90 protein-coding genes, 1 tRNA gene and 17 pseudogenes (2 of these 108 cut by a window edge) are annotated in these 115,343 nt (G+C 36.7%); 35 read left to right on the forward strand and 73 right to left on the reverse strand.

From position 1 onward, the window contains the following. Nucleotides 1–1,204, reverse strand: the beginning of a protein-coding gene (locus H3Z85_21835; protein QPQ51810.1) for a SusC/RagA family TonB-linked outer membrane protein. It extends 1,637 nt beyond the left edge of the window; 1,204 of the gene's 2,841 nt are visible here — the first part of the coding sequence; the start codon lies at nt 1,202–1,204; its stop codon lies off the left edge, out of view. A 359-nt stretch (nt 1,205–1,563) separates the two neighbouring features. On the opposite strand from H3Z85_21835, the gene H3Z85_21840 reads away from it, so the two are divergent. Continuing rightward, nucleotides 1,564–2,223 (forward strand): DUF4197 family protein, encoded by a 660-nt coding sequence (locus tag H3Z85_21840; protein QPQ53979.1) that lies wholly within the window; start codon nt 1,564–1,566, stop codon nt 2,221–2,223. A gap of 40 nt (nt 2,224–2,263) precedes the next feature. Continuing rightward, nucleotides 2,264–2,569 (forward strand): DUF493 domain-containing protein, encoded by a 306-nt coding sequence (locus tag H3Z85_21845; GenBank protein ID QPQ51811.1) that lies wholly within the window; start codon nt 2,264–2,266, stop codon nt 2,567–2,569. 152 nt (nt 2,570–2,721) lie between these two features. Here H3Z85_21845 and H3Z85_21850 read toward each other — a convergent pair whose 3' ends face one another. The 19 genes and pseudogenes from H3Z85_21850 to H3Z85_21940 form a co-directional block, all read right to left on the reverse strand. Then, nucleotides 2,722–3,072 (reverse strand): arsenate reductase (glutaredoxin), encoded by a 351-nt coding sequence (locus tag H3Z85_21850; GenBank protein QPQ51812.1) that lies wholly within the window; start codon nt 3,070–3,072, stop codon nt 2,722–2,724. 85 nt (nt 3,073–3,157) lie between these two features. Then, the gene (locus tag H3Z85_21855; protein ID QPQ51813.1) at nt 3,158–3,772 is read right to left on the reverse strand and encodes a deoxynucleoside kinase; all 615 of its coding nucleotides are present in this window, start codon (nt 3,770–3,772) and stop codon (nt 3,158–3,160) included. A gap of 23 nt (nt 3,773–3,795) precedes the next feature. After that, the gene (locus H3Z85_21860; GenBank protein ID QPQ51814.1) at nt 3,796–4,761 is read right to left on the reverse strand and encodes a hypothetical protein; all 966 of its coding nucleotides are present in this window, start codon (nt 4,759–4,761) and stop codon (nt 3,796–3,798) included. Nucleotides 4,762–4,876: 115 nt separating this feature from the next. Then, nucleotides 4,877–5,899, reverse strand: coding sequence for a glutaminyl-peptide cyclotransferase (locus H3Z85_21865; GenBank protein QPQ51815.1), 1,023 nt, complete (start codon nt 5,897–5,899; stop codon nt 4,877–4,879). Nucleotides 5,900–5,934: 35 nt separating this feature from the next. Next, nucleotides 5,935–6,315, reverse strand: a complete 381-nt coding sequence (locus H3Z85_21870) for a VOC family protein (GenBank protein ID QPQ51816.1) — start codon at nt 6,313–6,315, stop codon at nt 5,935–5,937. After that, nucleotides 6,312–6,821, reverse strand: coding sequence for a GNAT family N-acetyltransferase (locus H3Z85_21875; GenBank protein ID QPQ51817.1), 510 nt, complete (start codon nt 6,819–6,821; stop codon nt 6,312–6,314). Before H3Z85_21875 ends, H3Z85_21870 begins: the two co-directional genes overlap by 4 nt. Nucleotides 6,822–6,824: 3 nt before the next feature. Beyond that, nucleotides 6,825–7,250, reverse strand: coding sequence for an SRPBCC domain-containing protein (locus H3Z85_21880; GenBank protein ID QPQ51818.1), 426 nt, complete (start codon nt 7,248–7,250; stop codon nt 6,825–6,827). A gap of 216 nt (nt 7,251–7,466) precedes the next feature. Next, nucleotides 7,467–9,079, reverse strand: a pseudogene (locus tag H3Z85_21885) (Na+/H+ antiporter). 83 nt (nt 9,080–9,162) lie between these two features. Continuing rightward, entirely contained in the window at nt 9,163–10,131 is a 969-nt protein-coding gene (locus H3Z85_21890; GenBank protein ID QPQ51819.1) for a multidrug transporter, read from the reverse strand. Between the two features lie 131 nt (nt 10,132–10,262). Next, complete coding sequence (locus tag H3Z85_21895) at nt 10,263–10,940, reverse strand: DUF2490 domain-containing protein (protein ID QPQ51820.1); 678 nt, start codon at nt 10,938–10,940, stop codon at nt 10,263–10,265. A gap of 358 nt (nt 10,941–11,298) precedes the next feature. Further along, nucleotides 11,299–11,748 (reverse strand): VOC family protein, encoded by a 450-nt coding sequence (locus tag H3Z85_21900; protein QPQ51821.1) that lies wholly within the window; start codon nt 11,746–11,748, stop codon nt 11,299–11,301. 47 nt (nt 11,749–11,795) lie between these two features. Next, on the reverse strand, nt 11,796–12,167 hold the full coding sequence (locus H3Z85_21905) for a VOC family protein (GenBank protein QPQ51822.1): 372 nt from the start codon (nt 12,165–12,167) through the stop codon (nt 11,796–11,798). Nucleotides 12,168–12,190: 23 nt separating this feature from the next. Then, on the reverse strand, nt 12,191–12,667 hold the full coding sequence (locus H3Z85_21910; protein QPQ51823.1) for a hypothetical protein: 477 nt from the start codon (nt 12,665–12,667) through the stop codon (nt 12,191–12,193). An 11-nt stretch (nt 12,668–12,678) separates the two neighbouring features. Beyond that, the gene (locus H3Z85_21915) at nt 12,679–13,134 is read right to left on the reverse strand and encodes a DUF1569 domain-containing protein (protein QPQ51824.1); all 456 of its coding nucleotides are present in this window, start codon (nt 13,132–13,134) and stop codon (nt 12,679–12,681) included. A 185-nt stretch (nt 13,135–13,319) separates the two neighbouring features. Continuing rightward, a complete protein-coding gene (locus H3Z85_21920; protein ID QPQ51825.1) occupies nt 13,320–14,525 on the reverse strand; it encodes an ABC transporter permease in 1,206 nt (401 codons plus the stop codon). Nucleotides 14,526–14,534: 9 nt separating this feature from the next. Then, entirely contained in the window at nt 14,535–15,491 is a 957-nt protein-coding gene (locus H3Z85_21925; protein ID QPQ53980.1) for a biotin/lipoyl-binding protein, read from the reverse strand. A gap of 11 nt (nt 15,492–15,502) precedes the next feature. Further along, nucleotides 15,503–16,920: pseudogene (locus H3Z85_21930) on the reverse strand (TolC family protein). Between the two features lie 336 nt (nt 16,921–17,256). Further along, the gene (locus H3Z85_21935) at nt 17,257–17,745 is read right to left on the reverse strand and encodes an ecotin (GenBank protein QPQ51826.1); all 489 of its coding nucleotides are present in this window, start codon (nt 17,743–17,745) and stop codon (nt 17,257–17,259) included. 43 nt (nt 17,746–17,788) lie between these two features. Further along, nucleotides 17,789–23,667, reverse strand: a pseudogene (locus tag H3Z85_21940) (hypothetical protein). A gap of 18 nt (nt 23,668–23,685) precedes the next feature. Here H3Z85_21940 and H3Z85_21945 point away from each other — a divergent pair. From H3Z85_21945 to H3Z85_21955, 3 genes and pseudogenes are all read left to right on the forward strand, one after another. Beyond that, nucleotides 23,686–24,440, forward strand: a pseudogene (locus tag H3Z85_21945) (hypothetical protein). 3 nt (nt 24,441–24,443) lie between these two features. Beyond that, on the forward strand, nt 24,444–25,523 hold the full coding sequence (locus H3Z85_21950; GenBank protein QPQ51827.1) for a DNA replication/repair protein RecF: 1,080 nt from the start codon (nt 24,444–24,446) through the stop codon (nt 25,521–25,523). A gap of 16 nt (nt 25,524–25,539) precedes the next feature. Then, entirely contained in the window at nt 25,540–25,833 is a 294-nt protein-coding gene (locus tag H3Z85_21955; protein QPQ51828.1) for a hypothetical protein, read from the forward strand. A 62-nt stretch (nt 25,834–25,895) separates the two neighbouring features. Here the strand turns inward: H3Z85_21955 and H3Z85_21960 are convergent, their stop codons facing one another. From H3Z85_21960 to H3Z85_21970, 3 genes are read right to left on the reverse strand one after another with little or no spacing between them, the layout of a single operon-like run. Further along, a complete protein-coding gene (locus H3Z85_21960) occupies nt 25,896–27,926 on the reverse strand; it encodes a recombinase (protein QPQ51829.1) in 2,031 nt (676 codons plus the stop codon). 13 nt (nt 27,927–27,939) lie between these two features. Next, entirely contained in the window at nt 27,940–28,584 is a 645-nt protein-coding gene (gene mtgA, locus H3Z85_21965) for a monofunctional biosynthetic peptidoglycan transglycosylase (protein QPQ51830.1), read from the reverse strand. Nucleotides 28,585–28,627: 43 nt separating this feature from the next. Beyond that, entirely contained in the window at nt 28,628–29,545 is a 918-nt protein-coding gene (locus tag H3Z85_21970; GenBank protein ID QPQ53981.1) for an ABC transporter substrate-binding protein, read from the reverse strand. Between the two features lie 189 nt (nt 29,546–29,734). On the opposite strand from H3Z85_21970, the gene H3Z85_21975 reads away from it, so the two are divergent. Then, nucleotides 29,735–29,808 (forward strand) — tRNA-Arg (locus H3Z85_21975). Between the two features lie 54 nt (nt 29,809–29,862). Here H3Z85_21975 and H3Z85_21980 read toward each other — a convergent pair. From H3Z85_21980 to H3Z85_22015, 8 genes and pseudogenes are all read right to left on the reverse strand, one after another. Continuing rightward, nucleotides 29,863–30,270 carry a hypothetical protein gene (locus H3Z85_21980; GenBank protein QPQ51831.1) on the reverse strand — a complete coding sequence of 136 codons (408 nt, stop codon included), beginning with the start codon at nt 30,268–30,270 and terminating at the stop codon, nt 29,863–29,865. Between the two features lie 219 nt (nt 30,271–30,489). Continuing rightward, nucleotides 30,490–30,891 (reverse strand): cupin domain-containing protein, encoded by a 402-nt coding sequence (locus H3Z85_21985; protein ID QPQ51832.1) that lies wholly within the window; start codon nt 30,889–30,891, stop codon nt 30,490–30,492. A gap of 76 nt (nt 30,892–30,967) precedes the next feature. Further along, nucleotides 30,968–31,897 (reverse strand): alpha/beta hydrolase, encoded by a 930-nt coding sequence (locus H3Z85_21990; GenBank protein QPQ51833.1) that lies wholly within the window; start codon nt 31,895–31,897, stop codon nt 30,968–30,970. 749 nt (nt 31,898–32,646) lie between these two features. After that, a complete protein-coding gene (locus tag H3Z85_21995) occupies nt 32,647–33,567 on the reverse strand; it encodes an alpha/beta hydrolase (protein ID QPQ51834.1) in 921 nt (306 codons plus the stop codon). 160 nt (nt 33,568–33,727) lie between these two features. Then, entirely contained in the window at nt 33,728–34,195 is a 468-nt protein-coding gene (locus H3Z85_22000) for a hypothetical protein (GenBank protein QPQ51835.1), read from the reverse strand. Next, entirely contained in the window at nt 34,182–35,066 is an 885-nt protein-coding gene (locus tag H3Z85_22005) for an AraC family transcriptional regulator (GenBank protein QPQ51836.1), read from the reverse strand. Before H3Z85_22005 ends, H3Z85_22000 begins: the two co-directional genes overlap by 14 nt. A 286-nt stretch (nt 35,067–35,352) precedes the next feature. Then, a pseudogene (locus tag H3Z85_22010) lies at nt 35,353–35,784 on the reverse strand (epimerase). 378 nt (nt 35,785–36,162) lie between these two features. After that, complete coding sequence (locus H3Z85_22015) at nt 36,163–37,269, reverse strand: hypothetical protein (GenBank protein QPQ51837.1); 1,107 nt, start codon at nt 37,267–37,269, stop codon at nt 36,163–36,165. Nucleotides 37,270–37,632: 363 nt separating this feature from the next. On the opposite strand from H3Z85_22015, the gene H3Z85_22020 reads away from it, so the two are divergent. Further along, nucleotides 37,633–38,526, forward strand: coding sequence for a cation transporter (locus H3Z85_22020; protein QPQ51838.1), 894 nt, complete (start codon nt 37,633–37,635; stop codon nt 38,524–38,526). Nucleotides 38,527–38,947: 421 nt separating this feature from the next. Next, complete coding sequence (locus tag H3Z85_22025; GenBank protein QPQ51839.1) at nt 38,948–39,541, forward strand: Crp/Fnr family transcriptional regulator; 594 nt, start codon at nt 38,948–38,950, stop codon at nt 39,539–39,541. Between the two features lie 225 nt (nt 39,542–39,766). Here H3Z85_22025 and H3Z85_22030 read toward each other — a convergent pair whose 3' ends face one another. After that, nucleotides 39,767–40,378: a hypothetical protein gene (locus H3Z85_22030; protein QPQ51840.1), complete on the reverse strand. Its 612-nt coding sequence runs from the start codon at nt 40,376–40,378 to the stop codon at nt 39,767–39,769. 214 nt (nt 40,379–40,592) lie between these two features. Beyond that, nucleotides 40,593–41,204: a hypothetical protein gene (locus H3Z85_22035; protein ID QPQ51841.1), complete on the reverse strand. Its 612-nt coding sequence runs from the start codon at nt 41,202–41,204 to the stop codon at nt 40,593–40,595. A 230-nt stretch (nt 41,205–41,434) separates the two neighbouring features. Between H3Z85_22035 and H3Z85_22040 the strand changes: the two are divergent. The 10 genes and pseudogenes from H3Z85_22040 (at nt 41,435) to H3Z85_22085 (ending at nt 54,801) form a co-directional block, all read left to right on the forward strand. Continuing rightward, nucleotides 41,435–42,021: pseudogene (locus H3Z85_22040) on the forward strand (TetR/AcrR family transcriptional regulator). Between the two features lie 64 nt (nt 42,022–42,085). After that, complete coding sequence (locus H3Z85_22045) at nt 42,086–42,901, forward strand: SDR family NAD(P)-dependent oxidoreductase (protein QPQ51842.1); 816 nt, start codon at nt 42,086–42,088, stop codon at nt 42,899–42,901. Nucleotides 42,902–43,573: 672 nt separating this feature from the next. Beyond that, complete coding sequence (locus H3Z85_22050; protein QPQ51843.1) at nt 43,574–43,816, forward strand: hypothetical protein; 243 nt, start codon at nt 43,574–43,576, stop codon at nt 43,814–43,816. A gap of 486 nt (nt 43,817–44,302) precedes the next feature. After that, nucleotides 44,303–44,730, forward strand: a pseudogene (locus H3Z85_22055) (transposase). 5 nt (nt 44,731–44,735) lie between these two features. Next, nucleotides 44,736–45,068, forward strand: a complete 333-nt coding sequence (locus tag H3Z85_22060) for a helix-turn-helix domain-containing protein (GenBank protein QPQ51844.1) — start codon at nt 44,736–44,738, stop codon at nt 45,066–45,068. A gap of 474 nt (nt 45,069–45,542) precedes the next feature. Continuing rightward, complete coding sequence (locus tag H3Z85_22065; protein ID QPQ51845.1) at nt 45,543–46,433, forward strand: hypothetical protein; 891 nt, start codon at nt 45,543–45,545, stop codon at nt 46,431–46,433. A 388-nt stretch (nt 46,434–46,821) separates the two neighbouring features. Further along, nucleotides 46,822–48,321: a hypothetical protein gene (locus H3Z85_22070; protein QPQ51846.1), complete on the forward strand. Its 1,500-nt coding sequence runs from the start codon at nt 46,822–46,824 to the stop codon at nt 48,319–48,321. 342 nt (nt 48,322–48,663) lie between these two features. Beyond that, the gene (locus tag H3Z85_22075) at nt 48,664–52,695 is read left to right on the forward strand and encodes a non-ribosomal peptide synthetase (GenBank protein ID QPQ51847.1); all 4,032 of its coding nucleotides are present in this window, start codon (nt 48,664–48,666) and stop codon (nt 52,693–52,695) included. A 356-nt stretch (nt 52,696–53,051) separates the two neighbouring features. Beyond that, nucleotides 53,052–53,945: a DMT family transporter gene (locus H3Z85_22080; GenBank protein QPQ51848.1), complete on the forward strand. Its 894-nt coding sequence runs from the start codon at nt 53,052–53,054 to the stop codon at nt 53,943–53,945. 267 nt (nt 53,946–54,212) lie between these two features. Continuing rightward, nucleotides 54,213–54,801, forward strand: a pseudogene (locus H3Z85_22085) (ferritin-like domain-containing protein). A gap of 85 nt (nt 54,802–54,886) precedes the next feature. On the opposite strand, the gene H3Z85_22090 reads toward H3Z85_22085, so the two are convergent. Continuing rightward, nucleotides 54,887–55,483 carry a Crp/Fnr family transcriptional regulator gene (locus H3Z85_22090; protein ID QPQ51849.1) on the reverse strand — a complete coding sequence of 199 codons (597 nt, stop codon included), beginning with the start codon at nt 55,481–55,483 and terminating at the stop codon, nt 54,887–54,889. Between the two features lie 204 nt (nt 55,484–55,687). Here H3Z85_22090 and H3Z85_22095 point away from each other — a divergent pair, with 204 nt between their 5' ends. Both H3Z85_22095 and H3Z85_22100 read left to right on the forward strand, forming a co-directional pair. Then, nucleotides 55,688–56,002 (forward strand): hypothetical protein, encoded by a 315-nt coding sequence (locus H3Z85_22095; protein QPQ51850.1) that lies wholly within the window; start codon nt 55,688–55,690, stop codon nt 56,000–56,002. 44 nt (nt 56,003–56,046) lie between these two features. Then, nucleotides 56,047–56,217: a lmo0937 family membrane protein gene (locus H3Z85_22100; GenBank protein ID QPQ51851.1), complete on the forward strand. Its 171-nt coding sequence runs from the start codon at nt 56,047–56,049 to the stop codon at nt 56,215–56,217. Between the two features lie 149 nt (nt 56,218–56,366). On the opposite strand, the gene H3Z85_22105 is transcribed toward H3Z85_22100, so the two are convergent. The 11 genes and pseudogenes from H3Z85_22105 to H3Z85_22155 form a co-directional block, all read right to left on the reverse strand. Beyond that, a complete protein-coding gene (locus tag H3Z85_22105) occupies nt 56,367–56,924 on the reverse strand; it encodes a nicotinamide-nucleotide amidohydrolase family protein (protein QPQ51852.1) in 558 nt (185 codons plus the stop codon). Between the two features lie 10 nt (nt 56,925–56,934). After that, on the reverse strand, nt 56,935–57,354 hold the full coding sequence (locus H3Z85_22110; GenBank protein ID QPQ51853.1) for a low affinity iron permease family protein: 420 nt from the start codon (nt 57,352–57,354) through the stop codon (nt 56,935–56,937). Nucleotides 57,355–57,771: 417 nt separating this feature from the next. Next, nucleotides 57,772–58,071 (reverse strand): hypothetical protein, encoded by a 300-nt coding sequence (locus H3Z85_22115; protein QPQ51854.1) that lies wholly within the window; start codon nt 58,069–58,071, stop codon nt 57,772–57,774. A 218-nt stretch (nt 58,072–58,289) separates the two neighbouring features. Further along, on the reverse strand, nt 58,290–58,880 hold the full coding sequence (ribA, locus tag H3Z85_22120; GenBank protein ID QPQ51855.1) for a GTP cyclohydrolase II: 591 nt from the start codon (nt 58,878–58,880) through the stop codon (nt 58,290–58,292). Between the two features lie 19 nt (nt 58,881–58,899). Beyond that, complete coding sequence (locus tag H3Z85_22125) at nt 58,900–59,451, reverse strand: lipocalin family protein (GenBank protein ID QPQ51856.1); 552 nt, start codon at nt 59,449–59,451, stop codon at nt 58,900–58,902. Further along, nucleotides 59,441–60,130 carry a lycopene cyclase domain-containing protein gene (locus H3Z85_22130; GenBank protein ID QPQ51857.1) on the reverse strand — a complete coding sequence of 230 codons (690 nt, stop codon included), beginning with the start codon at nt 60,128–60,130 and terminating at the stop codon, nt 59,441–59,443. Before H3Z85_22130 ends, H3Z85_22125 begins: the two co-directional genes overlap by 11 nt. After that, nucleotides 60,127–60,576, reverse strand: coding sequence for a sterol desaturase family protein (locus H3Z85_22135; protein QPQ51858.1), 450 nt, complete (start codon nt 60,574–60,576; stop codon nt 60,127–60,129). The genes H3Z85_22130 and H3Z85_22135 overlap by 4 nt, the downstream gene beginning before the upstream one ends. Before the next feature lie 5 nt (nt 60,577–60,581). Continuing rightward, a pseudogene (locus H3Z85_22140) lies at nt 60,582–61,053 on the reverse strand (SRPBCC family protein). Nucleotides 61,054–61,111: 58 nt separating this feature from the next. Continuing rightward, nucleotides 61,112–61,949 (reverse strand): annotated as a pseudogene (locus tag H3Z85_22145) (phytoene/squalene synthase family protein). Beyond that, nucleotides 61,933–63,441 (reverse strand): phytoene desaturase, encoded by a 1,509-nt coding sequence (gene crtI, locus H3Z85_22150; GenBank protein ID QPQ51859.1) that lies wholly within the window; start codon nt 63,439–63,441, stop codon nt 61,933–61,935. The pseudogene H3Z85_22145 and the gene crtI overlap by 17 nt, the downstream one beginning before the upstream one ends. Nucleotides 63,442–63,482: 41 nt before the next feature. Then, nucleotides 63,483–64,134, reverse strand: a pseudogene (locus H3Z85_22155) (winged helix-turn-helix transcriptional regulator). 435 nt (nt 64,135–64,569) lie between these two features. Between H3Z85_22155 and H3Z85_22160 the strand changes: the two are divergent. After that, on the forward strand, nt 64,570–64,791 hold the full coding sequence (locus H3Z85_22160; GenBank protein ID QPQ51860.1) for a hypothetical protein: 222 nt from the start codon (nt 64,570–64,572) through the stop codon (nt 64,789–64,791). 236 nt (nt 64,792–65,027) lie between these two features. Here H3Z85_22160 and H3Z85_22165 read toward each other — a convergent pair whose 3' ends face one another. From H3Z85_22165 to H3Z85_22180, 4 genes are all read right to left on the reverse strand, one after another. Continuing rightward, nucleotides 65,028–65,546, reverse strand: a complete 519-nt coding sequence (locus tag H3Z85_22165; protein QPQ51861.1) for a DUF2911 domain-containing protein — start codon at nt 65,544–65,546, stop codon at nt 65,028–65,030. Between the two features lie 37 nt (nt 65,547–65,583). After that, the gene (locus tag H3Z85_22170) at nt 65,584–67,275 is read right to left on the reverse strand and encodes a sodium:solute symporter (GenBank protein QPQ51862.1); all 1,692 of its coding nucleotides are present in this window, start codon (nt 67,273–67,275) and stop codon (nt 65,584–65,586) included. A gap of 100 nt (nt 67,276–67,375) precedes the next feature. Beyond that, nucleotides 67,376–69,880 carry a PIG-L family deacetylase gene (locus tag H3Z85_22175; protein ID QPQ51863.1) on the reverse strand — a complete coding sequence of 835 codons (2,505 nt, stop codon included), beginning with the start codon at nt 69,878–69,880 and terminating at the stop codon, nt 67,376–67,378. A 322-nt stretch (nt 69,881–70,202) separates the two neighbouring features. Beyond that, a complete protein-coding gene (locus H3Z85_22180; GenBank protein ID QPQ51864.1) occupies nt 70,203–70,877 on the reverse strand; it encodes a hypothetical protein in 675 nt (224 codons plus the stop codon). A 485-nt stretch (nt 70,878–71,362) separates the two neighbouring features. Here H3Z85_22180 and H3Z85_22185 point away from each other — a divergent pair, with 485 nt between their 5' ends. Next, nucleotides 71,363–72,580 carry a hypothetical protein gene (locus H3Z85_22185; GenBank protein QPQ51865.1) on the forward strand — a complete coding sequence of 406 codons (1,218 nt, stop codon included), beginning with the start codon at nt 71,363–71,365 and terminating at the stop codon, nt 72,578–72,580. A 118-nt stretch (nt 72,581–72,698) separates the two neighbouring features. On the opposite strand, the gene H3Z85_22190 is transcribed toward H3Z85_22185, so the two are convergent. Further along, nucleotides 72,699–73,490: a helix-turn-helix transcriptional regulator gene (locus H3Z85_22190; GenBank protein QPQ51866.1), complete on the reverse strand. Its 792-nt coding sequence runs from the start codon at nt 73,488–73,490 to the stop codon at nt 72,699–72,701. 263 nt (nt 73,491–73,753) lie between these two features. Between H3Z85_22190 and dapB the strand changes: the two genes are divergently transcribed. Beyond that, nucleotides 73,754–74,557: a 4-hydroxy-tetrahydrodipicolinate reductase gene (gene dapB / locus H3Z85_22195; protein QPQ51867.1), complete on the forward strand. Its 804-nt coding sequence runs from the start codon at nt 73,754–73,756 to the stop codon at nt 74,555–74,557. Nucleotides 74,558–75,093: 536 nt separating this feature from the next. On the opposite strand, the gene H3Z85_22200 is transcribed toward dapB, so the two are convergent. Continuing rightward, on the reverse strand, nt 75,094–75,633 hold the full coding sequence (locus H3Z85_22200; GenBank protein QPQ51868.1) for a hypothetical protein: 540 nt from the start codon (nt 75,631–75,633) through the stop codon (nt 75,094–75,096). Between the two features lie 90 nt (nt 75,634–75,723). Between H3Z85_22200 and H3Z85_22205 the strand changes: the two genes are divergently transcribed. The 3 genes from H3Z85_22205 to H3Z85_22215 all read left to right on the forward strand — a co-directional run bounded on the left by H3Z85_22205 (nt 75,724) and on the right by H3Z85_22215 (nt 78,391). Further along, nucleotides 75,724–76,032 (forward strand): helix-turn-helix transcriptional regulator, encoded by a 309-nt coding sequence (locus tag H3Z85_22205; protein QPQ51869.1) that lies wholly within the window; start codon nt 75,724–75,726, stop codon nt 76,030–76,032. Nucleotides 76,033–76,314: 282 nt separating this feature from the next. Then, a complete protein-coding gene (locus H3Z85_22210; GenBank protein ID QPQ51870.1) occupies nt 76,315–77,415 on the forward strand; it encodes an AAA family ATPase in 1,101 nt (366 codons plus the stop codon). A 109-nt stretch (nt 77,416–77,524) separates the two neighbouring features. Further along, the gene (locus H3Z85_22215) at nt 77,525–78,391 is read left to right on the forward strand and encodes a hypothetical protein (GenBank protein ID QPQ51871.1); all 867 of its coding nucleotides are present in this window, start codon (nt 77,525–77,527) and stop codon (nt 78,389–78,391) included. 186 nt (nt 78,392–78,577) lie between these two features. Here H3Z85_22215 and H3Z85_22220 read toward each other — a convergent pair whose 3' ends face one another. The 9 genes and pseudogenes from H3Z85_22220 to H3Z85_22260 form a co-directional block, all read right to left on the reverse strand. Beyond that, nucleotides 78,578–79,282: a peptidase M17 gene (locus H3Z85_22220; GenBank protein QPQ53982.1), complete on the reverse strand. Its 705-nt coding sequence runs from the start codon at nt 79,280–79,282 to the stop codon at nt 78,578–78,580. A gap of 134 nt (nt 79,283–79,416) precedes the next feature. Further along, nucleotides 79,417–80,787, reverse strand: coding sequence for an alginate export family protein (locus H3Z85_22225; GenBank protein QPQ51872.1), 1,371 nt, complete (start codon nt 80,785–80,787; stop codon nt 79,417–79,419). Beyond that, entirely contained in the window at nt 80,784–81,215 is a 432-nt protein-coding gene (locus H3Z85_22230; GenBank protein ID QPQ51873.1) for a DoxX family protein, read from the reverse strand. The genes H3Z85_22225 and H3Z85_22230 overlap by 4 nt, the downstream gene beginning before the upstream one ends. A gap of 121 nt (nt 81,216–81,336) precedes the next feature. Beyond that, complete coding sequence (locus tag H3Z85_22235) at nt 81,337–83,109, reverse strand: amidohydrolase (GenBank protein QPQ51874.1); 1,773 nt, start codon at nt 83,107–83,109, stop codon at nt 81,337–81,339. Between the two features lie 67 nt (nt 83,110–83,176). Then, on the reverse strand, nt 83,177–83,866 hold the full coding sequence (locus H3Z85_22240; GenBank protein ID QPQ51875.1) for a hydrolase: 690 nt from the start codon (nt 83,864–83,866) through the stop codon (nt 83,177–83,179). Between the two features lie 544 nt (nt 83,867–84,410). Continuing rightward, nucleotides 84,411–84,803, reverse strand: a complete 393-nt coding sequence (locus H3Z85_22245) for a RidA family protein (protein ID QPQ51876.1) — start codon at nt 84,801–84,803, stop codon at nt 84,411–84,413. Between the two features lie 181 nt (nt 84,804–84,984). Further along, nucleotides 84,985–85,575 (reverse strand): Crp/Fnr family transcriptional regulator, encoded by a 591-nt coding sequence (locus tag H3Z85_22250; GenBank protein QPQ51877.1) that lies wholly within the window; start codon nt 85,573–85,575, stop codon nt 84,985–84,987. A gap of 350 nt (nt 85,576–85,925) precedes the next feature. After that, entirely contained in the window at nt 85,926–86,843 is a 918-nt protein-coding gene (locus H3Z85_22255; GenBank protein ID QPQ51878.1) for a hypothetical protein, read from the reverse strand. Between the two features lie 25 nt (nt 86,844–86,868). Beyond that, nucleotides 86,869–87,873: pseudogene (locus H3Z85_22260) on the reverse strand (OmpA family protein). Nucleotides 87,874–88,180: 307 nt separating this feature from the next. Here H3Z85_22260 and H3Z85_22265 point away from each other — a divergent pair. Then, nucleotides 88,181–88,969, forward strand: a complete 789-nt coding sequence (locus H3Z85_22265) for a PhzF family phenazine biosynthesis protein (GenBank protein QPQ51879.1) — start codon at nt 88,181–88,183, stop codon at nt 88,967–88,969. A 180-nt stretch (nt 88,970–89,149) separates the two neighbouring features. Here H3Z85_22265 and H3Z85_22270 read toward each other — a convergent pair whose 3' ends face one another. The 6 genes from H3Z85_22270 to egtD are packed head-to-tail and all read right to left on the reverse strand — an operon-like array spanning nt 89,150 to nt 94,993. Next, nucleotides 89,150–90,307 (reverse strand): pyridoxal phosphate-dependent aminotransferase, encoded by a 1,158-nt coding sequence (locus H3Z85_22270; GenBank protein QPQ51880.1) that lies wholly within the window; start codon nt 90,305–90,307, stop codon nt 89,150–89,152. Between the two features lie 8 nt (nt 90,308–90,315). After that, a complete protein-coding gene (locus H3Z85_22275; protein QPQ51881.1) occupies nt 90,316–91,230 on the reverse strand; it encodes a hypothetical protein in 915 nt (304 codons plus the stop codon). Continuing rightward, nucleotides 91,212–91,880 (reverse strand): ABC transporter permease, encoded by a 669-nt coding sequence (locus tag H3Z85_22280; protein ID QPQ51882.1) that lies wholly within the window; start codon nt 91,878–91,880, stop codon nt 91,212–91,214. Before H3Z85_22280 ends, H3Z85_22275 begins: the two co-directional genes overlap by 19 nt. Then, a complete protein-coding gene (locus H3Z85_22285) occupies nt 91,877–92,797 on the reverse strand; it encodes an ABC transporter ATP-binding protein (GenBank protein QPQ51883.1) in 921 nt (306 codons plus the stop codon). The genes H3Z85_22280 and H3Z85_22285 overlap by 4 nt, the downstream gene beginning before the upstream one ends. Nucleotides 92,798–92,805: 8 nt before the next feature. Further along, nucleotides 92,806–93,966 (reverse strand): ergothioneine biosynthesis protein EgtB, encoded by a 1,161-nt coding sequence (locus H3Z85_22290; GenBank protein QPQ53983.1) that lies wholly within the window; start codon nt 93,964–93,966, stop codon nt 92,806–92,808. 46 nt (nt 93,967–94,012) lie between these two features. Continuing rightward, the gene (egtD, locus tag H3Z85_22295) at nt 94,013–94,993 is read right to left on the reverse strand and encodes an L-histidine N(alpha)-methyltransferase (GenBank protein QPQ51884.1); all 981 of its coding nucleotides are present in this window, start codon (nt 94,991–94,993) and stop codon (nt 94,013–94,015) included. A 353-nt stretch (nt 94,994–95,346) separates the two neighbouring features. On the opposite strand from egtD, the gene H3Z85_22300 reads away from it, so the two are divergent. From H3Z85_22300 to H3Z85_22310, 3 genes are all read left to right on the forward strand, one after another. Beyond that, nucleotides 95,347–97,218: a hypothetical protein gene (locus tag H3Z85_22300; protein ID QPQ51885.1), complete on the forward strand. Its 1,872-nt coding sequence runs from the start codon at nt 95,347–95,349 to the stop codon at nt 97,216–97,218. Then, complete coding sequence (locus H3Z85_22305; protein ID QPQ51886.1) at nt 97,125–97,736, forward strand: TonB-dependent receptor plug domain-containing protein; 612 nt, start codon at nt 97,125–97,127, stop codon at nt 97,734–97,736. Before H3Z85_22300 ends, H3Z85_22305 begins: the two co-directional genes overlap by 94 nt. 205 nt (nt 97,737–97,941) lie before the next feature. Then, nucleotides 97,942–98,415, forward strand: a complete 474-nt coding sequence (locus tag H3Z85_22310) for a hypothetical protein (GenBank protein QPQ51887.1) — start codon at nt 97,942–97,944, stop codon at nt 98,413–98,415. 307 nt (nt 98,416–98,722) lie between these two features. On the opposite strand, the gene H3Z85_22315 is transcribed toward H3Z85_22310, so the two are convergent. After that, nucleotides 98,723–99,970 (reverse strand): hypothetical protein, encoded by a 1,248-nt coding sequence (locus tag H3Z85_22315; protein ID QPQ51888.1) that lies wholly within the window; start codon nt 99,968–99,970, stop codon nt 98,723–98,725. A gap of 217 nt (nt 99,971–100,187) precedes the next feature. On the opposite strand from H3Z85_22315, the gene H3Z85_22320 reads away from it, so the two are divergent. After that, nucleotides 100,188–100,676 (forward strand): GNAT family N-acetyltransferase, encoded by a 489-nt coding sequence (locus H3Z85_22320; protein ID QPQ51889.1) that lies wholly within the window; start codon nt 100,188–100,190, stop codon nt 100,674–100,676. 42 nt (nt 100,677–100,718) lie between these two features. Here H3Z85_22320 and H3Z85_22325 read toward each other — a convergent pair. The 5 genes and pseudogenes from H3Z85_22325 to H3Z85_22345 all read right to left on the reverse strand — a co-directional run bounded on the left by H3Z85_22325 (nt 100,719) and on the right by H3Z85_22345 (nt 106,177). Continuing rightward, nucleotides 100,719–101,075, reverse strand: a pseudogene (locus H3Z85_22325) (hypothetical protein). Between the two features lie 150 nt (nt 101,076–101,225). After that, nucleotides 101,226–101,921 (reverse strand): type 1 glutamine amidotransferase domain-containing protein, encoded by a 696-nt coding sequence (locus H3Z85_22330; GenBank protein ID QPQ51890.1) that lies wholly within the window; start codon nt 101,919–101,921, stop codon nt 101,226–101,228. Between the two features lie 124 nt (nt 101,922–102,045). Continuing rightward, nucleotides 102,046–102,957, reverse strand: a complete 912-nt coding sequence (locus H3Z85_22335; GenBank protein ID QPQ53984.1) for a helix-turn-helix transcriptional regulator — start codon at nt 102,955–102,957, stop codon at nt 102,046–102,048. 215 nt (nt 102,958–103,172) lie between these two features. After that, nucleotides 103,173–104,109: pseudogene (locus H3Z85_22340) on the reverse strand (NAD-dependent epimerase/dehydratase family protein). 559 nt (nt 104,110–104,668) lie between these two features. Then, complete coding sequence (locus tag H3Z85_22345) at nt 104,669–106,177, reverse strand: adenosine kinase (protein QPQ51891.1); 1,509 nt, start codon at nt 106,175–106,177, stop codon at nt 104,669–104,671. A gap of 602 nt (nt 106,178–106,779) precedes the next feature. On the opposite strand from H3Z85_22345, the gene H3Z85_22350 reads away from it, so the two are divergent. From H3Z85_22350 to H3Z85_22360, 3 genes and pseudogenes are all read left to right on the forward strand, one after another. Then, nucleotides 106,780–106,941, forward strand: a complete 162-nt coding sequence (locus H3Z85_22350; GenBank protein ID QPQ51892.1) for a hypothetical protein — start codon at nt 106,780–106,782, stop codon at nt 106,939–106,941. 200 nt (nt 106,942–107,141) lie between these two features. Further along, nucleotides 107,142–110,093: pseudogene (locus tag H3Z85_22355) on the forward strand (SusC/RagA family TonB-linked outer membrane protein). Between the two features lie 8 nt (nt 110,094–110,101). After that, nucleotides 110,102–111,561: pseudogene (locus tag H3Z85_22360) on the forward strand (RagB/SusD family nutrient uptake outer membrane protein). Between the two features lie 239 nt (nt 111,562–111,800). Here the strand turns inward: H3Z85_22360 and H3Z85_22365 are convergent. Next, nucleotides 111,801–112,748, reverse strand: a complete 948-nt coding sequence (locus tag H3Z85_22365; GenBank protein ID QPQ51893.1) for a retropepsin-like domain-containing protein — start codon at nt 112,746–112,748, stop codon at nt 111,801–111,803. 1,348 nt (nt 112,749–114,096) lie between these two features. Here H3Z85_22365 and H3Z85_22370 point away from each other — a divergent pair. Then, a pseudogene (locus tag H3Z85_22370) lies at nt 114,097–115,343 on the forward strand (type I polyketide synthase) (it continues 5,789 nt past the right edge of the window).

Genomic DNA, 115,343 nt, shown 5'->3' on the forward strand with positions numbered 1-115,343 from the left:
TTCTCATCGGATCACTATCCAGCCAGAATCTTCTTGAATCGACAAAATTATATGATTTATAATTACCATATTCTCCACTAAACTGGGAGGTAAATTTTAAATCTCTAAAAATATCAATATCTAATTTTAAACCTCCTTGTAATAAGAAATTTTTTGCTCTCTGATTGTCATGAGCAAGTTTCATTACAGGATTTCCCACATCATTAAACCTTCCTCCCACATAACCGATATCTCCGGTAGATTTATCAAAAATTGGCTGACCATATTTTCCATTAGGATAATAAACAGGAACTAATGAAGATTGTTTATAAGCACTTGTAAATGCTCCGAATGATTTAGGAGTTTCATTTGTAAATGTGGCACTTAAAGTTTGTGCTAATCTTATTCCCTTGGTAATTCTGAACTCGTTATTGGTTCTTATCGTAGTTCTGTTATAGTTTGTTCCTTTGAGGATCGACTGCTCATCATAATTTCCTAAACTTAAAAAGTATTTTGCTGATTCTGAAGAACCGGAAATGGATAGATTATGTTGGTTATAAATACCTGTTCTGGTAATTTCTTTAAACCAGTCGGTATTGTATGGCTGATCCGGGTTCAGGTAGTCACTTTTAGCCCCTGCATTATTATAATTGGCAAACTCAGAACCACTGGCCATTTTTATCGTTTTCAGAGGATTTCTTATTCCAACCAGACCATCATAGGAAACGCTTAATTTTCCTCTTCCTGATTTAGTCGTAATGATGATTACCCCATTGGCAGCTCTGTTACCATAGATCGCCAATGCTGCAGCATCTTTCAGTACATCATAGGTCAGGATATCATTTGAGTTAATATTGTTTATGTTATCCGTAAACATTCCGTCAACAACATATAATGGAGTTCTTCCTCCCAATACCGTACCCAGACCTCTGATCATTACTGTAGGGGTAGAACCTGGCGCATCCGATGCAATTACCTGCACCCCTGCCGCTTTCCCTTGAATAGCTTGTGAAGCATTTAATACTTTTGTTTTCGTTACTTCTTCTGCGCTGATAGAGCTGATAGAAGTGGTATTATCTACTTTCTTGCGACTCCCGTATCCGATCATGACCACTTCGTCAATTTTCTGAACTTTAGCTGAGTCTGACGTAACCTGCGCATCCACGTTCATCCCGAAGTACAATACGGCGATGAGACAAGAATACTTTAAATTACTTTGTTTCATATAGTTTCAATTTTATTCGTACAATCAAATTCGGTCAATGCCCTGTTTAAGACAAAATCAATTTCTCAAAAAAAGACATTAGCCAAAAATATAAAAAATATTGAACCATGTTAAAACATCATAAAAATTTAAAAAAATTCACATTTAAACATACAAAACATGAAAACAAACTAAATTTTATGATTTTATATTAAAAATTATCATCAATTTACCATCATATCAGTAACGTTAAAATAGCGTTTTATTAAAAAAAAATCACCAAATACAGCCTTGAATTAATATTTTGTTAAATAAAGAATAGTATTTACCTTTGGTGCAGTTTTTGAAAAAAGCAATTAAAAGATCAATGAAAAAAATATATCGTTGCAGCCGCTCTTATTATCGGAACCGGTGCATTAATCACCACCACCGTACAGTCATGTACTACTATTGCCACTTCGGACATGGGGCTATCTATCATCAAGAGAATGCTGCTCAACGGTATTGATAAAGGCGTAGGCGTCTACACCAATAAAGAGGCTTTTCTTCAAAATAATATGGTAGACAGGGCACTTCCTAAGCAATTGAGAGAAATCAATTCTATGCTGGAAAAGGTCGCACCATCGATTGTTGCCAAAGAAAGAGATTATATTGCTCAGGCAGCAGCGTATACTGTCAATACGTCAAAACCAATCCTGCAGGGCGCTGTGAACAGTTTAAATGCACAGGATGTTACAAGGATCATCCAGGGAACCACTGCCACACAGATTTTAAAAGAAAAAACATCCGGGCAACTGATCGCAGCTATTGCGCCAAAGGTAGATGAGAAACTGAATGAATTTGGAATCGTCAAGACGATCAATACGGCTTTATCCGGAAGTAATTTTCTGGGGAATCTTCTGGGTGGGAATACCAACACGGTCAACGCAGGCGGACTGAGCCAATTGGCTTCTGAACAGCTTGTTGCCGGCCTTTTCAATATTATCGAAGATTATGAACAGCAGAACTCCAAAGCACTGCTTGGCCCATTTGGAAAATAGGAAAATTTTCGTTATATTTATATTATATTAATAATTGCAGATGGATATATTACAAGGAAATCAACACGCAAATCCAGAAGATTTTTATAAGTCTTTGAGCGAGAAACTGGAAGATCATCATGATTTTCCTGAGGATTATTTATTCAAGTTTATCATTCCTACCGACGAGACAAAACTTACTGAAATTTACAAAGTTTTTGATGGTGTCAAATTTACATTAGGAAACCGCGAAAGCAAAAATGGAAAATACACAGCCTGCAATATCAGTGCATTCGTTTTAGATGCCAATCAGGTGGTGAATATTTATAAAGAAGTAGCAAAAATAGAAGGCGTTATTCTATTGTAAAAAACTAAAGGCTGTCAGCAATGGCAGTCTTTTATTTTGCGCTGTACTTGTTGAAACTGACAGACTAAAATTCATACCTTTTGTCATCGAACAAGTTTCAGATAAAATCAATCGACCGGTTCAGTTCCTGAACCGGTCGATTGATTTGTATATTATTTTTCAATAAAGAACTTTACATTTTCAATGGGTCTTCCCAGCATGGCTACTGAACCTTTTACAATAATCGGCCTCTGTATCAGCGAAGGGTTTTCAGATAAAATTTTTATCCATTCTTCCTCGGAATAATTTTTATCCGCATAATTTTCCAGGTACAGTTTATCGGTCTTCCGGATGATATGAAAAACGCTTTGATTGAGCTTTTTCAGAACTGTTTTAATTTCGAGTATACTAAGCGGATCTTCAATAATATTGATGATTTCAAAAGTCACCCCGTTCTCATCCAGATACTCCAACACGGCATTTGATTTCGAACAGTTTCCGTTATGTAAAACCTTAACTACCATTTTTATTATTTAAAAATTAAACTTGTATAAGACAAATGTACCAAGAAATTGACTGATCTTGTCTTAATCTTCTGATAAATCTTTGTTAAAACAAACCATGCAATTCTGCTTCAATCTTCTCCAGGATAAGACCGAAATCTTCGGGTTTTTCAACAAAGTCAAGATCGTCAACTTCGATAACAAGAAGTTTTCCTTCTGTATAATTTGAGATCCATTTCTCGTATTTCTGGTTCAGCTTTGAAAGGTACTCAATACTGATAGACGCTTCGTATTCACGACCTCTTTTATAGATTTTCTTTACAAGATTCGGAACGTCTGATTTCAGGTAAATCAATAAATCCGGTGCTGAAACAAAAGACTTCATCAAATCAAAAACCGATGAATAATTATTGAAATCTCTGTCAGAAAGGAGATTCATATCATTTAAGTTTTCTGCAAAAATATGGGCATCTTCATAAATAGTACGATCCTGAATAATATTTTTACCGCTTTCTCTGATCTCCTTCACCTGACGGAATCTGCTTCCCAGGAAATATACCTGCAGGGCAAAACTCCACTTGCTCATATCTGAATAAAAGTCTTCCAGATAAGGGTTATGATCTACGTCCTCAAATTGTGCATCCCATCCGTAATGCTTGGAAAGCATCGTCGTTAAAGTTGTTTTTCCCGCCCCGATGTTTCCTGTAACCGCAATGTGCATATTCTTTTCCTTGTATTTACTGATTATTTGATCAATTTTTTTACAGCTTCAGTCTGAACTTCAGAAACATCTTCTATCAATTTTCCTAAGGTATTTTCTGAAGATGTCCCTTTCATCTCTGTCTCAACGGTTTTTTCTTCTGCTTTATCCAAAGGTTTTTCTGTAGATTGCTGCGGAGTTTCCGGTTGAGGTGCCGGTTCATTTGACTGTTTGTGTTTCTTTACTTTTTCAAGGCTGTAAAGATAGAGTTTGTTACCCTTGATTTCAAAATAAGAAAGGATGTTTTTATCCACAATTTGCGCATCCTCATCTTCAAAAAGACTTGTCATTCCTTTTTCAGGAATATATTGCAAAATCGAATTTCCGGTGATCACAAGAATGGTATCATTTTCTCTCCGGAAACGTTTCCCATTGCTAACCGGGGTTTCAAAGAGCTTTTCGAATTTAAGATTATAGATTCTGATATGGTTTCTGGTGAGAATGTAGACTTTATTTTCATACACGAGAAGATCCGTCAAATCTTCAAAACTGATATCAAAAGGATACGAGTTGATCGTGGTATCATTTCTGAAATTATATTGTATGAGTCTCTTTGTACTGTCGTCCAGCAGCCATAACTGCTGTAAATCTTCCACATAGGCCATTCTTATAAATCCAAATTTCTGTTTAAAATCGATTCTCTGGATTTCATTCATATTCTGATCTACAAATTTCATTTCCTGGGCATTTTCAGAAAACAAAGGAACGTTCAACGGATTTTGTACTGTCTGAACTTTATAAGGGACGGTAAGCATCATTTTCCCGATCTGTTTGCCTAGAGAATCATATTTGGTAAAACTGAAATCTTTATTCTTATAGATGTACAGGCTTCCATAGTCGTCGGCTAGCATATCTTTGGCTTCCTTTAATTTAAGGGTATCCAAAGGGAGTACTTTCTGCGCTGAAAACGGGCAGAAAATAAAAAAACATAGTAAATATAATAATCTCAAATTGTCTGTTGTTAGATAAAAATATTCTGTGAGAACTCTCAGCAATTTACATACTTTTATTTGAAAAATAGCGCTCCCATGGAACGCTATTTTTATCTGTAAATTATGATGATCATTATTTTATCTGAACTTCATAGATCTTTGGCCAGTTCTTCCCTGTTACCAGCATATTTTCACCTTTAAAAGCAATTCCGTTCAGGACATCATCGCTTCCTTTGGTATTTTGTTTTGCTATTTCTGTAAAATCAAAAGTTCCTACCACTTCCCCGTTTTCCGGATTGATCTTCAGGATGATCGGTTTTTGCCATACATTGGCATAGATGAATCCGTTGTGATATTCCAGTTCGTTCAGCTGATCGTAGGCCTGTGAGCTTCCTGCAACGGCTATATATTTGATCAGTTTTGAAGGGTTATTTACATCCAGGAAATATAATAACTTACTTCCGTCGGAGGCAATCAGGTTTTTCCCATCATAAGTCAAGCCCCAGCCTTCACCCAGCACATTTGGATATGCAAATTCTGAAAGCAGTTTTAGGGAGCTTTTATCATAAATATATCCTTTTTTACTTTGCCATGTCAGCTGATATACTTTATCACCAACGATGGTACTTCCCTCGGAAAAATCTTCCGGTGCCTGCTTGGTGGAAGCTAACGGAGTTGTAGTACCCAATGTGTATTTTAGGACCTGGGAAGATCCGTTCTGGCCATCACTTTCATAAATAGTATTTCCTTCTATCTGAAAACCCTGTACGAAATTTTTAGGGTCATGCGGATATTCAGCTACAATCTGGTAAGCCAGATTTTTTTCAGGATTTTTTGCAAATACATTGATGGTAGCATCCTGATTAAGCACTTCACCTCCCTTCGTCTTGATATTGAATGTTACTGCGTTATCTCCCAATGTAAAGAATTTGGGATCAATCGTTAAATCCGTTGTTTCTTTATCTCCAAAGCTAATGGTTACGCTTTCTGCATTTTCCGTTACCTCTTTTGGAAGCTGTAGTTTATCTCCAAAATGATATCCTTTTGCTTCCATTGAATTATTATAAGTATTCAATGTATTAAGAATTTCTTTATCCTTATTACAAGATGCCAGTAATAAAATCGCTGCGAAACCTGCTATTATACTTTTTTTCATTGACTTTCTAAATATTTCCCCAAAAATAGCAAATTTTATTCCGTATTGCCAACATTATCCACAGGTTGGCCAAATTGCAGGATATATCCGTTGTTATCATAGATGGCAAATTCTCTCATTTTCCATTCAAAAGTTTCAATTTCGTAGCAGATTCTAGCTTTTGTTTTAAGGTCTTCCCACAAATCATCTACCCGGTCTACATTAAAATAAAACGAGCCTGTAAACCCACTCTCCCGGAAATCTTCTTCTTTATCAGGTTGTGATACCATAATATACACGTCATCTTTACGAAGTGAAGCCCATTGCCACTCATCATTTCTGGCTAACAACTCAAAGCCGAGAACAAGCATGTAAAAACTTATGGTTTCATCAAGATTTTTTGTCCAAAGTAATGGACGAAGTCCTGTAAATTTCATGATTGCTGCAATTCAAAAGTTTTCCGCCGGATTTTCATATTCAATGAAACCCATGTTTCCTGGCCAATCTTCGCTTCACTCTTAACGTTGGGATCGAAAGTGAAACCTACCTTTTTATAGCATTCAATAGCACCGGTATTCCAGTCGTATACGTTAAGCTCTGCTGTCTCTTTATCAAAATGAAAGAAGCCATAGTTCAGAAGTTCCTGCATTATTTTCTTTCCATACCCTTTTCCTCTGTTGTTTTCATCCCAGATCAGAATTCTTCCCAGCAGGAATGTTTCTTCTTTTAAAAACATCTGGGCATGACCAATGGTATTACCGTTTGTTTTATCGATGATTTTAAACAATCTTCTCTTTTCATTCAGTAAATCAGCTTCCAATTGATGATCAGTTAGAGGAAAATGGTATGCCGGCCCTGCAAACTGAAGCAGCATCCTTTCATCTTTGATCTTTGAAATCAATGTCTGAGCATCTTCTATCCTAAAAGGTTGTAGCTCTATCATATTTTATTTTTCTAAATATCCTTTTAAATTTTTCCCCAAAATGGTGTTCCACCCTTCAGTAAAGCTTTCTCTTGAAAAATTATCTCCCAATCCTTTAAAATTTTCAATTCCTTCATGAGTCAGCCTGACTAAAGTTTCATCCTTTTCAGGAATAAGCTCCCAGGTCACTGTCGTTTTCACGCTTGAATAATCCGGATAAGACCAGGTATGTTTTAATTTTTGGTTGGGAAGTATGTCCAGAATTTCACCCTGGTGATGGTATTTATTTTCTCCTCCGGGTTCAAAAAAATTAAATATTTGTCCAGCTTCAGCTACAAAATCCGGAATATCAAAATACCAGAATTTCATCTCATTTTTATCGGTAAGAGCTTTCCAGACCTTGTCAACGGGAGCCTCTATTTCATATTGTACGATGATCGGTGTATTCATACTTTAAAGTTTTTAACAGAACGTAGGATTATTTAAATACAAAAATCACAAAAGAAGCTGCTAACAAAGTATTTACCATTAACATTCTTACTGTTTAAAGAACACTTACGTTTGAAAATATTCAATTCTTACTTTGTGATCTTATGCAAGTTAACCTTAATTTCAGACTTAGCCTACATCCTTTTGTGACTTTTATGTTGTATAACGTTTCAGCTATTATCCGTGAGAGAATCCGGTAATCTTCGCTTCGTCAAAATCCAGCTGCATCTCGATAGCCCTCATCACATGATCATCAAATATTTTCTCCCTTTTCATTCTATGCAGCTCGTTTCTCTGAGCCTGGATAATCTGTCTTTGAACATCCTTGTTCTCATTGATAGCAGTTACATAATCTCCGGTGGATGCCATACACTGGGCCTTATCTGCCATCAGCATCATTTCGTTTTCCAGCTTATGTTTTTGATGACGTACCAGACTGTTTCTTTCAGTGAGTTCAGAAAAATCATGATCAAGTTTATGTAAGGCCGTTTCTTTCAGTTTACGCATCAGGATCACTTCCTGTTTTTCTTCCGGCAGCTCACTTCCTGCGTCTTTTATTTTTAACAATTTGAGGATCGGACTTAATAATAATCCCTGACCGACCAGTGTAATCAATATGATAACAAAAGTTACGAATAAAATAATATTTCGGTGCGGAAAAGCCTCCCCATTAGGCAAAAATGCGGGAATTGACAATGCTGCGGCCAAAGAGACCACCCCCGCATTGCAGCAAAACTAATGACAAAAGGCTCGCGCCAATCGGGCTTAGGAACTTTTAACCTCAGTTCTTTTGAACAAATTCTCGGAAAGTACATCAATGCATAGCTGTATAGTATCCTGGTTCCGATAATAGCTCCTCCAATGACAACACTATAAAAAATACCTTCTGAAATGGTATAATCTTTCATCGCTTCAACGACCACCGGAAGTTCAAGACCGATCAGGATAAAAATGATCGTGTTCATGAGGAAAATCAATACACTCCATACATTTCCGGACTGAATTCTTGAAGTATGGCTCAGATAACAATGTGAGTTGTAAGACATCAGCAATCCGCCTGCTACGACCGCCAATACTCCTGAAAAGTGAAAATGCTCCGCTCCCACATACATAATGTAGGGAACGATCAGGGTAATCACCGTATCTATATTTGAATTGGAAGGTATGATTTTTAATAATGCACCAAAAAGGAAGCCTACAGCAGCGCCCACAGCGACTCCTCCCACAGCCATCATAAAGAAATCCTGTATAGCATCTCTCCAGATAAACTGCCCTGAAATCACTGCTGCCAAAGCAAACTTAAATACAATTAAACTGGAAGCATCATTAATAAGACTTTCTCCTTCTAAAATGCTGGTAATCTTTTTGGGAATTTTCATATGCTTCAATACGGAGGTCGCAGCTACGGCATCGGGAGGAGAATTCACTCCACCTAAAAGAAATCCCATGGCTACGGTAAGCCCCGGAATAATGGAAGATGAAAGGTAGGCAACGACTATTGAAGTGAGAAATACTAACCCAAAGGCCATAGAAAAAATCTGTTTTCGCCATTTATGAAAGTCCTGCCAGGAAGTAAACCAGGCGGCTTCAAATAAAATAGGAGGTAAAAAAATAAGAAAAACAAGGTCCGGTTCTATTTCTATAGTAGGTATTCCCGGAACAAAGCTTATCAAAAGGCCTGCAATCACAAGAAAAATCGGGTAAGCAACCCGTAATTTCTGTCCGATCATCACTAATATCATCACAGACAGAAGTACTGCAATGGATATTATAACATAGCTGTGAATCATTTTTTATTAATTTTTTTAAGTAATATTTTTAAATACAATTCCCGCAGATGACCGGCATCAAATTTGAATCTACGGGACTGGGGTTAAAGAACGATATTATTCTTAGGTGCAATAGCCGGTGGAAGATCTGATTCATCCAGCATATCCCGCATATCAATTTCGATGGTACGACTAATCTGTGTGATGGGAACATCATTGGGACTTCCTTCAAAAGGGTTTACAGAAGCCTCTCCTACACTGTCTAACGTATGAAAACACCAGGTTACCAATAAAGAAAACGGAATATTAAACCACACCGTCCAGCCTTCAAGGGCCGTTCCGTCGCCTAGTTTATCGAGCTCTTTTATTAATCCGAACGGTACGAAAAGAATAAACAGCAACAAAAGATATGTCGTAATTGAAGAAAAGTTCCTTGGATAAGGAAAATTTTTGATTCTTTCGGCTTTTCCCTGATCATCCGTGAATTTTACCAGTTGCTGGTTAATTTGTGTCCACTGAAAGTCGTTGATTTCCCCCTTTTTATAAGCTTCAGACAATTCTTTGCTTTGGCATGCCATAAGCTGTGTTGCCCTGTTTTTTTTGCTTATAATATATTGAAGCTCATCTTCCGGCAGATATTTTTTCAATTCGTCTTCTAGCTTGGTAAGCCTTTCCGGAATCTCGTACTTTTTTGAATATTCGTCGAATTGTGCCGTTCCCATATTTTCCCAGGCTCTCGGTTCTCTGAGCTGAAAGCGAAGTGCGGTAAGCCATGCGTAGTGACGCAGAAACATCTCTTTTACTTTCACCGGATTGGTACCCACCAAGGCATCCCTGAGAATATATCCAAAGCTGCGGCTGTCATTGATAATAGAACCGTAAATCTGCCTTGCTTCCCAAAGCCTGCTGTAACTGGCATTATTCTTAAATCCGACAATGAAAGCCACAGCTGTCCCCAGAATAGCAATCGGCTGCCAGGGGATAGATAAAAATTTCCATCCTAGGCAGTACAATATCGTAGGAATTGCCGAAAATACTGTTAAAACGTAAATACTTCGCCTGGTCCATTTCATGAACTCACGCGCCCCAAATCTTTTCCTGAATGCATATGTGTCTGTTTTTTATTTTTTTGTTATGATTAGTCTCTCATGATACAAAATAACGGTTTTCAATCTCATCAGGGCATTCAGCAGAAACGGTCATTTTAGTTTTTGGTAAATGGGATATTGTTATAGAAGCCAATCTGAATCTGTCCCCTGTTTTTATTTTCCTGTAGTTGATTCATATATCCGGCTTCAATCCTCATATTTTTATTGATAACATAGCCTAAAGCTCCGTAGACCCTGTTTCTGTCGAAAACCGGGCTGTTGAAATGCAGAAAAATCTCATTATATACTGAAGCATACAGGGTTTTAGGCAGCATTTCTTTTTGGGTAATAGGAATAGTCAGTCCCAACATATAACGGAATCTCATTCTAAAATCGTCTTCGAGAAAACGTTCTTCCAACCGGTAGCGATGCTGAAGATTAAAACGTCCGAATTTCTGTTTGGTAATAAACTGCTGGAAAATCCTGTGCTCAACATTTTCTTTTTTCTCCCCGTTCACATAAGGCTGACTCAATATAAAACCATATCCCAATAAAACATTGTTATTATTTTCTGTCAGGTCATATCCTATCCCGGTACGAATTAACAGCTGCTCCAGATCTCCGACTGCATCAAAATTCCTGTACTGGATTTCGTTATGCCAGTTGAGCTTTTTACTGATCTTATTATTTCCAAAATACATATACCAGGCACCCAGATCACTCTTTTGTGCCCAAGCGGATATTGATCCTAAGCTTACGAGTGTAAAAGCCAACTTCGTGAAAATCTTTCTCATGTTCATTTATTACTATTATCTATCGTTTTAAACAAAATTAATATTTTAAATCAATAATAACAAACAATATTTTGTCATGCAACTATCGTAAACGGGAAATTAACTTGTTTCAAATCTGATACTTTTATAAAATCCAGAGAAATATCTTAGATTTCTAAATTCCTTTATGTTTTGGTAAACTGCTTTTTCGTTTTTTTTAAACGCTGTTATTTCTAGGATAAATTTTATCTTTTATTTCTTTATAAATAATTGCTTAAGGCATGTATTTTAAAGTCTGAATTGTCCAAATCAATTAACAAAAAAAACCAACAGGATAACTGCGGGTTTTTATATCAATTTTATTTCAGATAGAACACGATTAGGGATGTTGTTGCATTTTCGCAGGATCATCATAATTTATCATCCAGTTGATCCCGAATTTATCAGAAAACATTCCGAAATAGGCACCCCAGAAAGTATCTGCCATTGGCATGGTAACCTGTCCTCCTTCAGAAAGGCCACGGAACAGTTTATCTGCTTCTTCTTTTGAATCTGCATTCACGGAGATCGAAAAGTTATTTCCGGCTTTAAACTGAGAGGCCCATTCTCCTCCGGTATCGCTTCCCATCAATATAGTTTCTTTGGAAATCGGAAGGGCCACATGCATGATTTTATCTTTATCTTCTTCAGGTGTTTCTTTACCTTCTGCGGGAGGCATTTCTCCAAAAGTTCCGATATAAGGGTACTCGCCACCGAAAACTGATTTATAGAAGTCGAACGCTTCCCTGTAGTTTCCGTTAAATATTAAATAAACGTTTACTGATGCCATGATTGTTTTTATTTAGTTAAAGTTTTAATAAGCTCTTCAGTTCTTTACTATCGATGTTGATCAATTAAGATCATATTACCATCAGGATCCTTCAGATAGATATGTTCAGGACCTGAAGTTGTTTCATCAGCTTCTTTTTCAATCTCAACACCCCCATCTTTTAAGCGCTTCTGAATCTCACGTACATCTTCAAACGATTCAAGGTTCTGGGCATTTTCGTCCCATCCGGGATTAAAGGTCAGCATATTACCATCAAACATAGCCTGGAACAGACCTATCACGGTACTGCCATTTTTCATGATCAGATAATTGTGTTCCATATTTCCTCCCATGGCTGAAAAACCAAGTTTTTCATAGAAATCTTTAGATTTTTGAAGGTCTTTCACACTTAAGCTTAATGAGAATACTCCTAGTTTCATATATTGATGTTAAGGTTAAGGTTTTATTGGTTTTTCAGATTTGTTTTAAAATCCATAGTGCCATCATAACTTTTCCAGTCTCCTGTAAATTCGATGTACTGGCCTTCTATTTTTTCGGTTTTCCTGTTCCATTTGAAATTATAGACGAATTTCCCTTTAAAAAGTCCGGAGTGCTTGCCTTTATTTTCCTCTGCCAGCTCATATTCCCCGAATATTGTCCCCTGTCTTTTGGAATCTTTATATTTTGAAATGGTCAGTTTTCCTTCAAATTTTGCATAATTGGTATCCACAAGAGAATATCCTGAAACAAAATACTCCTGATCGTTCTTTTTGTTCTGTTCTGAAGTATTGATTTTAAGTTTCAGTTCCTGTTCGTTTTTTCCGATAGTTCCTGTATAAGGTTTACTGCCGTTAAGCCAGACACTTGAGATATCCGGCATTTGGTTTTGTCCAAAAACAAAATTAGCCGCAAAGAGGAATAGTAATAAAAGTTTTTTCATAGGTGTTGTTTTTAAACGCCAAATTGTGACAAATGGTGGTTCAGGTGTTTTGCGAACATATTATTCCATTCCTGAGCATTTAATTTTCCAAAAGAAAACGATTCTTTCCCATCAAAAGCTTCTGCTCCCAACTGCTGAGTTTTTTGGATAAAACCAATAAGCCTGGTTTTTTCTTCATGAAAATTTTTTCTACCGGTTATCAAAAACTGCGGAGCGGTAGGGGAATCTCTGGGATAAGCCTTCTCACCCACTACTTTAGGTTTTACAAAAGTTTTCAGAATAAATTTAGCAATCGCGCCCGGTTTCTTGTGCTTTTCCGGCTCATACACCATCTCATAAGTTATGCTGCAATGCGCCAGCATCTGATCAACGGTCATTTTCCCCCACAATCCGTGAGTATCTTCCACTAATTTATTGATTCTATCGATGTAATTCTGAGCATCTTTTGCGTCAAATACATTTTCCATATTATTTCTATTTTACCAGAAACAAATATATCAGTTTTTTCTTTTGATTTGATCAATGATTGAATATTTCGTTGCAAGCCGATGCGATAACTTACCGTTACGAATTGTAATCGGGACGGGAGGATTTTGTTGTGGTATTCGGGATGCCAGATCCGGATTCTATTGTTTAAAACTATCGAATATGATTATTCAAGCTCTTTAGGGGAACTCTGCTCTGCAATCTCCCGGGGAACAGCTTTTTTAAAGATGAACCACAGTTTGATCTTTAAGGCGATCCATCCTAAAACAGCATAGATGATCAATAGAATACTTAAATGTTTCAGGTAAGGAAAAGTAAGTTCTACAGAACCTTTTTGAATTAATAAAATTTTAAAGGCCTGCAAGAAGGGAGTCAAAGGAATAATATTAGCAATAAACTGTACAAATGCAGGCATTGCACTTAAAGGCCATGTAAAACCACTGATGATAAAGGCCGGCGAAGCAATCACCATCAGGATCTGCGTCGCCTTTAAGGCATCCGGGATCAGTATACTGATGAATACTCCGAGGAATGAAACAGAGCCTACAAAAACGGCGGTCAGCAATATGAAATTGAGTATTCCTTCCGGCATCGGAACCCTGAAAATCATATGCATAAAGTAGTAAATACTTACAATCAAAATCGAGAATACCCAGATAGGAATGACTTTAATCAACATGGTCGGGAAAGCCCACCTCTTCATTTTAAGGTATTCTTTCACAAATGATCCTCTTTCAAATTCTGCAGCAAAACTCACGGCCATAGCCAGTAAGATTACCTGTTGCAGAACGACTGCCAGCATGGCCGGCCACATAAAGATCAGATAGTTTCCGGTAGTATTAAATAGGGTTATATAATTAGCCTTGAAAGGTTCGTATTGTGTTGCCGCTTTTACTGCCGGCATTCCAGCCTTTTGTAAAGCCTTGATGGAAGCTCCGGCGGAAAAAGTTCCGATGGTAAGCTGAAGGGCTTTCGAAGCAAAATTAGCCGTCAAGACATTTCCTGTATTGATGTAGACATTCAGTTCAGGATATTTTTTCTGAAGCATATCTCCTTCGAAACGGGAAGGAATAATAACAACAGCAGCAGCTTCATGCCTGATCACCTCATCTTTAATACTCAAAGGCTCCTGCAGGTATTTAATAATTTTAATGCTTTTATTATCATCCAGCATTTCTGTCAATTGATTGGACAAGGGCGTATTATCCCGATCCACAACCAGTACAGGTGTATTTTCAACTTTTCCGCTTTTGTAAACGAACCCAAGCAAGGTTGCATAGAAAATAGGGGCCACAAAGAACACAGTCCTTAGGGTAGAATTGCCGATAAAAAGCTTGAATTCGCGGGCCAGAAGGCGGAAAAATTCTTTCATCTGTTTGTTTTATTTCAGGATAACATTAGCATTGACTAAAATACTTTTAGCCTTATTCATATCTTTAGGTTTCACTTTGATCTCGTAGATCGCGTCCTGCAGCTGGTAGTCTGGATATGCAGTGGTAATATCAGCATATTTTGTCAGCTGCTTGATGTAGACAATATTTCCTGTCAGTTCTTCTTTATTGTAAACAATCTGCATGCTGACTTCCTGTCCTTTTTTATATTTTGAAATTGCACTTTCAGGAATGGTAAATCTGAAGTAGGTACTTTCAGGGATATATCCGTTGAATAACGCAAAACCTGCTGTTGCGAGTTCTCCTGTATTTAGACTGATGGTTTCAATTTCCATGTCATTGGTAGCAATGATATATCTTTCAGAATAGGCTACATTAGCTTCCTGTAAGGCCCCTTTAGCCTGTGAAGCCTGCCCTGCTGCCATTTCCACTTTTTCGAAACGGGTTCCTCTTTTTACATCATCCAATTCTGCTACTACGGCATCATACTGCGCTTTTGCCCCCTGAAGTTTTGCGTATACCTCATCATGTGCCTGTGGAGACATCAGACTGTCGCGAAACATATTGTTGGCTCTGCGATAAGATTTCTGGGCAAATTCATACTGCTCTTTCAATCCTTTATATTTGGCATTAAGTTGTCTCAACTGATCTGCCGTGGCTCCGTTTTTAGCCATTTGCTCCTGCGCAGTCGCCGCATTTACAGCTCCCTGAGCCTGTGCTATTTTTGCAGAAACTTCCGGAACGTCGAGCTGTGCAAGAGTATCTCCTTTTTTTACGGTCTGCCCTTCCGAGACATATATTTTCAGAATTCTCCCGGTCACTTTCGGAGCAAAAGAGATCACGTCTTTTTTGGTTTTTCCTTCAGTCTCCCTGAGTTTTTCATTTTTCTGACCGCAGCTTCCCAGCATAAAGAGAGCGGCAAAGATTAAAGATATATTTTTATGCATCATTTCAATTTTTAAGGGATTAAATAAAATTTGGTGATATCCAGCTCCTGGGTAGATCTCATCAGTTCTATTCCCGCTCTTCTCTGGTTAAAAATCGCATTCTGGTATTCGAGTTCAGCTGCTTCCAGATCATTTTCTGCGTCGATCAACTGTGAAGATTTGCTCATTCCGTATCTGAATTCCTTTTCAGCTTGTACGAGCGCATTTTTTGCCAGTTCTTTTTCTTTAGCTTTCAAGGTAATCTGGGCAGTTGCGATATCATAATTCGTCTGATTGTTGGCAAGATTCAGCGTTAATTTTTTCAAAGCATCCTCCTTCTGATTCAACAGGACTTCTTTTCCCACTTTAGCTGTTTCCTCTGCATGTTTTCCTTCTTTTCCGTCAAAAATCTCCCATTTAAAACCAACACCAGCGGTAATCAGGGGTAATATATTGACATTATTAGGACTCCAGTCCAGTTTTCTTCCTTCATATCCAAGAAGTGGTACGGCCGGGATGATGTTTTCAGAGCTTTTGATTCTGTTTCCGTACAGTCCGATATAATAGGCAGATGCCATGAGCTGCACTTTGGGAATCATCCATGTTTTTTCTGCTTTTATTTTGTAATCGGCGGCACTGATCCCGTGTTCGAGTGCTCTGATCTCAGCTCTCTGGTCGATTCCTTTTTCTGCTGCCAATAATTCCACAGGTGATAAGACAGGATCTATCATTCTGAGACGTTCCCTGTTGATTCCGGTTAAAATATAAAGCTGGGTAAGAAGAAGTTCTTTTTTCCCTTCATATTCTACAACTTTTGCGTTCAAAGTAGCCTGAGCCAATTCAATTTTTTTGTGATCATAAGGAGTGATCAAGCCGTATCCCAAGGCTTTGTCGGCTGTCTTCTTGTTGATATCAAGTCTTTTTTGCTTTCATCAAGCACTTTTTTAGACTGATGAATGAGTGCGAGTTGATCATAGGCTTTAGAAATACTGGCGACTACTTCATCCCTGGTTTTTTCCAACATGATATCTTCGGATTTTTTCTTTTCTTCCACTGCTTTTTTCAGGTATTTAACTTTCCCTCCGGAATACAGGAGCATTTTGGCATCTGCCTTGGCAACACCGGAAAATCCTGATACATTGAAGTTATTATTAAAAGCGCCTTCAGGGATGTTGATAAAGGGAGCGAGGTTAATTTCAGAGGAAGTCAATCTTGCAGTTCCGTTCATGTAGCCTACTTTACCGCTTAATTCCAGGGTAGGAAGGAAAAGATCTTTCAGCTTATGTTCGTCAAGATCAGTAAGTTTATTCTGGGTAATCTGCATTTTGAGATTAGAATCTCTAACCATTGCACTATCAAGCAGTTCTTTAAAATCCGGCGCAGACTGAGCCCAGCCCAACACAGGAAAAGCAAAAAAACTAAACGTAAAAATCAATAAATTGTTTTTCATGGTTTATGTTTATAACAAATATAATGCAAAAATGTTTACATTTTCACAGATCAGCAATTGAATTGAATGAATTTAAAATTGGTTTAAAATAAGTTTAACCATAATCCATTATTTATCATTACCGTAGCAAAACTGTTTAGTTTTAATTTAAGGAATGTTTTAAATTAAAAAATTTCAGATTTTGTTTTGATTTATAGCTTCTACCGGCAGCAATTTCTTTTACTTTATCAGAATTTAAAACGAAAAGAACTCCGAGGTATTGTCGGAGTTCTTTATTATTGATATGAAGTATGCTTCTTGTATACTTCTTCATTTAATGGCTACATGCAGGTGATTTTACTTCTGAACGGCTTTTTTCATGGCATTGTCCGGACGTAAAATTCTGTAACGAACTTCAACATCTTTAGGAACGTAAAATACAAGTGGTAATTTGCTATTGTATCCTACGACTTCCGGTTTCAGTGTTACAAACTTCTTTGTTGGTTTCTGTCCCGGGCATCCCATTAAGGTTCCCGCCGTCTCACCGTTAGATTCCACTTCGTAATAGTTGTATCCCCATCCCTGAAGATCCTGGCTTTTCATGATTCCCATTAAGAAATAGTTGTTACAATCTACCGTTTTTTCAATTCCGGCAAAAACCTCGACTTTTAAATCTCTTTCGTTTTTTTCTATCGGAAGCTGAATATATACCTGTTTAAATCCTTCTTTAGCTTTGGGGAACATTTCAATCTGCAGTTTTTCAAACTTTTCAGCTTTCTTTTGAGCGAAAGCATTTACCCCTGCCATTAATATCAATCCTGTAATTAAAGTTTTTGAAAATTTCATTTTATTTGGTTTACAATTTTAATTACTTCCCTATAGCCAAAAATCATTCCAAAATCTGAACACCGCTTCCTTTTGTGTGAGCATTCATCTGTGGTGCGTAGTAATTCTGCATAGTGGTAATTACATTAGAGAATTTCCCTGAGGCATTCGCTACGACATCATACTCAAATACATATTTCCCTTTCGGCATATACTGAATATAGAAATTGGTAGAAGCGTCTTTTGCCGACTGATAATAGCCCAGGTTATTTTTCCATTGATATCCGGATAACGCATCAAGAGGTTCAAATCCTGCCGCACGCATATCTTTAATATGAATAAACTCCATAGGTCTGTCGGTATTCAAAATCATTCTTACCGTTACTTTATCCCCTACTTTCAGTGGTGTTTCCGGTGAAATTTTCTGCAGTTCTTCTCCGTTTACTGTTTTTATTTTTTTGTAAAGCTCTTTGGTTACAGCAATATAATTTTCAGAAGATTTGATTTTATCCAGATCTTCATAATACTGCCAGAACAATCCTCCCTGAACAATACCAGGGCCTGGTTTGGTAACCGTAACAGTTCCCAGGTTCTTGTCTATCACATCAGTTTTCAGAGTAGATTTTACATACCCTGAAGCCTGGGTTTGAGGGGTCAGTTCTTTTCCTCCCCAAACGATAGTTGCTTTATCACTTTCTGCGCCCGTCCATGATTTTCCGGAATTCAGGATCGTAAAGATTACTTCTGAAGTTCCTCTTGAGCTTCCCCATGAATTCACTTCTTTCTGAGTCACCAGCCAGATTTTCATATCTTCTATAAAGTTCTGGTCGTTTGGTTTAAGCTTATTAAATGCTTCCAAAGCTCCTGCATGATTCACTACTTTTGAGCTGAACCATCCCCAGTCATTCAGATTCTGTTTCCAGTATACTCCTTGTGTTTTGGTATCGGTAGAAGTTTCTTTCAGGTAGGTCATCAGTTTATCTGAAACATCTTTTATTCCATAATCGTTCATCAGCAATGCTGCACGATGCAATCCGAAGAATGTGAAATCCGTTATTTTAGCTGTTTTGGCTTTTTGTTTTACCAACGTTTTCAATGTAGCTCCTTTACCTTTCAAAGGGTATTGTTTTTCCCAATAATTACGGGTATCAAGGAAATCAAGCACCCAATTGTTCCAGATATTTTTATCTTTCACCTCCCAGTATTTGTCAATTTCGTTATCAACATACTGAATAAGTCTGGTTACTAATTCTTTCTGATCTGAACTTTGATAATCTTTCACGTTATCTTTTAACCAGGTGTTTATTTTACCGAGATTCTTAAGGATATATAATGAAGTTCCGTAAGAACTCGGGTATCCGGCATACCATGAGAAACCACCGTCCGGATTCTGCAATTTTTTAAAGTCATCCCAGTCCTGATTGATTGAATTTTTCATCGTATTGGCATCAAACAATAATGCCAGTTTTTGCATCTGCTCATCCTCGTTCTTACTTTGCAGTACCCAAGGAGTTTCTTCCAGCAATACCTGTTTCAGTTCCTGATTTTTCTCTAGATTTGAATTCAGCAGTCCTTTATTCTGATATTCTTCAAAAATGGTTTTCATTTTTGGATTGGCTTTAAATACTTCCGAAGCGAGTACATCAGCAAACCATTTATTAAAAATGACATCTGCTGAATTGTTCTGGTCATTTTTAAGGCTTGGAAGGGCAAACATGATCTCCCATATCGGATTGGTAGTCAGTTCCAGCGTATTGGAAACATTGGAGGCTGTAGTGGATGTATTATTTGTAAGGTTATCCAGTACAAATGTTTTGGTTTCTCCTTCTTTTACAAAAACAGGCACCGCATCGGTCACCAGCATTCTGTTGGGCAGTATAGCCACCGCCTGTTGTTCTCCGTCAGAAAACGCTCCTGCTTTCGCCACAACTTTCAGAATAACAGATGATACGTTATTCGGAACTTTTAATTTCCAGGTTAAAGCTCCGTTACCGTTTTCATTTACATTGAAATTTTGTGTAGCAGAAGTTAATCCGAATTTTGAGGAAATATCCTCATTAGTGAACGCATCCAGGATTCTAAGTTCTGCAGAACCATTCATTTTTTTATCGGTAAGGTTTGATAGTTTTGACTGTAAATTCAGTTCATCACCTTCTCTTAAAAATCTTGGATAATTTGGTGTTACCGAGAATTCTTTCTGAGTTACAACCTGCTTTTCCAGGGTTGTAGCTCTGGCATCTTTAGTATGCGCGAGGAACATCAGTTTCCATTTTGTCAATGCTTCCGGAGAAGTAAATTCGAAGTTCACATTTCCTTCGGCATCTGTTTTCAGGTCCGGATAGAAGAATGCTGTTTCGTTAAGATTCTGACGTACGGGAACTTTTTCAAGATCCTCTTTTTGTTCTGCCTGATCGGCTACAGCATCAGCCTGCTCTGCCACAACTTCTGATGCTACTTTTGAAACAGCTTTTTTACTTCTGGCGTAGCCTGTCATTACCACTTCCTCAACTCTGCTTTCTCTTGCGATCGCAGACGGAGCCGGCAAGGCTGTATTATAAACAGATACTCCTCTGACACTACCGGCAAGGTTTGAATATATATCACCGTCAAACCAGTTAAAGTTCGGTACATCTACATAATTTCCATTGAAATACTGTAGTCTTTTCTGATAACTTCTTTGGGTCAGGAAGCTTCTCAGAACATAAGAACTCACGATGTTAAAAGGCACATAAAGTCTGTTCCAGCTATACGTATTTACGGCAAACTGATCCAGAGACATATCATACATATTGGCAAGCACTTCTGCGTTGATCTTTTCTTTTTCATTACCCGTTACTTTTACCGTCCACTTTTCCTTTGAATTCGGCTCAAGCTTATCCCTGAAAGTTACCGTTTCAATTTTTAAAGGCTGTTCTGTATCTTTTATTTTTAAGGTGACAGATTCAGTACTGATATCATTAAAAGCCACCACCTGGAACTGAATGTTCAATTGGGATACACTTTTATCTTTAGGAATATCAGCCGTATACTCCAGAATACCTTTTTTCAACTGATAGGTTTCTGTAAGCGTTTTTCCTGAACCATCCTGAACAAAAACATTCACCAAAGCATCCGGAATAGCAGAATACACATACATTTTCACTTTCTCTCCTCTTGATACTTCCTCTTTTGGTGCAATAACCGTCAGGAATGGTTTTTGGGTCGGTTTCAAGGAGTTTTTATCCCAGACACTGAAATACTGAGCCGATTTGATGGTGTCTTTTCCTTCGATATTGAAAAGCTCCAGCTGATAGTCTCCGGCTTCCAACTTTCCAAGTTCCAGAGCAGGAGAAGGTTGTTGCTGTCTTTCCACAACAACTTTTTCTGTTTTCCAGTTTTTGATTTCATCATTTTTATCAAACAGATCATGCGGAAACTTAGTGATGAATTCTTCTTTTGAATACTTTGGCAGATTCTGAACATCCATTTTAAAGTTGCTTCTGAAGACCCTATCAGGAGCGCTCAGTTTTGAAAGTTTAACCTGATAAGGTTTTTTCAGATCCTGCTCGTTGTAATTCTTGGTTTCAACCTTTAGTTTTACATTTTGATCACTGAAGGTATTGTTGATATCGTCAGCTTTAATATAGTGAGAGACCGAAGCTACTTTCAGTTGCGTATTTCCGGATTGGGTTTCTCCGTTGATGTCTGTAACAGAGGCATTGATCTCATAATTATCAATCTGAATTCCTTCAAGTTTTTCATCTTTCTTAAGATCTAAACGGATGACAAACTCTCCTTTTTCGTTGGTTTTAACTTCTCCCAGAATTGAATTCTCATTATCATCACCCTGTGGGTACCACCAGAAATAACGCCATCTGATATTATGTTTTTTAATTTCATAATTTACGGAGGTATTGCTAAGGGCTACGCCTGAAAACATCATGGCTTTCGCCTTCAGCTCTATGGTCTGTCCATATTTATATTCATCTTTTACAGGATCAAAGGTAACTTCGAATTTAGGTCGTTTGTATTCTTCTACCCTGATATCTTTGTATCCGCTGTTGCTATCTGTTTGAAGGTAAAAAGTACCATTCAGTTTACCTTTGGGAAGGATAAAGCTTCCGTGATAAGAACCGAATTCATTGGTGGTAAAGTTTTGAGAAGAAACTTCCTGATTATTGGCATCTATCAACGTTATTTTTTGTTTTAATCCTGAAAGTACAGATTCTACTTCTTTATTGATTGTGGTATTGACTACCTTAAAGTAGACTGTTTGCCCAGGACGATAAATGGCTCTGTCTGTAAAGATCTGAGAGGTTGAGCGGGCTTCTTTATTAGAATTATAATCTTCTGCATATCCTGACGTTCCGTATACCTGCATGATTTGAAAATCATTGCTTTTAGGCTGCTGAATAAGGAAGGTTCTGTAATACTCGTTGCTCTTACCTGAAGGAAATTTAAACACTCCTTTTTCATTGGTTTTTCCATCAAGTTTAGTTAATGTTTTGTTGCTTACAAACTCATAGAATACTAGATTCTCATTGGTTACCGGCTTTCCGTTTTCGCTATTGACTAATTTGAGTTCGTTTAAAAGGGGATTTCTGTCAGCTTTAGATTGATACACAATTTTATTTCCGGAAACCAGCATATGGAAATTCTGTCGGGAATCATTGTCTTTCGGATCTGATCCTGCTACAGAATATTCTACAACATAAATTCCTGCCGGAAGGGGTTTAATTTCCAGTGAAGTTTTATGAGTCTGATAGTCTTTCGGATCTGTAAGCTGGTAGGATTCTTTTCTGACCAGGTTTTTTTTACCTTTCCGTAGGTATTGCTGTATGAATTCTGAACATACTGCATGAATGACAGATAATCCTCTTTTACTTCATAAATATTCAAAGAAAAGTCACTGACATTTTTGTATTCTGCAACTAAATGGATAGGCAGATTACTCTGAGTCTGCTGTTCATATTTAAGATTCAGCAAAGGATTGGTAATCAAATCTTCTTTGTACTTTATATTTTCTACAAAAGGAGATTTCGGATATTGAGTTTTTGCCTGGGCAGCAATAGCAATCGCTTCTTTTTCTTTCTTTTTGGCAATAAGCTCATTCATGATATCTTCCATGATAAGCACTTTATAATCTCCTTCAACATTGGTTTTCAAAAGATCCTGAAGTTGCTCAAGCTTATCTTTACACTGGCTGAAATTGCAATTATCAACCAATTTATCTTTCATAAAATACAACTTTGAATTTCCGGTATTCTGCGCAATCAGTTCATCATAAATGCCATTGATTACCTTTCGGTTTTCTGTCAGTTCATTTTTTGTAAATAAATTATTTTCTGAAAAGAAACTTATCTTTTTGATCCCGTACCAATCAAATAAAGACGGGAAATACGCAATGTCTTTGGCATCGGAAAACGCATCTTTATATTTGGCTAAAGAGACTTTTTTCATCTCCGACTTCTGCTGATCGAGTTCCTGGTAATTTTTAATCAGGTAGTTTTTAAAATCAAGCTTACTCCATGTTTCTATCTGGGCAACGTCCTGAGAGTTCACATTGGTTCTTCCATTGATTTTCCATGAATTCTGATTATAATAATCCATGAAGAAGCCATTCAACAGGACATCATACACCAGTTTTTCTTCGCCTTTAAGTTTTGCCTTTGCGGTCTGAAGCTTGGTGAAGAATTTTGAAGCTGCATCATTCTGATCATCATCTACTGTTTGGTTTACAATACTGAATTCCGCCTTTAAGGTGCGGATCAGCTGAAGGGTGTTGTTTTCTTTCATTGCTTGGTTTTGTATATCTAAAATTATAGGAAGATTAGATTTATAGGCACCTTTTTTACTGTTTTCAGCAATTTTTTTCCATTGGTCGTCGTAATATTTTTGCGCGAAAACCGTTGAAAAGCTCAGCAATAAAAGCAAAAGCATAAAAATCTTGGAAAATCTTTTCATATATATTAATTTTGATAAATGAACATTTTAAAAATACTGAAAAAATCCGTTATAGACAGTCAACTTTATGTATCCTTAACGGGAACTCTTTTTGCAGTATTTTTTATGAAGGAGCAAAACACATTCCGTTTCCCTACCATACTCCTTATTTTCATTACTTATTTCAGTGGGTATCTATATACCAAATATCAATACACAAAACATTTTTTTAAAATCCTGGTTTTAAACGCAGTGGCCGGAATTGTTTGTGCCTTTCTCATCATTCATAACCATAATGAAGTGAGGCTTCTGAAATGGTTTATTATTGTAGTGCTGGGACTGCTTTACAACAGTTTTTTTCTGGATGTCTATATCCGGAAGATCCCTCTTCTTAAAGTCTTTTATGTAGGATTGGTATGGGCTCTGGTCAATTGCTGGCTCACCCTTCCGGAATTCAGCCTTCCTATTTTTCTGATCAGTTTTTTCTTCATCACCGCACTGGTTCTTCCTTTTGACATCCGTGATATGAACGATGATACGGTAAAGACTTTTCCTATGCTGATCGGGGTTCAGAATACCAAATACATTGCTTATGCCTTAGTTTTTATCAGCAGTATAACCGGAATATTTTACCTCAAAACGTTCTATGCAATTTCTTTTTTCTTTCCAGTATTATCACCTATATTTTAATTTATTTCGCTGATAATAAAAGAGATGATGCATATTTTTCATTCGGAGTGGAAACTTGTTCTGCACTTCCTTTTTTATTTTTACTAATAATGGAGTATTTTTGACGAATGATTATCAAGAAGCTTTCTCTTTACAATTTCAAAAATCACTCAGAAAAAAAGTTTGAATTCTCTCCACAGATCAACTGTTTTGTAGGCAATAACGGAGTAGGAAAAACCAATATTCTGGATGCCCTTCATTATTTGTCTGTAGGAAAAAGCTTTTTGGGAAATACAGATATCAATAATATCAAAAAGGAAGAAGATTTTTTCATGATTGATTCTGAAATTCAGAATGAAGACAGTGAGGATATCATCAGAATCACCCAACCTAAAGAAGCCAAAAAAGTCATTAAAAAAAATGATAAAAGCTATGACCGGCTGGCAGACCACATCGGCTATCTGCCGAGTGTGATGATTTCACCGTATGATTCCAATTTAATTTCAGATTCCGGAGAAAGCAGAAGGAAGTTTCTGGATGCGATGATTTCCCAGACCGATTCTGAATATCTTTTTGATCTGATACAGTATCAGAAAACGGTACAGCAGAGAAATGCCTTATTAAAATATTTCGCTAAAAACAGAACCTGGGATAAAGATTCTTTAGAGATCTATGATGAGCCGATCACCAGATCCGGAACAAAAATCTTTAATAAAAGAAAAGAATTTGTAAAGCAACTGAATCCTATTGTTCAGAATTTCTATCAAATTATTTCAGGGGGCAAAGAAACGGTATCGGTTATCTATGAATCTCATTTACTGGAAAACTCTTTTGAGGAACTTTTAAAAGAAAGCCTTGAAAGAGACCGCATGCTGACCTATACATCTAAAGGAATTCATAAAGATGATCTTCTTTTCGAGATGGACCAGGTTCTTATCAAAAAAATAGGTTCACAGGGGCAACAAAAGTCTTTCCTTATTTCATTAAAACTCGCTCAGATGAGCCTTGTTAAAGAACTTACCAATAAGACCCCTATCCTGTTGTTAGACGATATTTTTGATAAGCTGGACGACACCAGAGTTTCACAGCTTATCGAACTGGTGAATAAAGAAAGTTTCGGGCAGATTTTCATTACCGACACGCACAGAGAACGCACAGAAAGTGTAGTGAAGAAAATTAATGAGGAAAGTTTCATTTTTGATGTATAAATTTCACAACACGACTATGAAAAAGAAAAAACGCGAATATCAATCCTCCGAACTGGTAAAATCTTTTGCCAGGATTTATGGATTTGAAGATAAACTGGTGGCATTCGACATCAAAGATTTTCTTGAAGATTATCTTGACGAAAGTCTTTTTAAAGAGATCAGAAGTGTCAATATAGACAACGGATGTATTATGATCAGAATAGATTCCCCTTTGCTGAAACATGATTTTAATATGCGCAAAAGCTTTTATCTGAAAAAGTTTCAGGATAAGTTTGGGGCAGACAAATTCCACGATCTGCAAATCCTATAGTTTTAAAAATAATAAATGCTCCTTACGTGGAGCATTTTTAATTATATATTCTAAGAAAATTTTTAATGTTCTTCGGATTTATTAGAGATTGTACTGCTCATTAAATCATCTGCCTGTTTGTCTAAGCCTGATCGTAGAGGCAGGAAAAACTTCAATGGATGTTTTGTAAAATATCGGAAAATTTCTTTATAAATCTCACTCACTTGTCCAAAGTTCATTTTCCTTGATCTGAAAGCGAGGAACATGGATAAACTGAAACTTACGAGGAAGTTAAAGAACCCTATTAAAAACACCGTAAAGAAAGATATCCAGAATGTATAGGAATCTACAGAAAAGTCTTTCCCATATAATCCTAGCGCAAAGTTTCCGGCTGCGAAGGTGATGTGCCTGATGTCCAGATCCAGTCCGAAAAACATCCCTACAGGAGCCGTTGCTCCCAAGAAAACACCAAACCAGAAGTTGGAAACGATTCCCGGCCAGTTTTTAGCATAATATTTTGAAAGTCCCTTGGCAAATTTCTTTCCAAAGAAGCTTCTGATTGACAGGTTTTTTGCAATCCTTTCCGGAATCTGATAAAACACGGAATTGTTCCCGATATTTCCCGATATAATCCCGGAAATGAACAGGTAAAAACCAGCAATACTGGCATGAAGAATAGCTTTAGATTTGAAAGGATCAAGATCTTTCAATAATTTATCTGAGCGCTCAACCGCCAGATTCTGTGAGAAAAATACATCTAACCCGTAAATAATAGCCAACGCTATCGGGAAAGCCAGCAATACATTCCCTACAAAGGCAATAAACTGACTTCTGAACAGCTTTGATACTAAATGGGCAAACTCTGTATTATTTCTTTTGTTGTTTCCTTCTTCAGACAATACTTTGGTCATTGTTGCAGCAGTCATTGCCGGCTGTTTTGTGGCCAATGTAAATCCCATCAGGTAAATCATCACGAATCCCATCGCATAGTTCATGGAATATAAAAATGCATGGGAAAAATCACTTCCCGGAATATATCCGTACAGCATTTTCAGGACACAGAGAGCGCCTACAATAATCCCACCACCGCTCGCTTTGTAGAACATTGTCATATATTCTTTACGGGTAGAAGTGATATAATGGGCCCCTGCTTCTGCAGTGTGGTTCGTAATAAGATGCGAAATCAGTCTTGTACTGTCATTGATGAGATCTGCAATATTATTCTTATGAGATTTATAACTCAAAATATTAAAAACCAACTGCTTGGATCTAATCAAAATATCTTCATCACTGTCTATCACCAGCAGTTGCACAATCTCGTAAATTCTTTCAGTCTGTTGGCGAATTTTCAGCAATGATTGGTTGATCTTGCCTGAGATACCGTATTTAGCTGAATTTTTGAAGGCGATATTTACAAATTCAAGACATTGCTCGGTATAGATTTTTATTTGCTTGTACCTGCTGTCCTTAGAATGCAACTGTAATTCCGGATCTTTTACAAGATCTTCTGCCAGGGTTTCCAGCTCGTTCTGAAGGGCTAAAAACGGGTTATCCAGGTTTCGGTATTGCGGAGCCATTCTCACGACTTCCACTTCCATCGCCATTCCCGTTACCCTCCATGAGAGGATGTTCATCGAGAAGATAAGTTCTTTTTTAACATTGGGTCTGATGATAAAATCAGAAGCACCGATAAGTGTTAAAAACTCATCAATCTCGTTTTCGGGAAGATTATGCAAATATCTCAGATCTTTCTTCGGCCGTAAGCTCACGTTGTCGATCATAAACCATACGGTCTTTTCGTTTTCAACGGGAGGTAAAACCTTGTTCAGGATCCTTTTTTTAAGTTCCGGGAAGAAAGCATTTTCAGAAAGAATATTCGCTTCCGTCAGGGAAAGGTTGAAAGGTCTTCCTCTAAAAATATTATGAATATAGTGCTTAAAGTTTTCTGCAAAATTCGGATTGCTTCTGAGAAAATTGAGCACATCTGTAAAATCTGCTGTTTTTACAGACTCCAAAAACTCTGCAAATGGCTCCAAAGAAAGAGTTTCGTTCTTAAAAGAAAAGTATTTTTTAAGAACTGACTCAAAATTTGTGCTGGAATTAAAGAATTTCATTAGTACAAAGATACTATTTCAAACTCACATTCCTCATCTGTCTGATGATCCAATTGTGTTTCTTTCTCAAATAAGGGGATGGGTTTTTCGGATCGTACTTCTTTGGATTGGGCAATACGGCTGCAATCCAGGCTGCATCTGAAGCACTTAGGTCTTTGGATGATTTTCCAAAATAATATTGAGCTGCAGCTTCTACCCCAAATACTCCCTGCCCCATTTCAATGGAATTCAGGTATCTTTCAAGGATAATATCTTTGCTCCATACTTTTTCAATGATAAAAGTATAGACGGCTTCCAGACCTTTTCTTAGCCAGCTTCTTCCCTGCCAAAGGAAAACATTTTTTGCCGTCTGCTGAGAAATGGTGCTTCCCCCTCTTATCTTTTTTCCCTGTTCATTATGCTTCATTGCCTTTTCAATCGCCGTATAATCAAATCCGTCATGGTCGAAAAATTTCTGGTCTTCTGAGGCTATCACTGCCTTTTTCACATTATTTCCCATTTCATCATAAGAAATATAATCTCTATGAAGTTTTCCATATTCAAAAAGACCGCCTATCTGCGTGATGGTAATCGGAGGATTAAAAAAACGTCCCCAGATAATGAATACCACATTCAGCACTAGAATAATGAAAATAAGCTGTTTAATTTTTTTCCACATAATTTTTATAAAAAGGAAAGGCAAAAATAAGCAATAGTCCGAGTTACTGCAACTCTTTCATGTAAGTCAGCTGATAATTCGGCAAAAGCTCAGGGTGAAAGATTTTGATGTAATCTTTAAGGATGAGGTCTGCCCTTACGGCACCACTTTCAAAGAAATCATTAGCCTTTTGTCTCTCCTTCCCTCCCATTGTGTAAATTTTCCCTTTATTGAAGACTTCAAGTTTTCCGTAAAAACCGTTCATTTTCAGCATTTCACTTTTAGAGGTATGATTTCCTGCGTTCACCCAATACTGAACACCTCCCGTTTTTGCATATACTTCCTCAAAGGTCATGGTCAAAGCTTTTTCATCTTTATTATCTTTCAGGATATAAGAGGCATTGGCATCTGCTATATAATGAGCTACCGAAGTATTTCCTCCGGGGAGATACCAGATATCTCCATACATTTCATTGGCTAGAACCACTGGCTTTTCTTTTGCACTTAAAGCCAGTTTTTTAAGCTCGGTATAATTTTTCTCAATTTCCCGATAGCTGCCGGCTGCTTCTTTCTCTTTTCCTAAAAGCTGTCCGAAAAGTTTTATATACGCTGTTTTTTCCAATGGCTGCTGTTCCATATACTCATCCAGAAATACTACATGGATTCCATTATTCTTCAATAATTCGTAGGTATTGTCAAAACTGGCAATATGGTTGGTAAAAACAGCATCCGGTTTCAGAGAGATAATCTTCTCTACATCATATTTCTGATCACTTCCCACATTCTGGATTTTCCCTTCTTTTAAAAGATTCTGAATTTTTTCAGAGTAAATATATTCAGGACTTGACACTCCCACAATCAGGTTTTCTGCTCCCAGCTCTGAAATATACCCTGCCATACTCGCGTTTAAAAGAATAATTTTCTTAAATGGGATCTGGTTTTGCTTAAAACTATAGGTGAAATTTCCCGATTTAAGGTCCATCGCGCCATCATGTTCTTTAAACTGAGTACGGGATGAGATATTTGTCCAGTCAGTGGACGAAATTTTTGATTCTCTTTTACAGGCAATTAGAGAAAATACCGTAAATAAAAGTAAAATTTTCTGTTTCATCTTTCAAAGAACGGAAAAAAGTGCTATATTTGCAAACCTTTAAACAACAAGGTAACACAAGGCCTCGTGGCGCAACTGAATAGCGCATCTGATTACGGCTCAGAAGGTTACAGGTTTGAATCCTGTCGAGGTCACACACAACAGAAATCGCTACTTTTTAAGTAGCGATTTTTTTATTATTAACCTTCTTATTCTGAATGGGTATCAGCCATATTCTTTTCTCTCCTTCTTTGAAGTATAAGATGTGCGGCATCCAGCATTTTTATCGTATGAATGTAGGGCATCACGATATTCCTTTCCGGGAGATTTTCATAGACGCCCATTGAGAAATAGACAATTCCGGACATAAAATAATCAAATTCTTTGAGGGTGTATTCTCTGAATGCTTTTTTGAAAACCAGCAGCGGATTCCGGTATTCCTTCTCCGAAAGCAGGCCAAGAACCCAAGGAGAAATCTTTTCAGTCTTGGTATAGACTGCCTGCTCTCCGAAGTCTCCCGACCCTGCTCTCCGAAGTCTCCCGACTTCGGATTGAAATAATAATGTTGCTGCTCTTCCTAGGCCGGTTGATGCGCCTGTAATTAATATTGTTTTCATTATTTTTTACTCTTTTTATATGAATCAAATTTAGATACAAACCTTACAAGCATTAGAAAACAGATTACGTTTAAAAGGATACTTTTTACGGTTTCTTCAGGCGTATCTTTTGGTATATAAAAAAGACCATCTCAAAATATGAGAATGGTCTTTTTTCTAACCTGTTTAACAATTTATACCTGAATCAGGTACCTTGTTTTTCACTACATAACAGGATTTTTATTTCCCGTTATAATCTTCATCTGAAACCGGTTCCATCCAGTTCACCAGTCCTTTTTCGGCATTGATTCCAATCGCTGTATGGATCATTACGCTATCAGGAGAAGCTCCGTGCCAATGCTTAATTCCAGGCAGAATGTTTACAAAGCCTCCTGCTTCTATTTGTTGTACGGGACCATCTTCTTCCTGATAATAACAAATCCCTTCCCGAATCAAAAGAATCTGATTACTTCCATGGGTGTGCCAATTATTACGAGTACCCGGTGCAAACATCACTTCTCCTACGTAAGCATCTGTTTGAGCATCCGGAAACACATAATTTTTCAGCCATGCTTTTCCTGTAAAATATTCTTCAGGTGCGGGTAAAAATCCCATGATTTCAATTTCTTGGTCTGAATACATGATTCTATTTTTTACTTTAACAAAACTGTTCTTGTACAAAATATACAAGAACAATGATTAAAACTTTATTTTATTTTTATGCCAGATTTTCTTTAAAGAAAGGGATTGCTTTTTCCAAAGCTTGTCTTACGGGTTCCGGCTGATCGTATAAATCATAATGGGAATATCCTTTTACCACAACCAGTTCTTTCTTTTCAGAGGCTGCACGGCGAACAATTTCATACCCGTCTCTGAATGCTCCGAAACCTCCAGGCTTATCTCCGATCACCACTAAAATAGGTTGTGTTAACAGAGTTTCAGCAAGGTAGAAAGCATCCCAACCCATTCCAACACCCATACGGGAATATACTGCACTGGTGGCTCCGCCTACGGTTTGACCTCTTGATGTTTTGTAATAATCTGTTGCTTCCAACACATCAATATCTTCAATGCCTGCTGATTTACCTGCTTCAACAGATTCAGGAAGCATATTGATGGTTAGCATATCTCCACCTTTTGCTTCAGCGCTTCTCTGTGCTGCCACCTGATTCAATACTTCCATAGGGCTTCCGCCGGCAAATCCGTCTCTTAATAATCGTCCAAAGTTTACTCCGGTAATAGAAACGACTGCTTTGATACGTCGCTCCGTCATCGCGATATTCAATGAATAGGCACCACCACCGCAAACGCCAAGGATTCCGATTTTATCAGCGTCTACATAAGGAAGGGTTTCAAGATAATCGATTGCATAACGTACATCATCGGTACGCTGGTAAGGGTTTTCAATATATCTTGGTGTACCACCACTTTCTCCCTGGAAAGAGGCATCAAATGAAAGTACAACAAAACCTGCTTCTGCCAATGCTTTACCATAAACATTTCCCGCAGTTTGTTCTTTACAGCTCCCAATGGGATGCATGGTTACAACGGTCGGATATTTTTTATTTTCATCAAAATCATTTGGAAATTGCAGAATACCGGCATTATCCCATGCTACGTTTTTGAATGTTATTTTTTGTGTGTTCATTTTGTTCTTTTTAAATTTTATTTTGTGAATTGTTGCTATCGTATTGATGAATTTTGCCAAGTCTGTTTAGAATTGCGTTTTGATTTTCAGATCATATTAAAGCTTTGTAAAAATGATGTGTTAATCGATATAATTATCAGGCCGCTCCTACGGAGCTCACCGTGGATCATGGATTAAATTCTATGAACAGAGCGCTCCTATGGAGCTTTTTGAAAAAAGATCAAATATCCTAAATCGGGTTAAGGGAAATAAATTTTATTTTGTGAATTGTTGCTGTTGTATTGATGAATTTTGCAGAGTCTGTTTAGAATTGAGTTTTGATTTTCAGATCATATTAAAGCTTTGTAAAAATGATATGTTAATCGAAATAATTATCAGGTCGCTCCTACGGAGCTCACCGTGGATCATGGATTAAATTCTATGAACAGAGCGCTCCTATGGAGCTTTTTGAAAAAAGATCAAATATCCTAAATCGGGTTAAGGGAAATAAAATTAAAAGCTGAAAGATGGAAGAAAGAGACTGGAAGTTGATTTCAGTGATCATTACTGACCATCAACGGTAAAATTAATTGTACTTTAAAAGAGTATTAAACAGAAGAGCGTTATTCTTTATAGCCTTCATCACTTCCAGCTACCAGCTTCAAATCTGATGAAATCAGAAATCCTTATTCTAAACTGATGTTAAATAGATTAAAAACAAGCTCTTACAATAGCTTCTATATCAATTATAATGATTAGAACGTTATTTTTTAGACTAATTTTTCTTTAAAGAAAGGAACTAACTGTGAAACAGCTTCGTTAACATAGTTTTCTCGGTCATATAAAGACATGTGGTTGGCTCCTTCTACGATGTATTTCTTTTTATCCGTAGTGGCTGCAATATTCAACAGGTCATCACTCATCCATGCGCTTCCTGCTACGCTTCCTACAATGGCAAGAAGTGGTTGAGTAAAGAATGCTTCCGCTTTGTTATAGGCATCATAAGAGATGATTTGAGTTAAGCTTCTTGCTGTAGCAAACCCTGGAGCTGTAGGATACTGGCAGCGATCAGTGTGGTAGTATTCCCATGCTTCTCTTAGTTCTTCGTTAGGAGCATCTTCTTCTTTCATTGGTGCTAAAGGAAGTGTCTGGGTTCCTTCTTTTGCATCGGCTGTTCTTGCGTTTGATCCAGCGATTAAATAAGGAAGTGCATCTGCATCTTTTACATTATTCTCCCACCCGTTACGGAACATTGAACCGATATTGACAGCACTCACCATTCCCACAGCTTTGATTCTATGGTCGTTGATTGCTGCATTGGCAGTATAACCAGCTCCTGCACAGATCCCCATTGCACCGATATTTTCTGTATCTATATAAGGAAGTGTTGTTAAATAATCGATTACTGCACTTACATCTTCTGTTCTTATATAAGGGTTTTCCAACTGACGTGGTTCTCCCGTACTTTCTCCCTGATACGAAGCATCATATGCAATCGTAATCAATCCGTTTTCAGATAGCTTTTTTGCATATAACCCTGCAGTTTGTTCTTTTACTCCTCCACCCGGGTGAGATACTACTACTGATGGGTACTTTTTGTTCTGGTCAAATCCTTCAGGAAAATATATTACTGCTGATAGGGTAATTCCTTGACCATTTCCGTTTTTAATACTGATTTTTTCTTGTGACATGATTTTAAATTTAAATTTGTTAATTATTATTTTTCCTTTTTGATAGATCAAAGTTACGAACATGTATTGTTCTGGAACGGAGACATTTTACTCAATAAAAGATACATTTTACTGATTGAAGATTTTTAGTACTTATATTATCTTTAAATGAATTTGATTCTTAAAGCCATACTTTAATCTTAGGTAATGCTGATACTATTTCACCTTCGCTTATGGATAATACTTTTAAGACTTTAGCTCCATCAGCAAACTCTCTGATCTCATTTACACTTTTCCCGGTACCATACCCTTTGTGTGTATTGAAGGGAGCTATTGTAATCCCACGAAAGTCTTTTTCTCTGAGAAAGGATCTGACTACCGGAGGAAGACGACTATCCCAAACCGGGTAACCCAAAAATACCGTATCATAACTTTGCATATCTATGTTAATCTTTTTGAAATCAGGAAGTATCTTTCCTTTATTCTGCCTTGACATTTCTTCTATAGCTGCCTGAAATCCTTTTGGATAAGGCACAACGGTTTCTATATTCACAACCTCAGCAGCTATATATTCATTCACCAGCTCTGCAATCTTTCTGGTATTTCCTGAGTGTGAAAAAAGAATGATTAAGTTTTTATCTGTTTTCATTGATATCGGATTGGTTTCTGAATGTTTTAGGTGACAAACCTGTTTTCTTACGGAAAAAACGGGCAAAATAGTTAGGATAATCGAACCCTAAACTATAGGATATTTCACTTATAGATAGGTCTGTGTTTTTTAACCTGTCCTTTGCCTGTACCACAACATAATCGTGAATATGATCAATGGGAGCTTTTCCCGTAAAGTGCTTAATCAGGTCTCCAAAGTAATTGGGAGAAAGAAAGCTTTTCTGAGCAAAAAAGGCTACAGAAGGTAATCCTTTGAGACTTTCGTTCTCAACGAAATACTCCGTCAAATTTTTATGGAACTCGTCGATTACTTTGTGATAAATATCTTTTCTGGTGTCAAACTGTCGATCATAAAAATGTCTTACATAGGTCATGATCAGGCTTACATAGGAAATAATGATGTTTTTCGAGTAATATTTCTTCTGAAATTCGACATCAGCTTTTTTAAACAGATCCCATAAGATGGCAACCTCGTCTTCTGTAAGGAATAAGGCTTCGTGGTTGTTGTAATGTACAAAATTATAATCCTTTGAAAATTTTTCCAGATAGCCGGCACTTATCATGATGGCATATCCACCCATCGGAGATTTTATATCCCATTCCAACGAATTCTGTGGACAGTCTACGTACATATAAGCAGAGTCTGACATATCCTCCAAATGCGGATTGTTTGCTCTTACCGCATCACTTAAATGAGGTTTAATAGACAGCAGGTAGAAATCAATCGCTACTGTTTCAGATTTCAGTCTTATATTTTCTTTACCTTCAAAATTGACAATATGGAGATCGTCACTTTTCAGATCCCCGACATTGAGGTATTCATTAAATTCTTTGATCCCAAATATTTTCATTGCTTCTTTGTATTTCTTTTTCTAAAACAAAAGTATAAATAAAGTGTTTCACAGACCGGATACAAAATACTTTAATACGGATACATTTTACTGATGTAAAAAAGATGATGAATTTTGTATCCAAATTGGATGAATTACGATTCATTATTTGGTCTTTTTCTTCGGCTGGCAATCAGATTTCGTCCTTGGATAACTCTCAGATACCTTTTGTAAGAGATGAATTTTTCCTTTCCGAAACCATGTTTCAGCAAAAGTACCTATATACTTTTATTATTATCAGTAGATGTTATAAGTATTGTTTGTGTGAAAGTTGAGATATGTCTTTTACCTCCAGAATACGTTTTGAAAAGCCTCCGAGTGATGCATCAATCATCGCTTTTCCTACTTCTTCCAACGTCAGGAAGTAAGTTGTACTGAAAAGTCTTAAAAAGGGATAAATAGCATTAATGAATGTATAGAAACCTTTTACATTCTTTGCTCCGGCTGTTGGCTTCATAAAAGCAGGCCAAAAGTTGTATACGTCTAGTGATAGCTTCATCAAGTCATTTTCTGTCTTTCCTTTTACCCTTACCCACATTTGCTTTCCTTTTTCGCTGTTATCCGTTCCGTCTCCTGAAACATAACAGAAAGTCATCCCCGGATTAACCGTTGCAAGTGTTTTAGCAAATCCCAGGGTGAGATCATAAGTCACTTTTTTATAGTCTTCTTCTTTCATTACCAAAACCTACGAAAAATATACTCAACAGGATCCAAACCATATCAAAAACAACACAAAACACTAACCATCAACAAATTACACTAAAAGAGTTTCTATATCAGTAAAAAAGAGTTTGAAAAACATCCTGCCCAGTTAACAAGACCGACATTTGAAGATTTCACTCTTCGCTGTCGGTTTTTTTTATTTCCTAATCCGTTGTTATACTGGCAAATACAAAATGCACTTTTGCCATGTTGCACAATCTTCGTTTATTGGAAGAATTGAGTAGCATTTTGAAATGAAGATATAATGAAGAAAACTGCAAAAATAGATCTTGCAGTTTTTAATTTTATGTTTTTAGAATCGATATTTGATATTACTATTTATTACACAGCAAAATCAATTTTGGAATTTAACAAAATCAAGATAAAAACTTGGGTTTCCCTGATTGAACATTGCAGGAACAATACCATTTGTCTTGCCAGCTAAAACAGTATACGTTCCTGGTGCCGCAAAATATAAAACACGGTTCTGATCTCTCGGAAACATGAATGCAGCAGTATTTGATCCACAGTAGCTTCTCCAAACATCACCAATACCATTAATATAGAAAAAGTAATCATTACAGTCCGAATTAATTGCGACTCCACAACGAAAAAAATACCAGCCTTTCGCAGGAATAGTCACTTGTATGCCTGTTGATAAACCTGACCCTCCTGTACTTCCTGTATACGGATTAATCAGAACACCACTATAAGGAGTCCAGTTATTTGCAAATGCTGTAGTAACAGTGGAAGACCAAGTTGCTAAGCCATTCGAATCACTTGTTAACACATATCCTAACTGCTGTGTTCCATCCTTAATTTGCAGTGCCCCATTCGTACTTCCATTATCGATTACGAATTTTGCCGGTGCACCTCCAGCGGGAGCTGTTGTCGTACCTACCAGAACTTTCCCCGTTCCTGTAATACTTAAATTGTTTCCAGCCGTAATGATATCAGTAGGCTGCGTGAGAGCTCCGCCTATTTTCAGATCTGTACCCGATAATGTAATGCCGTTACTCGCTGTCACTTTTGAAAGTATTTCCCATGTCGAAGCAGAACCTGTGAGCCCGGTACTAATAAGTTCTATACTTTGGTTTGCGGAAACAATAACGTTGGGATTTCCATTAATGGTCTCCGGAGACGTGGAATTTACTGTAATGCTGAAGTTTGTATTATTTTTAATTCTGTAAATACGTCCTTTATAATTTCCAATTCCACTTATAGCAGATGGAAGAGTAAAAACAGCATCGGAACTTCCATTATAAGAAACATGGAAGTCTGATGAGGTTAAATTATAAGAGTTTGTATTGATCATGTTATAATTTGCTGCTAACGATCCGGAGATATCCATGGTGGAACCGGGGTTTGCAGTATTAATACCAACATTGCCTGCCTGAGAAAAGACAATAGCAGGGCTTAAAGCTAACATTGCGAAAAATAATTTTGTATACATTTTACCCATTCATTATTGTTTTATATATCTTAATTGATATGGTTATTACAGGAGTAAAGATATCTGAAGATTGATACAGAAATTTTATCAATGTTGTGGAAATACATTGATAAGCTTGTGGAAAAACATCCACAAATACAAATTCGAAGTATGTAATTACTCTTGTGATATATGTTGACCCATAGAAAATAATGGAAGAGATAAAATTGTTTTAATTCCGAAATTTATCTTCAAGTATCTTTTCATATATTTTTTATTTTGAAACAAAAGCCATATTTTTATTAATGATGTAAATACATCGGTACATATAGGAGTTTATCTGTTTTAATGTATTGAAGTAATTTTATTGTTCTCTTATTAATATGATCATTAATGGCCAATAATCGCAAATCAATTTACAGCGCACTTGCCGCTAATCTATTGATCGCTCTCACCAAGTTTATTGCAGGAGCATTTACCAATAGTTCTTCCATGATATCTGAGGGAATCCATTCAACAGTAGATACCGCAAATCAGCTGCTTCTTTTGTACGGAATCAAAAGAAGCAGGAAACCTGCAGATGAGTACCATCCATTTGGATACGGCAAGGAGCTCTATTTCTGGTCTTTCGTGGTTTCAATTCTTATATTTGGTCTAGGTGGCACTTTATCCATCTATCAGGGGATTTTACACATCATGGAACCCGAGGTAATGAAAGATCCATTCTGGAATTATATTGTATTGATACTTTCCCTTATTTTCGAGGGTACTTCTTTGTATATCGCTGTAAAAGAATTTAACAAGACCCGAAACGGGTTGAGATGGTGGGATGCGATCATCAAAAGCAAAGATCCGGGAAGCTTTCTTGTGGTTTTTGAAGATGGTGCCGCAGTGGCCGGGCTGCTTGTTGTCATGGTATTAATGGGGATCAGCCATTCGTTCCAAATTCCGGAATTGGATGGGCTGGCATCGGTAATTGTAGGATTAATACTTGTTTTTGTATCGCTTATTTTGGCCAGGGAAAGCAGGAGCCTTCTGATGGGCGAAGGAATAGCACCTGAAACAAGAGAAAAAATTGCTAAACTGGCTGAAAAAGATACTGCTGTAGTCAGAACAAAAAGTATACTCTCTACGTACCAGTCACCTGAAGAAGTGGTACTCATGTTGATCATCGATTTCCAAGATCATCTTGATACAGAAGAGATCACTGAAGCCATACATCGTATTCGTAACCATATTAAACATGAATTTCCATTGGTCAGGTTCGTAATGATTCAACCGGAATAATTTAAAATAGTGTGGGATCGTTAGAATTTTCTATCCAAAATTGATCTATTTGTAACGATTTTGTTTTTGATGCTTTTTATAGCCGTTTGAAATAGGACTTTTCCCAACGAAGAAAACATCGTATATATCTCCAGAGCAATTCCTCCAAAATAATATGTGTCTTTCTTGAAAAATTAATATATCCAACCTTTTCCATTATAGGATCCAAAAGTGAAATCAATAAAAACTTTCTAAGATCTGATATTCAATAGAGATTAAGTATCTGGTTAATTCCGGCAAACTGAACATTTAATAGAAGTAATCAAAAATGTGGTATATGTAGTATTCATAGGGGTTTTCAAATAACATTGGCTCACTTTTTGATGTCATTTTCAACAATTTTTTACTAAGAAATTTAATTGTTTAACCAAAATTTCGCAATATGTTAATTAGTGAAGAAATGCTGCTTGCTTATGGTGCAACTTACGAAAATTACAATCCACAGGATATGATTTTCACAGAGGGTTCGATACCGAGATTCTATTTTCAGATTGTAACAGGAACTGTTGAATTAAACAATTATCGTGAAGACGGTAAAGAATTTATTCAGAATATTTTGAGTGACGGCCAGAGTGTCGGCGAGTCCATTCTTTTTGTAAAACAGCCCTATCCTATGAATGCTCAGGCCATATCTCCGTGTACTGTATTAAGGCTTCCAGAAACTGATTTTTTATCACTGTTAGAGAATAATACAGAAGTAGTACGTCAAATATTTGAATTGCTTTCGGAAAGACTTTATTATAAATATACGATGCTCTTTGGTGTGTCTTCCAATGATCCTTCTATTAAAATTAAAAGTCTTTTAGACTATCTAAAGCTAACAAAAGGATCAAAAGAAAACTCATTTGTAGTTCCTTATACCCGTCAACAGATAGCCAATCTTACCGGTCTAAGAGTTGAAACCGTTATACGAACTATTAAGAAAATGCAGGAAGAAAATATAGTGAGAATTCAAAATCGTAAAATAATATATTAATTACTTTATAATTGCGATCATAAAAATTTGTGGTATCAACATATACCTTTGCCTCACCATAATAGTTGTACAATCTCTATGTACAATTGACCCTCTGATACGTTGGAGGGTTTTTCAGGAAATAAAAGCTAAAATCTTTATCTAAAAAAGCCTCCCGAAGGAGGCAAATTGTTAATTTATTATAGCTTGAATAATGCTCTGTGGACATACAGAGAGCATTAAATCTTAGTTATAATGCGAATAAAACACATGGCTGATCGTAGCACTTACAGAAGCTCCGGCTGCTCCTACAGCTACTCCCACGGGACCACCTAAGATTCCTCCGAAGACTCCGCCTACCCAATCCTGTACACCAATATATCCGACAACCTGTTCTCTTGTTGGAGGTCTTCTTGCTACAATGTCAGTGTCAGTATTAAGAAGGTCAAAATATCCTGAACCTTCTTCCGAAGACCAAAGCTCCACTGAGCTGATCAGGATAGAAGAAGAATCCTTATATAACTGAAGCTCTCTCTCGTCCAGCTTTACTTCTTCAAACCTCTTGGTTAAGAATTCTCGGTAATCAACATTGTCATTTTTAAGCAGATAATCTATATCTTCTCTCAAGACAGCATCAAATTCTCCCGATATCCTGCCTTTTATTGAATCAACGATTTCAAAAGGACTGTTGAAATTTAAACCCTGTACAAAAAGATCTATATTGTCCTTTCCGTAAGTGTCCGCAAATCCCTGAATAACAGTCTCCTTTTTCTGTCCGGCAGTCATGTCCGGAGACAGTTTAATGGTGTTCATAATAGTTTTAATCATCTCATTGTGTGTCTGTCCATAATTTTCCATAATCTTTTTTTTACTTGTTTTTACTATTAATTTTTATGATTTATCTGTAGTAACCGTGAGTATAAAGTGCCTAGGATTATTCCCTTGATTACTGAAGCAAAGATAGAGGCGTATAGCGTCAAAACTCGGCGCATTATATTTTCTTTAAAAAATATTGAAAAAAAACAACCGCCATAATGACGGTTGCTTTTAAAAACTTTAAAGTCTATTGATCTTAATTATAATGCGAATAAAACACATGGCTGATCGTAGCACTTACAGAAGCTCCGGCTGCTCCTACAGCTACTCCCACGGGACCACCTAAGATTCCTCCGAAGACTCCGCCTACCCAATCCTGTACACCAATATATCCGACAACCTGTTCTCTTGTTGGAGGTCTTCTTGCTACAATGTCAGTGTCAGTATTAAGAAGGTCAAAATATCCTGAACCTTCTTCCGAAGACCAAAGCTCCACTGAGCTGATCAGGATAGAAGAAGAATCTTTATATAACTGAAGCTCTCTCTCGTCCAGCTTTACTTCTTCAAACCTCTTGGTTAAGAATTCTCGGTAATCAACATTGTCATTTTTAAGCAGATAATCTATATCTTCTCTCAAGACAGCATCAAATTCTCCCGATATCCTGCCTTTTATTGAATCAACGATTTCAAAAGGACTGTTGAAATTTAAACCCTGTACAAAAAGATCTATATTGTCCTTTCCGTAAGTGTCCGCAAATCCCTGAATAACAGTCTCCTTTTTCTGTTCGGCAGTCATGTCCGGAGACAGTTTAATGGTGTTCATAATAGTTTTAATCATCTCATTGTGTGTCTGTCCATAATTTTCCATAATCTTTTTTTTACTTGTTTTTACTATTAATTTTTATGATTTATCTGTAGTAATCGTGAGTATAAAGTGCCTAGGATTATCCCCTTGATTACTGAAGCAAAGATAGAGGCGCATAGCGTCAAAACTCGGCGCATTATATTTTCTTTAAAAAAATATTGAAAAAAGTTATCTTACATTTTGGAAATGACCGAAAGGTCATTTATATTTGTTGCGTAAAAAATAATAATAAGATGAATAAAGGTGAACGTACGAGGCAGATGATCATTGAAAAATCTGCTCCACTTTTTAACAAAAAGGGATGGCAGCAACAGCAATGAGTGATATTATGGATGTTACCAAGCTTTCCAAAGGCAGCCTGTATGTTCATTTTGACAATAAAGACGTATTAGTAGAAGCTGCTGTAGATTATAATATGGATCAATTACAAAGGAAAGTAATAGCATCAATAAATAAATTTCAACATCCGAAGGATAAATTATTTGCCTATATAGATGCATTTAAGAACCCCTTAAATCCTCCGGTAGCCGGAGGTTGTCCGATGCTGAACTTTGGAATGGAAGCTGATGACCAAAATGAGGTAATACTTAAGAAAGTAGCGGATCTGGTGAATAAAAGTCAGCACCTGATCAGTGAAATTATTGTAGAAGGCATTGAAAAGGGCATTTTTAAAGCCGACTGGAATCACGAAGAATTTTCTACCATAATGTTTGCCATGCTGGAAGGAGGCATTTTTATAAGTAATACCACTAAGAAAATTGATAAAATGAGTATTATCAATAAAAGTCTGAAAAAAATGATTGAGGCACAGTTGCCTTAATTTTTTTAAAACAAAAATGACCGATAGGTCATATATATAATATTAATATTCTAAAATAGAAATTATGTCAAAAACCATTTTTATTACCGGAGCATCCCGCGGATTTGGGAGACTTTGGGCAGAAGCATTTTTAAAACGTGGCGATAAAGTCATTGCCACAGCACGCAACAAAGAAACGTTACATGATCTTGTTGAGAAATACGGGGACAACGTATTTCCCCTTCAACTTGATGTCAATAGCCGTAAAGATTCTTTTGAGGCCGTTGAAAAAGCCTATGCACAGTTTGGAAAGATCGATGTACTGATTAATAATGCCGGATACGGTCTGTTCGGAGCCATTGAAGAAACTTCCGAAAAAGAAGCACGTGACCAGATGGAAACTAACTTTTTTGGAACACTATGGATGACCCAGGCAGTACTGCCTATCATGAGAGCCCAGCAAAGCGGTCATATTATACAGGTTTCCAGCTTTCTGGGGTTGGTTACTTTACCTATATTAGGATTGTACAATGCCTCCAAATTTGCGGTGGAAGGATTTAGCGAAACACTGGCAAGTGAAGTGAAGCAAATGGGGATCAATATTTCTTTGGTTGAACCCAATGGTTATGCCACGGATTGGGCAGGAGCATCAGCTTTTCAAACTGAACCGATGGAAATATATCATCCGGTGAAAGAAGCCTTCATAAAAAGTGCAACACCCGATATTTACGGAAACCCCGAAGCCACAGTAACGGCCATAGAGAAGCTGATTGACTCTCCTAACCCACCCTTACGACTGCTACTTGGAAAGATTGCGTATCCAGCGGTCAAGAACACTTATGAACAGCGTTTGGCCAGTTTTGAAGAATGGAAAGATATTTCCGAGAAGGCACATGGATAATCTTCACTTCAAAGTATTGAACCACTGTAATTTTTTCTTTATTTGGCTTACACGAAACAAATCATCAATAAAAGTGTTTGAAAAAATTTATTAAGAATGCTGAAGGAGACAACTATAAATTGGTTGTCTCTCTTTTTGACCATTAAAATAATTCATACATCTAATTTTAACGACTGCTATTTTTTGGAAAAACCTGAGACAGATATTGATATATGTACAGTATTTAAGCTGCTCTTTAAAGATTAATAACAAACATCACTAATGCAATAAATGCATACTCAATATTCCGATCAGTACTTTGCCATTCTTTGAATTTCAAACAGCTACAATTGAATTGTGGGCTTTTGGGTGATAGTATCAATAAGACAAAAATAAACGAAGTAGATATTTTTTCCCACATATGAGAAATAAAGAGTGATCCTGTGAAATATTGAGAGGACTAAAAGTTTTTTTAAGAACTCTGTCACAGTAATTTTGATCGTGTCATCATTACCAACAGGCTAAAGTCAAGACGGTATTAAATTGAGCTATTTAAGTACAAAATCAGGAAAAATAAATGTATATGAATAACTGAAGAACAGGTAATTGGTCTGGACGATAGATAATGGATGAATTGAATACAGCCAGGTACTTTAGTTATCAGGAAGCAGTTTAATTGAGTTTATGCAAATTATGAGAATAAATAATAAAGATTATAACATTGGCATGACAAAAGAGGAATTTATCGAACAGAATGGTATAGGCGAAAACGTATTTGAAGATCATGTGTGGTATTATACATTTAAAAAGAATTATTTATTTGGAAAAGAAGTTGTTTTTATCGAATTTGATAATGATATAGCAGTATTTATCTCTTTCAGATTCGTCTATGGAAAAATTAGAAGACCCCAATCTACATTGATAAGCAATCTATGATGCGAAATGATTAGTGTGATAATATGAGTCACATTAAATGCCTGAGTAGATAAGCTACGCGGGTATAAATATATGCGATTCAATATTTTTTCCTCAGAAACCAATAAGCAATGAACTAGTAACTCTTTTATATTTTTTTATTAATGTAACCGCACAGTATTTTTTGTGCGGTTTTTTATTTCTGCAAGAAATCGGGAGTTACTCTGTGAAATATTGAGAGTATTGAAAGTCTTTAAAAGAATACTGTTATAGTAATTTTGAATTAACAAATCTAATCACTCTAAAATAATATGTATTTAAAAAAGTAACCATATGATAAAGAATGCTAATGTAATTATATTGTGGGTCAGTCTATTGGCTATAAAATGGTTGCTATTTTAAATATTGATGAAAAGAAGACTTTACATGAAAACATATTACTAAACTAAAGACCGATGGAAAATATAACACTTGTATTTCAACACCTAAAAAATAAGCTAAATGAATATTGATTTTAAGAATCTGAATATCGGGCAGTTAATCCAGACGAGAGTAGATGAATTGAACATTAAGATGAGTCGTATTTGCAATTTTTTAGATGCACAGAAACTGACATTAATGAAATGTATAAACGCGTTGATCTCCCCTCCGATTTGCTGTTAAAATGGAGCAAACTTCTTGAATATGATTTTTTCAGGCTTTATTCCCAACATTTGATATTGTTTAGTCCTCCCAGAAGTAATGAATACAGCAGCGCAACGGTAACTGCCAAATCCCAGTTACCTCAATTTCGAAAACATGTTTACACAAAGGAGATTATTGAATTTATATTAGAGACTATAACAGCTGGTGAGAAAACTAAAAATGAGGTAATGCAGGATTATAAAATACCAAAAGCAACACTCTACAAATGGATTGATAAATATCAAAAATAACAATAATGAATAGTTTACAACCTGATTATCATAGAATTTTCAACGATATTCTTTCTAAAAAAAATCCTGTCAATAAAATTGCATGCCTTAAAATTCTTGAAAAGAAAGACTTATCAGCTTTAGATGTGATTAAATTGAATACTCTTATTTTTAGTTACACAGAGAGAAACACTCCTTCAGGCATAGGTGAAAATAAGCATAGAAGCTATAACAAGACTGATATACTCTACATGTTGGATTTTCAGAAGGAGAACGGGTATAACAACAGCCAAATTTCTCTGTATTTTAGAGTAAGCCGCAATTCCATAGCCAAATGGCGGAAAATTTTTGGATATTAGGTGGTTGAAAATAGCACAATAATGCTTTGATGGTAGGTTCTACAACATAAATAATTCCCATGCTACAAAGATTTGAAATTTAGCTGCAATTTGATTGACAGCCGGTTATTAAGGTTTGACATGTGGTCGTTTAAATCATAATACCTATTTGACCTCTTGTTTTACAAGAGGTTTTTTATGCATAATTATCCGGTAAGCTCAATACAAAAATGGTCTCGGTAACTTAATTCTTAATGTCAATGATGGAGGAATCCATGCTATTAAAGACATCATTTTTAGAGTCTATAATGAGGTTAAGATGAAAAATAATTCTTTTACAGTATATCATGGAACATACATATAAAAAAGTACTATTCGTGAGATATTGTGAGACTTTAGTGTATCATTGAGAGATTACTTATTCTTTAAAATTCTATAGTAGAAAGTAGTTTTGTACAGGAAATACATCAATAACAAAAAAGCATTATATTATTTATGAAAAAAAAAATTATTTTCGGACTTGCACTCTCTTGTATGTGCCTGTTCCCAAAAGCCCAGGTCGGGGTAAATACAAATACACCCAATAGCACATTAGTGGTTAATGGTTCCTTTGAAGCAGACTATAAGGAAATTAAGGTTAATAATTATTTAATGTCTGTTAATGACTTTTATCTTACATATAATGGTACGGGTGACTCTAATTTTCAACTTCCGTCTATCCAAACCGCTAATAAAAGTTTTACAGGAAGAATTTACAAGATTAAAAACATTTCAACTTCTGCTATCGTGCTGGGGCCTTCAGACGGGAATGCCTTAAGAGTGGATAATAACTTGGTGACCCAATTTAGAATTCCTGCAGGCAGTTATGTCGAGGTAGTGAATAATGCCAATGCGACCGGAGGAACCTGGGATCTTTCTTTTACCGGCATCTCAAAACCGAGTCAGCTAGAAGTATACGGCGCTCAATTAACTATTCCTCCACATGGGTCAGGGATACCGAATGTGCCAGACTGGACGGGTCATAGTAATACGAATTATGATTCAGGAACGGGAAGTGATCGTTGGTGGATTATAAGTAAGTCTTCCAGCGCTTATTCATATAACAGTTCTTATAACAACGCCAGTAGAATGACCCTTGTCTATGAATATCAGGGAACTCCTTTTAACCTTCAGAATATGAATCCTATTATTACCTGTGGAAATAATTCCAGCTATCCCGATGTATTTATAGGTTCCTTTGTAAAATTGGCTAATAACGGAACGAATGGAAAAACCAGGTTGACAGTTTCAGTAGCAAGAGTAGATTTTATAGGAGACGATGGTTCTAATGCAAGTAACTGGACGGGAACGTTTCTGATGAATGTTCTACTAGCGCGTTCATTATAAATTTAAATGGTAAATCTAAGATTCTAAAAACACTATAAAGAGATTTTGTAACATATTTAAAATAACACATATTGTTTTGTTCAATAATTATTTTGCTATAAAGCCCGTTACTTTTAACTGGCTTTTTTGTGAAAAAATACTTGGCAGTATGATTGACTTTCAGAAACAATTATTTATTCTTTGAGTCAACAGATGTAATGTACTCACTCTCTGATCATAAGTAATAATAGATGATAAAATTATGGTAAACATATTAAAAGATAAGAAACTATGAAAATTGGTGTACAAGTTGGTATTAGAATATTTGTGTTAACAGATATGAATTTCTACAATTTACTAATGGATTATAGAACAATTTGTAATTTTAAAATAGATCTTATTTGAAACGATGAAAACATTTTTATTTATTTTGTTTTTGCCAATTTTTGTTTCTTCTCAAAACTTCCTTAAGCAGAATATTGACAGCAGAATCAAGCAAATTAATGATGAAAAATTTCAGAATACTTATGGTGATGATAAAGTGCTTGCCATATGTCAGGAGCTGTATGATCTGTCAAAGGAAGATGACAACAAGATGGGAATGTTAATAGCAATAAGCAAGCGTGCACAGATTTTTGTCAACAGATCAGACAATAATGCGTGCCTGAAACTCATGCCTGAAGCCTTATCCCTTTCTGAATCTCTTAACGACTATTATTACAAAACAGCCTTGTATGAATCTAAGGGGACAGCCTTAACGATGGCCGCTGATTATGATAATGCCAGAAAAAGTTTTAGTAATGCGCTGGCAGCAAGTAATTCTATAAAGGATAAGGATCAGTTACATTTTAAAAAAAGCTCAGTATACCTTTTTTTAGTGGATTATTGCCATTATGCATTTGAAGCCAGTAAAAACAAAATCTATAAGGATTCCATGACTTATTTCGCTAAAAATGCCTATAGTGAGGCAATAAAGATTTCAGATAAGTATAGGTCAAAAAATAAACGCATTGGTCAATCTTTAAGGATAATGGGGTCTATTGCTGCCTTTAATAATAAATTGGCAGACGCTGAGAAATACCTTGATCAGGCAGAGCAAATCATCCTTAAAGAAAATGATCAAAACTCTATTTTTGCTTTATATATGGAACGAGGAAGGATGGAGATCGATCATAAAAAGGATCCGCAAAAAGCTTTGGAATACTATAATAAAGGATTAGTCATTGCAAAGCAGCTTAATCGTCCACGATTTTATCTTCCTATTTATGAATTTATGGCAGATTATTACCAAAAAACCAAAAATCCTGATATGGAGCTTTACTATGTAAAAAAAAATAAAAGATTAAATGACAGCCTAGTTATTATTAATCAATCAGCACTCTTAAGTCAAAATAGGATCAGTAAAAAAGAGGCTTTGGAAGAATATAAGGAAATACATACCAACACAAAAAAAATACTCCTTATCGGCGTGATGGTCATTATCATTTTTACAGGTTTTCTTATGTATTATGTAAAGAAAAGAAAAAAGACACCTCCTGTTTTATTTCGCGAGAAGTCTGAAAATGGCTCTGCCAATAAAAATATGGATGAAACACTACAAAAAAATCTTCCGGACCAGTCACAAATCTCTACTCTTTTTGAATCGGCAAAAACCAACGATAAAAATTTCCTGATAACCTTTCAACAAACCTTCCCGGAATTGTACCAAAAGCTTCTTAAGTTGAACACAGAACTAACACCCAATGATATAGAATTATGTGCTTTTCTAAAACTCAATATTCAGACAAAGGAGATTGCCCTTTATAAAAAATCTTCGATAGGATCAGTAGATAATCGTAAATACAGATTGCGTAAGAAGTTGAATCTTACTTCGGAAACCAATTTATATATATGGATTAATGAATTGTAATAAAATCATTCTATCAATTCAAGGATCAGCTTTTTATAAAAAGACTGAATCATCATGACACCTGTTACAAAAATATAACCTGTCTCTCAATACAACTATCCACAGATAATAACATTCACATATAGCGCCCCTTGAAAGGTGTGTCTAAAACGGTCAAAAACTATAAAAGGTTTAAAGGACAATCATGCAATAACTCGTAATTAATTCAAATTAAAGTGATTTATTTCAATCATATGAAAGTTAAAATAATTGCATCTGAACCCATCCTATAAATTAAATAGTTACTTATCACATGAAAAAACAATTTATAGAAGTAAAATTTTTAAAATCATAACACAAATCATGAATTCCATTAAAAACAACCCCCACTTTAATAATTACCAAATTGATCTGCATATCAGTAATCAATTTGAAAAAATTGTTGATACTATTCCCAATGACATTGCGCTTATTTATGAAGATCAACATCTGAGTTATGAAATGCTGAACAAAAAGAGTAATCAGCTCGCCCGGCAAATCAGGAAAGAATATCTATTGAAAACCGGGCAGGAACTTACTCCGGATACAATGATAGCACTCTATCTTGACAGAAGCTTAGAGATGATAATTTCGATATTGGCCGTATTGAAAGCCGGAGCTGCATATGTACCTATAGATTTGTCTTATCCACAACAAAGAGTGGACCATATCCTGACGGATACCCGTGCAGAGATAATACTTTGTCAGCAAAACGATAAACAAATAGAGTTTCCTGCAGGAAAAATAATGTTTGTTGACTTACAAGAGAAATTTTATTTATCTGAAGACGCTTCAAACCTACTAAAGCATAGTCAGCCTCACGATCTTGCCTACGTAATTTATACGTCCGGAAGTTCAGGAAAACCGAAAGGGGTAATGGTAGAACATCAACAGGTGGTTTCATTTTCAAAAGGGAATAATTTCATTGATTATGAAAAGGTTCAAATGGTAGCAGGTATTTCTAATTATGCTTTTGACGGTAGTGTATTCGATATTTTTCTTCCTTTGTTAAATGGCAAACAGCTCGTTTTATTTGATCGCCACTGTCTTTTTGATCTAGAGCTTTTCAGCAGTCAATTTATAAGATACAATATAGATACGGTGTTTTTAACAACTGCATTATTTAATTCGGCAGTAATCAATAATTTGGAATGTCTGAAAGTTTTAAAACAGCTATTATTTGGAGGGGAAGCAGTTAATATAACAATTGTTAATACATTCAAATCTTTATTCAAAGAGACTGATTTGATCCATGTTTACGGGCCTACGGAAACTATAGTATATACGAGTTATTGTAACTTAACAGACTATAATACTACTAGTATAGTCCCTATAGGAACTGCTCTGGCAGACAAAGAACTATATGTGTTAAATGATATGCTAGAGCCGGTTGCATATGGAGAAATAGGAGAATTATATATCGGAGGAGCTGGATTGGCAAGGGGATATATGAATAACGAGTATTTAACGAAAGAAAAATTCATAGAACTGTCTCTAGTTTGCGGAGAATCAGATGCGGTAGCTTCCGTTCGGCTATACAAGACTGGTGATCTTGTGAAAAGGCTTCCAGATGAAAACTTAGAATTTATTGGAAGAAATGATGAGCAAGTGAAGATCAGAGGGTTCCGAATAGAATTATCAGAGATCGAGCAGACGCTTCAGCAGATTCCCGGGATAAAGGATTGTAAGGTTTTAGTAAAAGAAAGATGCACTGACTCAGGATTACATAAAAATATTGTTGCCTACTATATTTTGGATCAGAATAACACTGCGGGAAACGATAATATGGTGCTTGACAGTTGGGAAGATCTTTATGACTCTTCGGTTTATGATAAAACGAGCGGAGAAGTTGAAATGGGCTCCGATTTCTCAGGATGGAATAGCTACATAACGGGACAGCCGATTCCTTTACCAGAAATGGAAGCATGGAGAGAGAATATACTCTCAATAATTCTGCGTTTAAATCCTATCAATGTGTTGGAAATTGGAGTAGGTTCAGGTCTATTCATGTATCCATTGTTAAAAAAAGTTAAAACTTTTACCGGCATCGACCTCTCCAATGCTGTTATTAAAAGGCATTTGGAATTTCTAAAAGACACGAATGATTTTATTAGACTCTACCATTTAAAAGCGCATGAAATTGACCAATTACCTGATAACAAAACTTATGATACGATTATCATTAATTCAGTAGCACAGCATTTTCCAAATATTGATTATTTTGAAGAGGTTTTGCAGAAGTCTTTAGATCAACTGTCCTCCAATGGTTCATTATTTATTGGAGATATAAGCAATTATGATGTACATAAAGAAATGATAAGGGAAAAACTTACTTACAACAAGGTAACCTATGTTGAAGAAGATCTAAGAAAGCTCTTACTAAAAGAAACTCATCTCTTAATTAGCCCTAGGTATTTTAATTCTGTACAAGAAAAATACAAAAATATAAAAATCAAGGTTTTAAAAAGAGAAACCACTTATACCAATGAATTAAGCAAATATCGATATGATGTAGTCATTACAAAGGAGAAGGAGGCTGTTATTAGAAAACCGATGAGCCACTATATTGCGAAGCATAATACAGATCTATATAATATTCCATTTCTTAATCAGCTTACTAAAGATGGCATCATCCAGCAACTCTCAAAAGAGTTACCTGAATATATGATTCCTAACAGTTATATTGTTTTAGAATCGTTTCCTTTAACAGCTAATGGTAAATTGGATAAAATACAACTGCCCGAGCCAGACCTAAATCATTCAGATGAATATATACCTCCTACAACAGATATGGAAAAAAGTATTTGCAGGATTTGGCAGGAAGTATTAGGAGTTAATAATATAGGAATTTCGGATGACTTCTTTAAATTAGGCGGAAATTCTATACTAGCTATTAGAACTTCACATAGGATGAGTCATGCTTTACGTATAGAATTAAAAGCGGCTGATATTTTCAAATACCGAACAGTTTCTCAGTTATTATCTAATAAATCTAACCATAGCCGAGATATTATATCACGATATCCTTACAATCAGGCACCCCTATCGCTAACTCAAGAAGGGCTCTGGCTTGTTGAAGAGTTTGAAGGAGGGACGAATGCTTATCATGTGCCTGCAGTCTATGAACTTACTGCAGATACAGATCCTGAAGGAATTAAATATGCGCTCCGTCAGATTGTTGCTAGACATGAAATACTAAGAAGTACAATACAAGGAGACACTAAACGAGCTTTTCAGACAGTGCATCAAGAACCTCTTATGATTAAAGAGATCATGCTATCTTCTAAGAAAGAGATGAGATCGATTCTTATGGAAGATATCAATAAACCTTTTAATTTGCGAAAGGAATATCCATTACGTGCTACACTTTACAAAGTACCTTCATCTGGGAGTGAACAATACACAACAATTCTCTTGATTAATATGCATCACATCGTTACCGACGGTTGGTCTGTTCAAATTTTTTACAAGGAGCTTTTTGCATATTACAACGCCTATAAAGAGAATAACACCAACTTCAGTTTCCCGGAATTAGATATTCAATATAAGGACTATGCGATCTGGCAAAGACAACAACTTACTGGAGAAAAGCTGGACGATCATGTAAACTACTGGAGGGAAAGACTTTCTGGCTACCAAGTCTTGGCATTTCCTACAGATTTCCCCAGACCGAACCGTAAAGATTATACAGGTTCTAGTGAGCCATTCACCCTAACAAAAGAAATCAGTAACAGAATTAGAGACTTAGCCAGGAAGTACGGCACCACTGTGCATAGTATAATGTTAGCCAGTGTCAATATCTTACTTAGCAAGTATACAGGACAGGATGATATTGTATTGGGAGGACATATATCTAATCGCCAGCACAGTCAGACTCAGGACCTAATTGGTTTTTTTGTAAATCTGCAAGTTAACAGGACCAAGTTAAGGAAGGGGCAAAGTTACGAGGAACTTATTCAGGAAGTTCATCAACAACAGATAAAAGTACAGGACTATCAAAATCTTCCGTTTGAAAGATTAGTGGAAGAACTTGAAATAGACCTAGATTTTTCAAAACCCATTATTTTCCAAATAGTATTTGTTGTGCAAAATTTCGATATATGTGCACCAGAGGAATACAATAGTTTTTTACCTCCATTCAAAGAAATTCCTCCATATGAAAAGGAAGAATTCGATATAACCATTCTCGTTAATGACAATAAAGAAGAGATCTCCGGAAAATTCAGATTTGCAACGGCCTTGTTCAAAGTACAAACAATAGTAACTTTAATTGAGAATTATATGAAACTCATTGATATACTTACCTTAAATCCCCAAAGAATATATGATGAAATAAGTTTAGCAAAACTAAAATAAATGTAATGAACCTTAACCCGCCCGGCAAATCAGGAAAGAATATCTGTTGAAAACCGGGCTGGAACTTACTCATGATATAATGATAGAAGTTTATCCTGACAGAAGTTTAGAGATGATAATTTTGGATACGCGCCTGAATAAGTTCTTTTATCTGTAAGAATATTCCGGTATAAGTAAGCTTAACATTATATTTCACAAAAAAGATGAAATCCAAACTCATTTTCTAATGATTGAATGCTTCGGGTTATAGCCGATTGAATGATATTCATTTCAGAGACTGTAATCAGAAATGTAACTCTTTAGCTAGAGCAAGAAGATATTTTAACTGACATAAACCAGTAATACCATTTAAGAAAATGCAAAAGAAAAATATATATTATATACTGCTTATTATAGGTACAGCGTTCTGGGGCATCTCTTTCCCAGTTACAAAGAATGCGATAACAAGCTCAAAACCAGCTTTATTCTTATCCTATAGATTCCTGATGGCAACGGTTGCTTTAGCAATTTCTTTTTCAAAATATTTAAAATTAATCAATCTGAACACCTTAAAAGCAAGCTCTAAACTCGCTATTCCGTTAATGCTGGGTGTCGTCTTTCAAACTTTAGGTTTAAAATATATTGAAGCATCACAATGTACGTTTATAGCGGGTTTAGGTGTAGTTGTAGTACCCGTTATGAAATGGATATTTTACAAAATAAGAATTCCAAGTAAAATTTGGACAACCTCACTAATAGCATTAACAGGCTTATGTATTATTGCATTGACGAATGATTTAAAAATCAACAAAGGTTCAATGTATACAATGCTTGGGACATTGGGTTTTAGCTTATACCTGATACAAGTAGAAAGAGAAAATAAAAATATTGATATTGCAGGAACAATAATACCCATGTTTGCAATCTGTTCATTATTATCCTTCTGTTATACCGGTACGGAAGTTATTAAAAATTGGTTTCCAACAGATAGAAACTTCTGGTTCTCAGTAATATTTTGTGCTCTGTTCTCAACCACATATATGTATACTGTTTCTATGTTAGCACAAAAATATATCAACGCTGAGAAAGTTGCAATCATATATTTATTTGAACCGATTTTTGGAACTATTGCATCCTACTTTATTCTTGATGAACTTATTACAATACGCTTATTATTGGGTGGAGCCTTTATCATGTTAGCAACATTTTATTCAGAAATTACTTTAATAAAAAATTCCGTCAGGGCTAAAGATTTTAGTGAATTTAATTAATGGTACTCATCCTCATGTTTTTTACAACCGCTCTTCAACCATGAGCAATCATAGACCGGCTATGCCAGCTCCAGCTTTTTATTTGAAGTCTGAATTTAGATGAAAAACAAACCATAGTAATACAGATATATGCAACGGCAACAGTAATGCAACTGTTCTGAAAGCACCCTTTCTAAGCGATCAATACATACCACAAAACATCATATTATCTCCTTGTGGTCCTATACTTGCAGTGTGTACCATTATCAACCACAAAAATATATTGTTATGGAAACTAAAAAATCCACCAGAAAAAGGACAACTACAACATCATCAAACAGCAAGGTTTCTTCCAAAAAAGTAACACCTAAAACACCGGCAAAGAAAGATGCTGCCAAAGACTTGAAGGATCTCTTCGAAGATTCTTTAAAGGATATTTACTGGGCAGAAAAGGCATTGGTTAAAGCATTACCGGTAATGATGAAAAATGCCACGGATAAAAAACTGAAGGATGCTATTGAGAAGCATCTTGAGGAAACCAAAGGGCATGTTCAGAGACTTGAGGATTGTTTTAAAGCCATTGGTAAAAAACCACAAGCAAAAAAATGTGATGCCATGCAGGGATTGCTGGATGAAGGAAAAAGCATTATAAAAGAAACTAAAGCAGGTTCAGTAAGAGATGCCGGAATTATTGCTGCATCGCAAAAAGTAGAGCATTATGAAATAGCTACTTACGGGACTTTAGCTGCATTTGCGAAAGTGCTGAAGGAAAAACAATGTCTCAAAAACTTCCTTGACACACTCAGCGAAGAGAAAAAAATGTGACAGTCTTCTCACCAAAGTGGCTGATACTACCCTCAACAGCAAAGCAAAATAATACATGATGGTAAAAAGAGGCTTAGGCCTCTTTTTACGTCTTTAGCCTAAAGTATTATTGTACTCTATATAAGAATAAATAAATTCTAAAGACAAATTTTCCCGTTGAGTATACATAAATGATTTTCCTGTTCCAACTTTTTCACTGTTCTGACAACTGTTTCCAAACGAAGTCCGGTAATATCCGCTATCTGTTGCCTGCTGAATGGCACGATATACATAAAGGGCTCTTCCACTTTATCATGATTTTTCAGAAAATGTAAAACGCCTAAAACCCTTTTTGCGGAACTGCTCGTCGAGAGCAAATCAAGCATTTTATAACGATAGAACATTCTTTCTGCAGTATAAGCCATTACATTATTGAGTAATGAAGAATTTGAGTTGATCAAATGCATAAAGTCTGGCTTTGGCAGTTTAATGATTTTTGCTTCGGTAATTGCTACTGCATTTATACAATATGGCGTCTCATGCCATAGAAAGGTTTCTGCAAAACAGTGTCCTTCTGATGGCAGACTGTAGATGATTTCGCTACCGTCATCTCTGTATGTATTGAGTTTAACAATTCCCGAAATAATCTGAAAATAAAACTTAGGTAAAGAACCGTCCAGCAGTATTGATTCTTTTGCACCATATATTTGAACTTCACCACCATTTCCAAGTAGTACCTCTTCATCAATTACCATTATAATTTATATAAAATTCTTACAACTGAAATCCCGCCAGACTGTTCTCAAAAGCTGATAATATTCAGAAAACACCATCCCTGATTGCTGGCCGGGATCAAATAGTATCCACTGATTTTCTATGCGATACAGCACCACCGTAAAATATACCACATTTTAACTATTGGCAAAATAATTGTAATTATATTAACAAATATCTATCGCATGAATAATACAGTAAAAATAGCATTAATATTCGTAACCGGAGGTTATTTACTTTATCTGGGTTCACGAAAAAAAAGCCGGAAGAAAAAATCATTCATCGCTCCAGATGGAGTTACTTATACAGAAGATACGATTTATCGTTCCTATGATAATAAATTGTATAAAAATGGCAAGGAAATTCATTTTAAAACTCCGGAACTTTATGACGTTTCTTATCAACATTGGTATGATAATGCAGGTGAAAAGATTCCTGTAAAGCAAAGAAAAATAAGTAAGGAGGTAATCTACCACCATAAAGGACTACGGCACCAATAATTCTATCCTGACATCACAAACAATCACCCACAAAAAATATTATTATGAGAAGTATATTATGGCTTATTGCAGTGATCTGCATCATCACCTGGCTATTAGGAATCCTGGGAATCATTCCTGGTATGGACACCGGAAATCTGGTTCATACTCTTCTGGTTATTGCTATTATCGTTATTGTCATTAATCTCTTAACGGGAAGGAAGCCCCTTAATTAATGAAGTAAAATTATAAAAAATAGATATAGAGTTCTTTCAGGTATTCTATATCTATTTTTTTGTTATTAAAAGAATGCTCATGAAGCGTTTTCTCGACTAAGTTTTGTTTTTTTTCCAAGCCCAGCTACTATCTAAGAGGAATTTTCACCTTATCTATGCTTATCAAGTTCAAGCTTAAAACATCCCAGTATAAATTCACTGTAATACAACTGAGCATTGATTGGTTTTGTTCTTGAATGAAGATCCAGCTTTTCGGAAAGAATGATGTTTCCTCTGTAGGAAATGGCAAAATAAGCAAACAGCTTCCCATTAGATTCTTCTACAGGAGTAGCATATCCGGTTACTCCAATTCCCCAATCTGTATTAAACCGTTCCGCGGCATGTAGCGCCATGGTTTCGGCAATATGGGGTGAAACACAGTTATGCTCTTTCGCTTCGTGAGGATTTACCTGAAGCAGGTTCACTTTTTCTTCTAATGTATAAGCGGTAAGTCCTCCCTTAAAAAACCGGGAAGCATCTTTCATCTGAGAGAAGGAAAACTGCAAAAAATCTGAGGTTACACTTTCAGCTGTTGAAACCGTTTCATTAGCAGAAAGGAGACATTCCCCGATACGTTTAAACAATTTTTCAAGCTCAATAATAAAATATACCAGAGATTTTACTGACAGCTCATCAGCCTGACCGATTTGAGAAGGTTTTACAATCATAATAAAAACGCTATGTATTAGTTACGGGTGAAGATTGATCAGCGTCACCTGAATTTTTGTTTGATTTATCCTTTGCTAAAGTGCTTAACCTTTCGTAATAAGCATGGAGCTTATCCAGTTCCTCTTCCGTCAGATCTTCAATAGCAACCAATCGGTTACTTGCTTTCTCATAGGAAGCAATTAACTCATTGAGTTTAATCTGAATTGCTTTAGAATCTTTATTCTGAGTCTTTTGGATCAGGAAAACCATTAAAAAAGTCACAATAGTCGTTCCTGTATTGATGACAAGCTGCCACGTTTCAGAGTAATTGAAAACAGGACCTGTAATAGCCCAAATAATAACAAGTGCGCTTGCTGTTATAAATGCTTCTGCACTTCCGGTCATACATACGGCACGATCCGAAAACCGTTCAAAAAAGTTTTTTTTCATAAAATAAATACCACTTACAATATAGATTCTAATGTATCAAAATAATGGCTTAAACATTATGATCACGATCATCTTGCTTCTGTTTTTAAATCAAATATTGAAATAAATCTTAATAAAAAAACATTTAGATACCACATTTTATCTCAGTTATTTGGAAAATTTAAACATATGTTTTAATTTTGTACCGATTCTCATGTTTAATTTGAGTTTTCATGGTTATTAGTTTTTATCCCCCTTTATTGGGGGATTTTTATTTTATTCCTTTAGCATTATATTTTCATCCATTCAATTAGCATCATGGAAATCATAAAAATAGGAGCCCTACTGTATCGTAACGCCCCTTATATAGTATATTAATATACCAAAAAAAACAAAAAAGGCCATTGCTTTATCAGCTCCGGCCTTTTCGTGACTAACTTAATTTGTTTTTTTTCTCCATTCAGCTTTCACATCTTCGGCAGCATCCTTTGTACCTTCCCATGCTTCATCAGCTTTATCTTTAATATCTTCCCAGGCATCTGAAATATTTGATTTTACTCTTTCCAACCAGTCTTCCTGAGTAGCTTCTTCATCGTTATTTCTTTTTTCATTGATATAATCTTTAGCTTTATCCGCTAAATCACTGATCTTCCACTTCGCATTATCTGCTGCATTTTTTAAAGAGTTTTCAGTTTCATTGACTGCATTTTCCGCTTTGTTATAATCTGAATTGTTCATAATATAATATTTAATAATTTGGTATATAAATATACAATGACCATGCCTAAAAAAAATTCTGAAACGTTAAAATTTCTTAAAACTGCAATATACGACCAGCGATTCCATTTCTAATTTCATGTATACACTTAACAATCAAATATATACTCATTTTTCGCGGCATTTATCATTTTGAAAATGTGTGGTATCTATTTTTTATAAGATGTATTTACGGGAATCTAAATTTTTTCCAGCATATGACCGAAATACCCTTTTTTCGTCTCCAGATAGCTTTGATTCATTTCATTGGAATCAATTTCCAAGGGAATCCGTTCATTAAGGATAATGGAAGTATTCTCAAGAGATTTAAGTTTATCCGGATTGTTGGTCAGCAGGTTGATCGTTTTGACCCTTAAAATCTCCAGTATTTCAACTGCTACGTTAAAATTTCTTCCATCTGCAGGCAGTCCCAGTTTCAGATTAGCTTCAACCGTATCAAAGCCCTGTTCCTGAAGCTGATACGCTTTAAGTTTATTAATAATTCCTATATTTCTTCCTTCTTGTCTGAGATAAATGATCATTCCTCCGTTTTCAGACATATATTTCATAGCTGCATCCAGTTGTTGCCCGCATTCGCACTTTTGTGAATGAAAAACCTCTCCTGTAATGCATTCGGAATGGAATCTTACATTGACGGTCCCGGCAAAGTCAGTATGTTCCGCAACCCAAGCCAGATGAGGACTCCAGTCATCATCGGTTTCTGAGAATGCATACACCGTGAATATACCATAATCTGTAGGTATGGTTGATTGTGCCTGTATCTTTTGCATTGTACTTATTTTAGATTGTTTATTTATGGTCAAACGGACTTTTCTTATCCTGTTTCACCCAGATGAGCTTTGAGGTATCATAGCCTATTTCCTTTGCTTTGAGGAGGAAGCGCTGTTTAATATTTTCAGGTATATTTTTTTCACGGGAAAGAATCCACAAATAGTCGAGATTCTTTCCTGCAACCAGGGCGTAGGTATAGTCTTCGAGAGCTACTATATTATATCCGGAATAAAAAGGTCCAAAAAAACTCACCTTCAGGGCGGCCGTATTTTTATCTCCTCTGAACTTTGCAGTACCGTTAACAGATACCCATTTATTCTTTTTAAAATTATATCCGCTGTTGACCACATCAACGCTTCCATCTGTATTCAGACTGTACTGTGCCATGGCATTATCAAGATCTTTTTCAAACCTGTAATCAAATCTTGCCAGCTCATACCATGTACCCATATATCTGTTGACATCAAACTGATTCACAGGCTGTGCTTTTTCAGGTATAGAAGAACATGAAGCCAAGACTGATACCAATCCGAGCATACTTAAAAATCCAATAATTCTTTTATGTATCATTTTTAGTTATTTTTTTAAAAACGTAAATATTTAACAAGAACTGGCTGTAGCCGTAAACAGCATCTTCAATGGGAATGGTTCCCATTCTAATGCCTAAAAAATCATGAGGATTATAATTCACAACAGGTGAAGGGATGACAGATCCTGTCAGAATTCCGTTTACTGCGAAAAAGCCGGGCATTAAAATCAGGTAAATCAGGCTCGCCTTAGCAATCCATTCCTTTTTTGCAATCCAATGGAGGTACCCCAGTGTGAGTATGGTTACGATAACGGTAAGCAGCGTATATATTCTTTCGTAATAAAGAAGTCCCACCACACTCAGAACAATGAGGGAGGTAAATACAATAAGATTATTAAAAGCATTAGTCCATTGCAGGGTAAAAAACTTTTCAAAGCAATAATAGGTAAAAACGCAGGCAAAAGGAATACAGTAGAAAAACAGCCATTCTTCCAGAGGAAGACCCGCTATTTTATATCCTAAAGTATAGGAGTGATCAAACCACCACACTCCTTTATGCGTGAACCATATATCCCAAATTATAAAGGGAATCGCCACGATGGTAGATGAGATCAGAAATTTGACAAAGAGCTTATTAAATTGTATCCGTCTGTCAAAAGATGCTAAAAAGCAAATAATGACCGTAAAAAAGTTAATAAGTATGTAGGTGTAAGGCATCATTTATTGAAATACATTTTAAAATATTTAACAGGAACCCATAAAAAACCAAAGCACTCGCCCTCTTCCTTTCCCAGATGTTTGTGATGTTGCTTATGGGCACGTCTTATAGCCAGGAAATAAGGATTCGTGGTTTTTGTCAAGATCTTTGTCCTTTGATGGATAAAAATATCATGAACAAAGAAGTACGCCATCCCGTAAAGACTTATTCCGAGACCGATATAGAACCAATGGCTGAAATCCTGCTTCACACCCAGATATAACAAGGCAATAGCAGGGGTTGCAAAAATGAAAAAAAACAGATCATTCCGCTCAAGCTTTCCTTCATGGCTATGATCATGGTGATCTCTGTGCAGGCCCCACAAAAACCCATGCATAATGTAGCGATGGATGAGCCATGTGGCTCCCTCCATAGAAATAAACACTGCCAAAACGATCAGAAAATTCATATCAATCATCTTTTAGCTTTGTTATTAAAAAGATCGTTCAATACGCGGTATCGGAAATCAAAAATATTTTTGAGTTTCTTCTTTACCAGGATTGTATGGGCCAGTCGTCCCAAAATTCCCAGAGGAAGCTGATAATCTACTGTATCTTTCATCAGTACGCCTTTATCATTGGCAATGAACTCATGATGATGATTCCAGTACTTATAAGGTCCTTGTTTTTGAAAGTCTGTAAAACTTTTTAAATCTTCTACCTGGCTGATCACAGTCTTCCACTTCATCGGGATTCCCAATATGGGAGAAACGGTATAATCTATTTCCATTCCTTTAAAAATCGGCTGATCCGCATCTTTTGAGTGAACCACAAAATTCATGCTCTCGGGCGTTATCTCTGATAAATTATTTGGAGATGAAAAAAAATTCCCAAGCTCTTTCAATACTGCAGTTGAGCTGCTGTTCTCTGTATAATCTGTACATCATATTATTTTTTATGCTTATTTACCTTTCCGAACAATACATCCGGCGCCGCTGTTACAGACTAGAAATAAGCGGATTTATATCGTATATAACTTTTCAATGCCACCAATATCTTTTGTGAATTGGCAATTCTGATCCTTCGCTGCAACATATGCTGTGAGCTGGTCTTTTTTATTTTTTTCAAACAGCGATAAATAATACCTGTACGCCAGGTACACCCCGAAAATGGAAGACCCAGGCAGTTTTTTTATCCCCTGTAATGCTTCTTTAAATTCTTCTTCAATTTCTTTTTCAATCCGGAGTTTAACGGTATTATTGAATACGGACATATTCAGGGAAGGAAAATAAGTACGACCCAGCACCTGGTAATCATCTTTCAGATCGCGTAAGAAATTAACTTTCTGAAAAGCGGATCCCAGCTTCATGGCAAAAGGTTTAAGCTTCTCATACTGCTGCTTATTGCCTTCTGTAAAAATCTGCAGACACATCAGCCCTACCACTTCTGCAGACCCATGGATATACTCATTGTACAGTGTTGAATTGTAATCAATTTGATGCAGGTCCATTTCCATACTATGCAGAAACTGACGGATCAGTTGTTGATCAATCGCATACTGTCGGACCACTTCCTGAAATGAATGCAGAATAGGATTAAGAGATATTCCTTCCTGAATGGCCTCATCAGTCTCCATCTGTAATCTCTTCAAAAGTTTCTCCTTATCATAACCGTGAAAACTATCTACAATTTCATCAGCAAGACGCACATATCCATACACGGCATAGATGGCAGGTCTGATGGATGGCTTTAAGGCCAGTATTCCTAATGAAAAACTGGTACTGTATTTTTGTGTCGTGCACTTACTGACTTCGTAAGACAATTCATCAAACAATTTTTTCATTTTTTTCTATTTTTAGTTTACTGACTTCAGATGCTACAATTTTTCCTGAAATTAATGATGGAGGAACTCCAGGTCCCGGTACCGTTAATTGTCCTGTATAAAAAAGATTCCTGATCTTTTTGTTTCTTATCTTGGGTTTTAATACTGCCGTTTGGGATAAAGTATTGGATAATCCGTAGGCATTTCCTTTATACGCATTATAATCTGCCATGAAATCACTTACACAATAACTTTTTTTATACTCTATTCTGGACATAAGATCAACTTCACCGGTGTGCTTTTCGATCCTTTCCAGCATTTCTACCAGATATTTTTCCCTTACCGCTTCTTCGTCGTGTATTCCCGGTGTAAGGGGAAGCAATAAAAAGAGGTTTTCACAGGATTCGGGCGCAACACCGGGATCTGTTTTTGAAGGACAGCATGAATAAAAAAGAGGTCTGGAAGGCCATTTTTTATGTTTATAAATACAGTCAATATGATCATCCAGCTCGTTTTCAAAAAACAGGGTATGATGTTTTAAATTTGCTATTTTCCCTTTGACTCCCAGATAATAGATTAAACATGAAGGTGCAAAGGTTCTGGATTCCCAATAGGTATTGTTGTAATTTCTCAGGGACTTGGGAATTAAAGTCTCTGTGTGATGGTAATCTGCAGAAGCAATCACCGCATCAAACTCGTAGTCTTTACCATCAATCCGTATGGAGTGGATCCTGTCATCTTCCGTATTGAGTTTCTGGACGTCCTTGTTAAAATGAAAAACTACCCCCTGTTTTTCAGCTACTTTCTGCATCGCTAATACAAGCTGATAAAAACCTCCCATCGGATATTTGGTTCCCAAAACATAGCCTCCATAATTCATCAGGCTATAGAGAGCGGGAATATTCTGAGGGGCCGCCCCCAGGAAAATTACAGGAAACTCCATCAGGGATCTTAATTTCAGATCAGAAAAATAACCGGACACATATTTCCTGAAATTGCTGAGAAGATCCAGTTGAAAGATACTACCTGCTATTTTTAAAGAGGCAAATTCAAACCAATTATAGCATGGTTTGGTCACAAAATCCTGCATACCTACCTCATACTTGTATTTTGCGGACTTCATAAATTGATCATACTGCTTAGCAGCGCCCGGCTCTATCTTTTCGAATAATTCGCGGATGTCATTACTTTTCTCAGGAACCATAATTTTTTCTTCTGAAAAAACCATCTCAAACTGAGGATCCAAGGAAACCAATTCATAGAAATCAGCTACTTTATACCCAAAATCACGGAAAAAACCTTCGATAATATCCGGCATCCAATACCAACTTGGGCCCATATCAAAAACATATCCCTCGTCGGTTGTAAATTGCCTTGCACGCCCTCCAGGTTGTGAATGTCTCTCAAATACATGCACCTCATCCCCTGCTTTCGCAGCGTACGCAGCAGCGGAGAGTCCCGAAAACCCGGATCCTATCACCGCAATTCTCTTTCTTGCCTTTCCCGTATTCATTGTTATTTATTTTCTTGTTTTAACTGGTATCTTCAATATGCTCAGTTTAATTTTTTATATGCCTCATCCAACAGATCCTTTACTTCCAGATTCATACGATACAAGGAATCATGGAATTCGTCCAATTTCGAGAGGATTATAATGAGCAGCATCTGTTCGGAGTGGCTAAGATTTCCTACAACCACGCGGGAAGCCTTGCGGATATCCTTCATATGCTCTTCCAGCACCGCAAGCCCCTTCTCCGTTATGTTAATATATTTTGCTCTTTTATCAGTTTCAGAAACACTTTGTGCCACCCATCCATGGTGAATCAATCGGTTAATAATCAGAATGCCTGCTGATTTCTCATGGGCATTATGATGAATCAGTTCCATTTTAGTCATCGCCCCTTTCGTTTTGAGCCCTATGAGATATATAAAATCATCCTGACTGGAGAAAACTGAGTTTCCCACTGCCGACTTTGAATACGATTTGGCATATCTTCCCATCCTTATCAATAAAGTATTGATCATGCTCTCCGGACTCCTTCCTGATTCCTTACCTATCCAATTCGGATCATGCGCCTCAGAGCGGGACTCACTGATCCATCTCATAAACCCCCTGCAAATCGTTATTGTATACCGATTTACCTTCATTTTGCTGTGTGAATTGCTGAACAAGTTCAACAACAGCTTTTATAAGATGAAAATTCATAACCTATAAATTAGTATACAAATATACTTAATTAAGTGTATAAATAAACTTTTTTTTTTTTTTATTTTATTTTATCAATATTTGTACTCATTTATTTCAATACAGGAAACAGATAATTTATCAATCAAGCTATATGTATAAAGGGTTATTGCTGAAAAAACGTCATGGAATAATGTAGAGGTACAGAAGTACTGGAAAGTATATTTATCAACCAAAAACTAATTACAATCAAATAAAGAAAATGCGGGATCAAAATGAAGCAGAGAATCTATTTACTATGTAACATGTAAAAAAGAGCAAATTTTCCATGTTATTTTTAGTATTACAACACGAAGTTTACAAACCGGGAAAATCTCCAATAAAATAAACTATGGATGTTATTTTTTTATTTAAAGCCCCCCGATTAAACCGTCACATTTTTAATTAATAATCTATATGAAAAAAATCATTTCACTTTTAGCCTTATTACCTTCTGCCCTGTTATTTTCCCAACAACTTACAGGAGTAGGTTTTCAAAAGGGAGAAAATGAGTCTTGGGCTATTAATGTCGATGTGTCTACAAAACAAAATGTTATAGTTTCTTATCCCGTGCTAGGATGTGCTGGTAAATGGAACCTGATAAAAGATGAAGGAAAAAAATCCTGTTCAAGGAAGTAATTGAAGAAGGTGTTGATCAATGTACACCAACAGGCTTTGTTACTTTAGTAAAAGACGAAATATCTCCATCCGCTTACAGATTTTACATTTATGAAAAGAAGGAAGACAAAACCCCTTATGCTATCGGAATTCTCGAAGGAAAATAGAAACAGGCTCATCTGAACAGATAAATAATCTTTAAGATTAAAATGTAAAAACAAAAAATCCCGCAGTAGCGGGATTTTTTGTTTTTACATTTATTTTATTTCTACAGGAACCGAGATTTTATCCCAATCCATTGTGAAACCATTATTGTTTATCTTATATACCAAGTTTTCCTGTGTTGCCGGTAAAGCTTTTGTTTTTACATCAACACGTAAGGCATCTTTGGCTTGTTCATATTTATAAGCTCCCCATTGCTTTGGCTCTTTGTTAAAAATTGCGGTCCATGTTCCGCTTTCTTTAGGGATCAGGAAAAAACTATATTTACCTGCAGGTAGTTTTTTACCCTGAACGGTAAGGTCTTTATCCGTTTCGAAAGTAGTCGCTTCATTGGCACCTGCCCGCCAGACTTTATCATAAGCTTCCAAACCGCCCCATATGGTACGTCCTTTAACAGAAGGGCTGCTATAGGCGATGGTAATGTTTGCATCTTTAATTTTTCCCGTTGCAGTAGCAGGAGGGCTGGCAGGTTTTTTAGTATCCTGTGCAAAGGCATTCAGGGAGATTGTCATGGTCGCAACAAGTACGGTTGCCGATTTGATGATGGTTTTCATAATATTTTTGTTTATTTGTATGCTTACTGTTGTTTGCTTACGAATTTACTGCTTTATGCTTATAAAACAATACCCCAACGGCAGAAAATATAATGACTGCTGCTGCCCCGATTACATTGAGCCAGAGGAAAGAAACGACATCGAACTGATACACGGCAATAACCGTAATTTCCGATAAAATGGCAGCAATAAATACATTCGGGCCGTCAACTTTTTTATAGTAAAATGCGACCAGGAAAATTCCCAGTATCGGCCCGTAGAAAAGAGAACCCAATACATTAACCGCTTCGATAAGCGATCCCATCTGTGTCGCAAACATCGCAACACCGATTGAAAAGATTCCCCATGCTAAAGTATGCAGCCGGCTATATTTCAATTCAGTCTTATCGTCAGGAATTTCTTTGCTGAATATTAAATGAACATCTTTTAATGAGCATGCAGCAAGGGAATTCAACGCTGCCGAAATGGAACCCCAGCTGGCCAGAAAAATAACGGCGAATAACAAACCTATCATTCCTACAGGCAAGGTATTTTTTACAAAATACAGGAATATATAGTTGGTATCCGTTTTCTCGGCATTATAGTTTGAATTGTTGATCGCTTCCTCTACCCTTCCATGAAGTTCTTTAACCTGAGTCTGGGTATTTTTAAAATCCTGAATTCTTTGTTTGAGTTGGGGAGAATGAATTTCCTTGAGCTTTAGAATTTCTTTTGATTCGGCATTAAATTTTATTTGTAAATCCTGATGATCTTTTTCAAAAATTGCCGCCTGCTCAGGTTGCTTTTCCTTTAAATATTGATAAGACCGTTCATTAAAGTAAATCGGAGCCGGTTTCAGAGAAAAGAATGCGAAAAGTAAAGCACCGATCAGCAGAATAGCAAACTGCATCGGGATTTTAACCAATCCGTTCAGCAACAAGCCCATTTTTGCATTGGTATTGTCTTTCGCTGTAATATACCTCCCCACCTGGCTCTGATCTGTGCCGAAGTAAGATAATGCCAGAAAAAAACCGCCGATTAACCCACTCCAGATATTGTATTTATCTTTCCAATCGAATTCTGTAGTAATGACATTGAGCTTTCCAGATTTCCCGGCGAGATAGAGTGCGTCCTGAAAACCAATTCCATTCGGCATATTCTGAATAAGCAGATATCCCGCAAAAGCCATTGTCCCCAGAATAATAAGAAACTGTAATTTCTGGGTGTGGGCAATTGCTTTTGCACCACCAACATAGGTATAAATCAACAAAATACCTCCTGTTAAAACATTGGTTAAGTAAATATTCCAGTTTAAAACACTTGATAAAATAATACTCGGAGCATAAATGCTGATTCCTGTTGATAAACCTCTGGAAAAAAGAAAAAGCAGCGACGTGAGTACCCTTGTTTTTTTATCAAAACGGTTTTCTAAATATTCGTAAGCTGTATAAACATTTAAGCGTTGAAAAATCGGGATGAAAGTGATACAGATCACAATCATCGCGAGAGGTAATCCAAAGTAATACTGTACGAAACGCATGCCGTCTGTATAAGCCTGGCCCGGTGCAGACAAAAATGTAATGGCACTGGCCTGCGTAGCCATAATTCCTAAAAGCACAATGTACCACGGCATTTTATTATCTGCTTTCAGGTAAGATTCGTTGCTTTTCTGACCACGACCAATGAATACACCATAAATCACCACTACCAAGAGTGTAAAAATAAGAACTGTCCAGTCTATAGTACTCATGCCCAGAATTTAGTAAACCAATAATAAAATGCGATCTGTAATACTAATGCAGCTGCTAATAGTATGTACCAGGTATTCCAATTTTTAAGTTGCTTGTTCATCAGTTCTTCTGTGCAGATAAAAAGTTAAAAAATAAACGTGCCGCTCCCACATTTCCCGCAGGCAGCTGTCTGAAAAACGCCAACGGGGTATAAATAAAATTACCTTTACCATATTTGGCATATAACGTTGATCCCTGCAGAGGTTCTTCGCCTGTATCATACATTTCAAAAAGCGGTTCATACGCTGCATCCCATTGGGCAGGGAAATAAGCACCCCGCTCCTGTACCCAGCCTTTAAAATCATCTGCAGTAATTTTATTCGGGAAGTTCAGCAATTTATGGCCTGGATTTAAGAACTTAACCGATGCATTTTCTTCAGTGACCCGCTTATTGGCAATACTGAAATTGTACATTCCCAATTGATCAACGGTTGTATCCTGGTTGGTGTTGTACTGCATCACCAGATTACCTCCGGCTTTTGCATAAGACCATAAAAAGGGCATCCAGCGACCCAGCTTTTTCTCTGTGTTATTGGCGCGAACACCAAGTATAATGGCATCATATTGCGAGAGCTTGTTCCGACTATTATTTTCGATGGATTCATCTGAGTTGCCGTAAAAATCTTCATCTTTCAGAACGTCAACCTGAATACCTGCAATGCGTAGGAACTCAGGAATAAAATCGCCCGCACCTTCAATATATCCTACTTTTTTAATCTTCGCCTGAATATCACCTTTCATTACGGTTACCGTCGCAGGAGCAAAATATTGTAGGGATGGTAAATGAGGGTACTGAATTAATACCTGTTTTTTATTAAAAGTGGCTCCATCTGCAACAAAGCTGGCATCCAATTGCCGACGGGCAGAATTAATGGCAGCAAGCTTGGTTTTTGGAATAACGTAATTGATGGTAGTATCTTTTCCATTGTTCAGACTTACATCAGCTCCACCTAATCGTTCTCCGTTATACATGAGGTTTAGAACACCTTTACGATACGGTTTATTAGAATTGACTTTCACATTTAAATTCAATTGTAAATCTTCATCTTCCCTGACTAAATAAAGCGGTTGTGTAAACTTCAGTTCCAGTGCAGGAAAAATGCGCAAAGCTTCCACGACATCACCACGCACGGGGTCTAATTTTTTGAAAGATAAAGGAAGTTGAACCTGAAACTTTTCAGAACCGATTTTTAACCCAAGCAAAACATTCAAAGGTGACTCTGCTTCAGGTAAACCGACTAAGGTATCATTTGGAACCGAGAAAGTTGCTGCATTTACAGGAGGTTTTGCCAACCAGTAAGGTTCTGTGAGTGCTGCATCTTCAGGAATCTGAATGTCATGCTGGAGGGTAATCAACGAATCTTTTGATAGTTTTCTGTTGAAGCTTTCAGATTGATTTACCCATTTTACATTTTCTAACACAACAGGGTCTGCAGCTCTTGAAATCAGATTTAACCTGAAATTGTAATGATTGCCGGCAACTGCTTCAGCCTGATTGGTAACCACCTCGCCCATAAACCCGACGCAGCTTACAATGATATGGTCAAGAGATTTCAGTTTGTCTTTTTTTACATCTGCATCCTTTAGCGCTACAACTTTTTTCCGTAAGGCAAGCAAAGCAGGTAAGCTGAGGTCAGGGTTATTGAAGCTGAAAGCGGAAATAATCTTATCCAGAGACTGGTCTATATCAGCGTTTCCTTGTGAAGTCCAGGTTTTAGGTATTCCGTCAAAAAGGGTTGCTTTTGCAGGCTCACCACTGACATGGGCAAAATATTCAGTTCTGATTCCAGCGACAGACTGTGTTCCGGCACCCTGGCTTTTATGTAAACTCCTGCTTAGCCCTGCCAGTTCACCATAGCCCATTCCCAATTGTGGATCATATTGCCCAACCGTAACTTTCAGTTGATTTTCAGCGGTTGTATTAACTCCACCAAAACGGAAGGTATTCCACAATACGCGTTTGGGTTGCCATACGTTAACATATTTCAGTTGGTCCGGAAAAGCATTTTTATCGCCTGCCAGCTTAAAAGCTTTTTCCGCCACCACTGCCGAAGCTGCATGTTGTCCGTGACCTGCCGCAGCAGTAGGTGGAAAGCGGCAAATGATAACATCAGGACGGAATTGACGGATTACCCAGACCACATCTGCTGTAATACTGTCTGCATTCCATTGTTTAAAAGTATCAGTAGTATTTTTAGAGAACCCGAAATCAATCGCACGGGTAAAAAACTGCCGGGCGCCGTCCAACTTTCTTGCTTCCAACAGCTCATGTGTTCTGATTAAGCCCAATGCAGCACCCTGCTCTGTTCCTAATAAATTCTGACCGCCGTCTCCCCGTGTTAGGGATAAATAGCCCGTTTCTACATTCTGATCATTGATGAGCCAAGACAGCAATCCCGTATTCTCATCATCAGGATGAGCTGCAAGGTATAAAACTTTAGGCAGCTGTCTAAGCGTTTTGAGCTCGCGGTAAATTTCAGATGATTTGGAGGGCCGAACCTGTTGGGCCGAACAAAAAACCGTATTCAATCCAAGGATAAATACAGTGCTTACTTTTTTGAACATTTAATTTTACTTTGCAGGGCAAATATAAGTAAATCATCTTTCTTTCAACATTAAAAGAAGCAGACTGTGAATTTCATAAAAAAAACGATTATTTTTTATTAAAACACAATTTTTATAAGGTTTATTCTCGCAGACGGAGGCTTTTATTTCCACAGATTCATCCGACTGAGCAGATCTTACATAGATATTCGTGCATTCGTGGCATAAAAACATCATTAAGTACCTATCCATCAAAAAATCTGTGTACTTCCTGTACACAAAAATTTCACTTAAAATCGCTTAAGTGTCTAAAATCTTTTGTGCCTTTTGTGGTTAAGTTTAATTACTTATTATTTTCAATTGTATTTCGTGTAAGATAGATATAATTAAACATGCAAAATGTAGCTGCAGCTCCGAAAGTATGCCACAAAAAGTGTGTTCCGAAGCTCAACCATCCCCATTGATCAACGATACGGAAAGTGAGTGCAAGAACAAACGACAATAAAGCAAAACCAACCCATTTGCCTGCTTCCCATTGAGTGAAAATCAAATACTTTAGCACCGAGAAAAGTACAAATGAGGCCATCAATGCATAATTGATATTGATAAAGAGAGAAGTATTATCTGTCAACATCCAGTTTCTCAAACCCAACATCAATATCAGATAGACAAGAACTATTATAACAGCATAGTACCATCTGGTGCTCTGCGCTACAAAGTAAAATCCGGCAGACAGACAGAGTAACATAATGGGCAGCCAATCCATCATGATAAATACCGGCCACTGCCTGAATGAATGATAGACAGTTCCGCCTATGGCTCCGATATATAATAAAACCAAGCAGTAAGATAAAAAAGGATATCTTTTAAAATTACCCTTCATTTTAATGGTCCAGAAAATGGCTAAGGCTAAAAAAAATACAGCAGTTACTGCATTTAACGGCTCAGGGAAAAGCTGTGCCATATCTGTTTCTTTATATAACATGCCTCCGTCCGGAGGTAGTAGGTTTATCGGCATTATCTTTAATATACTTCATCTAAATATAGAAAAAATTTTGGCAGGAAATACCCGGATGTATCTGATTATATTTTATAAAATTGTTAATTCTACTTTTTATACCCATAAACCGGATTGGTTGTAAAACGTATTTACTCCAAGCTCTTGCGAAATTATTTATGATTAAAAGATATGCGGTATTTTAAAATCTGGACAATTTATCAGATGTGTTTATAGCACTTCTTACCTTCAGGATATTAAAAAGAGATAAATATCAATACTTTTTTTAAAAAAAACATTTTATTTCAGAGAAAACTTAAATTTAACATCAATTGTCACAACCCCACATAAATTACTGAAAATAAATAAATTGCAATTCATTTTAAACCCATTACATTTTTATAAAATATTACAAGTTAATTAATTTTTTTTCATCTATTAAGGAATTATTTTATTTTTTTTTCATAAAATAAGTTATATTTGACTTAGCAAAATCACACCATAATATGAAAACAAAATTTACACAATTCAGTGCTATTTTTATTGCCGGATTCTCATTTGCCCAAGTTGGTATCAATACAAGTGTTCCCAAAACAACAATGGATGTATCTGCTAAAAGAGACAATTCGGGTATACTTACGGATAACACGCAAACGTACGGATTACAGGCTCCAAGGCTTACAAGGGCTGAACTTACAGCCAATACGGCGAGCTATGGCAGCGATCAGAGAGGAGCATTAATTTATATTACGGATGTCACCGGTGGAGATGCTACAGGGCAGCGTATCAATGTTACTGCTATGGGCTATTATTATTTTGATGGCGTTGTATGGCAAAGGCTTACCCAAGCAACCAATGCCATTTCTCCGGCGATTTCCGCATTACAATGTACTACAGCTTATTTAAATCCTTCCACGTATACTCCGGGTACTCCTTTCAACGGAAACCTTAGAGTTACCTATAGCCAGGGAAATGGTGGTTCGTATAATTCAGGAGCTCCTTTTACAGTGAACGGATTAACTTTCCAGCTAAGACCCGGAACTTTAGAGTTTGGTGATGGCGAATTGGTGTTCTCCGTAACCGGAACTCCTACCACTGCGAATGATATGACTCTTCCTCTGAACAGCTCTGCAATCCCTTTCTTAACAGCAGCACAAAACTGTACTGCTACAGTGGGAAATAGCAGCCGTGCTGACATTTCACCCGTTGCTGCCATGGGATATCCTACCCTAACAACTGATGCCAACGGGAAACAAGCCTATACTTTTCCTCTGACTACTCCGGATGGTAAGTATTCCATAAGGGTAATATTTGACACTACAAGTGGTACAACTGCTGCCGTTCCCAATGTACAATTGTATAATAATACAGGTGCTACCGTGAATCTCTATTGGAATTACAATACCGAATATGGGGGTTATATTGGTTCAGCGGTAACAACAAACAATATTACCTCAGGAGTATGGGGTGGTATGGCAGACTCATCAGCAACCTGGTACCCTCAAGGCACAGGGGCAGTAGGAAACGCTTACTGGGGGAACGTAGGGATTATAGACGGAGCCAGTGGCGGACCTGAACACAGAAGATATACCTGGATAGACAGCAATGCTTCTTCAAAAACCGCTTATACCGCAACCATTATGGCAGGAGCACCCACTTCTGGAAGTGCCCAACCCAACCTTTCTAAAATATACATCAAGATAGAGCAAGTGAAAGCACAATAATAAATGTCCCAAAAAAGTTAGACACTTTTTAGGTAACCAAAAGGCGCCAACTGTAGTTGGTGCCTTTTTTATTTTTATAACTAAGCTTTTCTTCATCATTGATCTTAAAATCAAAACTTTAAGATCTCCCAATAATTTTGGCTTTTTCTTTCATAATCCCAAAGTAGGAATTGGTAAAAGCCGACAGACTTTTATAACCAATCATAAAAGCGATCTGGCTTAAAGTATATTCTCCTGTATCAATAAGTTCAATACTTTTTAAAATACGGATCAGCTGCATATATTTTTGGATCGTAATCCCTGTTTCCCGCTTAAATATACGCTGAAGGCTTCTTACAGACATTAAGGACAGATCAGCCAAGTCATCTATACTTACCTGTTCCATGTAATTCTTATTAATATAACTGCATACAGGCAGTAATCTTGGATCTACCGGAATCGGGATTTGTAAACCTACTTTCTCTGTGCAGAAATGAGGAAGGCTATTCAATAAAGCGGTCAGGAAATATCCCTGTTCTTCATTTTCTTCCAATAATTTATTCCACTTTGAGGCATATTGTAACATTTCTCTCAAAACCGGAGGCGCTGCAAAAACATGCACTTTATTATAAAAATCATTGTCGAAAACCGTTTTGAATAAAATCACCATCAGATTAACCGTACTGGCTTCCGACTGAGTATGATGTTTTTTGCCTGAAGGGATCCAGATTAAGTGATTTTGTGGAACCAGATAGATTTTATTCTCAATGTGAAAATACTGATACCCCTCTTCAACATAAGTCAGCTGATATCTTTGATGAGTATGATCATAGTCATCATGGGTCCAGTCTTTCTCATACCAGACATAAGCATCAATATTAATTTCATCATCAAACTCCCCTTTTCTTTTTTCTGATAATCCACATTTCATTTTGGCGTTTTATATAATAATTCTGGCAAATTTAATAAAAATACCAATTGTAAATTTGCATTATCAAATAGATACACTTCCTGTTTTTCTACAATCAGATGAATTTATAGTAAGCATTTACTGTTAAACGATAAAAATTTATCAAAGGAAAAGACGTAAGAAGGTTATATATTCAATACATGGAAACTCATCTGTTGAAATTCAAACTATCTTTGAGATAGATTAATAGTAAAAATAACATTCAATACATAAAAAATAATATTATGAAAAAAGTTTTTGTTGCAGGAGCCACCGGATGGGCGGGTTCTGAAATTAGCAGAGCAATATTTAATAATGACGAAATGATATTAACAGGCGGACTTTCTTTATCTCAAGATGGGAAAAATCTGTCAGAGATTCTGTCATTAAAATCAGATAACAATATACCCTTATTTAAATCTGTAGAAGATGCAATAGAACATGTAGAATTTGATATTCTTGTAGATTTTACCAAACCGGTGATCGCGAAGCATAATATCCACACGGCTTTGCAAAAAGGTAAAAAAGTCATTATTGGAACTTCAGGACTTACGGATAAAGATTATGAAGAAATAGAGCGTATTGCCAATGAAAATAATACTTCTGTTCTTGCTGCAGGAAACTTTGCACTCACTGTTGTTTTATTGCAAAAGTTTGCTGAAATGGCTGCAAAATATATTCCTCACTATGAGATCATTGACTATGCGGATGCTAAAAAAATTGATGCACCAAGCGGAACAGTGGCAGAACTGGCTTATCGTCTTTCTAAAGTTCAAAAGCCCGAACTAGCTGTAGCCATAGATGATACCATAGGAAATAAAGAAACAAGAGGCGCAACAATAAACGGTATACAGGTTCATGCTGTTCGTCTGCCGGGTCACACACTCGGCGTTGAAACGATCTTTGGACTCAAAGGAGAAAAATTAATCCTAAGACATGATTCCGGAGAAAGTGCAGAGCCTTATGTAAAAGGAGTGCTTCTTGCCATCAAAAATATAGATACTTTCAAAGGGTTACGAAGAGGATTAGACTCAATCATGGAATTTTAACAATACGTGTTTGAAGTTACGCTTGTTTAGCCACTAATTAAAAAAATCGTTACTTTTTTAAGCAGCGATTTTTTTCATTTATACTTTTGTCTTAAAACAAAAGTATACAAAAATTCAAGACCGGAATCATCCTCTAAAAATTGATATTGACTCCTAAAATTTCCAAACTCGCATGGAATCAAATCCTTATTCTTCGACTCAAAATCTCAGCCATGCTAAACAGTGGAAATTTTTTAACGGATTCAATCTCATTTTTTTTAACGCTCCTGCTTCCCAGGTCCATTAAACATTACCCATCGAAGTCCACCCGTTTTTTATCGTCGTTTTTCTTTGTATTTAAACATAAAATTCAAATTCTCCCCAACTTTTGGTCTTGATCCAAAAAATTACGCAAAGTTAATCAACCTTTGCCCTTATTTTATGATGATAAAGGATAGAATCATCAGTTTAAAAAATGAAAACTTTGCGTCAGAAAAACACATCATCAGCACATTCATTATCTGTATCAACACCCTTCAACCTTTTCAATCTTATCCTCAATTGGTATCAGCTATTTTCTTTTCTCTCCTTCTTTGAAGAATAAGGTGTGCAGCATCCAGCATTTTAACGGTATGAATGTAGGGCATCACGATATTCCTTTCCGGGAGATTTTCATAGACACCCATTGAGAAATAGACGATTCCGGACATAAAATAATCAAATTCTTTGAGGGTGTATTCTCTGAATGCTTTTTTGAAAACCAGCAGCGGATTCCGGTATTCCTTCTCCGAAAGCAGTCCAAGAATCCAAGGAGAAATCTTTTCCGGTTGGGTATCAACCGTCCATTTCCTATCCTTCAGCATGATGAGATAGCCTGCCCGGATAAACGACCTCATCGACTGGTAAAACTCAAAGATCACCGCCGGATCTTCATTGATCCAGCTATTTCTCTTTACGGCATAATTCATTATGTTGCTGAGCAATTCTTTGGAAACATCCAGCTCATTGAACTGAAAGAAAGTTTCCATCAGCCGTAATCCGGAGTGCTTCTTCTCTGCCCGAAACCGGGGAGTGAAATTTGTTTTTATCTTTTTCATTGTGTGTATTTTTTTATAAATGTAAGAAAAAAACAATTAAAACACATATATGTGTTGATGAAAAATTTTAGAAAGTCCAAAATTTACTAAATGTATAAATGGGAAATAGAGGAATTAAAATTTCAAATTGGAAAGCTTATTCAATTATATAGGTTGAAAAGAGGGCTTTCACAGTTTCAGCTTGGAAATGAGCTTAATATCTCAAGCAACCATGTTGGTAGAATTGAAAGAGCTGAAACTAATCCCACCATTGAAAGTCTTGTTACATTCTGTAATTTTCTTGAGATTGATCTATTACATTTATTTACAAAACTCAATGAAAAAGAATTAAAGAAGATTGAAAGTGAGATCGATCGACTACAAAAAGAATTTAAAAATCAAAATAAGAGAAAATCCTGACGAAAGTTGGGATTTTTTTGTGGCCAAGCTTTTTAAATCTTTAAGAAATTCCGTGAAAATACTGAATTAAAATTTGGAAGTGCTTTTTATTTTTGCTGTTTACGGGAATCCGTAATTTAGATTAAAAAGGAGTTTGTATTTTAGGCAAAAAATAAAGGTAATAATTAACAATCTTGTATCACAAGAAAACATGATAGCAAACACTTTTTTGTTAGTAGCATTTTAATCAGTATAAACTGAACTTAGTATGTACAAAAATATTTGAATTAAAAAATTATATATATGGCAAAAATTATTTCTCTATTTAATCACAAAGGTGGAGTAAGTAAAACCACTACTGTTTTTCATTTAGGTTGGAAACTAGCATCACAAGGGAAGAAAGTTTTAATGATCGATGCTGATCCACAATGTAATCTTACAGGTCTAACTTTAGGGTTAGATGATTATAATTCCTTATTAAAATTCTATGAAAATAAAAGCAATACAGACATTTTTAATAGTCTTGCGCCTATTTTTGAATTCTCAGACGTAAGTATCGCAGCAAAAGAGAATCCGCATGCAATAACACCAACAAGTAATCCTAATTTATTTATTTTAGCAGGCAATATTAGATTTTCAGAATTAGATATACAGATTGCAACAGCATTAACTAGTAGTGGCACAATTCCAATTCTACGCAAATTTGTAGGTGCTTTTAATAGTTTTGTTAGAAAAATTGCAGAAGAAAATGGTATTGATATTGTAATTGTAGATATGAGTCCAAGTGTCTCATCAACAAATCATTGCATTTTCATGAGTTCAGACTACTTTATTATTCCTGTTTCTCCTGATTTTTATTGTTATCAAGCAATTGACTCTCTAAGTAATGTTCTCCCAAAATGGGCAACAGATATAGAAAAATTCAAAGGTGAAAGTGAAGATGATTTACCGATTGGAAACCCTAAAATGTTAGGTTTTATTACACAAAACTATAGAATTTATACGGTTGGTAGAACGGCTTCTGATACAGAAGATGTAGTTGCACCAAAGCAAATGTCCAAAGTTTATCAAGACTGGCTTGACAGAATAAATCATATTTTAAATACTAAGCTTGTTCCTGAATTACGAGAAAAAGATATGATTGTTGACGAAACTCTATTTCAAGAATCAGTAACTTATGGTGATGCGTACCACTTATCAGGAATCCAAAATTTCAGTGGGTTAATACCTGTTTCACAAGCAACTGCTAAACCTATTTTTGAGTTAACTAAAACTGATGGAAATTGGACAGGAGCCAGATGGAAATGGAAAAAAAATGGTAAAGAATATGGGATTAAAAATAATATAGAGGAAGCAAATATGGTTTATAATAATCTCGCAGAAGCTGTAATCAAAATGATATGATAAAGATTCGTTGATTAATGGAATATTAAACTTCTTTATAATACACCTTCAATACAACATTACACAAACCTAAGTTAATTATCTATAATCAATTATTAAATAAAATTATATGTCTTTTGATTTTAAAAATTACGTTAGTTATTTAGCAGATGAATTAATTCGAAATTTTGACTATGCTAGTGCTGCAACCACACCTGTATTAATCGGTAGCGCTAAAGAAAAAGAAATAAGTAGAAAACTTGAAATGCTTTTACCTAATTCTGTTGGTGTTGGTTCAGGATGTATTATTGATAGTTTTGGTAATACAAGCAAACAAATGGATATAATTATTTATGAAAAAGAATTTTGTCCAATATTTTGTATTAATGAATCAGCAGAAACTACTTATTATCCGTGCGAAGGGGTCATTGCTGCTGGGGAAGTTAAAAGTACCCTAAATTCTAAGGAATTAGAAAATATTTTTGATAAGGCAAGTTCAGTAAAGAAATTAAGAAGATATTCTGTAGCCGAAATAGGGAGTTTCTCTCAAGAGCCATATTTCTCTTTCCGAACTTATAATTCAAAGACGGCTTTCGAATGCTCAACTGAAGAAAATTTTGATCAAACAAATAAAATTTTAGATCAGATTTTCTTTTTTGCTCTATGTGGAAACTTAGACTTAAAACCAGAAACGTTTGTCGATAAATTTAGTAAACATTTATATTCAGTTTCAAACGGAGAGGAACCAAATATTATTAGCATTTTAAATTCTGGATTAATGTTATTCAGAAATAAAGCTCAAAACAGAGTTGCTTATAGCCTTAAGGATGCAGACTCATTATATTTTTTACCCGGAAATAATAATTTTGAGTTTTTATTAGGAATAATTATTCAAATGATATCAAGCGGACGAACAGTTCCAGTAAGTGCTTTTAATAGATATTTGAGCTTTAATACTAGTGTCTGTTTATTGGGAGGTGTAGATAAAGATTTATAATAATCTTCATGCTCTAATATGCAAAAAAATAACCTTCGTTGGGATTTTTAAGCAAAACAACCTACAATCCTATATTATTGTAGGAATTCACAAAAAAAATGCCGGATACTTTTCATATCCGGCATTTTATAATATTAAACTGAATTAGTCAATACTTTCCAGTGAAGTAAACCTATCAGAGTAAAGCTATTTCTTAACTTCCGCAATAGCCTCTTTAATTCCTCCTCCAGCAACTTCAAAGAATGAAGGTCCTGCCAGAAGATATACTTTTTCTAATTTCTTGGTTTTGGAAAGGTTATGTTCTTTCAAATACACTTCGGAGCGGTTTGCATTCACAATACCTCTTACTACATTTCCTGCTACCAGAGCGGTTGGAGAATCAATACCGGCATCTTTTAAATCGCTTGCAAAGGCAAAATTACTTACTCCTAATCTCATGGCTTCACGTGCTGCAACTTCTCCCACAGATGTCATCAATTCAGGAGTGAATTTGTTTCGGTCTCCTAAACCAATTAGCAACAGTTTATTTGCAGACATGGAACCTTTTGGAGGAGAAATCAAAATGGTTTCCAAAGAATGTCCTTTGAAGTAGCCGCCTTGTCTTATTTTTGTAAATTCTCCTTTCAAAGCTTCATCTAAATGTACTAATCCGTTCAGGTTGGCGGGCAATGCCTGAGCACTGTGGATGTCGTTATCCGTATATTCAAAAACACAGGCAACCTGCAATTGAGCCTCTGCAGAAGATGGTCCTTGAACCAATCCAATCATTGAAATCCCATCCACAGAACCCCAGTTTTTTGAAGTTCCAACAGCTGTGGGAACTACAGAGGAATTTGCAGTTGTTGTTTGAGAAAAAGTTAAAGTTGAAAAAATCAACCCTGTAATTAACATGGATTTGCCCAATGTATTCTTTACTATATTTTTCATAATAATTGTTTTAAATGTTTAAGTTTTAGTATGTATCAAAGTTAGTTTTAGAAATCATTCTCAGCATTGACGTGAGATAATTAAAAAGATCCGATTCATTAAAATTTGAATACTATTCTTGAATTAATAAAAAGTCCGTCTTTGTCATTTTCGATAATATCATCTACAAATGCTCCGGTTTTAAAATACTGAATCCCTGTATTGAAGGTTAAAAATTGATTGATTTTATAATTAAAACTGCCTAAAAAAGCCGTTCCGATATATCTCTTTTTAGAATTCATGGAAGTGAGATTCAATGAGCCGCTTGGCCTGTAAACACCATCCTGTAAAGAATATCTCCAATTGAAAACCACATCTGCCTGAACTGTTATTTTATGACTCAAATCTATGGTTGCATAAGGATGTATATCAATAAGATTCACAGGTCCTATTTGTGGATTAAATCCGAAATACCCACCTTTCGGATAGAGCGGATTGAAAGTTCCCAATTTTCCATCTCCTTTGTTTTTGTCGCCCGAAATATAATCGTTACGAAGATTGATGGTGGGTTTTCCTTTCACATTTTCAAACATATACCCTATATCCGCAGAAGCAGTCCATGCACTTATTGTTCCTTTATTAAAGTTCCCGAACTGATACGCCATTTCAAAGTTATAAATAAAACCGCCTCCATATTTCCAAAACCGGCCGCCTAAAGTATGTCTTGTCTCATCTCCTGTTCCATCTTCAAAACGGGATTCTTTTCTGTGAATTCCCAGATAATACCATTCTAAATTCCCACTTTCCGGAAGAATCAAGGTATTATAACTTCCCCAAAGGCTTACAGATTTGGAAATCTTATTATCAAAGGCTCCGGTATTAATTTCGCTTGCCATCATCACAAAAGCATCTGATTTGAAATTTCCTCTTTGATACATTAGTTTCAATCCATCAAAATAAAGTCTTAAGTTCGGACCTTCCCGCACAGAAATCAATCTTCCACTTCCATAATCCAGTTCCTGTCTTCCTGCACGAACGGTTAATTTTTCTTTTTCATTTTTAACGACATCTACATCCAGAAAAAGATTCTGAACATTAAGATGATCTTCATCAATTGGTCTTGGCCCGTTCTTCCTGCCATTCTCCCAGGCACTTCTCAACTGTCCGAAAACCCTTACCCTTGACCTTAAATGCAAATCACCATGAATTGTATATCTCTGGATAAAAAAAGGATTGCTACCAATTCCCAATCTGCCCCAGTCTTCATTATTAAATTCCACAAATTCCGCTCTTGCTTCTCCGCCTAAGGATAAATATTTACTGTTATTATTTTCAGAAAGCGGAATATATTTCAGAGCATTGTAAAATGTTTTTGTTGAATCCCGGTACGCTGCATAATTCTCATCAAACCTCATAAGTTTAAATTGTGCTGAAACCGCAATGGGAAGCATAATCTGAACAATCCATACTATCTTAATCAGCTTTTTCATTGTAATTTTTTTCTTATATAATGATCAATAGAATATTTCCCCGGGCCCACAAAAAGCAGAAACAAATAACATAAACTATACATAAACGGTGTATCTTTTATCAGTAAAGCATCATTCCAATGAAGGACAAAATATCCGGTTAAAGTCACCGCTAATATTGGTAAAACTGCTGCTCTTGTCAAGAATCCTAAGATGACAAATACAGGAAAAAACAAGTTAGCGGCGTCAGCAAAAAGACTGTTGAATGCTTCCGGAAGATTTAATGGATTGGGAACCCTTTCTGCTTCCGCAACACCTATTCCGAGTTTTTTCAGTCCGTGAGCAAAGATTAATTCTAATGATAGTGCTATTCTGAAAATCAATAATGCAATGTGAATTAATTTTCCTTCAAGGCTCGTATTGGTGATGGTTTGGATGAACTTTTTCATAGTTGTAGGTTTGAAAATGATTGGATAGTGATTCTTTTAAACCACCCCGTCAAAAATTCTTTGAATTTTCGCCACCCCTCCAAGGGAGGGGAATTTTGGAGCGAAGTAGCTTTTAGTTTCGTTATTTGGTCTGATATCCGCCGTAATATTTTACAGGAGACCATTCTGGAAGTACAGGAAGCGAAGCCGGAGCAACATGTTTGTATGTTTCGTCTCCATACACTACTTTTCCGTCCACAATGGTTAATTTTGAAGTAATATCTTTAATTTCTTCTTCATTAACACTGAAATAATCTCTGTCTAAAATAGTAAGGTCTGCGAAATATCCTTCTTTGATTTTTCCTTTTTCATAATCCTTTATAAGCTCATACCCTCCAAAAGTAGAAAGTGATAAAGCTGTTTTTCTGTCCAGAGCGTTTTCTTTTGCCATAACCTGAGTTCCACCCAAAGTTTTTCCTGAAGTAACCCAATATAAAGCAACCCACGGATTATAACTTGCCACTCTCGTTCCGTCTGTTCCCAGCCCAACCGGAATTCCCATTTCAAGCATTTTCTTTACCGGTGGAGAAGCCAAAGCAGCTTTTTTACCATAGCGATGGATGAAACTTTCCCCCTGATAGGCCATTCTGTGTTGCACTGCAATACCTCCGCCCATGGTCTTAATTCTTTTCATGTTTTCTTCAGACACTGTTTCAGCATGGTCAATAAACCAGACCAATCCGTTCAAAGGGGTCTCTCTATTGACTTCTTCAATGACATTTAAAAACCTTGTAATACTTTCATTATAGGTTGCGTGAATTCTGAAAGGCCATCTTTTTTTTACCAAAAGACTCACCACATCTTTCATATTTTTCTCCATTGTTGCAGGTAATTCCGGTCTTGGAAAAAGAAAATTTTCAAAATCGGCACCATCTGAAACCAGGTTTTCTCCCCCTCCATTCACATGATAATCAATTTCATTATGGTCATTATGCCCGTGGTCATCAATATCAACCATTCCGGTCCATTTTGTATAATCAGACAATTCAGAACCTTTCTTTTGAGCAAACAGATAATAAGGTAATCTAACCGTAATCTTTCCCTGCTTATTCAGAGCATCCGTTGTTCCGTAGTCGTCCGGAAAATTCTGAAAACCACCGCCCGCATCCATCACAGCAGTTACTCCAAGACGATTGAGTTCAGTCATATACTGTAAGGTAGAATTTTCTTTTTCTGCCTCTGATAATTCAGGTAATTTTGCTAAAGTTGAATACAGAATAAATGCATTAGGCTCTGCCACCAACAAACCAGTCGGGTCTCCGTTGCTGTCTTTTTCAATTAAACCCTGAGACGGATTGGGGGTGTCACCGTTAATATTTAATTCCTTTAAACCAGCTTTATTCAACCAGGCTTTTCCGTAGAGATACATTACAAAAGTTGGGACCTCACCCGTTGCTTCGTTGATTTCTGCCAAAGTGGGCAGTCTTTTTTCTTCAAACTGATATTCATTCCAGCCACCAATCACTCTTACCCATTGTCCTTTCGGTGTTCTCTGAGCCTGCTCTTTCAGCATCTCTAAAGCTCTTTTCAAGGTTTTCACCCCATCCCACCGAAGCTCTGTGTTATAAAATCTTCCTCCACGAATTACATGTAAATGGCTATCAAATAATCCGGGAATCACTCTGTTTCCTTTAGCATCAATTAATTTTGTAGAACTTCCTTTTAGTTTTAAAATCTGAGCATTCGTTCCTGTACGGAAAATTTTATGGTCTTTAATGGCAACTGCCTGAACTTCCGGATTTTTATCATCCATCGTTGTTATTTTTCCGTTGGTTACAATTAAGTCAGCTTTCTGAGCATTCATCAATCCTGCTCCTAACACCATTGAGAATAGAATTTTATGTAGTGATTTCATAATTTACTTTTAGGGGTTTGAAAAAGAAAAGGCAGGTAGGTTTTCAACCTGCCATTATTGAAATTGATTAGTGTTTAAGCATATCCTGTGCATACTGGATTCCTAAACCGTAAGCACCACCATATTTTTTCATTAAATCATTCACTGGTTTATATGTTTCTTTTCTAGACCAATCTCTCTGTAATTCAAGAACATACTGAACGGATGTAATTGGATGTGCACCGGCCTGAACCATTCTTGTAACCGCCTGATCGTGAGCTTCTTTAGAGATATCACCAGAAGCATCTGTGATGATATACACCTCATACCCTTCATCAATAGCAGATAAAGCCGGACCTACCACACAAACGCTTGTCCACAGACCTGCTAAAACCAGTTTCTTTTTATTTTTTCCTGTGATGGCTTTATGAGCATTTACATCTTCCCAAGTGTTCATCGTAGTTCTGTCCACATACCTACTTGTTACTTCAGGATAAATTTCTGAAATTTCAGGAAAAACTGGCCCTGCGAACGATTTTTCTGCTACTGTAGTTACCACTGTAGGAATATTGAAGATCTTAGAACCTCCGGAAATTAAGGCTACGTTATTTCTCAGTTCTTCCATGCTGATGCTTTTTGTTGCGAATGCCATCTGTCCTTCGTGGTCAATTAAAACCAAAGCGTGGTTTGTTGGATTCAGCATTGATTTCCCTGCGTTCTGAGCGAATGCGGTTACCGATACTACTACTGCTGCGAATGTTAAGATTAACTTTTTCATAATGTTCAATTTTTAAATGTTGTTTAGTAAGAATTTTATTTTAAATTTTAGAATCTCACTGAGTATTTGTTTGATTTTGATATGGCAAATTTAGGGCGGTCATAAAGACTACACATTTAACTAGTTTAATAAATTACCCTTAATGATAAAAAGTTGAATTTATTTTCAAACGTTGTCACTCTATTTAATCAAAACCTAAATAACAACCAACAAAAACACTTATAATAAACTATTTAAACTTAAAACAACACTTTAAATACAAACAAAAAAAATAGGCTTAGATCATAAAATCCAAGCCTAAACACCTCACACGTTTCACTCTTAAAAAAGACACTGTTTAATTTTTATCACTACATCACCATCGGAAAATCCATCATTAAAACCTCTATACTTTCTGAAATCAAATAATGTTCAAATCGGAAATAATAAAAAAATTTTAATAAATCCAAAATCTCCGTCTTTTTGATACTGTAAATTTAGAGTGATGAAACATCATGTACATTTAACTGGTTTAATAAATCATATTTTTAGAAAATAAAGATACTCAGACAGTCGCCACAATTTTAATTTCGACTAGCTGTCCCGGCAATGCAAGTCCACTTACTCCAACCATTGTACTGGCTACAGATTTAGGGTAATTGTAAAATTCTGTCTTGAAATTTTTCCTTGCCTCAAACGCTGTTGTCATATCCATTGCATAGATAACTTCTTCCACCACATTTTCCATCGTCATGTTATATCTTGACAATAATTCTTTGATATTGGCATAGGTTTGTTTCATCTGTTCTTCCATTCCTTCTGCCAATTCCCCATTCTTGTTGTGACCCAACTGACCGGAAATCCAAACGGTATTTCCTTTTTTTACCGCCTGTGCGTATCCGTAGATCTCTTCCCAAGGCATTCCCAAGCCTTCTGCTGTTTTGTTTTCCTGTATCATTTTTTATGGTTTAAATTAATACAGCAAATGTAGAACTGATAAAAATCTTAGAAATTTAACTGGTTTAATAAATTACTTTTTCTTTTACTCTAAATAAAAAGATGATTTACACATTCTGTATAAACCACCTTCATATTTTTTATTTTTCACAGCCTCTCCAGGAGAGGAAAATCTCTATGTCTTATTTTTGTTTCTCTTTATCCGCTAAACGTTTCCTAATGGTGCTTACAAACTCCTTTGAAACACCAAGGTATGATGCAATATAATACTGTGCTACTCGCTGCGGGATTGTAGGATACACCCTGATAAATTCCAGATAACGGTCTGTAGCGGGTTGAGAAATGGTGTTAACCAGCCGGTTTTGAAGCGTCACCACATACCGCTGCATCATCAGCCGGAACGCTCTTTCAAACTTCGGAACCTTCTGCATGAGTTCTTCTTTAGTTTCCGGATTCAACATATAAATTTCGGTGTCTTCCAGGGCTTCTATAAAAATCTTTGAGGGCGTTTTATTATTAAAAGAATCAATATCGGTAATCCACCAGTCTTCAACAGCAAACAGAAGGGTAACTTCAAAACCGTTTTCATCAAGATAATACGTTCGAACGCAGCCCTGCTTTATAAACCCTTCGAACTGACAAACCTCCCCTTCGCGCAGAAGGTGTGTTTTCTTCGGGTACTTCTGAAGGGTCAGCAAACCTTCATATATATTTTCCTCTTCAGGAGTTAGGGTAACAAATCGTGAGATGTTTTTGATAATATTTTGAAACATACATTTATTTTACAGTTGCAAATTAGCAAAAAGCGTGTAAAATTCATAGTTCAGAAGCTATTTGATGATCGTAAAAATACTGACATTTAATAATGATCTGAAGAAAAGATTGGGCAGAAAGCAAATTAAACGGTCAAAACAAAAAATTGTTGTCAATAAGGAGAAAATTAAACCAGAAAATGGTGGATACAAGATTGTTTATCCCGGTTTTCCAAGCGGAATGTCCACTACAGAACACAAACAATTAATAAAGATCTTTTAGAATGTATTGAAGCTTAATAAAAGAGCAAAATAATCAAGAGATGAATCAGTTTGATTCATCTCTTGATTGTATATTTAATATCGCAACTTTATGCTTTCATATGTTTTAGTATCCAGAGTAAACATTCTTTAGAGTCCATGATACTCCAGGAATGAGGATGTCTTGTACCGTCCGGACGGATTCCACGATCATTGGTGATGACAAGATCAGCGTTTTTGTGACCTTTTAGTCGCAAAAGATTAATCATAGCCGTAATATCTGCCACATTAAGGTCGTAAATATCCCTTCCTCTGTTTTCCATCTGCCATATAATTCCCGGTTCTGTATATATAAGAATAGGGATATTCAGGAGATATTTTGCATTACCACCATCTTTTTCACGGTAGGAAAACATAGATTCTCTTAGGTAATTGGCTTTGTTTTTATCCGGTGTACCCATGGCATCAACCATTTCAGCCGTGAGATATTTAGCTTCATTAGTTCCAATATCAGAATAGTTTCTTTCGATCTCTCTCTGCAACCTGTAATACATATTCTCGTAATCTAACGGTGCATCAACAGCGAATACTGAATTGGGGATAAAATAGGTGTTTTTGTCCCTAACTGCTCTTTCAGCATAGGTAACAGCCAGCATACCACCGCCGGAAAGCCCTCCAATTGATATTTTATCTTTAGAAACTTTATGCTTTTCTACTGTATCTTTTACTATTCTGTCTAAAAACTTCTGCTCTATATGAAATCCAAAATCCCCATCTTCCCAGGTTGGAAATAATACGATAAGATTCTTTTCCAATGCTAGATCATCCAGATTAATCTGATTCATTACTTTTTCGCCATTTTCACCACCACCGGGTAAAATAACAAGTATTCCTTCAGCTTTACCCTCCGGAACTAATTTCAGATAATGGTTCCGGGTATCCTTAAAAGTTATTTTTTCAGAAGTCTGTCCAAAAAGATGAGTACAAAGCATTCCCAATAACAGGGTACAATATCTGATTTTCATCATTACATAATTTATTACAGTGCTTACATTATTTTTTCACCAGCTCCACTCTACGGTTTTGTGCCTTCCCTTCTTCGGATCCATTATCCGCCATCGGGTTTTTGCTTCCGAAACCCTCAGCTGAAAGCCTTGTTTTATCAATGCCTGAAGTGGCGATCGCATTCAATACCGCTGTAGCGCGGTCTTTTGAGAGCTGGAGATTGTGGGCATCGTTTCCGCTGTTATCGGTATAGCCGTTAATGGCCAATTTTAGGTTGTTATCGCTTTTCAGGACTTTTGTGATTTCATCTACGGCTTTTTTGCCATCGGGCTGTAAGCTCGCTTTATCGGTATCAAAATTAATATGCAATACCGCCTTGCCTTTTGTATCCAATTCTTTTTTATGTCATCAGATTTTAAGATGGAAATCGTTTGTTTAAACGGTGCTTTCTGTAAAATTTGTATTGCTCCGGTCGAAGTATTTCCATAGAGCTGAATATAAATATCATCACCATTTGGTCTTCTTATGACATACACTTTTACAGGTTCGTTCCAATAATCTATAGAGCCTTCTTCGCCAAAATATTTGGCTTCAGGTTGTATTCTGTCGAGCTCCTGTTGGGAAACTTTACCATCAAATATTTTCACACCACCCACTTTTGTAATCAGCGTCATCATAGCTTTTCAGAAAATAGGGCAGCGACCATTCTTCTGTATTGCTTTTCTCGTTGACTATATATGTCTTCCATACTTTTCCTTCTATTGGTGTCATTACGTCTTTAAGAGGAAAAAATAACATATCATAGCTTCTTTGTACCGGTTTGTTTTGGAATTCCAGTCCTTTAGGCAGGCTAAAAAAGGGAAGTTCGCCCACTTCAGCGGTGGAAACCGGAATGGAGTTGATATCAAATTGAGTTTCTCCCGGAGATTTTTCTGTACCTGCAGTATTTCCTATGGCGACACTGTCCTTTGCAGCCTCTGTTTTCTGTTCAGTCTTTTTGTTGCAGGCACCGAGTAAAGCGCCTATTGATAGAATAATCAGCGTTTTTTTCATGTTAATAAATTTAGTTTTTTTGATCTATAAAATTCTTCCAATAATAAGACATCAAACAGCACAAATCCTTCTTCATCCGCATCTGTATCAAAATCTTTATATGTACTGTTTTTTGCGACACTAACTTACAAATAAAATGCGGATGTGAGGCTCTTAGGTAAGGATTTTATTGATCAAAGACAATATACCGGTGATCAGTTTTCTGATGCAAACCTTTGATGTCCTTTATCATCAAAACTCCTGCTTATACCATAAAATTACTCAGGAAATACACTACCTTTGCTACAGACCGAAATTTTTATAAATCATGAAGTTAGAATTATATCAGATAGATGCCTTTACAGACAAGGTCTTCCATGGAAACCCTGCGTGTGTTGTTCCTTTAAAAAATTGGTTACCCGATGAAACCCTCTTACAAATAGCCAAGGAAAATGCCGTAGCAGAAACAGCTTTCTTTATTAATAATGGTGATACTATTCATTTGAGATGGTTTACTCCTGAAATCGAAATGGATCTATGCGGGCATGCTACTCTTGCTACGGCTCATTGCCTGGCCTCCATCTTAAATTATCCGAACAACAGAATCGTTTTTGAAACCAAAAGCGGCGAATTAACGATTGATGTGAAAGACGGATTTTATTATATGGACTTCCCGTCAAGAATGCCTGAAACATCCACTCTTCCTGATGAGATAAGCCGATCTCTTACTGTACAGCCTAAGGAAGTATTCAAATCGAGAGACTATGTTCTGGTATATGAATCTGAGAAAGATATAAAAAATATAAAAGTTGACCAATCCATTCTGGACCTTATCAATCTGGATCCGGGAGGTGTTGTGGTGACCGCAGCAGGCAGTGACAGTGATTTTGTTTCAAGATATTTCACACCGCAGTCATCGATCCTTGAAGATCCTGTAACGGGCTCTGCGCACTGCTCACTCATTCCGTTCTGGTCAGCAAGATTAGGAAAAAACACGCTTTTTGCCAGACAGCTATCAGAAAGAGGCGGTGAACTCTTCTGTGAAAACAAAAATGAAAGAGTAATTGTAGCGGGTAAAGCCAGAACATACTCTACAGGACATTTATGGATAGACTAACGATAATTGATAAGGTTTTACCATTCAACAATGGAATTACAAAACAATTTTCCGATCAAAAAAAATAGCGCCACTTTACAATAAGTGGCGCTTATATTAATCAGTAATCACATGATCAGCTACATCTGATTACATTTTTTATTGTTAAAGTTGAGAACAGTCGTACAATCTCAACTTTTCTTATTCTTTCAAAGCTTTTTTCAGGCGTTCAAGGCCTTCCTTCAGAACTGCCCTCGGACATCCGATATTGATTCTTAGAAAGCCTTCACCACTTTTACCATACATCGTTCCCGAATTGAGCCAGACTTTTCCCTTCATCAAAAGAATCTTCGACAATTCATCAGAAGTTATACCGAACGCTCTGCAATCCAGCCAAACCAGATAGGTAGCTTCCAAAGGAATCACTTTAATTTCCGGCAACTCTTCACTGCAAAAATTTTCCAGCAATATAAAGTTCTCATACAGATAATTTTTCAGCTCATGCTTCCATTCATATCCTTTGGTATAGGCCGCCATCAAAGCTTCCATCGCAATGGGGTTAGCATAACAGTTCTCCTGAAGCTCTAAAGTTTTAAAAGTCTGTTCCAATATAGCTTTATCCTGGGAAATAAGATATGATACGGGCATCCCTGAAAAATTAAAAGTCTTGCAGGGCGAGCCGCAAGTCACGGATTGAAGGTCATAGTCGCGGGCAACCGAAACAAACGGAATATGCTTTCGGTCATTAAAAATCAAGTCAGAATGAATTTCATCAGAAACCACCATTACCTTATTCCGTGAACAGATCTCAGCTATTTTTTCTAAATCCTCTCTGGTCCATACTTTTCCGACCGGGTTATGAGGATTACAAAGTAACAGGAGTTTCGTTTTGGGGTCCGAAGCTTTTTTCTCCAGATCATCAAAATCAATCGTATAGTTTCCGGCTTCGTATTTCAGATCATTGCAAACAATAGAACACCCGTAATTTTCTAAAATGGAAAAAAAATGATTATAAACAGGAGGCTGCAAAATAATCTTTTCGTCGGGCCTCACAAAAGTACGGATGATGGCCGAAATGGAGGGCAGAACTCCCGTCGCAGGTAAGAGCCAGTCTTTTTCTATTCTAAAATTATGGTTCGTCTCCCACCAATCAATGACTGAATCATGAAAATTTTTAGGAATGGTACCATATCCGAAAATACCATGTAACACTTTTTCAGAGATAGCCTGAATCACTTCCGGAGCAGTTTGGAAATCCATATCAGCCACCCACATGGGTAAAATATCTTCTTTACCCCAATCCCACTTTACGGAATGACTTCCTCTTCTCTCTATGATTTTGTCGAAATTGTATTTCATTTAGGTCGTTATTTTGAATCCAGATAATTTTTGAGGTCTGAAATATTCGTAATCTTAAGCTCCCGTGCCTGCTGTCTCCGCATCATCAGGGCATAAGCATTATTAAATCCAAGCGGTTTCAGCCATTCGATACCGTATTGTTTCCGGAATTCCATATTCACGTAATCAAACGTCTTTTCCGGGCTTTTAGATACTTCTTCTACAGTTTTTGCAGAAGGTTTCAGCAAAACCAAAAGTCCGGTTCCGGTGTATTCGGGATAGAAATCGATTGCATCATTCATCAGGGCGTCAAAGCAAATTTTGGTTCCTCCGAGCCCTGTTTTAGTCTCCACTTTATAATCAGTGTACCCTTCAATGAGCATTTTGTAAATTTCGGTAAGAATATACTGTTCACCAAAAATTTTTGATCCGATTTTTATGGTTTGTGAATTTCCTTTGCGCGGATCTTTATATAAATTCATTTTTACTAAAAAATCTCTGGCAATTTTCTCAGGGCTTTCTTTAAGATAATCAGCCTTATAATTCAGATCTGTCATGATGGAATCATTGAAATTTCCTGAGACAAGATCCAATGTTTTTTCTAATTCAGGAAACTTTGCCAATGTTTTTGTCTTGATGACCGGAGCGGCAAAATAAGGAGGGAAAATCTTCTTATCGTCGTTCAGAACATATAAGTCAAAAGCTTTGATTCTTCCGTCTGTAGAGTATCCGCTGATCAGGTCCAATTCTTTTTCGTAAGCTGCCTTATACATAATGGCATCACTTACCACGAGAGGATGTGCATCCAGACCATATACCGACCGAAGTCCGAGGTCGCCATCCTGCCTTCCCATAAATTCGGGTGTAAAACCAGCCTTAAGTTTATGATCCGGGGCTGAAGTCAGAAGATAAATTACACCCATGATCACCAATAGGGCAGGCACAATATATTGTATTTTTTTACCGACTTGTAGCTCAATTTCTGTAACACAGCGATAGTCTGGTCCAGAACAACAGCCAGTAAAGCCGCCGGAATTGCTCCCGCCAGAATCATATTGGTATTGTTCAGTGAAATTCCCCCAAAAATAAATTCCCCCAAACCGCCTGCAGCAACAAAGGAAGCCAGGGTTGCCACTCCCACATTGATGACAGCCGCCGTCCTGATGCCTGCAATGATTACCGGCATTGCTAAAGGAAGCTCAACTTTGAAAAGCCTTTGTGTTCTGTTCATTCCCATTGCTTTGGCTGCTTCAGTCACCGCCGGATCTACTTCTGTGATTCCTGTATAAGTATTTCTGATGATGGGTAAAAGGGCATAAATCAGTAAGGCTACAATGGCCGGAGTAGCTCCGATTCCGAACGCGGGAATCATAAAACCCAGCAAAGCAATGCTCGGGATGGTTTGTAAAATTCCTGCTATTCCTAAAACAGAACCTGATAGTTTTCTTTTCCGGGCAATTAAAATCCCCAAGGGTACACCGATAATGATGGCCAGAAACAGAGACAAAAAAGTAAGTCCCAGATGCTGAACAACCTGCGTGAGCAATTTTTCGTGTTGTTCGGTAATAAATTGCCAAAAATTCTGCTCACTCATACGGTCTGAAATTTTCGGTATTCATTAAAAGCTTTAACCAGATTTTCATAGTCTGCGGAAAGCGAAATATCTGCACTCAATCGTTGCAGAGCATCCCAGACCGCAGTATTTTCTGAAAGCCCAAGGTCGTCATATAAGCGACTGCCCTCCATTAGCAGTTTCACATCTTTCAGGCTGGCTACTTTATACTCCAGTAAAAGCTTGTTTTTAGCAAAAAAATTTTTAACAAAATCATTTTCAGGATAGTATAACATTTCTTTTGGAGTTCCGGTCTGAATAATTTTTCCCTTATCCATCAGGCAAATCTTATGACCTAAGTCAAATGCTTCCTGAACGTCATGAGTAACGAGAATAATGGTTTTACTTTTAAGTTCTTCCAGTGATTTGAATTCTGCATGAATATCGGCTTTGGTGATAGTATCCAACGCTCCGAACGGTTCATCCATCAGTAAAACGGGTGAATCTGCAATCAGGGCGCGTGCAATTCCTACTCGTTGTTGCTGTCCACCGCTTAATTCATGGGGAAACCTGGAAAGCAGTTCTTCCGAAAGATGAAGCTTGTGTAATAGCTCCAGAGTTCTTTCGACTGTCTTTTTCCTGTTCCACTTCAACAGGTCAGGAACAACCGCAATATTCCGTTGAATGGTATAATGAGGAAACAATCCGGAATGCTGCATCACAAAACCAATCCCCATCCGTACGTCTTCCACTTTCTGCGACCGAATATTCCTGCCGTTGATCAAAATACTCCCGGAATCAGCTTCAATCAGGCGGTTTATCATTTTCAATGTGGTTGTCTTTCCGCAACCGCTCGTTCCCAGCAGCACCAAAACTTCCCTGGCGTCCGCCTGGAAGGAAATGGCATCGACTGCTTTTTTTCCGTTAAAACTTTTTGAAACTGATTCAACTGTAATCATAGGCCAAATTATTGTGCAAGTCTGATTCCTGTAAACTGCCACTTGAGGTGGGTCTGGAAAAAATTCCGATAGGTGTTTCTGCTGTGTCCGGCAGGTGTGGCTACCGAAGAACCGCGCAATACCATTTGATTTACCATAAATTTCCCGTTATATTCTCCGACAGCGCCGGCTTCTTTTTTAAATCCGGGATACGGAAGATAGGCAGAATGAGTCCACTCCCATCTTTTTCCCCAGTCGAAAGATTCTGATGCCACTTCCCATTCGGCTTCGGTTGGGAGACGTTTTCCTTTCCACGAAGCAAAAGCAGAAGCTTCGAAAAAATTGATATGGCAGACTGCTTCTTCTAAATCGACTTCCTGTAACCCGTTGAGCGTATAATTCATCCATTTACCATCGATAAAGTACCAGTATAAAGGAGATTTTGCGTTATTTTGCCGCACCCAGTCCCATCCTTCGGCATGCCAGTACCTAAAGTCTTCATAACCACCGTCTTCGATAAATTCGAGATATTCCCTGTTGGTCACTAACTGATTGCAGATTGTAAAATCATCCAGATACACTTTATGTCTTCCCAGTTCGTTATCAAAGCAAAAACCTTCACCCTTAAAACCAATTTCATAAATTCCTGCGGAAAAATGAAGCATTTCTGAGGTTTCGGTTTGTTGTTTTTGTACAGTATTTTCCTTTTTATAGGCAGGAAATAACGGATTGTGTCCTAAAATATATTTAATGTCTGTCAGTAACAATTCCTGATGCTGCTGTTCGTGGTTTAACCCTAATTCCAGTAATGGCTCCAAGGATTCTGTAAGATAGCCATTCTGAAGAAATTCGGTCATCTTCCGATCCACATATTCTCGGTATTTAAATACATCTGAAACGGAAGGGCGGCTCAGATTGCCCCTATCAGTACGGATAACGCGGGCTCCTATGGTTTCATAATAACTGTTGAACACAAAGTTGTACTGAGGATCAAAAACTTCGTAATCCGGAAAATTGGGCTGTAAAATAAATGTTTCAAAAAACCACGTTGTGTGGCCTAAATGCCATTTTGGAGGGCTTACATCAACGACGGGCTGAACGACATAATCTTCTATTTCCAAAGAGCGGCAGATCTCAACGGAATGATTCCGGATTTCCGAAAATTTCTTCAACCGGCGGGTATGAGGCATTGTTTTTGGGAATAAAGCATCTTTTTTCATAAACAATCTTTTTAAATTATACCATCCAGATCGAGTCTACAAACCAGTTTTTAGCGTCTTTAACTTCCATAAGGATATGAAAACCAGAATCTGCGGCCAGTTTTTTGATATCCTGTTCCGAGAATTTCTGAGAAATTTCCATATCGATCAGTTCATTTTCTTTGAAATGAAACGAATGGCCTGCGACCTGAACCTCCTGATCACAAAGACTTACCAGAAAGCTCCTGCAAGCACCTGAAACGGGGTCATAATTCTGATAATGCTGAAACTGATCTACCTTGAAATCGGCTTTCAGCTCATGATTGATCCTGGTCAGGAGATTAAGGTTAAACGAAGCGGTAATACCCGCAGGATCATTATATGCTGCAAGAATCGTATGTGGGTTTTTCTTGAGATCAAAGCCTACCAGAAATAAATCTCCGGTATTGAGTTTCCTTTTCACCTCGCTGCAGAAATGTCTGGCTTCTTCTATTTCCATATTGCCAATATTGCCGCCCAAGAAAAGCACTACTTTTTTTCTTTTTGAAATGCCGGTGGCTTTATCAAGCATATCAAAATAGTCACCTTCCAACGGAAAAATTTCCAGGTCAGGTAACTTTTTCTTTAGGTTCTGCTGCAAAACATTGAGAATATTACCTGAGATGTCGATGGGCATGTAGGTAAAATCCGTTCCTTTGTCTACTAAATTTTTAAGGAGATAAGAAGATTTCATAGCATCTCCTGCTCCCATTTCTATAAGGTCAAAAGACTCATTGATATTGGAAATTGCCCTGGTGAGTTCTTCTGTTTTATTTTGAAAAATTTCCAGCTCACAATTGGTAAGGTAGTACTCCGGCATCGCCATAATCTGTTGAAAAAGGCGGTCTCCTGTTGTATCATAAAAATATTTTGAAGATAATTTTTTCGGATCAGCGGACAGGCCTTTTAAAACGTCTGAATGAAAAGTCTGGGCACGGTCATTTTTAAGATAATAATCCTGTTTTAACTGTCTATTCATAGTTTATATTTTGTTTTGGTTCTTGGTTAAGTGCAACTATCTTGCCGCCATCAGAATAAATTTCTGTTACCCTATACCCAACCAGCATTTCATCTAATTAAAGATAGTCTTTTTTACGGGTTTTTATCCTACCACATTTTATATATGGATAAAATGTGGTCCCACTCCGTATTGCTCTTTCTCATCAAAATGCTTTACCAATATTGTTTTTTTATGAAAAAAAAATTTTCAATGCTACCATCAAATTGTTAAGTAAGCATTCTTTATATTAATTTTTTAAAATAAGAGATAAGAATCTTTTTGAGAGGTTTAAATGAGTAATTTAGCGTTGGATTAAAATGTGTTAAGATTCTATGAGAAATCTATTCTTTTTATTGCTTGTATCAATGGGACAGCCTGTACTGGCACAAACCAAACTGGAAAAAGCAATCACCAATCTGGAAAAAAATTATCAACAGGAAAAGGTATACTTACTGACTGACAAAACCCAATATGCGGCGGGGGACAAAATATGGTTTAAAAGTTTTGTATTCGACGGATACAACCGTTCTGCATTATCGACTACTCTGTTTGTGGAATTGTATAATTCTGATAAAAAATTAATAGACTGGAAAACAATACTTCTCACCAACGGAGAAGGCAGTGGTGATTTCCAATTGAAAGAAAGCCTCCCTGAGCAGGTTTATTTTGTAAGGGCTTACACGCCTTATATGACCAATTTTAATGAAGACTTTCAGGTTGTAAAAAGTATCCCGGTTTACAATCCCGATTCTCCTGAATCTCTGGTAATTTCCAAAAGCTCTGACTGGTCTGCAAAAGCTTTTCCGGAAGGTGGAACTTTCATTAACGGTATTCCCACAAAATTTGCTGTAAGACTATCATCTGACACCTCTCTGCCCGAAAACTGGAGTGGAAAAGTGGTTGATACCGAAAAACCCAATGTCGCCATCACTACATTTAAAGCTTTTGATAGAAATGTGGGATCTTTTACCCTAACTCCAACTTCGGGAAAAAAATACCAGGTTATCATTCAGGATCATACCGGAAAAATTAAAACAACAGATCTGCCGCAAGTCTCGGACAGCGGTCTCCATCTTGAAGTCAACAGCTCCAAGGACGGGATTAAGTATAGCTTAAAAGGTGTAAATCTGAAACAGCAACTTCAGCATTATAAAATCGTTGGAACGATCAGCAACCACCTTGCTTATAAAGCCAACATCAACCAGTTGATCAATGAAGTTTCAAGCGTTATTCCTACCAAAATCAGCAATGGGGCCAACGGCATTTTGCAATTAGCCATTTTTGATGATCAGGACAATCTGGTGGCTCAAAGACTTTGCTTTATAAAACCCGATAACCTGAAAATTGAGAAAGCAGAAATTATAGACCGAAGCATCAAACAGACGCCAAGATCTTTTAACAGCATCGATCTTTCTCCGGAGTCTTATTTTAAAAATTATACTGTTTTGGTAAGTGAGGATGACGGCAGCAATAAGGCAGACGAAGAAAATATCCTGAGCGGACTTTGGCTCACAGGGGATTTTACTTCAAAAATAGACAGCCCGGCACAATATTTTTCGAATAATGCCAATACTGAAGCCCTGGATGCTCTTCTTATTTCTGAAAAATGGAAAAGATTTGACTGGAATTCCGTGCTTAGCGGAACTATACCTACCATTCACACCCTTTCGCAACAGTTTCTTTCATACAAGATCAAACCTATTAAAAATAACGGACTGGTGATTAATGCCAACGTCAATCTGATGTTGAAAATGGGCAAAGAGGAGCCTGTGATCAATCAGTTTATAACAGACCAAAACGGATACGTTTATTTGAATAATCTCAATAATGACGAACCTGTGAATGTTTCTTTATTTGTAAATTCGGAAAATAAGGAATCTGGTAATAATGATTTATTCGTCACCGCCGAACCTTTGGTAAATCCTACTCCTTTTAATGGCAATTTCCCGGGCACGAAATATATCCTTACAAAACCTGCCGGAAATAAAACGCTTCCACCAGCAATTGCCAGAGCAATCAATACGCAAAAAAATAATAGGAAAATAGAGAATGCTGAGATAGAAATTGAGCAGATAAAATTGGTAGGAAAAAGAAAGATCCCAAAGAAGAGTTGGATAAGCAGCTATCTACGGGCATGTTCAGCTCCGGAAATTCTACGATATTTGATTTTGTCAATGAGGATCAGCATACGTCAGGAGCTGTGAATATTTTAGACTGGCTTCAGGGAAGAGCGGCCGGTTTAACGTTCCAGAGAAACAGTTCAGGGGTAAATGTACCTTCTATACGTGGGCAACAAGCTAAATTGTATCTGGATGAAATGCCTACAGACGCAGATATGATTGCCAATATCCCGGTAAACAATATTGCCATGGTAAAGATTCTTAAAGGAGCCGGATTGGTAGGTAACGCCGTAGCAGTCTATACCATGAAGGGGAATATGAAATCCAAGAGCAAAGAAACACAAACGCAAAAGAACAACTCAGCGGTCATAAAAGGCTATGATAAACCCTCGGATTTCCCGATTGGAATGATAGATGATGACGCGAAAATTGAAAAAGATACCCGCGAAACACTGTACTGGAATCCTAATTTGTTTGACAGCGATTACGTTCCGCCAAGAATCAAATTTTTCAACAACGACATTGGTAAACAATATAGGGTGCTGATCATCAGCTTTGATGAAGATGACCATCTTCTTTATGACCAGCAAATACTGAAATAATAAAATCAGCCTTTTAATAATTTTGAAAGGCTTTTTTATTTGTCGTTATTCAATACTGACAATTGTTATTGACTATTCTTTAAAATTTGAGTCTAAAACAATATTGGACAAAACAAAAACAGGAATTTGTAACAGTACAGAATTTTTTAACAGAATCTTTCAAAAGAAAACAGTAAATATTCCGTTTAATTCTTAAATTTAGCCAATGCAAAAGAACCTTTATCTCATCCTCATCTCATTTTTTCTTACCAGTTGCTATACTTACCAGGTAAAAAAACAGGTGGATCCGACAACCGGCAACAAGCAGGAATCTAAAAAGAATACAGCTCTTGCCAATACCAATTCCCCACAAATGCAAAGTACAGCAGTAAGTAATCCTCAAAACCAAAATATACAGCAGCCTCCTGTTCCAGTCAATGTTCAGGAAAAACTTACGGCCGGTAAAAATGTTAAAATTGACGTTGAACGCAGAAGTTATAAAGTGATCGTTGACCGATGGGAAGGTGACAGCCTGGTTGCCCATCCGGTTCGCAATGCTAAAAAAACACTCAAATTCCATAAAAACCAGATCGATGCCGAGAGGATCAGGGAAAAACGCTTTTCACAACCCATCGCTGATATTCTCACAGTCACTGCATATGCTGCCATTGGGGTTGGAATTTATCTTCTTGTGCAATAATAAAAGAGTTTTTTGTATTCATTCCTGAAACAATTCAGACAACCTGGGACAGAAAAACTTATGATATCCAATCCTTCATAATGGTAGTAATTGCATTATGATTCATTAATTATGTTTTGATGAAGGTAAAAAATTTATAAGAAAATTATTGCATAAAAAACCACACGAAACAATCGTGTGGAAAAATTGAGATTAATTCGTTTTATAATTTCCTAAAACTAGGTATGTATGTAGTTTAAAAAATAAAAAAAACAATGCGCTAAATAATAATGTATTGTTGTAATAATTCTTTTTATCTAGCTTCCCTTTATTGATACTTCGAAAAATCCACTGCAAAAATGCACCTGTTGACCTGACTGCCATTCTGAGCTCCGGCGTTGGGTTCGTATTCCGTAAGGCTCCACAGATAATTGTATTGAGATTCATAATAGAGAGATTCTGCACCATAGGGCCATCGGTAGCGTACAGTGTCATCAGCTCCATCGGTATATCTTGCCAACCGGGCGTTGGAGCCATAAGAATTGCTTGGAGATCCCGTACATGAGAGCCATGTTCTGTTTCCTTTCCTGAATACCCCCTGAATGCCATGGGCATGGTTATCGGCAAAAAGGCTGTTCTTCGGACTTACACCAACAATCCCTGAGTTCTGAAGTTTGCCTCCAGCATCAATGGGAAATCCAAAGACTTTAGGAACAATAGAAGCATCAGCACTGCCTGCATAATACTGACCTGTCCAGAGCTGGGTTCCTTCATCGTTGACCTGTATCGTGGAGAAAGGACTGGCATTACTGATCTTTTGATATCCGATCTGAGGTAATATATACCTATAGTTGAAAGCAAACAGATTACCGTTGGTATCTTTACCACATTTGTCATTGGTAGCATCTCCCGTACTGACTTCAATAATTTTATCCAGATCAAATATACGAACACCAAGATTGGTGCTGCTGAGGTAGATTTTCCCTTTGAAATAAGCAATACCTCCGGCATGCACTTTTAACGGAGCATAGGAGCCATACTGAGTATAATTGGTGGTGCCTGTCGGAATATCAGGTTGCACGAGAAGAATATGTCGATAGGTAAGATAAGTACTTGAGCTTGGGCTGATGTCAATAAGCGTAATGCGGGAACCTTTATATTCGGCATCATCTTTTGCATACCAGCTCACCAACAGGTAACGGATACCATCTTTGGTAAATCCGGCAATGCCCTGTGGACGCCAGATAGAGGTAGTTTCATCGTCAGTGTTCCAACGGATTCCCCGGACTCTGTTTTCTTCAGGGATATTGAATCCATAGACTTCCGTGTATGAGTTTCCGCCAATGGCCTGACGGTTTTTATTGACCTGGGAAGGCTTTAAAAAGGTAAATCCAGAATTGATATAGGTACTTGTGTCAACAAAAGGGTTCACACTTACATCTGTAGCCGCTTTAGCAGCATTTACCTGTAAAGGGAGCTCTTCCTCCATTGAGGGAGAGGTTAATTGGTTGTTCTGGCATGCGATACTGGTCACAGCAAGCATCAGCATCCAGCCAAGGAGTTGTTTTTGAATCATAATCAGATCGGTAATGAGGTGTAGAATGTATTACTAGTTTAAATTGCACACGAAACTACCGGATTTCATCGGTACTGAAATTACCTCAGCATTAAATATGTATTACATTTTATGATTCCGGGATCATTCTATTTTTCTTACAAACACGACACGTATAATATACTTTACCATAACAATATTTAATTATATTTGAAAATAAAACTACGTAATCACTCCTATGAAAAATACAATTCCTGAAATACAACTCAGATCCACTACAATTGCAGATCTACCCATTTTATTCCGGTTTCAGCTTGATCCTGAAGCAAACCATCTGGCAGCATTTACCTCAAAAGATTCTGCCAATCAGGAAGCTTATCTTGCTAAATATACCAAACTGCTGGCTGATCCCACAGTCAACAATCAAACCATTATAGTCGATACAGTGATCGCAGGAAGTATTGCCAAGTTTATGATGGAGGGTGATGCAGAGATCACATACTGGATTGATAAGAGTTTCTGGGGGAAAGGGATCGCTACGAAAGCATTAGAAAAACTACTTGCTATGGAAACAGTCAGACCTATATTCGGGCGTGTTGCTTTTGATAACCTTGGCTCACAGAAAGTTTTGGAAAACTGTGGATTTGTAAAAATAGGGACTGACAAAGGATTTGCCAACGCCAGGCAAGCGGAGATTGAGGAATTTATTTACAGACTTGATCATTAATCGCGGGATAAGGCGTAATTTTTTTTTTGGACGGCAGGCGGATTAATCTAGCTTAAAAAAGAAATACACGACCGCTGCCCATTCTTTATTGATACCATTAGCATAGCCGATAGTACTGTGACTGCTATTTTCGACCGTCCCGTTATCTTTGATATATCCTATGGTGGAACGGCTGCTGTTTTCTACGGTGCCGTCTTTTTTAACATAGCCTACAGTAGAATGACCGGCATTTTCTATAGTGCCATCACCTTTGATGTAGCCGATTGTTGAATGATTTTTATTCTCAATCGTTCCGTCAGATTTAATGTAACCCACTGTGGAACGGTTCCTGTTTTCGATAGTGCCGTCCGGTTTGATATATCCTGTTGTACTATGGCTTCCCGACTCTATGGTTTGGGCGTTTACAAGAGAAAGATTAAAAAAAGGAAGGAAGTAACAATAATATTTTTCATGGTTTTAAAATTTTAACAGGTTTATCATATGAGCCCATTTTGATCTGTTCAAAAATATTGATCAGTTTTTTTAAAAACGGTTTAAAAAAGAAAAGATTTATTGTTTTTCAAGATGCTTCATCACCTCTTTTGCCATCTCCTTTGAACTGAACGGATTTTGTCCGGTAATAAGATGATCTGCCACCACAACATTTGAAGTCATGGGAATGAAAGCTTTCTTCAGATCTGCACCCCGTTCTTTGATAGCGGCTTCCAGGTTAAAAGGAACTTCTCTTTTACGTCTGGCAATGGTTTCTTCAAACCAATCAAAACCAGTCATAGATTTATCCTTGATCAGATATTCCCCATTGGAAAGTTTTACATTCAGAAGCCCACCTACACCATGACAAATTGCGGCTACCAGTCTTCCGCCTTCGTATTGTTTTTTAACTACGGATTGTATGGCTCTGTCGTCCGGAAAATCATACATGGTTCCATGTCCGCCGGCCAGATACACCAATTCGTACTGAATATCGGAAACATCACTTAACCGCTGGCTGTTGTTCAGTAATTGCCGGAAAGAAACATCATTCCAGTAAGTCGTGGAAATTTTATCCAGAACAAAAGGCTTGAGGCTTTCCGGATCTACCGGTACATTACCGCCATCTGGACTCGCAATGGTGATATCATATCCTTTTTCTCTGGCAGCGTGATAGATATGGGTAAGTTCACTAAGCCAGAGGCCTGTTTTCAGATGACCGCTGGCATATATGTTGACATTGGTTACAATGATTAAAATTTTTAAGGTGTTCATACTCTTGTATTTTGTATCACAAATTTCGGAATAACAAACTGACGACAAGTAACCCAATTCAGGAAAGTTGTAACCTGATCTCTGAATCTTATCGGTTAGTTTTTACTGTTTTATACCACAAAAATCAATTAAATGAAGCCCTGAATTCCAGTGGAGAGAAAGAAGTACGGTTTTTAAACAGACGATGGAAAGACTGCGGATGCTCAAATCCCAGCTGGTAAGCGATTTCAGAAACCGACATAGCTGTTGTAGACAACAATTCCTTGGCCTTTTCAATTAGTCTGTTTTGGATATGCTGCTGCGTGGTCTGCCCTGTTTGTACCCTAAGCATATCGCTGAGGTAATTTGCACTTAAATTCAGTTCATTGGCTACAAAATGAACAGAAGGAATCCCATTAATAATCAATTTATCCTTTCTGAAATAATCATCCAGTAAATTTTCCAGTTTTGAAAGTAAATCATTGTTCACCTTTTTCCGGGTTAAAAACTGTCGGTTATAAAAACGATCACTGTATTTCAATAAAAGCTCAAGATTAGAGACCAGTAAATCCTGCGTAAAAGAATCCATATTGGCATCTATTTCCTGTTCTACATTACTGATAATATCCATCACAGATTTTTCCTCTTTTTCGGAAAGATGTAGCGCTTCGTTGGTTGCGTACGAGAAAAAACCATAGTCCTTCACTGTTGAAGCCAAAGGATACCCTTGGAAAAAGTCAGGATGAACAACCAATACAAAGCCTTTTACACCGTTTAAAAGAATATCTTCAAACTGCAGAACCTGATGAGGTGCAATAAAGTACATAAACCCTTCCTCAAAATCATAATACTGCTGCCCATATTTGCATTTTCCACCTGCGCAGTCTTTTTTCAGGGCAACTACATAAAAATCGGTTATTACGGTACTGAGAATGGTTTCAGGCTCCAATTGTACATCATCAAAATTAAATACACTGATCAAAGGATTTGAAGGTTTCCTCAATCCTAAAAACCGGTGCAGTGCACTGATGGATGAAACTTTTTCCGGAGTTTTCATTGGTTGCATTTCAGATTTATTCATTTTTTTTAAACTAGACAGTGAAATAGACTCACTGTTCTATGAGTGTTAAGATATTACGATGTTTTAAACTACATAGACACATAGATTTAGTTTAATAAAATACATACTTGTATTTTTCCTTCAATCATCATTTTCTATGTGTCTATGTGATTAGATAAAAACTCTTTTTAGCCTATTCTAAGGTAGTGATTTTATTGTTTTCCTGAAAGCTGTTCTGCTTTTATCTGCATGATCCCCTTTTTGTAGTCTGTTACCTGAAAGCCAGGAAAACGACTTCTGAACTTTGAATCATCAAAGATATTGTCATGCTCATATCTCGGTAGCAACTCCAGCAGCTCTTTCACTCTTTTACTGAATAAAGATCCGATGGTGAAGAAAAACTTAGGAACAACGGAATATTTCAGATCTTTTCCATAAATCCCTGACGCTATTCTGATAAATTCACGGTATGTCGGGTGGCTTTTATCAACGGGAAGGTGCCAGGTCTGTCCGTAGGCATCTGGAGTATTTCCAATTAATGCGGTGGCACGGCTCGCATCGGGAGTCCATATTAAACTTCTTTTTTGTCTGCACTCAAGGGAACCTTCAGCGTTTTACCCTCTCTGATGTTATTAAAAATCAAAGTATTGGTAATACTTTGTGTCTTTCCCGGTCCATAAAATTCTGGAGCACGACAGATAACCGCTTCCAGCCCGCCGGATTGTATTTCTTTCAATACCATATCAGCCATTTTTCTTCTTACCTTTCCTTTTCTGCCAACCGGGGCAAATGTCGTGTTTTCAGTCAGTACCCTGTCATCCTGCGGATACATATAGGTATTATCAAAAAACACGAGTTTTGTACCGTTGACCTTACAGGCATCAATCACATTACGAAGAATAAGAGAAAAGTGTTTTTCCCAAAGATCCGAACTTATCGGAAGTCCTAAAGTGAAATAAGCAATCTCACTGCCTTCTACCGCTTCTATGGCTTTTTCACGACTTGAAAGATCTGCAGAGAATACCTCATCGGTATCATTGACTTTTTTGCATCTCTGCTGACAATACGAATATCGGAAGTGAAATTTCTTTTTAATTCTCTGGCCAGCTCTTCGCCAATCTGTCCGTTGGCACCTAATATTGTTTGCATATTATTGTATTTTTAATTTTTTTAAACCTGAAAGATCAGGGGTTACATTACTCTATGACGGTTTGATTATACCTGATTATATCCATTGTGATGTGGTTTTATTATTTTCTGTTGTTGTTAAAGATTTCATATCCTGTTGTTTTTAATAAGACAAAGTTCAGAAGAACTGAAATAAACAGAGTATCTCAATTAAGGGAAGTTGTAACAGAATCTCTGTTTACGAATAGAAAATATAAGTTTATACAATAAAGGAAGAATTGACGGTGATGATGCGTGGAGTATTTATTTTATGTTGTTTGCTTATACATATAAATGCTATTCTTCCAAAGATTTGAATGTATCTATAGCCTGGATTTACAGTAGTATGGGAAAGTGTCAGTCATTAAAAACAATGAAAAGTGACCTTAAGTTTGTTGCAGAAAAATCTAAAATTAAGACTTTGAATTATGAAGCCACACTCTCCCATTTGGAAGTCATGATATTTTACTAAAAAAGCACCATGATATGAATGGTGCTTTTTGTTGTTAAGAGATTGCCAATAAAAGCGGCTTATCTTTTATTATTTTAGTTGTGAATTTGCTTTCTGAACAAAATCATTCCATTGTGTATTCAGATGGGCGATTGCAGTTTCCTTTTCTTTGTTGTTCAATGAAGAATAATTAATTGAATTAAAAACAAGCTTTTTCAGCGCTTTTACATCAAGTTCCCAATATGCAAATGCGGTCCAGAAATCATAACTAAGCCCTTCATAGCCGTACACACTCGGATCATCACTATTAATGGAACACTGAATTCCGTGGCTTAGCAAAACTCTCGCCGGATGATTTCTCATATCGCTTACATAACCTAAAATCTGATTACTGATGGGGCTTACTTCCACCAATTTGTCCTGTTTTTTGACCAATTTCATGGATTCCGGAAAATAAATCAGGTTAAGACCATGGCCAATTCTTTTGTTATCCAGCAATGAAACATCCAGAATATTTTTGTTAAAGACGGAAGTAGTTTCTCCGGCGTGCAGGAAAAGTGGCATATTCACCCCATATTTCCCGGCCAGCTCATTCAGCTTGTTCCAGTTTTTCTGAAAAGAATTGATACTGTGCCCTGCAGCCTCATCTGCCACAAGATCAAATCCTGAAATCATATCCGGGAATTCTTTTTTCAATGCAAATGCAGTTTCCAGCTGTTTTTCAATGCTTTCGGGATCTAAAAATTTAAAGCTTGAATAGATTAATTTTAAGCTAAACTGTGGATCAGATGTACGTATCTCTTTCACAATGTCCTGCAGATCAGTAACAGTTTTCGTGAGAGGATATTTCCCGTGCTGAAAATCATACAATTCATCAAAGACATATCTGATCTCTACATGCTGTACGTTGTCCTTCAGGAGTTCACGGAAACCTTCTTTATAATATTCTTTGAAAAAAGGACGATAAGGCAACAACAGATTGATGCGGGTAAACCGTTTTTCAAATTCAATCCAGTAATCATTATAATTGCTCAGGTTATCCCGTTTTAAAGTGAGAAGTCCCAGCAATTCCTTTTCAAAATCAGGTTGTGCAGTCAATTTCTTATCAAGACTGACAAATCCCTGAGGTACTTTTCCGTTTTCAAAAAAAGCCAGCTGTCCGTAAATAAAATCTTTGGTATCTTTCTGGTCAAAAACGTAGCATTCTTTATATTTTCTTGCCGCTGAAATAACCCATTTCATACTTGCCAGACCTCCGCTATGGGTGTGCAGCAAACCACCTTTAGGCATTTTCTGAATAATCTTAAATAGTGCAGTGCTTTCAATCAATGGTTTTATCTGATTAAAAGAACTATTATATATCGGGATTTTTTGTTTCTCTGTTTCAGCCAGAAACTGCTTTCTTAGCTGAAATAGTTTTTTGTCCAATACCGATTCGGCATCAGATAGCTGAATATCGGCATCAAAAGCCTGTGCTGCATTTTCTTTTTCTAATAATGTCCACTTCTGCTGATATGCAGATTGTCCGTCCGCCTTGGTTTGGGCTCCCAGCAAAGGAAATCCAAAAAGCAGAGCGTAAGTAAAGTATTTTCTCATCATAATTTGGGGATCTCTTTTGCACAGTCATTAATCCATCATCATATCCGGATACGAAATTGTGCAGGTAAATAATCTTCAAAAATATAATTAATTTTTCTAGAAAACATCCGCAGGCTTGGGAAAAATTAATTATTCTTCTTAGTCTTAACAAAGGATTTTGTTCGGCATTCTTACTTTCCGCCTTAAGAAATGATCAATTATAATTTTAATACTATAAAATTTTCCAATATAAATTCTTTGGGAAACTTGCCCATCACTTTATCTGTATTACTGATAACTAATCAAATAAGCCTGTTTGTTTAATGACTGTACCTCTTTGAATCAGGATCATAAAATAACCAAAAAGTCTACAAAAACAATAGACTTATTATGTTAATTTTAATTCATGGCGGCAAACTCTATTTTTTTTAAAACTTTTAACATTTATGCAGCAAACACAAATACCTATATATCAATAAGATAAATATAAAATGGATTATTCAATTCTATTAACCCACTAATTTAGTAGACTAATATGATTTATCTCATATGCCCATTTAAACGATGTTCATGAATTATTAAATAATTTTGACCCAGTTAAAAAAATTATAAACTTTATTCTCATGAATAAGAACTCCTTTGATTCTTACCTGCTCACCATCATGACTATTGCAGCTGCTCAGCAAAAAAACTGTACAGATAAAGGTCTTTCAAAGCATACTATCATTTCTGAAGATATGTGTTTCGAATCTATGATGTGTATGTGTACCATGATGATGTCATAACTTTCGAAGGAATACACATTACTGTAGGAATTAAAGTCCAATCAGTTCAAGACCTGATCTAACCAGGGCATACTTCCCCCTAGCTTTTAATACTCCCTATTGTATCCTCCCTGAAAAAGGAGGCAGGAAATTATTATTTCATAACCGGAGAAATCACAGTAATACACCCGTTCAATTTTAAACTTAAATATGATACTAGAATGAGAAGAAAACAATGTAAAATCGGTGTATTGGCCCTGCTCTTATTGGCAGAATATGGCTTTGCACAAACTAAAGACAGCCTTTCCAAAGAAAATGCCATTAAAGAAGTGGTTGTAGTAGCTTTCGGAAAGCAAAAAAAGAAGAAATCACCGGATCTGTGCAATCTTTAAAAGCCAAAGACCTTTCTAATCTCCAAAACGGAAATATCCTTCAGGGAATCGGAGGTAAAGTAGCAGGAGTACAGGTTATTTCTTCCGGTCAGCCCGGCTCCCAACCCACCATCAGAATGAGAGGAATCGGTTCTATTAATGCATCCAGTGATCCGTTAATTGTCCTGGATGGTATTCCTTACAGCGGAAACCTTAACAGTATTGCAGCCTCTGATATTGAAAGTATATCCTTTCTTGAAGATGCTTCCTCCAATGCCCTATATGGTTCCCGGGGAGCCAACGGTGTCATTATTGTGAATACAAAAAGGGGTAAAAATAAAGGACTTGGCATTGAGGCTGATGTAAGAACGGGAGTTAATTTCAGATCCATTCAGGATTATCCGGTGTATACTTCACCACAGGATTATTATACTGCTTTTTATAACAGGGCAAGGATTGGTGAAGTGGCAAGGCTAAAGCAACCGGGAGCTGTTCCTTCAGGTCCTACTCCACATGATGTAGGGTTGACTGCATTGAACAGACTTGGATATAATGTTTATAATGTACCTTTTGCCCAACTGATCAGACAGGATGGTTCTTTTAATCCCGATGCCCGGTTATTATATCAGGACGACTGGAAAAAACTTCTTTTCAAGCCGGCTTTAAGAAGAGAGGCGACCGTTGGAATTAATGCCAACGGCGATCAGGTAAAATCATATACCTCTTTACATTATCTGGATGACAAAGGATACCTTATCTCCTCAGGATTTGAAAGATTCGGAATACGATCCAATATAGATTACTCCATTACTTCAAAATTAAAATTGACCAGTGCCCTTTCCTATACCTACAGCAAACAGGATTTTGGTGAAACGGGCGGGTTTTCAAATCCTTTCCAGTTTGCAAGAAATATTTCACCTTTTTATCCTGTTTTCTTGAGAGACGACAATTATCAGAGATTATATGACAGCTATGGAAATCCTTTGTATGATTACGGAGACGGAAGCGGTCCTAACGGTGCGACAAGATCCTATGCCGTTTTCGAAAATCCGGTAGGTAACCTTCAAAAAGATAAATCACAAACCACAAGCAATATCACCAATATCAACCTGGGGCTAAATTATGAAATCATTAAAGGTTTGGATTTCACCTACAACTTCGGGGCCTATCTTGAAAATGTAAGAAATCTTCAGTTCGGAAACACAGAAGGAGGAACTTCTTCATCCGTAGGCGGTACCCTTACCAAAGGATCACAGTTCAGATACACACTGAATCATCAGCAATTGCTGAGTTACCAGAAAAAAGTGGATAAGCACAACTTCAACATTTTGATTGGTCATGAATTAAACAAAATCAAAAATGAAGGAATGTCAGGAAACAAACAGCAGCTTTTATTGCCAAACTCTCTGTCTTTTGACAATGCGGTAAAAATAACAGATCTTTCTGGGAATGGCTACGAGTATGCTGTAGAAGGTTATTTCTCAAGATTGCTTTACAATTATGATGGTAAATATTTTTTTAATGCCAATGTAAGACGCGACGGTTCTTCCGTTTTCGCTCCGGAAAGCAGATGGGGTACTTTCTACGGATTGGGGGCCGCATGGAATGTTGCCAAAGAAGATTTCCTGAAAGACAATTCCGTGGTGAATGCCCTGAAATTAAAGGTCTCCTACGGTCAGCAGGGAAATGACAATATCTTGCTCGATGCCTCCACAAGAGATTATTATGCGTACCAGGACATCTACGGAATTAATAATTTCGGTGATGATAAAGCGGTTGTATCACCTAAAAAAATAGGCAACAGAGATCTTAAATGGGAAACTTCAAAAACCTGAACGCAGGGTTTGAGGCTTCATTTTTCCAAAACAGACTTACTCTGAATGCGGATTATTTTGAGCGAAAAGTATCGGATATGATTTATGCTCTTCCTCTGGCTCCATCCAATGTGGGTTCTTATGTAAAGTATGGCAACATCGGGGACATGATCAATCGGGGAGTACAGATAAATGCCAATGTAGATATCCTTAAAAAGAGGATATACAATGGAATATATATGCCAACGCTACACATTATAAAAATACCATTACAAAACTTCCGGCAGAACAGAGAGGAACGGGACTGGTTTCAGGCTTGTTTATTTTGACAGAAGGCGGAGACCGATATACGTATTACCTTAAAGAGTTTGCAGGAGTAAATCCGGAAAACGGAGATGCTTTATGGTATCGCACTTCCATTAATCCAACGACGCAAAAGGAAGAAAAAACCATTACCAACAATTATAAAGAAGCAACCGATTACAATACCGGAAAATCAGCTATTCCCAAAGTATATGGAGGATTCGGAACTGATATCACTTATAAAAGGCTGAATTTATCTGTAAACTTCGCCTACCAGTTTGGAGGGTATGGATATGATGACATCTACAGAAGTTTATTCCACTCAGATACGTATGGTTCAAATTACTCCACAGATCTGGATAAAACATGGGCCCCGGAGAACCCGAATGCTTCATTACCGCGAGTAGACCTGACTTCCACCAATCAAAATGGAAATTCAACACTTTACCTGATCAAGTCAGATTATATCAGTCTTCAGGATGTGACCCTTTCCTACCAGCTACCGGAAGGTTTTGCCCAGCAGGCAGGTTTATCAGGTCTAAAGGTCTATTTGACAGGAAACAACCTGTATCTATGGTCGAAGAGAAAAGGATATGACCCGAGAGCTTCCCTAACCGGAGTTTCCGATTCATACAGATATTCTCTGTTGTCAAGTGTCTCTTTAGGTTTTAAACTAACTTTTTAAAAGAATTTATGAAAACAATAAAATACTTTATCGCAACCATAGCTATTGGCCTTAGCACAAGCTGCGCCAATGATCTCAATACTTTACCTGACGGTGATATTTCCGGAGAACAGCTCAACACCGACAAATCGAGCCCTGAAAAAATTCTGGGCGGAATCTATCTCGACCTTCGAAGCAACGGAGCCGGGGGAACCACCTCACATTCCGACTTCGGAATCATGGCCATGAAGGCCGGAGCAGATCTGATGTCTAATGATGTGATACAATCTACCAACCAGCACTTGGGAATGTTTTATAATTATGAAGCTACCAACGCCAGTAATATAGCTTCAGAAATTGTATGGACCACTTTTTACGCAAGAATATTTGTCATCAATAAACTTCTCGACGAATTAAAAAATGATACCAGTACCAAAAACAGAGCAATTAAAGGCCAACTGCTTGCCCTGAGGGCCTACTCTTATTTCTACCTTGTCCGATTCTATGCTAACGATTATAAAGGACATGAATCAAATCCCGGATTACCCCTTGTACTCACAACCAGCAATCCTAACCAGGGACTTCCAAGATCAACAGTGGCAGAAGTGTACGGACAGATAACGAAAGATATTGAAGAATCTATTCTACTTCTCGACAGTTTTGCCCGCCCTACCAGAGCTCAGATTGACCAGAGAACAGCCAAAGCAATTGCAGCTGAGGTATATCTGCAAACGGGAAATTACGTAAAAGCAGGTCAGTATGCAGCAGAAAGTAAAGACGGTGTCGCTTTAATGACTGAAAACGAATATACAACGACCGGATTTTCCAATATTAATAATCCTGAAGTTATCTGGGGATTCCATAATACGATATCCACGATGAGTATCGGAAATTACTATGCCTCGTTCTTCTCGATGTTCGACAATACCAATGAAGGATATGCCGGTGCAGCTCAAATCCGTAAGTTAATCGATAAACGTTTGTACGAAGCCATCCCGGAAACAGATTACCGTAAAAAAGTTTTTAATGGCAGCCAAAATGCTCAATATACCTTTAATGGAAAGACCAAAAACTATCCTCCTTATGTAAGCTGGAAGTTTAAAGATCCGAGCCTCTTTGAGGGAGATTATATTTACATCAGAGCGTCTTCTCTGTATTATATAGAAGCAGAAGCATTGGCCAGACAGGGAAGGGAAGCCGAAGCAAGACAGGTATTATTCAATATTGCGTCAAAAAGAGATACGGGATATATCCTTTCTTCCAAATCCGGAAATGACCTGATCAATGAGATTATCCTTCAGAAAAGAATAGAACTTTGGGGGAAGGCTATGCATGGTTTGATATGAAAAGGCTCAACGTCCCTTTGGAAAGAGTGTATACCGGTACAAATCATACTTTCGGCAGATTTAATCTAACGCCTGATAAATTTAAATTTCAAATCCCAAATAAAGAAATCAATAATAACCCTCAAATCAAACAGAATGACTAGATAAGCCTTCGCTGAAAAGCCTTTACAATTTTTTAATATATTCTATGTAAGACATCATTTTATTTTAAATGGTGTCTTTTTTTCATAACGGTAGAAACAGATTGATAAAGTTGTTTTGAGCCTGGGATACTCAAGTCATTATTCTCCTCAGTTTTTATTATCATGAATACCAAGTAAAAATTTCACACAGACTTTATGAGTAAAATTGATAGGTGTATAGGATCTCTTATTAAAGGATATTAATCAAACTTAATAAACATCTGATCAAAATTCAACGTCATCGTATGAAACTGTCGGATCACATCCTGTCCGATATTTCCGTAAACCGTTTCTTTATTAATCTTATTTTTTAGTACGCTAATGTTTTTAAGACTAATCGATTGATCAAGAATATGAAAAGTATGATTAATCTTAAACCCATCATACTCAATTTTACCTCCGGCACCTCCCATTGCTATCTTGGTAGCCTTATACCGGTTGTCAATTTCTTCTTTATACTCCCTATAAAACGGTTCATATAAAATCGTATGATCAGCTCCTGTATCCAACTTATAATGTTTGCCATCTACAAAAATAAGTGGAGTTAACCCATCAATGGCCATATTAGAAAGAGCAGGTATCTTAGTCTCTTTTTCAGGAACAATAAAAAAGTCATCCTGGGTTAATTGCATTTCCTTTAATGCTGCAATAACGGGAAATCCCAAAATCCCATTAATCTGATAATTGATTTGTGGAAAACTCAATGCATTGTCTGCAAATACCAAAAAAATGGCATTTTCAATGACTGTATTCCCTAGTACTATTTTTTTACAAACTGCAAGATCGGCTTTAGCTGAAATACCGGTAATTGCATCCACATCAATATCTGCCGGGATCATCTTCATACCTAAACGTTTCGCTACCGATGCAGAGACGGTAGAAATATTAGCTCCGGTATCAAAAATAAAATTCATGGTCTCCTCTCCCACTCTTACCTTTAGATTCTTTAAACCAGCTGCGTCCTTTTCCATTTTTAACCTGGTTTCACCGTTCAATGTCAATTTTTGTTGAGGTTCATTTTCAAGGGCTGTCCAGATTCTAAGATTATTTTTCAAATCTTTTATCTCGTCCCCGGTTAACAAATGACTGAATTGTTTAAGAACTGCAACCAATGCATTTTTTGCGCCTGCATAGTCATGTTGTTTCATACAGTTATCCTCCCATATACGGCCTATGGCAAGCATCAGTGAATCCGAAAGCGGTGTTTTCGACTTTTCCAGCTGGCTGATTTTCTGATTAGACTTTTCTGGTTTGTTAAATGCATTATCAAGTATTGCTTCTGTAAAGTATTGATATTCTACACTTAATACCCTTTTATTGTCGGCAAAAAGATCCCGCGCTTTGAAAAAATTCTTTTCTTAATTTCTTTATAAATATTTTCAAATGTGTTATGAGGCATCTGGCTGAAACAGTAAGTAGATAATACTACCGCAGTAGAGACCAGCAATTTCTTGATCACTTTCATACTGTAAAAGATTTTATACATAAAAATTTTTTGTTTTAATAGGCATTGTTTCAGAGGAAAAATATTATCAGTTTTTGTATTACTATTCCGAATTTTGGATAACAGGACTGCTAAATTATTACATACGACAATACAATGATATAAATTACAGTAAACATTTACGTAATAGTCAAATAAATAATTCCACTTTTATTCTTATCAAAAAAAAGATAAATACTGGTTCAGATTTCAAAATATCTCTAATAATGAAAAAAAATCTTATCAGATCGGCGATATCTGTTTTTTTAACATTTCAGAACCATATGATGTTATCTATCAAAAGAATATAAATTTCAACCATAAACTAAAAATGTGAAATACTTTACTTAACTCACTTTTTTCAAAAATAAAACAACCCTTTTTATCAAATCCATAATGTTAATTTTTCCCAATTTTTTGTCTTAAATTCCATATTATTTTTTTGTAATATTAAGAAAAACAAATCTCCTAATATTGAAATATTATATATTTTATCACTACCTTTGCTTAATATCATGCTAATTATAATCATTTTTTTTACAATTATAAAGACCATAAAAGCCTGTTTAATAAGGATAAATAAATAATTAACATGCTTTAATATGATTTAAATAATTTTATTTTAAATATTGAAAATTAGTTGAAAAATTACACTTATAATCAATAACAAAGTATAAATTTTACAAATAATAACAAATAAAAACAGATTATAAATATGCATATTGTGTTTTATTTATAAAATTACATGATCATTCCAATACCGATTTACTATGAAAAATATGATTATTGTGAGGCTAAAGCCTTTTGAAAAGCCAGGCATAACCCTTGAATCCATTAACACATTAGAAGGGAAAACATTATTAGAGATTAATCAATCAAATAGGATTTTTTTTGACAATGTCATAAAAGTACATTTTTAATCTTTTCACATAAAAAAACTATGCTCTTATGCCGATGAATCTGAGCAGCTTATTATAATTTTTTTGCTATCACTTCAATTAATTATTGACGCCATGAGAAACTTGACTATTATCGGATTAACCCCTTTTGAAAAACCGGACGTTAACCTAATTCTAAAATTACATCAGGCAGGTGCTTTTCCCGTACTAAGCTTAGGAAAAGACACAGCAACTGCCCAGCAAGCACTGAATCAACTCAACCACATAGATATCCCTTCATATGGTATCCACTTCACAACCAAACAACAGGATACTCTTCAGATCCCGGGCAAAGTAAGCCTTGCCATTGTTCCGTATGGAAGTTCAGTAAATTTTTCTCCTGAAATTTCTGTGATCTATCAGGTAACCAACCTGGAAGAGGCCCTTCTGGCTCAACAATACGGAGCGAAAGGAATCATCATCAAAGGGAATGAAGCCGCCGGGCTGGTGGGTTACGAATCTACATTCATCCTTTTCCAGCGTATTATCCAGGAGGTACAGGATATACCGGTATGGGTACAGGGAGGAATAGGACTTCATACCGCTGCTGCCGTGAAGTCACTCGGCGCTGCAGGTGTTATTTTAGATAGTCAGCTAGCCTTATTCCCGGAATGCTCTGTTCCTCAGGATGTCAAAGAAGTATGCTCAAAATTAAATGGTACGGAAACTAAAATCATAGCCAATCACAGGGTATTGGTAAGGCCCAACTCACCGGCAATTTCCGATCATATCACCTCAGAAGAACTTACCGCATACTTCAAAGATCTGGATATCAGCAGCAGTTACATCCCAATGGGACAAGACATTTCTCTTGCGACAGATCTTTATGAAGATTTCAAAACATTGAAAAAACTGGTTTTTGCATTGAAAGAAGCCATGTACGGCCACTTGAAACAAGCAAAAGCCCTTCATGTTATCGATAAAAACAACATTATCGCCCAGGAACTCGGACTTCGCTACCCTATCGCTCAGGGACCGATGACTCGCGTAAGCGATGTGCCGGCATTTGCCAATGCCGTAGCAGAAGCCGGAGCTTTACCTTTTGTGGCTTTATCTTTATTAAAAGGTGAATCGGCAAAATCTCTGGTGATGGAAACCAAGAAGCTTGCAGGTGAAAAAACCTGGGGTGTAGGTATTTTAGGATTTGCCCCACAGGAATTAAGAGAAGAACAGACTTCCTATATATTAGAAGCCAAACCTCCTGTTGTCCTGATTGCCGGCGGAAGACCAGCACAGGCAAAAGTGTTTGAAAAAGCAGGAATAAAATCATTCCTTCACGTTCCATCTCCTGCTCTACTGGATATTTTCCTGAAAGAAGGAGC

It is taken from the genome of Chryseobacterium indologenes (genome assembly GCA_016025055.1).
Classification (GTDB): Bacteria; Bacteroidota; Bacteroidia; order Flavobacteriales; family Weeksellaceae; genus Chryseobacterium; species Chryseobacterium indologenes.

Bases quoted from the DNA above. Each gene is read 5' to 3' on its own strand.
- H3Z85_21845 (QPQ51811.1), top strand. From the start codon at position 2,264: ATGGATATATTACAAGGAAATCAACACGCAAATCCAGAAGATTTTTAT.
- H3Z85_21850 (QPQ51812.1), bottom strand. From the start codon at position 3,072: ATGGTAGTTAAGGTTTTACATAACGGAAACTGTTCGAAATCAAATGCC.
- H3Z85_21855 (QPQ51813.1), bottom strand. From the start codon at position 3,772: ATGCACATTGCGGTTACAGGAAACATCGGGGCGGGAAAAACAACTTTA.
- H3Z85_21865 (QPQ51815.1), bottom strand. From the start codon at position 5,899: ATGAAAAAAAGTATAATAGCAGGTTTCGCAGCGATTTTATTACTGGCA.
- H3Z85_21870 (QPQ51816.1), bottom strand. From the start codon at position 6,315: ATGAAATTTACAGGACTTCGTCCATTACTTTGGACAAAAAATCTTGAT.
- H3Z85_21875 (QPQ51817.1), bottom strand. From the start codon at position 6,821: ATGATAGAGCTACAACCTTTTAGGATAGAAGATGCTCAGACATTGATT.
- H3Z85_21880 (QPQ51818.1), bottom strand. From the start codon at position 7,250: ATGAATACACCGATCATCGTACAATATGAAATAGAGGCTCCCGTTGAC.
- H3Z85_21890 (QPQ51819.1), bottom strand. From the start codon at position 10,131: ATGAAATGGACCAGGCGAAGTATTTACGTTTTAACAGTATTTTCGGCA.
- H3Z85_21895 (QPQ51820.1), bottom strand. From the start codon at position 10,940: ATGAGAAAGATTTTCACGAAGTTGGCTTTTACACTCGTAAGCTTAGGA.
- H3Z85_21900 (QPQ51821.1), bottom strand. From the start codon at position 11,748: ATGGCATCAGTAAACGTTTATTTAATATTTAACGGAAACTACAGGGAA.
- H3Z85_21905 (QPQ51822.1), bottom strand. From the start codon at position 12,167: ATGAAACTAGGAGTATTCTCATTAAGCTTAAGTGTGAAAGACCTTCAA.
- H3Z85_21910 (QPQ51823.1), bottom strand. From the start codon at position 12,667: ATGAAAAAACTTTTATTACTATTCCTCTTTGCGGCTAATTTTGTTTTT.
- H3Z85_21915 (QPQ51824.1), bottom strand. From the start codon at position 13,134: ATGGAAAATGTATTTGACGCAAAAGATGCTCAGAATTACATCGATAGA.
- H3Z85_21920 (QPQ51825.1), bottom strand. From the start codon at position 14,525: ATGAAAGAATTTTTCCGCCTTCTGGCCCGCGAATTCAAGCTTTTTATC.
- H3Z85_21925 (QPQ53980.1), bottom strand. From the start codon at position 15,491: ATGCATAAAAATATATCTTTAATCTTTGCCGCTCTCTTTATGCTGGGA.
- H3Z85_21935 (QPQ51826.1), bottom strand. From the start codon at position 17,745: ATGAAATTTTCAAAAACTTTAATTACAGGATTGATATTAATGGCAGGG.
- H3Z85_21950 (QPQ51827.1), top strand. From the start codon at position 24,444: ATGATTATCAAGAAGCTTTCTCTTTACAATTTCAAAAATCACTCAGAA.
- H3Z85_21955 (QPQ51828.1), top strand. From the start codon at position 25,540: ATGAAAAAGAAAAAACGCGAATATCAATCCTCCGAACTGGTAAAATCT.
- H3Z85_21960 (QPQ51829.1), bottom strand. From the start codon at position 27,926: ATGAAATTCTTTAATTCCAGCACAAATTTTGAGTCAGTTCTTAAAAAA.
- mtgA (QPQ51830.1), bottom strand. From the start codon at position 28,584: ATGTGGAAAAAAATTAAACAGCTTATTTTCATTATTCTAGTGCTGAAT.
- H3Z85_21970 (QPQ53981.1), bottom strand. From the start codon at position 29,545: ATGGACCTTAAATCGGGAAATTTCACCTATAGTTTTAAGCAAAACCAG.
- H3Z85_21980 (QPQ51831.1), bottom strand. From the start codon at position 30,270: ATGAAAACAATATTAATTACAGGCGCATCAACCGGCCTAGGAAGAGCA.
- H3Z85_21985 (QPQ51832.1), bottom strand. From the start codon at position 30,891: ATGTATTCAGACCAAGAAATTGAAATCATGGGATTTTTACCCGCACCT.
- H3Z85_21990 (QPQ51833.1), bottom strand. From the start codon at position 31,897: ATGAACACACAAAAAATAACATTCAAAAACGTAGCATGGGATAATGCC.
- H3Z85_21995 (QPQ51834.1), bottom strand. From the start codon at position 33,567: ATGTCACAAGAAAAAATCAGTATTAAAAACGGAAATGGTCAAGGAATT.
- H3Z85_22000 (QPQ51835.1), bottom strand. From the start codon at position 34,195: ATGAAAACAGATAAAAACTTAATCATTCTTTTTTCACACTCAGGAAAT.
- H3Z85_22005 (QPQ51836.1), bottom strand. From the start codon at position 35,066: ATGAAAATATTTGGGATCAAAGAATTTAATGAATACCTCAATGTCGGG.
- H3Z85_22015 (QPQ51837.1), bottom strand. From the start codon at position 37,269: ATGGGTAAAATGTATACAAAATTATTTTTCGCAATGTTAGCTTTAAGC.
- H3Z85_22020 (QPQ51838.1), top strand. From the start codon at position 37,633: ATGGCCAATAATCGCAAATCAATTTACAGCGCACTTGCCGCTAATCTA.
- H3Z85_22025 (QPQ51839.1), top strand. From the start codon at position 38,948: ATGTTAATTAGTGAAGAAATGCTGCTTGCTTATGGTGCAACTTACGAA.
- H3Z85_22030 (QPQ51840.1), bottom strand. From the start codon at position 40,378: ATGGAAAATTATGGACAGACACACAATGAGATGATTAAAACTATTATG.
- H3Z85_22035 (QPQ51841.1), bottom strand. From the start codon at position 41,204: ATGGAAAATTATGGACAGACACACAATGAGATGATTAAAACTATTATG.
- H3Z85_22045 (QPQ51842.1), top strand. From the start codon at position 42,086: ATGTCAAAAACCATTTTTATTACCGGAGCATCCCGCGGATTTGGGAGA.
- H3Z85_22050 (QPQ51843.1), top strand. From the start codon at position 43,574: ATGAGAATAAATAATAAAGATTATAACATTGGCATGACAAAAGAGGAA.
- H3Z85_22060 (QPQ51844.1), top strand. From the start codon at position 44,736: ATGAATAGTTTACAACCTGATTATCATAGAATTTTCAACGATATTCTT.
- H3Z85_22065 (QPQ51845.1), top strand. From the start codon at position 45,543: ATGAAAAAAAAAATTATTTTCGGACTTGCACTCTCTTGTATGTGCCTG.
- H3Z85_22070 (QPQ51846.1), top strand. From the start codon at position 46,822: ATGAAAACATTTTTATTTATTTTGTTTTTGCCAATTTTTGTTTCTTCT.
- H3Z85_22075 (QPQ51847.1), top strand. From the start codon at position 48,664: ATGAATTCCATTAAAAACAACCCCCACTTTAATAATTACCAAATTGAT.
- H3Z85_22080 (QPQ51848.1), top strand. From the start codon at position 53,052: ATGCAAAAGAAAAATATATATTATATACTGCTTATTATAGGTACAGCG.
- H3Z85_22090 (QPQ51849.1), bottom strand. From the start codon at position 55,483: ATGGTAATTGATGAAGAGGTACTACTTGGAAATGGTGGTGAAGTTCAA.
- H3Z85_22095 (QPQ51850.1), top strand. From the start codon at position 55,688: ATGAATAATACAGTAAAAATAGCATTAATATTCGTAACCGGAGGTTAT.
- H3Z85_22100 (QPQ51851.1), top strand. From the start codon at position 56,047: ATGAGAAGTATATTATGGCTTATTGCAGTGATCTGCATCATCACCTGG.
- H3Z85_22105 (QPQ51852.1), bottom strand. From the start codon at position 56,924: ATGATTGTAAAACCTTCTCAAATCGGTCAGGCTGATGAGCTGTCAGTA.
- H3Z85_22110 (QPQ51853.1), bottom strand. From the start codon at position 57,354: ATGAAAAAAAACTTTTTTGAACGGTTTTCGGATCGTGCCGTATGTATG.
- H3Z85_22115 (QPQ51854.1), bottom strand. From the start codon at position 58,071: ATGAACAATTCAGATTATAACAAAGCGGAAAATGCAGTCAATGAAACT.
- ribA (QPQ51855.1), bottom strand. From the start codon at position 58,880: ATGCAAAAGATACAGGCACAATCAACCATACCTACAGATTATGGTATA.
- H3Z85_22125 (QPQ51856.1), bottom strand. From the start codon at position 59,451: ATGATACATAAAAGAATTATTGGATTTTTAAGTATGCTCGGATTGGTA.
- H3Z85_22130 (QPQ51857.1), bottom strand. From the start codon at position 60,130: ATGATGCCTTACACCTACATACTTATTAACTTTTTTACGGTCATTATT.
- H3Z85_22135 (QPQ51858.1), bottom strand. From the start codon at position 60,576: ATGAATTTTCTGATCGTTTTGGCAGTGTTTATTTCTATGGAGGGAGCC.
- crtI (QPQ51859.1), bottom strand. From the start codon at position 63,441: ATGAATACGGGAAAGGCAAGAAAGAGAATTGCGGTGATAGGATCCGGG.
- H3Z85_22160 (QPQ51860.1), top strand. From the start codon at position 64,570: ATGAAAAAAATCATTTCACTTTTAGCCTTATTACCTTCTGCCCTGTTA.
- H3Z85_22165 (QPQ51861.1), bottom strand. From the start codon at position 65,546: ATGAAAACCATCATCAAATCGGCAACCGTACTTGTTGCGACCATGACA.
- H3Z85_22170 (QPQ51862.1), bottom strand. From the start codon at position 67,275: ATGAGTACTATAGACTGGACAGTTCTTATTTTTACACTCTTGGTAGTG.
- H3Z85_22175 (QPQ51863.1), bottom strand. From the start codon at position 69,880: ATGTTCAAAAAAGTAAGCACTGTATTTATCCTTGGATTGAATACGGTT.
- H3Z85_22180 (QPQ51864.1), bottom strand. From the start codon at position 70,877: ATGCCGATAAACCTACTACCTCCGGACGGAGGCATGTTATATAAAGAA.
- H3Z85_22185 (QPQ51865.1), top strand. From the start codon at position 71,363: ATGAAAACAAAATTTACACAATTCAGTGCTATTTTTATTGCCGGATTC.
- H3Z85_22190 (QPQ51866.1), bottom strand. From the start codon at position 73,490: ATGAAATGTGGATTATCAGAAAAAAGAAAAGGGGAGTTTGATGATGAA.
- dapB (QPQ51867.1), top strand. From the start codon at position 73,754: ATGAAAAAAGTTTTTGTTGCAGGAGCCACCGGATGGGCGGGTTCTGAA.
- H3Z85_22200 (QPQ51868.1), bottom strand. From the start codon at position 75,633: ATGAAAAAGATAAAAACAAATTTCACTCCCCGGTTTCGGGCAGAGAAG.
- H3Z85_22205 (QPQ51869.1), top strand. From the start codon at position 75,724: ATGTATAAATGGGAAATAGAGGAATTAAAATTTCAAATTGGAAAGCTT.
- H3Z85_22210 (QPQ51870.1), top strand. From the start codon at position 76,315: ATGGCAAAAATTATTTCTCTATTTAATCACAAAGGTGGAGTAAGTAAA.
- H3Z85_22215 (QPQ51871.1), top strand. From the start codon at position 77,525: ATGTCTTTTGATTTTAAAAATTACGTTAGTTATTTAGCAGATGAATTA.
- H3Z85_22220 (QPQ53982.1), bottom strand. From the start codon at position 79,282: ATGTTAATTACAGGGTTGATTTTTTCAACTTTAACTTTTTCTCAAACA.
- H3Z85_22225 (QPQ51872.1), bottom strand. From the start codon at position 80,787: ATGAAAAAGCTGATTAAGATAGTATGGATTGTTCAGATTATGCTTCCC.
- H3Z85_22230 (QPQ51873.1), bottom strand. From the start codon at position 81,215: ATGAAAAAGTTCATCCAAACCATCACCAATACGAGCCTTGAAGGAAAA.
- H3Z85_22235 (QPQ51874.1), bottom strand. From the start codon at position 83,109: ATGAAATCACTACATAAAATTCTATTCTCAATGGTGTTAGGAGCAGGA.
- H3Z85_22240 (QPQ51875.1), bottom strand. From the start codon at position 83,866: ATGAAAAAGTTAATCTTAACATTCGCAGCAGTAGTAGTATCGGTAACC.
- H3Z85_22245 (QPQ51876.1), bottom strand. From the start codon at position 84,803: ATGATACAGGAAAACAAAACAGCAGAAGGCTTGGGAATGCCTTGGGAA.
- H3Z85_22250 (QPQ51877.1), bottom strand. From the start codon at position 85,575: ATGTTTCAAAATATTATCAAAAACATCTCACGATTTGTTACCCTAACT.
- H3Z85_22255 (QPQ51878.1), bottom strand. From the start codon at position 86,843: ATGATGAAAATCAGATATTGTACCCTGTTATTGGGAATGCTTTGTACT.
- H3Z85_22265 (QPQ51879.1), top strand. From the start codon at position 88,181: ATGAAGTTAGAATTATATCAGATAGATGCCTTTACAGACAAGGTCTTC.
- H3Z85_22270 (QPQ51880.1), bottom strand. From the start codon at position 90,307: ATGAAATACAATTTCGACAAAATCATAGAGAGAAGAGGAAGTCATTCC.
- H3Z85_22280 (QPQ51882.1), bottom strand. From the start codon at position 91,880: ATGAGTGAGCAGAATTTTTGGCAATTTATTACCGAACAACACGAAAAA.
- H3Z85_22285 (QPQ51883.1), bottom strand. From the start codon at position 92,797: ATGATTACAGTTGAATCAGTTTCAAAAAGTTTTAACGGAAAAAAAGCA.
- H3Z85_22290 (QPQ53983.1), bottom strand. From the start codon at position 93,966: ATGCCTCATACCCGCCGGTTGAAGAAATTTTCGGAAATCCGGAATCAT.
- egtD (QPQ51884.1), bottom strand. From the start codon at position 94,993: ATGAATAGACAGTTAAAACAGGATTATTATCTTAAAAATGACCGTGCC.
- H3Z85_22300 (QPQ51885.1), top strand. From the start codon at position 95,347: ATGAGAAATCTATTCTTTTTATTGCTTGTATCAATGGGACAGCCTGTA.
- H3Z85_22310 (QPQ51887.1), top strand. From the start codon at position 97,942: ATGCAAAAGAACCTTTATCTCATCCTCATCTCATTTTTTCTTACCAGT.
- H3Z85_22315 (QPQ51888.1), bottom strand. From the start codon at position 99,970: ATGATTCAAAAACAACTCCTTGGCTGGATGCTGATGCTTGCTGTGACC.
- H3Z85_22320 (QPQ51889.1), top strand. From the start codon at position 100,188: ATGAAAAATACAATTCCTGAAATACAACTCAGATCCACTACAATTGCA.
- H3Z85_22330 (QPQ51890.1), bottom strand. From the start codon at position 101,921: ATGAACACCTTAAAAATTTTAATCATTGTAACCAATGTCAACATATAT.
- H3Z85_22335 (QPQ53984.1), bottom strand. From the start codon at position 102,957: ATGAAAACTCCGGAAAAAGTTTCATCCATCAGTGCACTGCACCGGTTT.
- H3Z85_22345 (QPQ51891.1), bottom strand. From the start codon at position 106,177: ATGATGAGAAAATACTTTACTTACGCTCTGCTTTTTGGATTTCCTTTG.
- H3Z85_22350 (QPQ51892.1), top strand. From the start codon at position 106,780: ATGAATAAGAACTCCTTTGATTCTTACCTGCTCACCATCATGACTATT.
- H3Z85_22365 (QPQ51893.1), bottom strand. From the start codon at position 112,748: ATGAAACAACATGACTATGCAGGCGCAAAAAATGCATTGGTTGCAGTT.